General features: G+C 30.3%; 114 protein-coding genes, 19 tRNA genes, 1 rRNA gene, 2 riboswitches and 1 other annotated feature (1 of these 137 running past the window's edge). Of the genes, 93 read left to right on the top strand and 41 right to left on the bottom strand.

Features of this window, described 5'->3' with window-relative positions; all coding sequences use genetic code 11:
* The 12 genes from KQI86_RS18870 to KQI86_RS18815 all read left to right on the top strand — a co-directional run.
* Positions 1-680 carry the 3' portion of a pyruvate, water dikinase regulatory protein gene (locus KQI86_RS18870; RefSeq protein ID WP_216440968.1) on the top strand. 136 nt of this gene lie to the left of the window's left edge, so 680 of the gene's 816 nt are visible here — the last part of the coding sequence; its start codon lies beyond the left edge, outside the window; its stop codon occupies positions 678-680.
* A 165-nt stretch (positions 681-845) separates the two neighbouring features.
* A tRNA-Glu gene (locus tag KQI86_RS18865) sits at positions 846-920 on the top strand.
* Between the two features lie 11 nt (positions 921-931).
* Positions 932-1007: transfer RNA gene (locus KQI86_RS18860), tRNA-Val, on the top strand.
* 9 nt (positions 1008-1016) lie between these two features.
* A tRNA-Asp gene (locus tag KQI86_RS18855) sits at positions 1017-1093 on the top strand.
* Between the two features lie 6 nt (positions 1094-1099).
* Positions 1100-1175: transfer RNA gene (locus KQI86_RS18850), tRNA-Thr, on the top strand.
* Between the two features lie 23 nt (positions 1176-1198).
* Positions 1199-1273: transfer RNA gene (locus KQI86_RS18845), tRNA-Glu, on the top strand.
* Positions 1274-1284: 11 nt separating this feature from the next.
* Positions 1285-1360 (top strand) — tRNA-Val (locus tag KQI86_RS18840).
* Positions 1361-1370: 10 nt separating this feature from the next.
* Positions 1371-1447, top strand: a tRNA-Asp gene (locus tag KQI86_RS18835).
* Between the two features lie 20 nt (positions 1448-1467).
* Positions 1468-1542: transfer RNA gene (locus tag KQI86_RS18830), tRNA-Glu, on the top strand.
* Between the two features lie 12 nt (positions 1543-1554).
* Positions 1555-1630: transfer RNA gene (locus tag KQI86_RS18825), tRNA-Val, on the top strand.
* An 11-nt stretch (positions 1631-1641) separates the two neighbouring features.
* A tRNA-Asp gene (locus tag KQI86_RS18820) sits at positions 1642-1718 on the top strand.
* 5 nt (positions 1719-1723) lie between these two features.
* Positions 1724-1799 (top strand) — tRNA-Thr (locus KQI86_RS18815).
* A gap of 35 nt (positions 1800-1834) precedes the next feature.
* On the opposite strand, the gene KQI86_RS18810 is transcribed toward KQI86_RS18815, so the two are convergent.
* Together KQI86_RS18810 and KQI86_RS18805 are read right to left on the bottom strand one after the other, a co-directional pair.
* Positions 1835-2815: an ATP-binding protein gene (locus KQI86_RS18810; RefSeq protein WP_216440967.1), complete on the bottom strand. Its 981-nt coding sequence runs from the start codon at positions 2813-2815 to the stop codon at positions 1835-1837.
* Positions 2808-3785 (bottom strand): DnaD domain-containing protein, encoded by a 978-nt coding sequence (locus tag KQI86_RS18805; protein ID WP_216440966.1) that lies wholly within the window; start codon positions 3783-3785, stop codon positions 2808-2810. The genes KQI86_RS18810 and KQI86_RS18805 overlap by 8 nt, the downstream gene beginning before the upstream one ends.
* A 171-nt stretch (positions 3786-3956) precedes the next feature.
* On the opposite strand from KQI86_RS18805, the gene KQI86_RS18800 reads away from it, so the two are divergent.
* The 15 genes from KQI86_RS18800 (at position 3957) to KQI86_RS18730 (ending at position 17241) form a co-directional block, all read left to right on the top strand.
* Positions 3957-4742 (top strand): M23 family metallopeptidase, encoded by a 786-nt coding sequence (locus KQI86_RS18800; protein WP_216440965.1) that lies wholly within the window; start codon positions 3957-3959, stop codon positions 4740-4742.
* Between the two features lie 138 nt (positions 4743-4880).
* On the top strand, positions 4881-5687 hold the full coding sequence (locus KQI86_RS18795; protein ID WP_216440964.1) for an amino acid ABC transporter substrate-binding protein: 807 nt from the start codon (positions 4881-4883) through the stop codon (positions 5685-5687).
* 12 nt (positions 5688-5699) lie between these two features.
* Positions 5700-6341, top strand: a complete 642-nt coding sequence (locus tag KQI86_RS18790) for an amino acid ABC transporter permease (RefSeq protein ID WP_216440963.1) — start codon at positions 5700-5702, stop codon at positions 6339-6341.
* A 129-nt stretch (positions 6342-6470) separates the two neighbouring features.
* Positions 6471-7544: an NAD(P)H-dependent flavin oxidoreductase gene (locus KQI86_RS18785; protein WP_216440962.1), complete on the top strand. Its 1074-nt coding sequence runs from the start codon at positions 6471-6473 to the stop codon at positions 7542-7544.
* Positions 7537-8004: a MarR family winged helix-turn-helix transcriptional regulator gene (locus KQI86_RS18780; RefSeq protein ID WP_216440961.1), complete on the top strand. Its 468-nt coding sequence runs from the start codon at positions 7537-7539 to the stop codon at positions 8002-8004. The genes KQI86_RS18785 and KQI86_RS18780 overlap by 8 nt, the downstream gene beginning before the upstream one ends.
* A gap of 3 nt (positions 8005-8007) precedes the next feature.
* Positions 8008-9009: a beta-ketoacyl-ACP synthase III gene (locus KQI86_RS18775; RefSeq protein ID WP_216440960.1), complete on the top strand. Its 1002-nt coding sequence runs from the start codon at positions 8008-8010 to the stop codon at positions 9007-9009.
* A 26-nt stretch (positions 9010-9035) separates the two neighbouring features.
* Positions 9036-9260, top strand: a complete 225-nt coding sequence (gene acpP, locus KQI86_RS18770) for an acyl carrier protein (RefSeq protein ID WP_216440959.1) — start codon at positions 9036-9038, stop codon at positions 9258-9260.
* Positions 9261-9270: 10 nt separating this feature from the next.
* Positions 9271-10227, top strand: a complete 957-nt coding sequence (fabK, locus tag KQI86_RS18765; RefSeq protein ID WP_216440958.1) for an enoyl-[acyl-carrier-protein] reductase FabK — start codon at positions 9271-9273, stop codon at positions 10225-10227.
* Positions 10217-11158 carry an ACP S-malonyltransferase gene (gene fabD / locus KQI86_RS18760; RefSeq protein WP_216440957.1) on the top strand — a complete coding sequence of 314 codons (942 nt, stop codon included), beginning with the start codon at positions 10217-10219 and terminating at the stop codon, positions 11156-11158. Before fabK ends, fabD begins: the two co-directional genes overlap by 11 nt.
* Positions 11159-11184: 26 nt before the next feature.
* Positions 11185-11937: a 3-oxoacyl-[acyl-carrier-protein] reductase gene (fabG, locus tag KQI86_RS18755; protein WP_216440956.1), complete on the top strand. Its 753-nt coding sequence runs from the start codon at positions 11185-11187 to the stop codon at positions 11935-11937.
* 37 nt (positions 11938-11974) lie between these two features.
* On the top strand, positions 11975-13213 hold the full coding sequence (gene fabF, locus KQI86_RS18750) for a beta-ketoacyl-ACP synthase II (RefSeq protein ID WP_216440955.1): 1239 nt from the start codon (positions 11975-11977) through the stop codon (positions 13211-13213).
* Between the two features lie 2 nt (positions 13214-13215).
* On the top strand, positions 13216-13686 hold the full coding sequence (gene accB / locus KQI86_RS18745; protein WP_216440954.1) for an acetyl-CoA carboxylase biotin carboxyl carrier protein: 471 nt from the start codon (positions 13216-13218) through the stop codon (positions 13684-13686).
* Positions 13687-13707: 21 nt separating this feature from the next.
* Entirely contained in the window at positions 13708-14139 is a 432-nt protein-coding gene (fabZ, locus tag KQI86_RS18740; RefSeq protein ID WP_216440953.1) for a 3-hydroxyacyl-ACP dehydratase FabZ, read from the top strand.
* A 4-nt stretch (positions 14140-14143) separates the two neighbouring features.
* Positions 14144-15490, top strand: a complete 1347-nt coding sequence (locus tag KQI86_RS18735; protein WP_216440952.1) for an acetyl-CoA carboxylase biotin carboxylase subunit — start codon at positions 14144-14146, stop codon at positions 15488-15490.
* Positions 15491-15495: 5 nt separating this feature from the next.
* On the top strand, positions 15496-17241 hold the full coding sequence (locus KQI86_RS18730; protein ID WP_216440951.1) for an acetyl-CoA carboxylase carboxyltransferase subunit alpha: 1746 nt from the start codon (positions 15496-15498) through the stop codon (positions 17239-17241).
* 37 nt (positions 17242-17278) lie between these two features.
* On the opposite strand, the gene KQI86_RS18725 is transcribed toward KQI86_RS18730, so the two are convergent.
* The 5 genes from KQI86_RS18725 to asnS form a co-directional block, all read right to left on the bottom strand.
* A complete protein-coding gene (locus KQI86_RS18725; protein WP_216440950.1) occupies positions 17279-17794 on the bottom strand; it encodes a ferritin in 516 nt (171 codons plus the stop codon).
* Positions 17795-17868: 74 nt separating this feature from the next.
* Entirely contained in the window at positions 17869-19065 is a 1197-nt protein-coding gene (locus KQI86_RS18720; RefSeq protein ID WP_216440949.1) for a S8 family serine peptidase, read from the bottom strand.
* A gap of 65 nt (positions 19066-19130) precedes the next feature.
* Positions 19131-19562 carry a DMT family transporter gene (locus tag KQI86_RS18715; RefSeq protein ID WP_216440948.1) on the bottom strand — a complete coding sequence of 144 codons (432 nt, stop codon included), beginning with the start codon at positions 19560-19562 and terminating at the stop codon, positions 19131-19133.
* Between the two features lie 56 nt (positions 19563-19618).
* Positions 19619-20110, bottom strand: a complete 492-nt coding sequence (locus KQI86_RS18710; RefSeq protein ID WP_216440947.1) for a dUTP diphosphatase — start codon at positions 20108-20110, stop codon at positions 19619-19621.
* Positions 20111-20277: 167 nt separating this feature from the next.
* Entirely contained in the window at positions 20278-21669 is a 1392-nt protein-coding gene (gene asnS, locus KQI86_RS18705) for an asparagine--tRNA ligase (RefSeq protein WP_216440946.1), read from the bottom strand.
* Between the two features lie 69 nt (positions 21670-21738).
* Positions 21739-21987 (bottom strand) — a binding site (T-box leader).
* Positions 21988-22200: 213 nt separating this feature from the next.
* Between asnS and KQI86_RS18700 the strand changes: the two genes are divergently transcribed.
* Positions 22201-22638 (top strand): GNAT family N-acetyltransferase, encoded by a 438-nt coding sequence (locus KQI86_RS18700; RefSeq protein WP_216440945.1) that lies wholly within the window; start codon positions 22201-22203, stop codon positions 22636-22638.
* A gap of 54 nt (positions 22639-22692) precedes the next feature.
* On the opposite strand, the gene KQI86_RS18695 is transcribed toward KQI86_RS18700, so the two are convergent.
* The 4 genes from KQI86_RS18695 to KQI86_RS18680 form a co-directional block, all read right to left on the bottom strand.
* Positions 22693-23148, bottom strand: coding sequence for a methylated-DNA--[protein]-cysteine S-methyltransferase (locus tag KQI86_RS18695; protein ID WP_216440944.1), 456 nt, complete (start codon positions 23146-23148; stop codon positions 22693-22695).
* Between the two features lie 131 nt (positions 23149-23279).
* A complete protein-coding gene (locus KQI86_RS18690; protein ID WP_216440943.1) occupies positions 23280-23864 on the bottom strand; it encodes a manganese catalase family protein in 585 nt (194 codons plus the stop codon).
* 12 nt (positions 23865-23876) lie between these two features.
* Positions 23877-24152, bottom strand: a complete 276-nt coding sequence (locus tag KQI86_RS18685; protein WP_216440942.1) for a spore coat protein CotJB — start codon at positions 24150-24152, stop codon at positions 23877-23879.
* An 11-nt stretch (positions 24153-24163) separates the two neighbouring features.
* Positions 24164-24373 carry a spore coat associated protein CotJA gene (locus KQI86_RS18680; protein ID WP_246582899.1) on the bottom strand — a complete coding sequence of 70 codons (210 nt, stop codon included), beginning with the start codon at positions 24371-24373 and terminating at the stop codon, positions 24164-24166.
* A 154-nt stretch (positions 24374-24527) separates the two neighbouring features.
* On the opposite strand from KQI86_RS18680, the gene KQI86_RS18675 reads away from it, so the two are divergent.
* Entirely contained in the window at positions 24528-25211 is a 684-nt protein-coding gene (locus KQI86_RS18675) for a cytochrome c biogenesis CcdA family protein (protein ID WP_216440941.1), read from the top strand.
* Between the two features lie 10 nt (positions 25212-25221).
* Positions 25222-25800: a redoxin domain-containing protein gene (locus tag KQI86_RS18670; RefSeq protein ID WP_216440940.1), complete on the top strand. Its 579-nt coding sequence runs from the start codon at positions 25222-25224 to the stop codon at positions 25798-25800.
* A 224-nt stretch (positions 25801-26024) separates the two neighbouring features.
* On the opposite strand, the gene KQI86_RS18665 is transcribed toward KQI86_RS18670, so the two are convergent.
* Genes KQI86_RS18665 through KQI86_RS18655 form a run of 3 tightly spaced genes read right to left on the bottom strand, consistent with a single transcriptional unit; the run spans position 26025 to position 28551 of the window.
* On the bottom strand, positions 26025-26852 hold the full coding sequence (locus KQI86_RS18665; RefSeq protein ID WP_216440939.1) for a MetQ/NlpA family ABC transporter substrate-binding protein: 828 nt from the start codon (positions 26850-26852) through the stop codon (positions 26025-26027).
* A 12-nt stretch (positions 26853-26864) separates the two neighbouring features.
* Positions 26865-27545: a methionine ABC transporter permease gene (locus tag KQI86_RS18660; protein WP_216440938.1), complete on the bottom strand. Its 681-nt coding sequence runs from the start codon at positions 27543-27545 to the stop codon at positions 26865-26867.
* Entirely contained in the window at positions 27493-28551 is a 1059-nt protein-coding gene (locus KQI86_RS18655; protein WP_216440937.1) for a methionine ABC transporter ATP-binding protein, read from the bottom strand. The genes KQI86_RS18660 and KQI86_RS18655 overlap by 53 nt, the downstream gene beginning before the upstream one ends.
* 117 nt (positions 28552-28668) lie before the next feature.
* Positions 28669-28774: riboswitch (SAM riboswitch) on the bottom strand.
* A 128-nt stretch (positions 28775-28902) separates the two neighbouring features.
* Positions 28903-29009: riboswitch (SAM riboswitch) on the top strand.
* A gap of 80 nt (positions 29010-29089) precedes the next feature.
* Between KQI86_RS18655 and KQI86_RS18650 the strand changes: the two genes are divergently transcribed.
* Positions 29090-30289 carry a M20 family metallopeptidase gene (locus KQI86_RS18650; protein WP_216440936.1) on the top strand — a complete coding sequence of 400 codons (1200 nt, stop codon included), beginning with the start codon at positions 29090-29092 and terminating at the stop codon, positions 30287-30289.
* A 40-nt stretch (positions 30290-30329) separates the two neighbouring features.
* On the opposite strand, the gene surE is transcribed toward KQI86_RS18650, so the two are convergent.
* A complete protein-coding gene (surE, locus tag KQI86_RS18645) occupies positions 30330-31100 on the bottom strand; it encodes a 5'/3'-nucleotidase SurE (RefSeq protein WP_216440935.1) in 771 nt (256 codons plus the stop codon).
* A gap of 151 nt (positions 31101-31251) precedes the next feature.
* Here surE and KQI86_RS18640 point away from each other — a divergent pair, with 151 nt between their 5' ends.
* Complete coding sequence (locus KQI86_RS18640) at positions 31252-31674, top strand: acyl-CoA thioesterase (protein WP_216440934.1); 423 nt, start codon at positions 31252-31254, stop codon at positions 31672-31674.
* A gap of 106 nt (positions 31675-31780) precedes the next feature.
* Here the strand turns inward: KQI86_RS18640 and KQI86_RS18635 are convergent, their stop codons facing one another.
* Positions 31781-33559 carry an aminopeptidase P family protein gene (locus tag KQI86_RS18635; protein WP_216440933.1) on the bottom strand — a complete coding sequence of 593 codons (1779 nt, stop codon included), beginning with the start codon at positions 33557-33559 and terminating at the stop codon, positions 31781-31783.
* Entirely contained in the window at positions 33549-34466 is a 918-nt protein-coding gene (locus KQI86_RS18630) for a DMT family transporter (protein ID WP_216440932.1), read from the bottom strand. The genes KQI86_RS18635 and KQI86_RS18630 overlap by 11 nt, the downstream gene beginning before the upstream one ends.
* 307 nt (positions 34467-34773) lie before the next feature.
* Here KQI86_RS18630 and KQI86_RS18625 point away from each other — a divergent pair, with 307 nt between their 5' ends.
* Together KQI86_RS18625 and KQI86_RS18620 are read left to right on the top strand one after the other, a co-directional pair.
* On the top strand, positions 34774-35418 hold the full coding sequence (locus KQI86_RS18625) for a hypothetical protein (protein ID WP_216440931.1): 645 nt from the start codon (positions 34774-34776) through the stop codon (positions 35416-35418).
* Between the two features lie 10 nt (positions 35419-35428).
* The gene (locus KQI86_RS18620; protein WP_216440930.1) at positions 35429-35989 is read left to right on the top strand and encodes a hemerythrin domain-containing protein; all 561 of its coding nucleotides are present in this window, start codon (positions 35429-35431) and stop codon (positions 35987-35989) included.
* A gap of 37 nt (positions 35990-36026) precedes the next feature.
* Here the strand turns inward: KQI86_RS18620 and KQI86_RS18615 are convergent, their stop codons facing one another.
* Positions 36027-36644 carry an acetate uptake transporter gene (locus tag KQI86_RS18615; RefSeq protein WP_216440929.1) on the bottom strand — a complete coding sequence of 206 codons (618 nt, stop codon included), beginning with the start codon at positions 36642-36644 and terminating at the stop codon, positions 36027-36029.
* Between the two features lie 183 nt (positions 36645-36827).
* Between KQI86_RS18615 and KQI86_RS18610 the strand changes: the two genes are divergently transcribed.
* Positions 36828-37286 carry a YbaK/EbsC family protein gene (locus tag KQI86_RS18610; protein ID WP_216440928.1) on the top strand — a complete coding sequence of 153 codons (459 nt, stop codon included), beginning with the start codon at positions 36828-36830 and terminating at the stop codon, positions 37284-37286.
* A gap of 74 nt (positions 37287-37360) precedes the next feature.
* Here the strand turns inward: KQI86_RS18610 and KQI86_RS18605 are convergent, their stop codons facing one another.
* The gene (locus KQI86_RS18605) at positions 37361-38212 is read right to left on the bottom strand and encodes a TraX family protein (protein WP_216440927.1); all 852 of its coding nucleotides are present in this window, start codon (positions 38210-38212) and stop codon (positions 37361-37363) included.
* 234 nt (positions 38213-38446) lie between these two features.
* Here KQI86_RS18605 and KQI86_RS18600 point away from each other — a divergent pair, with 234 nt between their 5' ends.
* Together KQI86_RS18600 and KQI86_RS18595 are read left to right on the top strand one after the other, a co-directional pair.
* The gene (locus tag KQI86_RS18600; protein WP_216440926.1) at positions 38447-39139 is read left to right on the top strand and encodes a response regulator transcription factor; all 693 of its coding nucleotides are present in this window, start codon (positions 38447-38449) and stop codon (positions 39137-39139) included.
* Positions 39117-40376 (top strand): sensor histidine kinase, encoded by a 1260-nt coding sequence (locus tag KQI86_RS18595; protein WP_246582898.1) that lies wholly within the window; start codon positions 39117-39119, stop codon positions 40374-40376. The genes KQI86_RS18600 and KQI86_RS18595 overlap by 23 nt, the downstream gene beginning before the upstream one ends.
* Positions 40377-40487: 111 nt before the next feature.
* Here KQI86_RS18595 and recQ read toward each other — a convergent pair whose 3' ends face one another.
* Positions 40488-42923 (bottom strand): DNA helicase RecQ, encoded by a 2436-nt coding sequence (gene recQ, locus KQI86_RS18590; protein ID WP_216440925.1) that lies wholly within the window; start codon positions 42921-42923, stop codon positions 40488-40490.
* Positions 42924-43321: 398 nt separating this feature from the next.
* On the opposite strand from recQ, the gene KQI86_RS18585 reads away from it, so the two are divergent.
* A complete protein-coding gene (locus KQI86_RS18585) occupies positions 43322-43879 on the top strand; it encodes a hypothetical protein (protein ID WP_216440924.1) in 558 nt (185 codons plus the stop codon).
* Between the two features lie 153 nt (positions 43880-44032).
* Here the strand turns inward: KQI86_RS18585 and KQI86_RS18580 are convergent, their stop codons facing one another.
* Positions 44033-45301, bottom strand: a complete 1269-nt coding sequence (locus KQI86_RS18580) for a glycoside hydrolase family 10-like protein (protein WP_216440923.1) — start codon at positions 45299-45301, stop codon at positions 44033-44035.
* A gap of 94 nt (positions 45302-45395) precedes the next feature.
* A complete protein-coding gene (locus tag KQI86_RS18575) occupies positions 45396-46049 on the bottom strand; it encodes a pentapeptide repeat-containing protein (RefSeq protein WP_216440922.1) in 654 nt (217 codons plus the stop codon).
* Positions 46050-46338: 289 nt separating this feature from the next.
* Between KQI86_RS18575 and KQI86_RS18570 the strand changes: the two genes are divergently transcribed.
* Positions 46339-46560: a sulfurtransferase TusA family protein gene (locus KQI86_RS18570; RefSeq protein WP_216440921.1), complete on the top strand. Its 222-nt coding sequence runs from the start codon at positions 46339-46341 to the stop codon at positions 46558-46560.
* 51 nt (positions 46561-46611) lie between these two features.
* Here KQI86_RS18570 and KQI86_RS18565 read toward each other — a convergent pair whose 3' ends face one another.
* Positions 46612-47508, bottom strand: a complete 897-nt coding sequence (locus tag KQI86_RS18565; RefSeq protein WP_216440920.1) for a LysR family transcriptional regulator — start codon at positions 47506-47508, stop codon at positions 46612-46614.
* Between the two features lie 221 nt (positions 47509-47729).
* On the opposite strand from KQI86_RS18565, the gene KQI86_RS18560 reads away from it, so the two are divergent.
* The 4 genes from KQI86_RS18560 to KQI86_RS18545 all read left to right on the top strand — a co-directional run bounded on the left by KQI86_RS18560 (position 47730) and on the right by KQI86_RS18545 (position 50587).
* Positions 47730-48392 (top strand): YeeE/YedE thiosulfate transporter family protein, encoded by a 663-nt coding sequence (locus KQI86_RS18560; protein ID WP_216440919.1) that lies wholly within the window; start codon positions 47730-47732, stop codon positions 48390-48392.
* A gap of 35 nt (positions 48393-48427) precedes the next feature.
* The gene (locus KQI86_RS18555) at positions 48428-48655 is read left to right on the top strand and encodes a sulfurtransferase TusA family protein (protein WP_216440918.1); all 228 of its coding nucleotides are present in this window, start codon (positions 48428-48430) and stop codon (positions 48653-48655) included.
* 30 nt (positions 48656-48685) lie between these two features.
* Positions 48686-49219 carry a YeeE/YedE thiosulfate transporter family protein gene (locus KQI86_RS18550; RefSeq protein ID WP_216440917.1) on the top strand — a complete coding sequence of 178 codons (534 nt, stop codon included), beginning with the start codon at positions 48686-48688 and terminating at the stop codon, positions 49217-49219.
* 132 nt (positions 49220-49351) lie between these two features.
* A complete protein-coding gene (locus KQI86_RS18545; protein ID WP_216440916.1) occupies positions 49352-50587 on the top strand; it encodes an FAD-dependent oxidoreductase in 1236 nt (411 codons plus the stop codon).
* Between the two features lie 101 nt (positions 50588-50688).
* Here the strand turns inward: KQI86_RS18545 and KQI86_RS18540 are convergent, their stop codons facing one another.
* From KQI86_RS18540 to KQI86_RS18530, 3 genes are all read right to left on the bottom strand, one after another.
* Positions 50689-51594: a CPBP family intramembrane glutamic endopeptidase gene (locus tag KQI86_RS18540; RefSeq protein ID WP_216440915.1), complete on the bottom strand. Its 906-nt coding sequence runs from the start codon at positions 51592-51594 to the stop codon at positions 50689-50691.
* A gap of 72 nt (positions 51595-51666) precedes the next feature.
* Complete coding sequence (locus KQI86_RS18535; protein ID WP_216440914.1) at positions 51667-52035, bottom strand: helix-turn-helix domain-containing protein; 369 nt, start codon at positions 52033-52035, stop codon at positions 51667-51669.
* 136 nt (positions 52036-52171) lie between these two features.
* Positions 52172-53578: an aminotransferase-like domain-containing protein gene (locus KQI86_RS18530; RefSeq protein WP_216440913.1), complete on the bottom strand. Its 1407-nt coding sequence runs from the start codon at positions 53576-53578 to the stop codon at positions 52172-52174.
* 99 nt (positions 53579-53677) lie between these two features.
* On the opposite strand from KQI86_RS18530, the gene KQI86_RS18525 reads away from it, so the two are divergent.
* A complete protein-coding gene (locus KQI86_RS18525; RefSeq protein WP_246582897.1) occupies positions 53678-55078 on the top strand; it encodes a pyridoxal phosphate-dependent decarboxylase family protein in 1401 nt (466 codons plus the stop codon).
* A 143-nt stretch (positions 55079-55221) separates the two neighbouring features.
* Here the strand turns inward: KQI86_RS18525 and KQI86_RS18520 are convergent, their stop codons facing one another.
* Positions 55222-55746, bottom strand: a complete 525-nt coding sequence (locus tag KQI86_RS18520; protein ID WP_216440911.1) for a dihydrofolate reductase family protein — start codon at positions 55744-55746, stop codon at positions 55222-55224.
* 130 nt (positions 55747-55876) lie between these two features.
* Here KQI86_RS18520 and KQI86_RS18515 point away from each other — a divergent pair, with 130 nt between their 5' ends.
* Complete coding sequence (locus KQI86_RS18515) at positions 55877-56824, top strand: helix-turn-helix transcriptional regulator (protein ID WP_216440910.1); 948 nt, start codon at positions 55877-55879, stop codon at positions 56822-56824.
* A 141-nt stretch (positions 56825-56965) separates the two neighbouring features.
* On the opposite strand, the gene rlmH is transcribed toward KQI86_RS18515, so the two are convergent.
* From rlmH to KQI86_RS18485, 6 genes are all read right to left on the bottom strand, one after another.
* Positions 56966-57445, bottom strand: a complete 480-nt coding sequence (rlmH, locus tag KQI86_RS18510) for a 23S rRNA (pseudouridine(1915)-N(3))-methyltransferase RlmH (protein ID WP_216440909.1) — start codon at positions 57443-57445, stop codon at positions 56966-56968.
* An 88-nt stretch (positions 57446-57533) separates the two neighbouring features.
* Positions 57534-58034: an SEC-C metal-binding domain-containing protein gene (locus tag KQI86_RS18505; RefSeq protein ID WP_216440908.1), complete on the bottom strand. Its 501-nt coding sequence runs from the start codon at positions 58032-58034 to the stop codon at positions 57534-57536.
* A gap of 90 nt (positions 58035-58124) precedes the next feature.
* A complete protein-coding gene (locus tag KQI86_RS18500; protein ID WP_216441015.1) occupies positions 58125-58691 on the bottom strand; it encodes a GerMN domain-containing protein in 567 nt (188 codons plus the stop codon).
* Between the two features lie 15 nt (positions 58692-58706).
* Positions 58707-59492, bottom strand: a complete 786-nt coding sequence (locus tag KQI86_RS18495) for an MBL fold metallo-hydrolase (protein ID WP_216440907.1) — start codon at positions 59490-59492, stop codon at positions 58707-58709.
* 13 nt (positions 59493-59505) lie between these two features.
* A complete protein-coding gene (locus KQI86_RS18490; RefSeq protein ID WP_216440906.1) occupies positions 59506-60765 on the bottom strand; it encodes a UDP-N-acetylglucosamine 1-carboxyvinyltransferase in 1260 nt (419 codons plus the stop codon).
* Positions 60766-60978: 213 nt separating this feature from the next.
* Positions 60979-61137 carry a DUF1540 domain-containing protein gene (locus KQI86_RS18485; protein ID WP_216440905.1) on the bottom strand — a complete coding sequence of 53 codons (159 nt, stop codon included), beginning with the start codon at positions 61135-61137 and terminating at the stop codon, positions 60979-60981.
* A gap of 132 nt (positions 61138-61269) precedes the next feature.
* Here KQI86_RS18485 and KQI86_RS18480 point away from each other — a divergent pair, with 132 nt between their 5' ends.
* Positions 61270-61818, top strand: a complete 549-nt coding sequence (locus KQI86_RS18480) for a 2'-5' RNA ligase family protein (protein ID WP_216440904.1) — start codon at positions 61270-61272, stop codon at positions 61816-61818.
* 87 nt (positions 61819-61905) lie between these two features.
* Here the strand turns inward: KQI86_RS18480 and KQI86_RS18475 are convergent, their stop codons facing one another.
* Positions 61906-63804, bottom strand: a complete 1899-nt coding sequence (locus tag KQI86_RS18475) for a type I glutamate--ammonia ligase (RefSeq protein WP_216440903.1) — start codon at positions 63802-63804, stop codon at positions 61906-61908.
* A gap of 221 nt (positions 63805-64025) precedes the next feature.
* On the opposite strand from KQI86_RS18475, the gene KQI86_RS18470 reads away from it, so the two are divergent.
* Together KQI86_RS18470 and KQI86_RS18465 are read left to right on the top strand one after the other, a co-directional pair.
* Positions 64026-64403, top strand: a complete 378-nt coding sequence (locus KQI86_RS18470; RefSeq protein ID WP_216440902.1) for a DUF3783 domain-containing protein — start codon at positions 64026-64028, stop codon at positions 64401-64403.
* A 2-nt stretch (positions 64404-64405) separates the two neighbouring features.
* Positions 64406-65071: a S24 family peptidase gene (locus KQI86_RS18465; protein ID WP_216440901.1), complete on the top strand. Its 666-nt coding sequence runs from the start codon at positions 64406-64408 to the stop codon at positions 65069-65071.
* 176 nt (positions 65072-65247) lie between these two features.
* On the opposite strand, the gene KQI86_RS18460 is transcribed toward KQI86_RS18465, so the two are convergent.
* Positions 65248-67026, bottom strand: coding sequence for a SpoIID/LytB domain-containing protein (locus KQI86_RS18460; protein ID WP_216440900.1), 1779 nt, complete (start codon positions 67024-67026; stop codon positions 65248-65250).
* A 168-nt stretch (positions 67027-67194) separates the two neighbouring features.
* On the opposite strand from KQI86_RS18460, the gene KQI86_RS18455 reads away from it, so the two are divergent.
* The gene (locus KQI86_RS18455; RefSeq protein WP_216440899.1) at positions 67195-68994 is read left to right on the top strand and encodes a heme NO-binding domain-containing protein; all 1800 of its coding nucleotides are present in this window, start codon (positions 67195-67197) and stop codon (positions 68992-68994) included.
* A 23-nt stretch (positions 68995-69017) separates the two neighbouring features.
* On the opposite strand, the gene KQI86_RS18450 is transcribed toward KQI86_RS18455, so the two are convergent.
* Positions 69018-70058 carry a YkvI family membrane protein gene (locus KQI86_RS18450; protein ID WP_216440898.1) on the bottom strand — a complete coding sequence of 347 codons (1041 nt, stop codon included), beginning with the start codon at positions 70056-70058 and terminating at the stop codon, positions 69018-69020.
* Positions 70059-70185: 127 nt separating this feature from the next.
* Between KQI86_RS18450 and KQI86_RS18445 the strand changes: the two genes are divergently transcribed.
* From KQI86_RS18445 to KQI86_RS18435, 3 genes are all read left to right on the top strand, one after another.
* Complete coding sequence (locus KQI86_RS18445) at positions 70186-71307, top strand: hypothetical protein (RefSeq protein WP_216440897.1); 1122 nt, start codon at positions 70186-70188, stop codon at positions 71305-71307.
* 88 nt (positions 71308-71395) lie between these two features.
* On the top strand, positions 71396-72328 hold the full coding sequence (gene mnmL / locus KQI86_RS18440; protein WP_216440896.1) for a tRNA modification radical SAM protein MnmL/YtqA: 933 nt from the start codon (positions 71396-71398) through the stop codon (positions 72326-72328).
* A 163-nt stretch (positions 72329-72491) separates the two neighbouring features.
* Positions 72492-73190 (top strand): 2-phosphosulfolactate phosphatase family protein, encoded by a 699-nt coding sequence (locus tag KQI86_RS18435; protein WP_216440895.1) that lies wholly within the window; start codon positions 72492-72494, stop codon positions 73188-73190.
* Positions 73191-73576: 386 nt separating this feature from the next.
* On the opposite strand, the gene KQI86_RS18425 is transcribed toward KQI86_RS18435, so the two are convergent.
* From KQI86_RS18425 to murC, 5 genes are all read right to left on the bottom strand, one after another.
* Positions 73577-74230, bottom strand: coding sequence for an HAD family hydrolase (locus KQI86_RS18425; RefSeq protein WP_216440893.1), 654 nt, complete (start codon positions 74228-74230; stop codon positions 73577-73579).
* A gap of 86 nt (positions 74231-74316) precedes the next feature.
* Positions 74317-75663 (bottom strand): [Fe-Fe] hydrogenase large subunit C-terminal domain-containing protein, encoded by a 1347-nt coding sequence (locus KQI86_RS18420; RefSeq protein WP_216440892.1) that lies wholly within the window; start codon positions 75661-75663, stop codon positions 74317-74319.
* A gap of 110 nt (positions 75664-75773) precedes the next feature.
* Positions 75774-75849 (bottom strand) — tRNA-Pro (locus KQI86_RS18415).
* 73 nt (positions 75850-75922) lie between these two features.
* Positions 75923-76240 carry a hypothetical protein gene (locus KQI86_RS18410; RefSeq protein ID WP_216440891.1) on the bottom strand — a complete coding sequence of 106 codons (318 nt, stop codon included), beginning with the start codon at positions 76238-76240 and terminating at the stop codon, positions 75923-75925.
* A gap of 88 nt (positions 76241-76328) precedes the next feature.
* Positions 76329-77705, bottom strand: a complete 1377-nt coding sequence (murC, locus tag KQI86_RS18405) for a UDP-N-acetylmuramate--L-alanine ligase (protein WP_216440890.1) — start codon at positions 77703-77705, stop codon at positions 76329-76331.
* Positions 77706-77900: 195 nt separating this feature from the next.
* On the opposite strand from murC, the gene purR reads away from it, so the two are divergent.
* The 41 genes from purR to KQI86_RS18200 all read left to right on the top strand — a co-directional run.
* On the top strand, positions 77901-78710 hold the full coding sequence (purR, locus tag KQI86_RS18400; protein WP_216440889.1) for a pur operon repressor: 810 nt from the start codon (positions 77901-77903) through the stop codon (positions 78708-78710).
* Positions 78711-78818: 108 nt separating this feature from the next.
* Positions 78819-79100: a septation regulator SpoVG gene (gene spoVG / locus KQI86_RS18395; RefSeq protein WP_216440888.1), complete on the top strand. Its 282-nt coding sequence runs from the start codon at positions 78819-78821 to the stop codon at positions 79098-79100.
* Between the two features lie 135 nt (positions 79101-79235).
* Positions 79236-80606 (top strand): bifunctional UDP-N-acetylglucosamine diphosphorylase/glucosamine-1-phosphate N-acetyltransferase GlmU, encoded by a 1371-nt coding sequence (gene glmU, locus KQI86_RS18390; protein ID WP_216440887.1) that lies wholly within the window; start codon positions 79236-79238, stop codon positions 80604-80606.
* Positions 80607-80625: 19 nt separating this feature from the next.
* Positions 80626-81585, top strand: a complete 960-nt coding sequence (locus KQI86_RS18385) for a ribose-phosphate pyrophosphokinase (protein ID WP_216441014.1) — start codon at positions 80626-80628, stop codon at positions 81583-81585.
* Between the two features lie 170 nt (positions 81586-81755).
* The gene (locus KQI86_RS18380) at positions 81756-82442 is read left to right on the top strand and encodes a response regulator transcription factor (RefSeq protein WP_216440886.1); all 687 of its coding nucleotides are present in this window, start codon (positions 81756-81758) and stop codon (positions 82440-82442) included.
* A gap of 1 nt (position 82443) precedes the next feature.
* Positions 82444-83850 carry a HAMP domain-containing sensor histidine kinase gene (locus KQI86_RS18375; protein ID WP_216440885.1) on the top strand — a complete coding sequence of 469 codons (1407 nt, stop codon included), beginning with the start codon at positions 82444-82446 and terminating at the stop codon, positions 83848-83850.
* Positions 83851-83926: 76 nt separating this feature from the next.
* Positions 83927-85108 (top strand): S1C family serine protease, encoded by a 1182-nt coding sequence (locus KQI86_RS18370; protein ID WP_216440884.1) that lies wholly within the window; start codon positions 83927-83929, stop codon positions 85106-85108.
* A gap of 89 nt (positions 85109-85197) precedes the next feature.
* Entirely contained in the window at positions 85198-85764 is a 567-nt protein-coding gene (gene pth, locus KQI86_RS18365) for an aminoacyl-tRNA hydrolase (RefSeq protein WP_216440883.1), read from the top strand.
* A 23-nt stretch (positions 85765-85787) separates the two neighbouring features.
* Entirely contained in the window at positions 85788-89294 is a 3507-nt protein-coding gene (gene mfd / locus KQI86_RS18360) for a transcription-repair coupling factor (protein WP_216440882.1), read from the top strand.
* Between the two features lie 72 nt (positions 89295-89366).
* Positions 89367-90371, top strand: a complete 1005-nt coding sequence (locus KQI86_RS18355) for a peptidylprolyl isomerase (protein ID WP_216440881.1) — start codon at positions 89367-89369, stop codon at positions 90369-90371.
* A gap of 119 nt (positions 90372-90490) precedes the next feature.
* On the top strand, positions 90491-91042 hold the full coding sequence (gene spoVT / locus KQI86_RS18350; RefSeq protein WP_216440880.1) for a stage V sporulation protein T: 552 nt from the start codon (positions 90491-90493) through the stop codon (positions 91040-91042).
* A 165-nt stretch (positions 91043-91207) separates the two neighbouring features.
* Complete coding sequence (locus KQI86_RS18345; protein ID WP_216440879.1) at positions 91208-92791, top strand: putative polysaccharide biosynthesis protein; 1584 nt, start codon at positions 91208-91210, stop codon at positions 92789-92791.
* Positions 92757-94205 (top strand): bifunctional methyltransferase/pyrophosphohydrolase YabN, encoded by a 1449-nt coding sequence (gene yabN / locus KQI86_RS18340; protein ID WP_216440878.1) that lies wholly within the window; start codon positions 92757-92759, stop codon positions 94203-94205. Before KQI86_RS18345 ends, yabN begins: the two co-directional genes overlap by 35 nt.
* Positions 94206-94299: 94 nt before the next feature.
* Positions 94300-94593: an HU family DNA-binding protein gene (locus KQI86_RS18335; protein ID WP_343216195.1), complete on the top strand. Its 294-nt coding sequence runs from the start codon at positions 94300-94302 to the stop codon at positions 94591-94593.
* Positions 94594-94660: 67 nt separating this feature from the next.
* Positions 94661-94921, top strand: coding sequence for an RNA-binding S4 domain-containing protein (locus KQI86_RS18330; RefSeq protein ID WP_216440876.1), 261 nt, complete (start codon positions 94661-94663; stop codon positions 94919-94921).
* 355 nt (positions 94922-95276) lie between these two features.
* Positions 95277-95564, top strand: a complete 288-nt coding sequence (gene yabP / locus KQI86_RS18325; RefSeq protein ID WP_216440875.1) for a sporulation protein YabP — start codon at positions 95277-95279, stop codon at positions 95562-95564.
* A 9-nt stretch (positions 95565-95573) separates the two neighbouring features.
* On the top strand, positions 95574-95972 hold the full coding sequence (gene yabQ, locus KQI86_RS18320; protein WP_216440874.1) for a spore cortex biosynthesis protein YabQ: 399 nt from the start codon (positions 95574-95576) through the stop codon (positions 95970-95972).
* Positions 95973-96059: 87 nt separating this feature from the next.
* Positions 96060-96338, top strand: a complete 279-nt coding sequence (locus KQI86_RS18315) for an FtsB family cell division protein (RefSeq protein ID WP_216440873.1) — start codon at positions 96060-96062, stop codon at positions 96336-96338.
* A gap of 49 nt (positions 96339-96387) precedes the next feature.
* Positions 96388-96798: a S1 domain-containing RNA-binding protein gene (locus tag KQI86_RS18310; RefSeq protein ID WP_216440872.1), complete on the top strand. Its 411-nt coding sequence runs from the start codon at positions 96388-96390 to the stop codon at positions 96796-96798.
* Positions 96799-96908: 110 nt separating this feature from the next.
* Positions 96909-96997: transfer RNA gene (locus tag KQI86_RS18305), tRNA-Leu, on the top strand.
* Between the two features lie 11 nt (positions 96998-97008).
* Positions 97009-97084: transfer RNA gene (locus tag KQI86_RS18300), tRNA-Met, on the top strand.
* An 11-nt stretch (positions 97085-97095) separates the two neighbouring features.
* Positions 97096-97172: transfer RNA gene (locus KQI86_RS18295), tRNA-Met, on the top strand.
* Positions 97173-97179: 7 nt separating this feature from the next.
* A tRNA-Leu gene (locus KQI86_RS18290) sits at positions 97180-97268 on the top strand.
* A gap of 12 nt (positions 97269-97280) precedes the next feature.
* Positions 97281-97356 (top strand) — tRNA-Met (locus KQI86_RS18285).
* An 11-nt stretch (positions 97357-97367) separates the two neighbouring features.
* Positions 97368-97444: transfer RNA gene (locus tag KQI86_RS18280), tRNA-Met, on the top strand.
* A gap of 259 nt (positions 97445-97703) precedes the next feature.
* Positions 97704-100091, top strand: a complete 2388-nt coding sequence (spoIIE, locus tag KQI86_RS18275) for a stage II sporulation protein E (RefSeq protein WP_216440871.1) — start codon at positions 97704-97706, stop codon at positions 100089-100091.
* 99 nt (positions 100092-100190) lie between these two features.
* Positions 100191-101579 (top strand): tRNA lysidine(34) synthetase TilS, encoded by a 1389-nt coding sequence (tilS, locus tag KQI86_RS18270; protein ID WP_216440870.1) that lies wholly within the window; start codon positions 100191-100193, stop codon positions 101577-101579.
* Complete coding sequence (gene hpt, locus KQI86_RS18265) at positions 101576-102121, top strand: hypoxanthine phosphoribosyltransferase (protein ID WP_216440869.1); 546 nt, start codon at positions 101576-101578, stop codon at positions 102119-102121. The genes tilS and hpt overlap by 4 nt, the downstream gene beginning before the upstream one ends.
* An 80-nt stretch (positions 102122-102201) precedes the next feature.
* Positions 102202-104007 carry an ATP-dependent zinc metalloprotease FtsH gene (ftsH, locus tag KQI86_RS18260; RefSeq protein WP_216440868.1) on the top strand — a complete coding sequence of 602 codons (1806 nt, stop codon included), beginning with the start codon at positions 102202-102204 and terminating at the stop codon, positions 104005-104007.
* Positions 104008-104035: 28 nt separating this feature from the next.
* Positions 104036-104419, top strand: coding sequence for a thioesterase family protein (locus KQI86_RS18255; RefSeq protein ID WP_216441013.1), 384 nt, complete (start codon positions 104036-104038; stop codon positions 104417-104419).
* Between the two features lie 118 nt (positions 104420-104537).
* On the top strand, positions 104538-105149 hold the full coding sequence (locus KQI86_RS18250) for a sigma-70 family RNA polymerase sigma factor (protein WP_216440867.1): 612 nt from the start codon (positions 104538-104540) through the stop codon (positions 105147-105149).
* The gene (locus KQI86_RS18245; RefSeq protein ID WP_216440866.1) at positions 105124-106137 is read left to right on the top strand and encodes a DUF4179 domain-containing protein; all 1014 of its coding nucleotides are present in this window, start codon (positions 105124-105126) and stop codon (positions 106135-106137) included. Before KQI86_RS18250 ends, KQI86_RS18245 begins: the two co-directional genes overlap by 26 nt.
* 176 nt (positions 106138-106313) lie before the next feature.
* Entirely contained in the window at positions 106314-107093 is a 780-nt protein-coding gene (locus KQI86_RS18240) for a type III pantothenate kinase (protein ID WP_216440865.1), read from the top strand.
* A gap of 8 nt (positions 107094-107101) precedes the next feature.
* Positions 107102-108073, top strand: a complete 972-nt coding sequence (gene dusB / locus KQI86_RS18235) for a tRNA dihydrouridine synthase DusB (RefSeq protein ID WP_216440864.1) — start codon at positions 107102-107104, stop codon at positions 108071-108073.
* Positions 108074-108131: 58 nt separating this feature from the next.
* Positions 108132-108959 carry a hypothetical protein gene (locus KQI86_RS18230; RefSeq protein WP_216440863.1) on the top strand — a complete coding sequence of 276 codons (828 nt, stop codon included), beginning with the start codon at positions 108132-108134 and terminating at the stop codon, positions 108957-108959.
* Between the two features lie 146 nt (positions 108960-109105).
* Complete coding sequence (gene greA / locus KQI86_RS18225; RefSeq protein WP_216440862.1) at positions 109106-109588, top strand: transcription elongation factor GreA; 483 nt, start codon at positions 109106-109108, stop codon at positions 109586-109588.
* 18 nt (positions 109589-109606) lie between these two features.
* Complete coding sequence (gene lysS, locus KQI86_RS18220) at positions 109607-111118, top strand: lysine--tRNA ligase (RefSeq protein ID WP_216440861.1); 1512 nt, start codon at positions 109607-109609, stop codon at positions 111116-111118.
* A 177-nt stretch (positions 111119-111295) separates the two neighbouring features.
* Positions 111296-111370, top strand: a tRNA-Asn gene (locus tag KQI86_RS18215).
* Positions 111371-111648: 278 nt separating this feature from the next.
* Positions 111649-113040 (top strand): glycine--tRNA ligase, encoded by a 1392-nt coding sequence (locus KQI86_RS18210; protein WP_216440860.1) that lies wholly within the window; start codon positions 111649-111651, stop codon positions 113038-113040.
* Positions 113041-113423: 383 nt separating this feature from the next.
* Entirely contained in the window at positions 113424-114803 is a 1380-nt protein-coding gene (gene murD / locus KQI86_RS18205; RefSeq protein ID WP_216440859.1) for a UDP-N-acetylmuramoyl-L-alanine--D-glutamate ligase, read from the top strand.
* Positions 114804-115246: 443 nt separating this feature from the next.
* Positions 115247-115343, top strand: a 16S ribosomal RNA gene (locus KQI86_RS18200); the annotation flags it as partial.

The raw sequence follows: 115343 nt of genomic DNA, 5'->3' as shown, positions 1-115343 counted from the left end.
AGTTTTTAAATAGCATAGAATCTCCCAAAGATACAATGATAATAAATACAATAGTGTTAGTAGATGTAAGAGAATTTTTAATTGAAAGATGTATAGAAAGAGGTATTAATATAATAAATATATTAGGTCCATGTATAAATACAGCATCAAAGATTTTAAATAGGCTTCCAGACTACAAACCAGGGGCTGTGCGCAATATGGATGCTAGATATGATAAAAGAATAGAAGCAATGGAGTTTGCCATGAGATATGATGATAGTAAGGATCATAAAGGTATAAAAATTGCAGATGTTATATTAATTGGTTTGTCGAGGACATCTAAAACTCCATTATGTATGTACCTGGCCAATAAAGGTATAAAGGCTTTAAATATACCTCTCATGCCAGAAGTACCTCTACCAGAAGAACTTTCTGAAATAGATAATAAAAAAATAGTAGGACTTACAATTGATCCAATAAGGCTAATGGAAATAAGAAAACATAGAATGGATAAATTCTCAATAATATCTTCTGACATACAATATGCTAATGGAGAAAGAGTATTAGATGAATTAGAATATGCTGATAGGGTTATGAAAAGACTTAGATGTAAAGTTATAGACGTAACAAATAGAGCAATAGAAGATACAGCATTACTTATTATGGATTCAATAGGATATGGGGGAAATAAAGATTACTAATCTACAATTTTTATTAATAAAAAGGCTAAAGTGTAGTAATATTAATGCTTTAGCCCTTTTTTAATAAAAATATAAAAAAACTTTTTAAAAAACTGTTGACACTTTAGCAAATATCTTGTATTATTATCTATGTTAGGTGGCACCGAGCAAGAGTGCCTGTTTAAAGGCCCCTTGGTCAAGCGGTTAAGACACCACCCTTTCACGGTGGTAACACGGGTTCGAGTCCCGTAGGGGTCACCATGATATAATGTGGGCGCATAGCTCAGCTGGGAGAGCATCTGCCTTACAAGCAGAGGGTCACAGGTTCGATCCCTGTTGTGCCCACCACATTTTTATGGCCCAGTGGCTCAGTTGGTTAGAGTGCCGGCCTGTCACGCCGGAGGTCGAGGGTTCGAGTCCCTTCTGGGTCGCCAATAAGTGCTGGCATGGCTCAATTGGCAGAGCAGCTGACTTGTAATCAGCAGGTTGTAGGTTCAAGTCCTATTGCCAGCTCCAATTTAAAATTAATATTTAAATGAGGCCCCTTGGTCAAGCGGTTAAGACACCACCCTTTCACGGTGGTAACACGGGTTCGAGTCCCGTAGGGGTCACCATGATATAATGTGGGCGCATAGCTCAGCTGGGAGAGCATCTGCCTTACAAGCAGAGGGTCACAGGTTCGATCCCTGTTGTGCCCACCACATTTTTTTTGGCCCAGTGGCTCAGTTGGTTAGAGTGCCGGCCTGTCACGCCGGAGGTCGAGGGTTCGAGTCCCTTCTGGGTCGCCAATAATTTAATATATGATCAAGGCCCCTTGGTCAAGCGGTTAAGACACCACCCTTTCACGGTGGTAACACGGGTTCGAGTCCCGTAGGGGTCACCATTAATATAATGTGGGCGCATAGCTCAGCTGGGAGAGCATCTGCCTTACAAGCAGAGGGTCACAGGTTCGATCCCTGTTGTGCCCACCACATTTTTTTTTGGCCCAGTGGCTCAGTTGGTTAGAGTGCCGGCCTGTCACGCCGGAGGTCGAGGGTTCGAGTCCCTTCTGGGTCGCCAATATTGCTGGCATGGCTCAATTGGCAGAGCAGCTGACTTGTAATCAGCAGGTTGTAGGTTCAAGTCCTATTGCCAGCTCCAAAGTGAAAAACATACACCAAAAGGTGTATGTTTTTTTATTTCTTTTTATTCATATTTAATCTAACTCTAATATCTTCTCCAAAGAATTTACATAAAGTAAAATTACCTAATAATCTAGATGTTGTTCTTTCTGAATAGTTTTTTAGCATAAGTTCTATGGAGAAATTAGTGGATATTATCATTTTTTTTCTCTTTAAAAGTTTAGTATTAAGTAGATTAAATAATTCTATTTTAGAAAATTCATTAATAGGTTCTGTTCCTAAATCATCTATGATTAACAAGTCACAATTGATTAATAAATCTTCTAATTCTTCTTCACCAGCAAATCTTGATTGTTTTAAATCTTTTATTAAGTCTACCGCGGTTTTATATATTACCATGTAACTGTTATCTAATAATTCTTTAGCTATACAACTGGCAAGGAAGCTTTTTCCGGTACCTGAATCTCCAAAAAATAAAAGGTTCTCTTCTGAGTTTGAAAAATTCTCTATGAAATTCCATGAAATACTAGCTATTTTCTCCAGGTTTTTACGTGGGCTTTCTGGCTCATTGGAATTTCTATTTGGAGAAAAATATTGATAGGAAAAATTAGAAAAATTATTTCTTTCTAACATATTATTTAATTCAGAGTTTCTATATAATATTTTAACTAAATTTTGTTTGTAACAATCGCACTTTTTCACACCTATAAATCCTGTATCCTTACACTTGGAGCAATTATACTGCATTTCTAGGTAGTCAAGAGGATAGCCTCTTGACACTAAAAACTCTGATTTTTTCATCCTTAACTCTGTTATTTTTTCCTTTGTTTCCTCTATAAGTTCATCGATATTTTTTGTTTTTCTTAATATATTAATTGAAAGCTCTATAGAGAGTTGAGCAATTTTATTTTCCATTGCAATCACTTGAGGAATTATTTTTTCAATTTCATCACGTCGGTTTTTAAGAGATTCCTCATTATTAACTCTTAAGGATTCATATATTTTTGCAATTTCTTCTCCGTACCCTTTAAGCATTGTTATCCCATCCTAATAATTTTTTTTCTAATTCATCAAAATCATAGTTTCTCTGATCATAATTATTAAAACTATCTAGTTTAGGTTTAAAATTACTAGTTTTTTTATAAGCTTTTTTATTATCTTTTTTATCAACATCTTCTATGGATTTTATTCCATCTTTAAACCAGCTAGTCAAAATTCCATCAATATATTTAAAGTCTGCTTTATTTATTCTATGAAAGCATATATCGCAAGCCTTATATATTATTTCTAAAGAGAAATTATATGAAGATAACCATTTCGTCAACAGTTCCTCCTGAGGTTTCATTACTTCTCCATCTTTTATTCCTACGTAATTTAAGATTTTTCTGATGTTTATCCATTTATCTTCATGTTTTTTTATAAATGTTTGAGCATCTTCTATTGTTTTAATTTTAGCATTGTGCCATGCAATGGCTACCATTTCTATATACCTAGAATCAGTCTTACCTTTTGAAGCACAGTATTGTATTAACAATAATATAATTTCAGGAAGAAAATTATAATCTTTAATCCAACCTATGTACATAGTCATTTCCTTACTAGATAGCGGCCTACCTAATAATTTTTCTATGTCTTGTAACATATCTTTAGTAGAATTATTATTTAACTCTTCTAATAAGTTTATGTCTTCAGTGGAATTAATATTGCTTTCACTTAAATCAATAAACTCAATAGAAAAATTACCCATATTATCTACAGGTGTCATTTTTATAACACCTTCATCATTCCAATAAGACCATGCATTTAGAACATCGGTCTCTAATAGATGAAGAGTACTAGCCATAATGGAAGAATTTACTCCTAATTCTCCAGATACACAATATTTTAAGCCTAATAAATATACTTTAACGAACTCACCACGAGCTCTAGGCATGTGTTTATCTATAAATACATTACTTACGGGAGTATATACATAATTCTTATCTTTAAATATGAAAGTACTCACAAAAACACCCCCTATATTAATTATTGCATCATTTAATTATAACAAAGTATATATTTTATCTCAACAAAGCATTTTATCAAAATGTATTATAAAATTTTAAAATATGCATAGAATAGATAAAGATGTTTTTTTTACAACAAATATCCATTTAGTAAAAAGGAGAATAATATAATGAGAGTAAAAAATAGAAAGTCATTTATAGTACTTTTAATTTCCATGACAACTTTATTTTCCATTATTATTATGAACAATAAACTCTACATAAACAAAAGTGTTCAATCTAACAAAAAAGTAGAAGAAGAGATAGTAATGAAAGAAGCCATAGTAGTTAAATCAGATGGAGTAAAGGTTGCATTATTAAATAGTGAAGATGATATAAAGAAGATGCTAAATATAATCAGAGAAGAGAGCATTAAAAATTCTGAGTTTAAAAATATAAAAGAAGTTATATTAAACAACAGCATAACTTACTACAAAGACATAGTCAATGCCGATGAGGTTAGAGAACCTGAATATTTTGCATATAATATCATGAATGGACACGATGAAATTTGGGATGTAAGTTTTACCATTAAAGGTGAAAATATTAAGGATAGTAATCCAGTGCTATCAAGAGGTACCGTTTCTTCTAATTTTGGAATGAGATGGGGTAGGATGCATAATGGAGTAGACATAGCAGCACCTTCAGGTACTCCTATACATGCTATATTGCCTGGAAAAGTTATTTATTCTGGATGGGAGAATGGCTATGGAAATGTAGTGAGAATAGATAATGGAGATGATACTGTTACAATATATGGACATTGCAGCAAATTGTTTGCCCAAAAAGGTGAATATGTTAAAGTGGGCGACAAAATTGCAGAAGTGGGTAGCACAGGGAGAAGTACAGGACCTCACCTCCACTTTGAAGTAAGAATTAAAGGAGTACCTCAAGACCCTACTGAATATATAAATTAAAACAAACTGCCGCTAATATTAATTATTGGTGGCAGTTTATTTTATTATTAATTTAATTTCATGAATTAGCACTTTACAAATTTAGTGTACTAAAGTATAATGGGTTTCATATTAATTAATAAAAGGAGGAGTTATCAAATGAAAAAGAGACTATTAACGATTTTAGCAATATTTTTTGCTTTAAGTATATTACTAATGGGATGTGATAAAAACCATAGCAAAGAAGATAAATCCTTAGAAGAGATTAAAAAAAGAGGAGAGTTTATAGTTGGTTTAGATGATACTTTTGCCCCAATGGGATTTAGAGATGAAAAGGGGGAAATTGTTGGCTTGGATATAGATTTAGCTAAAGAAGTTGCTAGCAGGATGGGGGTTAAAGTTGTATTTAAGCCAGTAGATTGGAATGGAATAATAGGAAGTTTAAATAATGGTGATGTAGATGTTATATGGAATGGACTGAGTATAACTGAAAAGAGAAAAGAGCAAATAGGTTTTACGAAAGAATATCTTTTTGATGGACAAATTATTATGGTTAATAAAGATTCCTCAATAAAAAATAAAAAAGATTTAGAAGGTAAAGTTATAGGGATTCAAATGGGGAGTACTAGTGAAGATGCTATAAAAACAGAGCCAGAAGTCATGAAAACTTTTAAAGAAATAAAAAGATATGCAAACTATGCAGAAGCTTTAATGGATTTATCTATAGGCAGAGTAGAAGCTGTAGTTATAGATGAAATAGTAGGAAGATATTATATGACAAAGAAGCAGGATGCTTTTAAAGTTTTAGATGAAAATTTTGGTACACAACCTTTTGGGGTAGGAGTGAGAAAAACTGATGAAGCTTTTAGGGAAGAGATAGATAGAATAATAGATGAAATGAAAAAGGACGGCACTACAGAAAAGATATCAAAAAAATGGCTTGGAAAAGATCTAATTGCAAAATAGAGGTGATTATAAATGACCAAGCTATATGACACAATTTTATTTATTATAAAGGGTAGTGACGTTACTTTATGGCTTTTTTCAATAGTATTAATGAGTTCTATTGCTATAGCCATAGTATTTTCTTTGATAAAGGTGTCTAAAAATAAAGTATGTAGTTTTATAATAGGTGTGTATACTTGGATTTTTAGAGGCACTCCTTTACTGATACAGTTATTCTTTATATATTATGGTATGCCATATTTAGGATTTAAAATTAGCAGATTCAATGCAGCAGTAATAACTTTTACTTTAAATTACTCTGCATATTTTACAGAGATATTTAGATCTGGCATTCAATCTATAGATAAAGGACAATACGAAGCATCAAAAGCATTGGGTATGAATAATTATCAAATGATGAAAAGAGTAATTATTCCTCAAACGATTAAAAGGGTTATACCATCTACTTGCAATGAAGCTATTAGTTTAATAAAAGATACTGCTTTAGTTGCAATAATAGGTATGGAAGAGATATTAAGAGCCTCTAAAGAAGTAATGACAAGAGATTTTACTTTAGTACCCTTTGTAATAGGTGGAATAATATATTTAATATTAGGTGCTATCCTTGTGATATTATTTAAAAGATTAGAAATAAAATATTCTTATTACGATTAACTAAAAATAATGGGTATAATAGAATAATTATATCCATTTTATTTTTTAAAATAATTGACAAATATTTTTTTTGAGTATATACTTTGACTATCAAAATATTTGAATATCAAAAAATAAGGAGGAGATTTTATGAAGATATCTCCTTTGCAAATTGGAAATCTAGAAGCAAAAATCCCTATTATCCAAGGCGGTATGGGCATAGGAGTTTCACTTTCAAAATTGGCTGCAGCAGTAGCAAATGAAGGTGGGATAGGAATTATATCAGGAGTTCAAATTGGATTTAATGAAGAGGATTTTGAGACCAATAGCAAAGAAGCAAACATTAGAGCTTTAAAAAATGAAATAAGAAAATCTAAAAAATTAAGTCCGCTAGGAATAATTGGTGTAAATTTAATGGTAGCTATGAACAATTATGATGAAATGGCTAAGGCTGCAGTAGAAGAAGGCATAGATGTAATAATATCAGGAGCAGGTATTCCTAAAAATTTACCTGATTTAGTTAAGGGGAGCAAAACTAAGATAGCACCCATTGTATCTTCTGGTAAAGCAGCCAAGATAATCTGTAAGCTTTGGTATGACAAGTATTCTTATCTTCCAGACTTTATAGTAGTAGAGGGTTCGGAAGCGGGTGGACATTTAGGATTTAATTATGAAGAGCTTATAGAGAATAATGATTTGACTTTAGAAAAAATACTTAAAGAAGTAATTGAAGAAGTGAAGTACTTTGAAAATAAATATGAGAAAAATATACCTATAATTGCTGCAGGTGGAATATACACGGGAAAAGATATAGAAAAATATTTAAAATTAGGGGCCCATGGGGTTCAAATGGCCACAAGATTTATTTGTACAGAAGAATGTGATGCTCATATTAACTATAAAAGGTGCTATTTGGAGTGCAAGGAAGAGAACATAGACATAATAAAAAGTCCTGTAGGTCTTCCAGGCAGAGCAATAATCAACAACTTTATTAAAGAGATTGAAAAAAACAGAGATGAAATTGACAGATGTTATGGTTGTTTAAAAAAATGTAATCCTAAAACCACTATATATTGTATATCAAAAGCCCTAATTAATGCTGTTAGGGGAAATGTAGAAGAGGGATTACTTTTCATAGGTAGTAAGGGTTACAAGATGAATAAAATAGTAACTGTAAAAGAACTTATAGAAGAATTAATCGAGGAAGTGAAAGACTGTGAGTAGGTCAATAAATGTATTGAATGAACTTTTAGTGGATATATTTAATGATATCCTGACAATTGAACAAAATGCTTTACAAAGTGGAGAGTTTAAGGATTTATCAGTAACAGAAATGCACACTATAGAAGCTGTAAGTCTTTATAATAAGAGAACTATGTCAGAAATTGCAATGGATTTAAAAATAACTGTGGGAACACTAACTACAGCAATAAATAATTTGGTGAAAAAAGGATATGTAGAGAGAAGTAGATCTGAGGAAGATAGAAGAATTGTTTATGTAAGTCTAACTAAAAGAGGAAAGTTAGCTTATAGGATTCATGAAAAATTTCACTCAAATATGGTGAAGGAAACAATTTCAGGATTATCTGAAGAGGAAGAAAAGGTATTAGTATCCTCCCTTGAAAAGCTAAATAAGTTTTTTAAAAGTAAATATAACCTAGAGGTTGAAAAGAAGGAGACTTAAACCATGGGAGAAGTACAAATAATAGGTACTGGAAGTTACGTACCTGAAAGAATATTAACTAATGATGAGATATCAAAAATTATAGATACAAATGATCAATGGATAAGAAGCAGAACAGGAATAGGTGAAAGAAGAATTACTACAGGAGAAAACACCTCTAAGATAGCAGCTAAAGCAGCTATTAATGCATTAAAAAATGCTTCTATAAATGCAGAAGATATAGATTTAATTATAGTAGCTACAACCACTCCAGATTGTTATACTCCGTCCACTGCATGTATCGTTCAAAGTTTAATAGGTGCGAGTAGAGCAGTATGTTTTGATATTTCAGCAGCTTGTTCTGGTTTTATATATGCTCTAAATATTGCATATCAATTTTTAAGAAATGGAGCTATGAAAAACGCTTTGATAATTGGAGGAGAGACACTATCAAAGATATTAGATTGGAATGATAGAGGTACTTGTGTGCTCTTTGGTGATGGGGCGGGAGCAGCCGTTCTGAGTATAGGTAATGAAGAAGGTGTGTTAGGAAACTATATGGCTTCAGATGGAAGAGGAAGTGATCTTTTAAAATGTGATGCTGCACCTGTAGATATAAATAATAATATTTTAAGAAAAGAAGTATTAGGAGATGAAGTATATAAAAATAGTAAATACTTATCCATGGAAGGAAAAGAAATATTTAAATTTGCGGTTAAAGTTATGGAAGAAACTATAGAGAAACTTCTAGAAGAAGCTAAGTTAGACTTAAGCAATATAGACTATATAATACCTCATCAAGCTAATTTAAGGATAATAGATCATACTATAAAGAAATTAGATATAGATAAAGAAAAGTTCTATATTAATTTACAAAGCTACGGTAATACTTCGGCAGCAAGTATACCTATAGCCTTAGATGAAATGAATAGAAAAGGACTTTTAAAAAAGGGCCAAAACATACTTATGGTTGGTTTTGGCGGAGGTCTTACCTGGGGTGGATCAATTATAAAGTGGTGTAAATAATATTTAATTTTAGGAGGAATAAATAAATGATATTTGAAAAAATAAGAAATATAATTTGTGATCAATTAAATGTTGAGGAAGAAAAGGTAACTTTAGAAACTTCCTTTGAGGACTTAGGAGTAGATTCTTTAGATTTATTTCAAATTGTAATAGAAATAGAAGAGGAGTTTAATATAGAAATAGAAGATGCAGAATCAATTAGAACTGTAAGCGATGCTGTAAACTTTGTACAAAAAAGAGCTGTTGAATAGGGGTGACAGTATGAATAAAAATATATTCTGCCAAATGGTAGGAATAAAATATCCCATAATTCAAGGTGCTATGGCATGGATTGCAGATAGTAGTTTAGTTTCAGCAGTTTCAAATGCAGGAGGATTAGGAATTATAGCAGCAGGTAATGCACCAGTAGAAATAGTTAGAGAGGAAATTAGAAAAACAAAAATATTAACAACTAAGCCTTTTGGTGTAAACATAATGTTATTAAGTCCATATGCGGAAGATATAGCTAAAATGGTGTGTGAAGAAGGTGTAAAGGTAGTTACCACTGGAGCAGGCAATCCAGGTAAGTATATAAGTATGTGGAAAGAGTATGGAATAAAAGTTATACCAGTAGTTCCTTCTGTTGCATTAGCGAAAAGAATGGAAAGGGCTGGTGCAGATGCAGTTGTTACAGAAGGATGTGAAGCAGGAGGACATATTGGAGAGCTAACTACAATGGCACTGCTTCCTCAAGTAGTAGATGAAGTGAAAATTCCTGTTATAGCTGCAGGAGGAATTGGTGATAAAAGAGGAGTAGCTGCAGCGTTTATGTTAGGAGCATCAGCAGTTCAAGTTGGAACTAGATTTTTAGTAGCTAAGGAATGTACAGTCCATCAAAATTACAAGAATAAAATTATTAGCGCTAAAGACATAGATACAGTAGTTACAGGAAGAAGTACAGGTCATCCAGTAAGGGTGCTTAGAAATAAATTGACAAGACAATTTCAACTATTAGAAAAAGAAAATATATCAATGGAAGAGTTAAATGAATTAGGAAAAGGTGCTTTAGTAAAGGCTGTTAAAGATGGAGATATAGAAAATGGCTCTTTAATGGCAGGTCAAATTGCTGGGCTTATAACTAAGGAAGAGAGTTGTGAAGAGATAATTAAAGAAATGTTTGATATAAAAGTTGTTCTAGAAGGCTTATCTAAGGATGGGAGATTAAATTATGGAGAATAAAAAAATAGCTTTTTTGTTCCCAGGACAAGGATCACAATATTTAGCAATGGGAAAAGAGCTATATGATAATTTTTCAGAGTGTAAGAATATATTTCATGAAGCAGATGAAGTATTAGGCCTTAGTATAAGTGAGATGTGCTTTACTGGACAGGAAGAAGAACTAGCAAGAACTGAAAATACACAACCGGCTATATTAACACATAGTATAGGGACTTTAAAAATATTTGAGAGGTATGGAATAACACCTACTGTAGTAGCTGGACTAAGTTTAGGAGAATATTCAGCTCTTGTATGTAGCAAAAGGCTAGATTTTTATCAGGCCGTTAATTTAGTTAGAAGAAGAGGAAAGTATATGGAAGAAGCAGTACCAAAGGGAAAAGGTGGTATGGCAGCTATTTTAGGATTAGATAAAGAAAATATAGATGAGATTTGTAAAAGAGCATCTTCATTAGGAATAGTAGAACCAGCTAACTTTAATTGTCCAGGTCAAATAGTAATAGCAGGAGAATTAAATGCATTAAATTATGCATGTGAAATTGCTAAAGAAAAAGGCGCGTTAAAGGCAGTAATTCTCAATGTAAGTGGTCCGTTTCATAGTTCTATGTTAGCTAAGGCATCAGATAAATTAGAAAAGGAATTAAAAGAAATAGAATTTAAAAAATCTTCAATTCCACTAATAACTAACGTTACAGGAGATTATCTTGAAGATAGCAATATAAAAAGTATATTAAAAAAACAAATTGTTAGCCCCGTAAAGTGGGAACATAGCATAGATAAAATGTTTCAGGATGGAATAGAAATTTTTATAGAAATAGGACCTGGAAAAGCATTAAGTAGCTTTGTAAAAAAGATAAATAGAAAAGCAGAAGCTTATAACATTGAAGATTTAAAATCCCTAGATAGAACATTGAAGGCATTAAATATTGAATAATTTTAAAATTGGAGTTGAGAATAATTATGCAAAATAGAGTTTTAGAAGGAAAAACTGCTGTTGTTACAGGTGGGACTAGGGGAATAGGAAAAGCAATTGCCCTTAAACTTGCTGATCTTGGCGCAAATATAGTTATAAACTATAGAAGTAGTGGAAAAGTAGTGGAAGAAGTTATAAAGGAGATAGAAGATAAAGGAGTAAGAGTAATTGCTGTTCAAGGGGATGTTAGTAATTTTAAAGAAGCTGAAAATATAGTAAAGTCCGCCATAGATGCCTTTAAGTCCTTAGATATTTTAGTTAATAATGCTGGTATTACTGCTGATGGTCTTATTATGAGAATGAAAGAAGAGGATTTTGATAAAGTAATCCAAGTAAATTTAAAAGGAGCATTTAACTGTATTAAACATACAACCCCATATATGATAAAGCAAAGGTATGGAAAAATAATAAACATATCTTCGGTGGTAGGTATCACAGGCAATGCAGGCCAGTCAAATTATGCAGCTGCTAAAGCTGGAATAATAGGATTAACAAAATCTGTTGCTAGAGAATTAGCAGCAAGGGGAGTAAATGTTAATGCAGTAGCTCCAGGGTTTATTCAAACTGATATGACAGAGGTATTATCAGATAAGGTTAAAGAAGCCTCATTAAATAACATTCCTCTTAAGAAATTTGGAAAGCCTGAGGATATAGGAGAAGTAGTAGCTTTTCTAGCATCAGATAAATCTTCTTATATTACAGGTCAGGTTATAAATGTAGACGGAGGAATGGTTATATAGGAAAAATCCAATTCTAATAGAAAGGTTGGTATTATAAGTGAAAAGAAAAGTGGTTATAACAGGCATGGGAGCAATAACCCCTATAGGTAATAATGTAGATATATTTTGGAACAATTTAAAAGATGGAGTTTGTGGCATAGATTTTATTAAAGCTTTTGATACAGAAAATTTTAAAGCTAAATTAGCAGCAGAGGTTAAAAATTTTAATCCTGAAGAGGCTATAGATAGAAGAGAAGCAAAGAGAATGGATAGATATTGCCAATTTGCTGTAGCAGCAGCGGTAGAGGCTGTTAAAGATGCAAATTTAGACTTAGACAATATAGATAAAGAAAAATTTGGAGTAGTTGTTGGATCAGGTATAGGTGGAATTGCAACCGTTGAAAAGCAGCAGGAAATATTATTAGAAAAAGGACCCAATAAAGTTCACCCGTTATTTATTCCAATGATAATAAGCAATATGGCAGCAGGGAATATTGCCATAAGATTTGGTGCAAAGGGAGTATGCACTACAGTTGTAACAGCCTGCGCCACAGGAACTAACTGTATAGGGGAAGCTTATAGAATGATACAAAGTGGTGTAGCTGATATTATCATCGCTGGTGGTACTGAAGCATCAATAACTCCCCTTTCTATGGCTGGATTTATTTCTCTTACAGCATTAAGTAAAAGCACAGATCCTAAAAGAGCATCTATTCCATTTGATAAAGAGAGAAATGGCTTTGTAATGGGTGAAGGAGCAGGCATTGTAATACTTGAATCCTTAGAACATGCTAAGAAGAGAGAAGCTAATATTTATGCGGAACTAGTAGGATATGGTTCAACCTGTGATGCTTATCATATAACTTCACCAGCTCCAGGAGGGGATGGTGCAGCTAGAGCGATGAAAATTGCCATAGAAGAAGCTGGAATACGTAATGAAGAGGTTTCATATATGAATGCTCATGGTACAGGAACCGAGTATAATGATAAATTTGAAACAGAAGCAATAAAATCTGTATTCGGAGACTATGCTAAAAAGTTACCAATAAGTTCAACTAAGTCAATGACAGGGCACCTTTTGGGAGCAGCTGGAGCAGTGGAAGCTATTGCATCCATAAAAGCAATGATTGATAATTTCATACCTCCCACAATAGGTTATAAAGTTGAGGACGAGGAATGTGATTTAGACTACGTTCCTAATAAAGGAAGAGAATGCAAATTAAACTATGTTATGTCTAGCTCATTAGGATTTGGTGGACATAATGGAGTTATTCTATTTAAAAAATGGAGTGAATAGATATGGATTTTAAAGGAATAGCTGAATTAATAAAAGTGGTAAGTAATTCTAAAGTTACTAATTTAGAAATTCAGGAAAATGGATTATCTATAAAAATTACAAAAGAATGTGAAAGAGTGTATGTTAAGGAATTTAAAGAGGAAAGCTTATCTACCATGGTAGAGGATATAAAGGTAAGAGATGTGGTAGAGGAAGTACAGAATAAAATAGAAGAAAAGGAAGATGATGAAGAAAATATTAAGATTATTTGTTCGCCAATAGTTGGTACCTTCTACTCATCACCATCTCCAGATAAAGAGCCTTTTGTTAAAGTAGGAAGCAAGGTAAAAAAGGGAGAGGTTTTATGCATTATTGAAGCCATGAAACTAATGAATGAAATCTATAGTGAAGTAGATGGAGAAGTAGTAGAAATAATGGTTGAAGAAGGAAGCATGGTAGAGTATGGAGGAGAACTATTTAAGATTAAATATTAGATTTAAAATGAAGGTGAGATAATGAATAAAGGTTTAAATATTAATGAAATAATGGAGATATTACCTCATAGATATCCTTTTTTATTAATTGATAAGATTGCTGATATTGAGCCAGGAAAAAAGGCTATAGGATACAAAAATGTTACCATGAATGAATATTTTTTTCAGGGGCATTTTCCACAGGAGCCTGTAATGCCAGGAGTCTTAATTATAGAAGCGTTAGCTCAAGTGGGGGCAGTAGCTGTTTTAAGTTTAGAAGAGTTTAAAGGAAAAACAGCTTACTTTGCAGGGATAAATAAAGCTAGATTTAGAAGGAAAGTAGTGCCAGGAGATACTTTAAAACTGGAAGTGGAATTAATTAAGTTAAAAGGAGTAGCAGGAATAGCTAGTGCGATAGCTACTGTGAATGGTGAAAAAGCAGCAGAAGCGGAAATAATGGTTATGATAGGGTGATGATATGTTCAATAAAATACTGATTGCCAATAGAGGAGAAATAGCTGTTAGAATAATTAGAGCTTGTAGGGAAATGGGAATAGAAACAGTTGCTGTATATTCAACAGCTGATAGAGAAGCATTACATGTTCAAATGGCTGATGAGGCAGTTTGTATAGGACCGCCTTCTCCTAAAGATAGCTATTTAAATATGAATAACATAATAAGTGCAACTGTGCTCAGTGGAGCACAAGCTATACATCCAGGTTTTGGATTTTTATCTGAAAACAGCAAGTTTGCAGATATGTGTAGAGAATGTAATATAACATTTATAGGTCCTGATTCAGAAGTTATAGAAAAAATGGGTAATAAATCAAAAGCTAGAGAAATGATGATAGAAGCAGGGGTTCCAGTTATTCCAGGGAGTAAAACTCCAATCTTAAGCGACGGAGATGCAATAAAAGATGCTAATAAAATAGGATATCCAGTTATGATTAAAGCTTCTGCTGGTGGTGGAGGCAGAGGAATTAGAATTGTTAGAGAAGAGAAAGAGTTGATAAAGTCACTTCAGACAGCTAGAGCAGAAGCTAAAGTAGCTTTTGGCGATGATACTATGTATATAGAAAAATATTTAGAAAACCCAAGGCATGTAGAGATACAGATTCTAGGAGATAATTATGGAAATATTATTTATCTAGGAGAAAGAGATTGTTCCATTCAAAGGAGAAATCAAAAGATATTGGAAGAGGCTCCTTGTCCTATAATGACGTTAGAATTAAGAAAGAGAATGGGAGAAGCAGCTATAAAAGGAGCAGAATATGTAGGCTATAAAAATGCAGGTACCATTGAATTTTTACTAGATAATAATAATCAATTCTATTTTATGGAAATGAATACAAGAATTCAAGTTGAACATCCAATAACAGAACTTATTACGGGAATAGATCTTATAAAAGAACAAATTAAGATTGCATCAGGAGAAAGATTAAACATAAGTCAAGAAGAAATAAAACTGCAAGGACATTCAATCGAATGTAGAATAAATGCAGAGGACCCAGAAAGAGATTTTATGCCTTCACCAGGTCAAGTTAGGATTCTATTCATGCCAGGAGGACCAGGAGTGAGGGTAGATACTCATTTATATGATGGGTATGTAATACCTCCAAATTATGATTCAATGATGGCTAAGCTAATAGTTTATGGAAAAGATAGAGAAGAAGCAATAAATAAAATGAGGAGAGCATTGACTGAATTTTTAATTGAAGGAGTAAAAACTAATATAGATTATCAATTTAATATAATAAATGATTTTAACTTTATTAAAGGTGACTACCATACAGGGTTTATTAACAGAAACCATAATAGGAGATGATATAGATGTTTCAAGGGCTTTTTAAGAAAACTAAATATATTACAGTAAGCTCTCACGATCTAGGAGATATAAAAAAGGAAGAGCTGGTAAAAGAAGAGCAAAAGCCTAATATTCCAAATGGTATGTGGGTAAAATGTAAAAAGTGTGGTCAAATTATCTATACTAGAGATTTAAAAGAAAATCATAGAGTTTGTGGTTTCTGTAGATGCCATTTTAGATTGCCAGCGTATCAGAGAATTAAAGATATAATAGACGATGGAACATGGCAAGAAATAAATAACAATGTATATACTTTAAATCCATTAAACTTTGAAGGGTATGAAGAGAAAATTTCTGAACTAAGAAAAAATACAGGATTAAGAGAAGCAGTAGTTACAGGTATTGGTAAGATAAATGGAGAAAAAACTTTGTTGTGTGTTATGGACAGTAGATTTTTAATGGGGAGTATGGGATCAGTAGTTGGTGAAAAAATTACAAGAACAATAGAAAAGGCAGTGGAAGAAAGTTTACCATTAATAATATTTACCGCCTCAGGTGGAGCAAGAATGCAAGAGGGTATGTATTCATTAATGCAGATGGCAAAGGTATCCTCAGCACTATCAAGGCTTAAAGAAAAAGGATTATTGTATATATCTGTACTAACAGACCCAACTACAGGTGGTGTTACTGCCAGCTTTGCTATGCTTGGAGATATTATATTATCAGAACCAGGAGCATTAATAGGATTTGCAGGTAAAAGGGTTATAGAACAAACTATAAAGGAAAAATTACCTGAAGAGTTTCAAACAGCTGAGTTTCTGTTGGAGCATGGATTTATAGACAAGATAGTAGAGAGAAAAAATTTAAAGGATACACTTTATTCTATCTTGAGAATACACAGTAAGAAAGAAAAAAGTAATGATTTATATATAAAAGAGAAAAAAACAAATGAAGGAGTAGAAATAGTTGATAAATTATCCCCTTGGCAAAAAGTTAATATGGTTAGAAATTCTTCTAGACCTACTTCTTTAGATTATATAGATAAAATATTTGACTACTTTGTTGAGCTACATGGAGATAGGTACTTTGGAGATGACCAGTGTATTATAGGAGGAATAGGTTTTTTACAAGAGGTTCCAGTCACTGTAATAGCACAGCAGAAGGGTAAAGATTTGAAAGACAATATAAAAAGAAATTTTGGTATGCCTAATCCTGAAGGATATAGAAAAGCTTTAAGGCTTATGAAGCAAGCAGAAAGATTTAACAGACCTATAGTTTGTTTTATAGATACACCTGGAGCTTATTGTGGAGTTGGAGCTGAAGAACGAGGTCAAGGTGAGGCTATAGCAAGAAATTTGATAGAAATGTCAAATATCAAAGTTCCAGTTATATCTATTGTAATTGGAGAAGGGGGTAGTGGTGGTGCACTTGCTCTTACTGTAGCAGATAAGATTTGGATGCTTCAAAATTCAATATACTCTATATTATCCCCAGAAGGCTTTGCAAGTATATTGTGGAAGGACGCTAAAAGAGCGGAAGAGGCTTCAGATATAATGAAGATAACATCAAAAGATTTATTAGATTTTAGGATAATAGATAAAATGATAGGTGAGCCAAAGGGAGATGCTAGTGAAAGCATAGAGATTATCATTAATACAATAAAAGAAGAATTAATAAAGTCATTTATTGAACTTAGGAAATTATCTTTAGAAGAATTATTAGATAATAGATACAAAAAATATAGAAATATAGGAGTCTATGGATTGGATTAAAAAAACGCCCCTTTTGTTGTAAGGGGCGTTTTAAATACTATTGAGCAGTGTCAGCTGGAGGTGTAAAAGTTCTTTGAGCCAGTTCTGCATCTAGCATGTAAATAGCTGCAGAATTCTCACCAATTCTTTTTAATTTTGCTATCATAGAACTAAATGTACTTTCTTCTTCAACTTGTTCGTCGATAAACCATTTTAAAAAGCTCATTGTTCCATGGTCTCTTTCTTCAGTAGCTAAATCAGCTAAATTATATATTCTCTGAGTTACCTTCTGTTCATGTTCGTAAGCTATTTTAAATACATCTAAGATAGAATCATAATCATTTTCTGGAGCTTCAATAGCACCAATATTAACTTTTCCACCTCTATCATTTATAAAATTAAAGAATTTCATTGAATGAAATCTTTCTTCTTGCACTTGAACTTTAAAGAAGTTAGCAAAACCTTCTAAGTCCATTGATGAGCAATATGCTTGCATAGCAAGGTATATGTTTTCGGAATACATTTCGTAGTTAATCTGTTCGTTTATAGCTTTATTTAATCTTTCGCTTAACATAAAGAATACCTCCTTAGTACTATTTAATATATTTTACCATAAATTACTTAATAATAAAAGTAATCCAATAGAGTTTATGGTAGTAGCTTAATTAAGTCTACTGTACCTCTTCCTTGGATTGCTTTAGGAATATCTAACAAATTGCAAGATACCTTAAACAAAGATGATATATCATTAAAAGTTAAATTTTGATTATTTTCAAACAGCAGTGAACAAATACCAGCAACATATGCAGCAGCACAGGAAGTACCTGTGTAAAATGTGTAAGGACTCTCCAAAGGTTGTGGATAAATTTTCATTCCATTTCTTTCTGAAAGAAAATTTACATTTGAATTTAAGCTACATATATTTACACAAGCAGCAGAAAGGTCAGGTTTTTCTATTTTGTTTGATGGACCAGCAGAGGAATTAGTGTAAGGCTTTATAGCTGATGAAGTAGTATCTAATCCTCCAACGGTAATACAATTCTCTAGAATTGCTATACCCCTCATGGAACATTCGTCATTACCATTATGTCCTGATGGAACTACAATAACTATATTTTTTTCAACAGCTAATTTAAATAATTTTGAAAAAAGAGAGAGTATAAAATTATCATTTTCGGTGATTTCAAAAGGCAAACATATAACCTTTATATTAAATTCATCACTTTCTTCTATAAGTTTATGAACAGAATATAGTATATCAGAAACATAACCTTTTCCTAAATTATTAAAGGTTTTTATGGAATATAGATAACTATTTTCAGCAACGCCTCTATATACTCCCTTTGAAAGATGACCGCTACCACATATGATTCCACTTATAGCAGTGCCATGACCATTGTCATCATAAGGATATTTATAGTTATTGATTAAATCTACAAATTTTATAATTTTATTATTTGGACTTAATAAGTCAGAATGAGGATATGTTCCGCTATCAATTATACCAACACATATACCTTTTCCTGTAAGACGATATTTTTCCCCCCATACTACACCATTTGCAGATAAAATACTTTCTCCACATAAAAAAGCATGAGAATCGAAGGTTATATATTTAATATATGGATACTCAAGCAATTTATCTATAACTTTTGGGGAAATGTTGGCAGATATGCAATTTAAAGAAGGTATTGTTCTTATTACTTTACCTCCTAAATTCTTAATTCTATGTTCTATTTTTTCATGTAGAGTTTTGCAATGTATAAGTACTCTTATGTTTTTATAAGAGTTGCTTTTTACAATCTTTTTTAGATCATCATTTAATCTATTTTTGAACCAAAACATAGCCCACCCCTAAAAATTATTCCATTATATATTATAATACTAATAAGCTATAAATGTTCCCACAATTATCCTTTCCATTTAAATATTATTATACCTATTACCATAACTATTACACCTATTATCTTAGTTATACCAAATTTTATTTGTTCTGATCCAAACAAACCAAATGCATCTATAAGTGCGGCAGCTGTTAACTGTGCTACTAAAATTGTAGAAATTGAATAGGTAGCACCGAGGTCTTTAATACCTCTCATTACTGTATAAATAATTATAACCCCGAGAACTCCGCCTAGTAGATATATTTTATTTGCGTGCATTACATTTTTGATATTTCCATTTCCAATAATAAATACAATTAGCAAAGTAATAATAAAACCAATGCCTTGAACTATTAAATTTGTTTCCCATAGGCCAATTTTTTCTCCTAACCTCGTATTAAAGATACCTTGGAAACTCATGCATACTCCTGCAACTATTGAAAAAATTATTCCTAACATAAAATAACCACCTCTCTAGATTATTTTATCCAGAGAGGTGGCTATTTATTATATTATTAATATCCACTTAATTGTCTTACATGATTTATATTATTTTTTTCCACATAGCCTTTTTCTATATCTTCTTCTGTAAAACCTAAGCTTAAACCAAGACATAGAAAATCCTCAAATAGAGTTTGATAATGATCTTTAGAAGGGCAAACCACAAAATCATTTATATCTATGTATAGATTTAAAAATTGATCTGTTAAATTATCTTTTAAATTTTCCTTATGAATATAAAAATTTCCCTCATTGTAGTTTTTATCTAATCCTAAAGTTAAAATAAAGTGCAAGCAATCAACATATTCTTCTAATATCTGCGCTTTTTCAGATGGCCCTTTATTGCACCAATATTTAAAACAGCGAGTTTCATTTGCTAACTCCGCAATCTCTACCTGTAGGGCTAAAATTTTATTAGAAAAGAGAGTTTTACCATTTAGAGTATGTTTAGTTTCTATATGATGGTCTAATTTCTCCTGCAAAACAAAAAGATTTTTAAAATTCATAGGATAAAATCCGCCTTTCCATATACTTTTTAATACAGTTATATTGTATCAAAGTTTTAGGAAATTGAAAGACCACGCAATCGGTTACATTCAAAAAAGTTAAAATAAATTTTAAAAAGTTCAAAAAAATTTAAAAAACACCTATAATTAGGTGTTTTTAGTTTATTTTAAAATTCTGCAGATCCAGTTGTTCTAGGGAAAGGAATAACGTCCCTTATATTTGATATTCCGGTCATGTACATAATTATTCTTTCAAAACCTAAGCCATAACCTGCATGTTTTGTAGTTCCATATTTTCTTAATTCCAAGTACCACCAGTAGTCTTCCTTCTTTAAGCCCATTTCTGCTATTCTTTTTTCAAGAATATCTAATCTTTCTTCTCTTTGGCTTCCACCTATTATTTCTCCAACTCCTGGTACTAATAAGTCAGCAGCAGCAACAGTTTTATTATCATCATTTAATCTCATATAGAAAGCTTTAATATCCTTAGGGTAGTCAGTTACAAATACTGGTTTTTTGAATATTTTTTCTGTAATATATCTTTCATGTTCAGTTTGTAAATCTATACCCCATTCTACAGGATATTGGAAAGTTTCTCCTGATTTCTTTAAAAGATCTACAGCTTCAGTGTAGGTTATTCTAGCAAATTCAGAATTTACTACATTGTTTAGTCTGTCAAATAAACCTTTATCTATAAAGCTATTGAAAAACTCCATTTCTTCAGGAGCATTTTCCATAACATAACTTATTATATATTTTACCATATCTTCTGCTACATCCATATAATCTATTAAATCAGCAAAAGCCATTTCAGGTTCTATCATCCAAAATTCAGCAGCATGTCTTGCAGTATTTGAATTTTCTGCTCTAAAAGTAGGGCCAAAAGTATAAACATTTTTGAAAGAAAGAGCATAAGCTTCAGCAGATAACTGACCACTTACTGTTAAATTTGTCTCTTTTCCAAAGAAGTCATGAGAAAAATCTATTTTACCTTCTTCATTTCTTGGAATGTCAGTTAAGTCTAGAGTTGTAAGCTTAAACATTTCTCCTGCACCTTCACAATCGCTACCAGTGATGATTGGGCTATGAACATAAACAAATCCTCTTTCTTGGAAGAATTTATGTATAGCATAGGCAGCTAAGGAACGGATTCTAAAGACAGCTGAGAAAGTATTACTTCTTGGCCTTAAGTGAGCTATACTTCTTAAAAATTCTAAACTATGTCTCTTCTTTTGAAGTGGATAATCAGAATCTGATAATCCTTCTATAATTATATTTGTTGCATGTATTTCAAAAGGTTGTTTAGCATTAGGAGCTTCAACTACTTTTCCTTCAACAATTATAGATGAACTTATAGATAATTTAGAAATTTCCTCGAAATTACTTAACTCATCATTAAATACCACCTGTATGTTTTTAAAAAAACTACCATCATTTAATTCTATAAATCCAAAAGCTTTTGACATTCTTTCAGTTCTTACCCAGCCACAAATTGACACTTCTTTACTTATAAACTCTTCAGTGTTTCTAAAAAGTTGCTTAACAGATACCTTTTCCATTATAAATCCTCCTATATTTATATTATATTAAAGTTAAATTATTATATAAAAATAAAAGCCCTTCATCCACAAAGGGACGAAAGACTTAATTTCGCGGTACCACCCATTTTGCCTAAAAGGCCTACTCTAAATCAGTACGTAAAAATACATACTTACCAAAAATAAGGCTTTGGATACCTCTAGGCCTACTTTCAAATTACATTGATTTCGGTTAGAAACTCAGAGATGTTCTTCAATAAAGGCTTCACATTGGTCTTTCACTATCACCAACTCGCTATGGTTACGTCCTATATTTACTCTTCTCTTCATAGTATTTAACTATATTTCTGTATCTAAATATTATAATATTTTATACTGTTTATGTCAAGGTGATATTTAGTCTAATTTTGTAAATAAATTCATTATTAATAAAGGGTAAAATTTATAAAAAACATATATGAAAATATCTTTATTTAATATATAATCATTATGCAAAATTGAAAAATTAATAAAGAGAATTTTAAAAAGAAAATTTTAATAGGAGGAAAAACCATGAATAAAACTTATGAATTAGGAGAATTCTTAATAACCACAGATTCAGAAAAGGTAAATGTAGACGTAGTAAATGAATTATTAGCTAAATCTTATTGGGCAGAAAAAAGGAATAAAGAAATAATTGAAAAATTTATAAAAAGTTCTCTTTGTTTTAGCTTGTATCACTTAGATAAGCAGATAGGATTTGCTAGGGTAGTTACAGATTATATAACTTTTGGTTATATAAGAGATGTATTTATTCATGAAGATTATAGAAGCAAAGGTCTTGGAAAATGGTTAATAGACTGTGTTGTTTCTCATCCTGACATTAAAGATATTGAAAGACTTATGTTAGCTACTAAAGATGCTCAAGGATTTTATAAATATCATGGTTTTTCTGAGCTAGGAAAGCCGGAAGCTTTTATGGAAAGGCTAAATATTATAAGTGCAATGTAATAATGGGTTAAGAGTTAAGAAGAGGTATTAACTCTTAACTCTTATTTTTTAAGCTTACAAATAGTTTTTTTCATGTTCTAAAAGCCATTCTTTTCTCCATAATTCTCCCCCGTAACCAATTAAATTACCATTAGAGCCAATCACTCTATGACAAGGTAGTATTATTGAAATTTTATTCTTATTATTTGCTCCACCAACAGCTCTAACAGCTTTGGGATTTCCAATATTTATAGCTATATCTTTATATGTACAAGTATCACCATAAGGTATTTTTGTAAGAGCTATCCATACGGATTTTTGAAACTCTGTTCCATTAAAGGCACAAGGGACAGAAAATGTCTTTCTTTTTCCTAGGAAATATTCATCTAATTCTTCTAAACATAATACTAATAAATCATTCTTTTTTTCTAATTCCAGTTTACTATCTACAAAGTTTAATTTTAAAATATTTTTTTCATCACAACCAATTTCAATTAAGCCTATAGGGGATTTATAGTATCCAATATACATTATATAAACACCTCCAAGTATTATAATATAAATATAACTTATTAGCTAAGAAATGTTAATACACTTGAGAAATCTATACCAAAATCCCAAGTGTATTATATAGTTAAATTATATTCTAATTATATTCTAAACTATTTTTTCATTACAAATATCTTTTTGCTGTCAATATGGTCGTATACATCCCTTAATGCTTCACCAAATCTTTGATAATGAACTATTTCTCTTGCCCACAAAAATTTTAGAACATCAATTATATCACGGTCATCTGTTAGATCAATTAGATGTTCATAAGTAGAACGAGCTTTCTGTTCCGCAGCCATATCTTCATGAAGATCTGTTACAGGGTCACCAAGTGCTTGGATATAGCTTGCAGTCCATGGTACTCCATTGGCATCAGTTGGGAATAATGCATGATCATGCTGAGCGTAATGCCCTCCAAGCCCTGCTTCTTTTAATTCTTCAGGAGTGGCATCTTTAGTTAATTGATAAATCATTGAACAAATTATTTCCACATGAGCTAATTCTTCAGTACCGATATCAGTCAATAATGCCTTAGATTTTCCAGTTGGCATTGTATACCTTTGATTTAAATACCTAATAGCTGCACTCAATTCACCATCTGGGCCCCCATATTGAGTAACAAGAAATTTAGCCATTTTTAAGTCTTTGGACTTTATTTTTACTTCATGTTGTAACTTTTTTTCATAAATCCACATATAATAATCCTCCTATCCATCTATTTCCCATGGCCAAGGATCTTCTACCCATCTCCAAGGACATTTACTTTGTGCGTACCCAAAATTAGTTAGCGGACCATATTCCATTTCAAATTTTCTCTTTAATTTCATCAGATTTGCTGTAACGCAATTATAATCCGCTAAAGCATGTTGGTTATTAGGATTATTATCTAAAAATAAATTTAACTCTACAGCTGCAAATTCTAGCTCACGGATTTTATTTAGCATTTGGCTACGATCAGAAGATTTTTTTTCACATTTATCCATTGCATATCCTCCTATTCAAGTGATTTAATAGGATAAGGAATATAAAGATTTGGGAATAAAGTTCCTTTCCTTAAAGCCTCGTCTAATGGGAATGTACCTGTGTATGGCTGAATGGGTACATATGCTCTTGCAAACTGAATATTTCCGGGAAGTGTATATTTATCGTCCATATGCTTGCAATCTTTCATTGGATTCATCCATTGATTATTGGAATATTGCATGTTTTTCACCTCATATTTTTGTTATAATAATATGGTATTCATTACTGGAAAAAAGGTGAATATAATTATCAAATTTGTAATATAAATACATATTGGACCTTTTATAATGCTTATAGAACTCTAATAAAAATGTTTAATTCGGAGGAACTTGAAATTGGATAATATATCTATATTACTGGCATTTTCATCAGGAGTATTGTCATTCTTATCTCCTTGTGTACTTCCATTGATTCCTATGTATTTGTCCTATTTAGCGGGAACCACACTTGAGGAAGTAAATAGTAAACAAAAAATAACTGTTATATATAAATCCATAGGATTTATTTTAGGATTTTCTATAGTGTTTATAATAATGGGACTTTCCATTACTACTCTTGGAAAATTATTTGAAGAAAATAGATTTATACTAAAAAAAATTGGAGGAATAATAATAATAGTTTTTGGTGTACATACTACAGGAATAATAAAAATAAAGTCATTATATAGGGAGAAAAGATTATTAAATTTTAATAAATCGGGGATTAGCTCTATTTTTTTAGGAATGGCTTTTGCAATAGGATGGACTCCATGTATAGGACCAGTTTTAGCATCTATATTAATATATGCAGGTAATCTAGAAACTTTAAGCAAAGGAGTATTTCTTTTAATTGCATATTCAGCAGGTTTAGGTATACCGTTTTTACTTTCAGCATTTTTAATTGAAGCTATTTCAAAGTATATAAAAAGAATATATAAATATTTTAATTTAATTTCAATAATAAGCGGTATATTATTAATTATACTTGGAATTTTAACCTTTATGGATAAGACATATTTATTAAATAACTTATTTAGTTAGGGGTGAGTATATGAAAAGAAAACAATTGATAATATCCATTTTAATACTTTTGATTGTAGTGTCTGTTGTTGTAGTTAATTATAATAGCAAAAAAAATCTCCAGACTAATGATATTAAAGTAGAAGATAAAGTAGCGGAAAAGGATAAACAGGAAGATAAACAAGAAGGTAAAGAACCAAAAAAAATTGAAGCTATAGACTTTAAACTTCAAGATTTAGAGGGGAAAGAAATAAGCTTAAGTGAATTTAAAGGAAAAAAGGTATTTTTAAATTTTTGGGCAAGCTGGTGTGGACCTTGTAAAGCAGAGATGCCACATATGCAAACTCTTTATGAAGAAACAAAGGATAAAGATATAGTAATTTTAGCGGTAAATGTTGGTGAAAGTAAAGATAAAGTTAAGAGTTTTATAGAAAAAAATAAATATACTTTTCCAATATTGTTAGACATGAATCAAGAAGTAGCCACTCAATATGGAATTGCTGCTTTCCCAACTTCATTTTTTATAGATGAAGAAGGATATGTTTATAATGGTATTCAAGGTCAAATGGACTTAGATATGATGAGAGAGCAATTAATGATAAAAAAATAAAAGAGTTTTAATGAGTTATAAATTAGAAAAAGCGAAGCAAATTTAAAGAGTGTGTAAATAAATTTGCTTCGCAATTTTTATCCGATGACTACCATTCGTAATACTCCCATCTTCTACAAGTGGGAGATAACGGATGCTACGTCCCTGGATAAGTTCTTCTAAGCTTCAGTTGGAGTAAGTATTCCTTTTAAGCAAACTCCATCTGAAGCTAAGAATCACTTGATTTAGAATGCAGGAATAGATGATCCTTTATAAACTTCATTTATTAACTTCTTAGTTTCCTCTGTTTGATATGTTTGGATTAGCTTTTTTAGCGCAGCATTGTTCTTATCTTTAGCGTTAACAGCTATTATATTAAAATAGTTTTTAGTAGAAGGATCTTTTGTATCTTCGATAAGAATAGAGTCTTTTACAGGAGAATAACCAGCATCTACTGCTACACCATTATTTATAAGAGCTATATCTACATCTTTTATAGAACGAGGAATTTGTGTAGCTACTAATTCAATAATATCCAAATTTTTAGGGTTTTCAATAATATCTTTAACTGTTGGAGCTATACCTACCCCGTCTTTTAATTTGATAAGACCAGCATTTTGAAGTAATATTAATGCTCTTCCACCATTTGATGCATCATTTGGTATAGCCACTTTACTATTGTTCTTTAGCTCATCAAGACTCTTTAATTTTTCTGAATATATTCCCATAGGTGCTAAAACAGTATAACCAATTGATACTAGATCTAAATTATGGTCAGACTTAAATTTATCGAAGAAAGCTATAGTTTGAAATGCATTAGCATCTATTTCACCATCAGAAAGAGCTAAATTTGGTCTATTATAGTCTGAGAAAGAGATAATTTGTAGATCAATATTTTCTTTTGCCAATCGTTCTTTAATATTTTTCCAAATTCCACGATCCTCTCCAGTAATACCTAATTTAATAACTGTCTTATCTTCACCTTTTGAAGAGGTGTTTTTTGAACAGCCTATTAGTGATGTGAAAATTAATAGTAGGGATAAAATGCACAATATAACTTTTTTAATTTTCATAATATATTCCTCCTAATGACTCAATTTTTTTGATATAAATTCTCCTAAACTCTGAATTGAGTTTACTATTAATAAAAGTAATAATATTGTTACTACCATTATGTCGGTTTTAAAATATTGATAGCCATATCTTATTGCGAAATCACCTAAACCTCCGCCCCCAACAGTTCCCGCAACTGCAGAAAAGCCGATTAAACTTATTATTGTTATAGTTAATGCATATACAATGCCAGGTAGACTTTCAGGCAAAAGTACCCTTAAAATTATCTCAAAAGGGCTTGACCCCATAGCTTTTGATGCTTCTATAACACCAGGATCTATCTTTAACAAAGCGGATTCTACTTGTCTACTAACAAAAGGGGTAGTACCGAAAACTAAAGGAACAATTGCACCTTTAGTTCCTATGGTAGTTCCTACAATGAATCTAGTAATAGGTATAATAGCCGTTAGTAAAATTACAAAGGGTATAGAGCGAAATGTATTTACTATTTTAGAAGATAAGCTGTGAATAAGCTTATTTTCTAGAATGTTTCCTTTATTAGTTACAACTAATATTACTCCCAAAGGAATACCTATGAAAGATGATATTATACCAGCTACACTTACCATATATACTGTTTCTCCTAGAGCTTTTACCATATCAGGAAACAGTTCTATTACATTGGGAATCAGATCTATTAGAGCTTTTATCATAATTTATCACCTCTACATTTACATTATTTTTGTTTAAATAATCTATAGATTCTAATATTTTTCTCTCATCACCGTTGAAGGCCACAATTAAATTTCCAACAGGAACACCTTGAATGTTCTCAATATTTCCATATAAAATATTTACATAAATGTTGAAATCAATGGATATTTTAGATATTAAGGCTTCACCAGAAGTTTCCCCTATATAAGAGATTTTTGCTATGATTTCATTATTTAAAGTATTATAAGATTCCAACACATTTTCATATTTGAATATACTAGCCACAAACTCTTTAGTTGTAGAGTTTTTAGGAGATGTAAATACATTCAGGGTGTTTCCAACCTCCACAACCTCACCTCCTTCCATTATTGCTACCTTATTACATATCTCTTTAACTACTTCCATTTGATGGGTTATAAGCATTATTGTAATATTTAGTTTCTTATTTATATCCCTTAGAAGACTTAATATGGATTTTGTATTTTGTGGATCTAAAGCAGAAGTAGCTTCATCACAAAGAAGAACTTCAGGATCATTAGCCAAGGCTCTTGCAATAGCAACTCTTTGTTTTTCACCTCCACTTAATTGAGAGGGGTAAGCTTTTAATTTGTCCTCAAGTCCAACTATTTTTAGTAGATTAATTACCTTCTCTTCTAATTGATTTTTATTTAGTCCGCTCCCTTTAAGAGGATATGAGATGTTTTTAAATACATTTCTATTGCTCATTAGATTAAAATGTTGAAATATCATTCCGATTTTCTTTCTACATCTTCGCAAGCTTTTTTCATCCATTGAAGTTAATTCCTGATTGTTTATTATAACTTTTCCGCCACTTGGCTTCTCCAGTAAATTTATACACCTTAACAGTGTGCTTTTTCCTGCTCCGCTATACCCTATAACTCCAAAAATATCACCTTTATCTATTTTTAAAGTTACATTTTTAAGGGCATCAACAGTATTATTATTACTGAAATAAGATTTTTTTACATTTTGTATTAATATCAAAGTACATACCTCCTTATTTTTATAAATAAAAAAATCCTCTTCTTTTTCTAAAAGAAGAGGATACCTATTGGCAATAAAAAAGGCCCCTAGAAAGGACACACAAATTGCACTAATCCTTCCTCATCTTTCAGAACTTAGTTCTGCTGGATTTAGCACCGTACATATTAATATGTTGGTTGCTGAAACGTCATAGGGCCAGTCCCTCAGTTTCTCTTGATAAGGTCAATTTCGTATTAAATTATTGATTTCAATTATATCAGTATTTTATTATATGTCAATAACTAAAATAAAAAAATTAATGTTGACATTTTCAAGAAAAGAGTTTAGTATTTTTATAAATGAATATTGAAATTCTTATCCAGAGAGGTGGAGGGATTGGCCCTGTGAAACCTCGGCAGCGGGTTCTTTAGCTAGAATACTGTGCCAAATCCAACAAGAGTTTTCTTGAAAGATAAGAACAAGTAAGGTATATTTGCCTCTTCTTATTTTTTAAGAAGAGGCTTTATTTTTTATAAGTTTTAAAAAGGGGGATATTTTAATGAGTTTAAAAGAATTAAGAAGTGTAATAGTAGAGGAGGTAGAAAAAAATAAAGAAAAGTATATTAATATCAGTCATAGTATTCACCAAAAACCTGAAGTAGGAAATGAAGAATTCTTCGCTTTAGAAGTCTTAACATCTAAACTAGAAGAAGAAGGATTCCATGTGGAAAAAAATATAGCAGGACACGCCACTGCTTTTATTGCTAGAAAGAAAAGTAGTTATAAAAATGGACCTGTTATAGGCTATCTAGCAGAATACGATGCGTTGCCAGGTTTAGGACACGCTTGTGGACATAATATTATTGGGGCAGCAAGCGTAGCAGCAGCTATATCTCTAGGTAAAGTTTTAGATAAAACAGGAGGTGAAGTTATAGTTTTTGGAACTCCAGCAGAAGAAGGAGGAGAAAATGGTAGTGCGAAAGGAAGCTTTGTACGAGAGAATATTTTTCATGGTACAGATGTTTGTATGATGATACATCCATCTAATGAAACTTCCTCAACCAGTACTTCATTAGCTGTAGATCCTTTAGATTTTGAGTTCATAGGCAAACCAGCTCATGCAGCGGCTTGTCCAGAAAAAGGCATAAATGCGTTAGATGCTATCATTCAGTTGTTTAATGGAATTAATGCATTAAGACAGCATGTTACTAGTGATGTGCGAATACATGGAATAATTACTCATGGAGGGGATATGCCTAATATAGTACCAGAATACGCTAAAGCCAGATTTTATATACGTGCAGCAACAAGAAAAAAATGTGACCAAGTAACAAATAGAGTAAAGGATATAGCCAGGGGAGCTTCTTTTGCTACCGGAGCAAAGTTAAATATAATTTCATTTCAAAATCCAGTAGATAACTTGGTAAGAAATAAAGCCTTAGATGATATATTTATTGATAATATAAGATATTTAGGAGAGGAAATAAGGACTGATATAGTAAAGGGGATAGGTTCTACAGATGCTGGGAACGTAAGTCATGTAATACCTACTATACATCCTTATATAAAAATTGGCGAAAGTACCTTAGTATCTCATACTAAAGAGTTTTGTGAAGCTGCTATATCTAGGGAAGGAGATAAAGGATTAATATTAGGAGCAAAGGCGTTGGCTCTAACAGGTTTAACTCTATTAATAGAGACAGATAAGTTAAATAAAATTAAAGAAGAATTTGATAATCAAAAATCATGTAAAATTTGATGAATTTAATCTTATTACTATAAAAATTCACTCCATAAAATTATGGAGTGAACCACCCATTTACTTCATTTAGTATTTTAAAGTTTGTAAAGTCATAATGAAGAGGAGTAATTGTTACATATCTATTTTTTAAATAATATACATCTGTACTCCCTTGTATATTATCGTTATGTCTACCAGAGAGAGCTAGTTTCATGGTACCATCTTCATTAGATTTTTCTTCATAAAAAAACTCGTATAGATTACCGCCCATAGGGCAAACCTTAATACCTTTTATTTCTTCTTCTTTTATGGCAGGAACATTTACATTCAATACTATGTCATTAGCTATAAGATTATTTTTTGATATTTCAATTACCTTGGAAGCGTATTTAGCAGCAGTGATAAAATGTTCTTCTTTTATTTTACTTAAGAAATTTACTTCGCAGGACATAGCAATAGAAGGTATCTTGCTGATAGCAGCTTCTACAGCTGCAGAAACAGTTCCTGAGTAGAGAATGTCCCTTCCTAAATTAGCCCCTATATTAGTACCTGATATAACCATGTCTACTGGTTTAGTTATTATTTTTTCTAATCCAACTCTAACGCAGTCAGCAGGAGTGCCATCAACGCTGTAAGCCTTAGAATTTATCCCAGATAGGGTAACTTCTTTTACTGAAAGCGGGTTATGGATAGTTATAGAATGACTTGCAGCACTTCTCTGGGTACTCGGAGCTACAATTATTATCTCATGTTCTTTTTGAAGCTCTTTTGCTAGAATATGCAGGGCTATTGAATCTATTCCATCATCGTTTGTTAATAGTAACCTCATGTTTATAATCCTCCTTAATATATCTCGAGTAACTTATGCTACAACGATTAATTTTATTTAATTAAACTATATATAATGTTATACTCTATGTATGATTTAATCAATAGTTGATAAAACTTATATACTAATTTTAAAGAAAGTGGGGATATATATGTATAAAAGCAAAGCAAGAGTAAAGGTTAGGTATGCGGAAACAGATAAAATGGGAATAGTTTACCATGCTAATTACTACACTTGGTTTGAAATTGGGAGAGGAGAGTATATACTTAAGGCTGGCATGACTTATAAAGATGTAGAAGATATGGGAATTATGATGCCTTTAGTAGAAACTTATTGTAAATACATAGAAGGAGCTAAATACGATGATGATATAATCATTGAGACATTTATCAAGGAATTAAGTCCAGTAAAGGTTATATTTAATTATAATGTAATAAGAGAAGAGGATAATAAGCTTTTAGCCAATGGCTATACTTCTCAAGTGTTTATAAATAATGATTTTAAAATTATAAATTTAAAAAGAAGCTATCCAGATGTTTGGGAGAAACTTTATTCGCTTTATATAGATAAATAATGAAAATTGAAAAATGAAGAGTAAAGGATGAAATTCCTCTGTAATTTTTATAAATATATTATTGAAAAATTCCAGAAGAATTTTCATCATAACTTTTTGCTCTTCACTAAATTTCAGAAGTTGCTTCTTTTAACCATAGTTTTTCATCTGTATTTAGATGAGGATATAATAGAGTATAAACCTTTTTATGATAATCATTTAGCCACTGCTTTTCTTCAGGGGTAAGTATGGTTACATCTACCCCTTGTAAATCTATAGGGCAATAAGTAATTGTTTCAAATCTCATAAATGTACCAAAATCAGTGACTTCATCCTGAATAATTAATAGTTCGTTTTCAGTTCTAATACCATGTTTACCTTCAATATATATACCTGGCTCATTAGTAATTATCATACCTTCTTCTAGTACCGCTTCATTATAGTTAATAGAAAATCTTTGTGGTGCTTCATGAACACTTAAGCAATATCCAACTCCGTGACCTGTTCCGCACTTATAATCAATACCTTCACTCCAAATAGGGAGCCTTGCTAGTACATCTAGATTTGTTCCAGTTACACCATGTAAAAACTTTGCCTTACTTAAGGCAATATGACCTTTTAATACAAGGGTGAAGTGATGTTTTTCTTCAGGAGTAATTTCTCCTAAAACTATAGTTCTTGTTATGTCAGTGGTTCCATCAAGGTATTGGCCTCCTGAATCAACTAGGAACAAACTCTTATTTTCAAGAGTATATTGGTTATCTTCTGTAGCTTTATAGTGCATCATAGCAGCATGATCTTTATAAGCAGCTATAGTGTCAAAACTTGGAGTTATAAAGTGAAGCTGTTCATTTCTAAAAGCTTCTAATTTATTAGAGGCAGAGATTTCTGTAATTGTTTCTTTGCCTATATTGCTTTTTAACCAATATAAGAACTTAACCATTGCAACTCCATCTTTTATATGACAATTTTTAATGTGTTCTATTTCAATGGTATTTTTTATAGCTTTAATATTTTGTACTAAGTTTTGTCCTTTAATAATTTTACAATGACATGGTATAGAGTTATATAAATTAAAACTTGTTTTAGCGGCATCTACTAAAATAGAATTATTAGATGGAATCTTTGTAATAGAATTGTATATTGAATTATAATCCTCTATTTTCACATGAAAATAAGTTAACTCCTCTACCACATCTGTAGTTAATTTTTCTTTGTCAATAAATAAGTAGATTTCATCCTTTGAAATTAATGAATAGCTTATGGCTACAGGATTATTTTTCACATCATTTCCTCTTATATTAAATAGCCAAGCAATATCGTCCAAAGTAGTTAAGAGGTAGTAGTCTGCTTTTAGGTTAGACATTTCTCTTCTTACTAAAGATAGTTTCTCATTTATATCTTTTCCAGCAAATTTTTTAGGATGAACGAATATCTTATCTAAAGGAAGGCTTGGTCTATTAGTCCATATTAAATCTACAATATCATAGCTACCCTCTAAATTTATGGTATGATTATTTAAGGTGTTTTTTAAATCTTTTATATCTGATATAGGCATTACTTTACCGTCAAAACCTATTTTGCAATTAGCAGTTAAGTTATCTTTTAACCATTCTTTATAACTAGGTACACCTGGTTCTCTCATCTTAAATAGTTTAATCTCAGAGCCTTTTAATTCATTTTCAGCTTGTATAAAATATCTACCATCAGTCCATAATCCACTTTCTTTTAAAGTGATTACTAAGGTACCGGCAGAACCTGTAAAACCCGATAGCCAGGTTCTAGATTTCCAATGGTCGTGTACATATTCGCTTTGATGAGCATCATAACTAGGAACTATATAAGCATCTAGTCCCGATATTATCATATGCTCCCTTAGTTTTTTAAGTTTGTCATTAATATTCATAATTATTTTCCACCTCCGTAGCTTTTAAAAATTCCCACTTTGTCTCTGCTGTTATAATAGCTAGAAAAATCACTGCACATCCTATAAACATTTTATATGTGAAAGATTCCCCCAATAAAAAGCAAGATAATAAACTTCCAAATACAGACTCAAGACATAAAATAATTGCTGCATGGGTTGGAGTAGTAAATTTTTGAGATACATTTTGTATCAAAAAAGCTAATAATGTGCTAAATAACCCTAAATACAGAATTGGAAAAAGACCTTCTTTAGAAAAAGATGAGGGTAGTTCATTAAACATAAAAACACTTATAATTGATAGTATAGAAGCAACTAGAAATTGAATAAAAGTAAGTATTATAGGATCATGATTTTCAGCAAAATATCCTACTGCAACTATGTGACAAGCAAAAAATAAAGCGCACATCAAAGTAAGTCCATCCCCAAGGTTTATGCGCAAACTGCCTTCAAATGTTAAAAATCCTATGCCAATAAGACATAAAAAAGTAGCTGTAAGATTGTAAATATCAGGTTTTTGTTTTTTAACTATCCAATATACAAAAGGTACCATAACAACATTAGTGCCTGTTAAAAAGGATTGTTTTGCAGCAGTAGTATATTGAAGACCTACTGTTTGAGTAGCAAAACCAAAAAAAAGAAAAAATCCGATTATAGATCCAGCTAAAAGATCTTTTTTATTGATACTTTTTATTTTCTTTGCAAATATTATTCCTATAAATAAACAGGCAATAGAAAATCTAGAAGCTATTATAAAATAAGGAGAGTAGGCATCTAATGCATTTTTAGTGGCTACAAAACCACTACCCCATATTATAGCTACAAATAATAGAGATAGGTCAGCTAGTAAAGCTTTATTTTTAAATTTATATTTTATTTGAATCACCATCCTTTGATAAACAATGAGCTGTAAATATTGTTACTATATTATTAATACATATTTCATTATATTATAAAGGGAAGATAGTGTAAATATAAGGAATTAACCATCAAAGTATACAAAAAAGATATACAATATTTTAGATTTGTAACCTATGTTACAGAAGTTAGGGAAAATAATAATTATAATAAGATCATATACTAATAAATTAAGTGGAAATCATCATACAAATGAGGTGGAATAAAAATGATTAATAAGGATATTATAAGCATTGATGAATTATTAGAAGGGTTAAATAGATAGGAGGAGTGAGAATATGAGTTTATTTTTAGGTAAAATACATTATTGGCTATTCAATAAAATAAAATGGTTTGAAGGACTGGAAGAAAATATAGTTGATTGGGCAAAAGAGAAAGGTGATTTTCCTGTAGATGAGTGGAAGAAAGAGATATATAACAAATATGGTGCACCAATAGAAAACAAGCCATTAGAAGAAATCGTAGATACTTCTAACATACATGGATGGTTACAAGATAAAATATCTAGAGGTGAAGGAAGGCAGAGTGCGTGGGTTACAAAAATATTAAAGAGTTCTCCAGAAAGCATTAAAGATTTAATAAATATATTTGAAAAACAGGGTGGTAAATTAGGCAGTGAATATGCAGAGAAATCCACAGTATCCGCGCCTATGGAAATCTATAATATGTTAAATGACTATATATTAGAAGGAATGCCTTGCGATAGGGTAAATGAAACGTTAGAAAATAGTGAAGATACATACAGCTGGATAACTACTAGCTGTTTACATGAACCATATTGGCAAAAGGAAATGGGAGATGTGAATAATTTTTATATACTTAGAGAAGCTTGGATAAAGTCTTTTATAAAAGCTTTAAATACCCCATTTAATTATTATACATTTATTAAAAATGGTATGAGGGTTCACGAGATTAAAAGATAGGGGGATAAATATGAACGCTATAGAATTGATGGTTGAAGAACATAAAAACATTAAGAGAATGCTAAAGGTAATAAGAAAATATTGTTATAAGGTACTTAAAAATGAAGATGTAGATTATAACGATTTTTACAGAATAATAGATTTTGTTAGAAACTATGCTGACAAACATCATCATAGTAAAGAGGAGAATATATTGTTTATTCTTATGGATGAGGAATTTGATATGGCGAAAAAAGGGCCAATTACAGGAATGTTAATAGAACATGATTCGGGAAGATTATATATGCATAATTTAGAATTGGCTTTAAAAGAATTAGAAGATGGCAATGAAGAGGCTAAATTAGATGTAATCGCTAATGCTATATCCTATACAGATTTATTGAATCGTCATATAGATAAAGAAGATAGTATTATATATACTTTTGCAGAACGTTCTTTATCAGAAAAAAGTAAAGATATACTCAATACAAGAAGTAGAGAGGTAGAAGAAAAGGCAAAAGAGACAGGTGTTCAAAATAAATATATTTCTTTAATTGAGGAATTAGAGAAGAAAGTTAAAGTGTCCCAATAATAAGGGACACTTTTGTTTTTATATGATTAATATGTAACTATTTTTTAAATATACCGAAAGGTTTTCCCACAGGTAAAAATTCTCTTTCAAAATGCGCATTTAAAACTGATGCTGCAGAACCATAAAATGAAAATAGTGATATTAATAGTTCTGAATAACCAGCCAGTTTACTTGAAAATCCATAAGCTATGTGGAAGGAGCTTAAAGATAGTCCTAAAAATAAAAGGGTTATTAAGAAGAATATTATAAATAATACCTTATGTGTTTCCATCGCTCCTATAGTCATATAAATAGTAAAAATTAAATAACCGATAAATGCAAAACCAAGTTGTTTAGGATCAGCAGTAGATGCTAGTTTTTCACCGAATACTCCCATTTGTATTAACCAAGAAGTAGCAGTACCAAACCAGAAGAAGGCATATCCACCAAAAGCGGTAGCTCCAAAGACATTGTTCTTTTTAGCATCATTGATACAAGCAAATAACTGTGCAAATGCACCTAAGAAAATTGCCCAAGGAATTACAAGGGATACTTCACTAGTAATTCCAAGTTTCTGAGTAGAAGCTACTAACGTAACCATAGCTAGTCCTAAAAGGCCTAAAGCTGATGGATCAGCGGTAACAATTTTTACATTTTGAGTCTCGTTTGATTTCATATAGTCCTCCTAAAAATATAATTATAAATAGACACAACCGACATAATATCATCAATTTTGACTTAATGCAAACAAAAAGTATAAAAAAAGCTAAAATAACAGCAAAGACAGAAAATAATGAATTTAAAGAAGTAAATATGCTATAATTGTTTAAAAGTTTATAGCTAAAGGGGGCTAATAAAAATGGGTATAGAAGCAGTTAAGGAAGAATTTAAAAGTAAGAAAATTAATCTTGAAATTTTAGAGTTTGATGTGAGCAGCGCTACTGTAGAGTTAGCTTCAAAGGCGCTAGAAGTTGAACCAGGAAGGATAGCTAAAACAATGGCTTTTAGGATTAAGGATGAGACAATCTTAATTTTGGCTAAAGGAGATATGAAAGTAGATAATAGAAAATTTAAAGATGTTTTTTCAGCTAAAGCCAAAATGCTCTCATCGGAAGAAGTATTAGACATAACGGGCCATCCTGTAGGTGGTGTTTGTCCTTTTGGTTTGAAAAGTTCATTAAAAGTATTTTTAGATCAGTCGCTAAAGGTTTATGATTTCGTTTATCCAGCTGCAGGTTCGCCTAATTCAGCGGTAAAGATAGGTCTAGAAGAGTTAGAAAAAATTACAGATGGAACCTGGATAGACGTATGTAAGTAGTCATAAACACATTAAAAATAAAAAAAGAAAAACAATATGGTGTAGTAGAATTTTACTACACCATATTTAATAATTTATTTTTCTATAAAGAACGAAATTATATACAATATCCATATATGGATTGGATAGAAAGAGTAAAAAAGATATTTTAAATCATTACCTTTCTTACCGTTATAAATATAAAAGAAAGGTATGGAAAAAATCATCATCCATTGAATATTTTCGTAAAATAACCCTTGGTAACTTAAATTACCCATGCCAAAAAATAATGATAATATACAATAATAAATAATTAAAGCATTGTTATTTTCTCTATACTTATAAAAGATATATGTCATAGCTAAGCCTAGAATGCTTGCTTCTGTAAACAGTGAAAGAAAAAATATGACTATGGTTCTAAATTTACCTAGGGAACTATTTTTTATAGCATTTTCCTCCATAGAAATTAACCACATTATGCAAAAAGCCATAGATAAAAATATATTATTTTTTAAAATTTTCAAATCTGGAAAAATTACAGAGAGAACTACAGGAATTATGGCAAAAATAGAAGCACTCAATATCATCCTATCTTTATTCTGCTCAGAAGATTTCCATAGAAAATAAATATCTATTAAAAGTAATATTATGAAGGCTAAAAAAACTATGTAAGTATTAAAATTTATTGATTGATTTCCTTGGGGAAATAATATAGAGAAAAATGTATTACCTATAACCATTATGCCAGCGGCTATAAAAAGTCTTTTGGCATAATTATTTTTATTTCTAGTATAGAAATAGCCGTCTATAAGTAAATAGAAAAACACAGGAGCAACTACTCTACCAATGTAATTTAACCAAATGGGAGTGTTGGGAATAAAACTGCCTATATGATCTAACAGCATAAAAAATAACATTAACAATTTAAGTTGAAATCTATTTAACATTCCAATGATCCTCCTAGTATGAATAGTTTTAGTATATTTTAATTATATATTATTTTATAAGCTATTTTGCTATAAGCATTAAAATAAATTGCATCAAATTCTTACAAATTTATTCTTAATATATTTGTAAGAATTTTGATTGATTATTTGTAATAGTTATTATCTAAAATATAGTTGAAGTCTAATGAGGAGCTTATGCACATGGTATAATATCTAAGGAAAGGGGAGAATTTTATGGAAAAATACAATGTTTTGGTAGTAGATGATGAAGATGAAATAAGAGATGCTATAGAAATATATTTAAAAAGTGAAGATATATTTGTTTTTAAAGCCAAAGATGGCATAGAGGCTTTAGATATTATTCAGCAACAAGATATACATCTTATAATTTTAGATATTATGATGCCTAGAATGGATGGAATAAAGGCAACTTTTAAAATAAGAGAGAATAAAGATATTCCTATAATAATGCTATCTGCAAAATCTGAAGATACAGATAAAATATTAGGACTTAATGTTGGAGCAGATGATTATATAACTAAGCCTTTTAATCCATTAGAGCTTGTAGCTAGGGTAAAATCACAGCTCAGAAGATATATTAATTTTAAAGGATACGAAATTAAAAAAGAAGAAATAAGGATTGATGGACTCATATTAAATAAATCTACAAAAATGGTCACTGTAGATGAGGAAGAAATACGATTAACTCCTACAGAATATAAAATATTAGAATTGCTTATGGAGAATAAGGGAAGGGTTTTTTCTATTGATGAAATATATGAAAAAGTTTGGAAGGAACCTTTTTTTAATGCAGAAAATATTGTAGCAGTACATATTAGAAGAATTAGAGAAAAGATAGAGATTAATCCAAAGGAACCTAAATATTTAAAGGTGGTGTGGGGAATTGGATATAAAGTGGAAAAATGAATATTCTGCAGTAATATCTATAATAGCTATAATAGTTTTTATAGATAGGTTAGGTATAAAGAACTTTATAAAGATTACATTTGTTGTATTATTAATGTTATGTATTATATTAAATACATTAAATATATTAGACATAATAAAGTTAGTAGACAATAGGAAGGAAAGAAAGGTTAAATGGGAAAAGGGCGTAATTAATACAATTAGAACCACTGTTAAAGACAGCTTTATAATTAAGAGTATTATGTTTAAAACAACTTTTATTATTATGCTTACAATACTCTTCGGTATGGCTATAGTAATTGGATATTTATCGCTAGAGGATTACAATAGTTATCTTTTGTTTATTTCACTATTATATGCTTTATACTATCTATTAGTAATACCATACTATATATTAAAAAAGATAAGTAGTTTAAATAGAATAATTAAAGGTACAGATGAAATAGTTTCGGGTAATTTAAATTATACAATTGAAGAGGAAGAAAAAGGAATGCTATCAAGGCTTGCCTACAATATAAATAATATGAAACAAGGATTTAAGAATTCCCTTGAAAGTGAAATGAAAAGTGAAAGATTAAAATCTGAACTTATAACTAATGTATCTCATGACTTAAAAACTCCTTTAACTTCTATAATAAATTATGTAGATTTGCTTAAGAGAGAGAATTTATCTAAGGATGAGATAGAAGGATATATAGGGGTCTTAGATAGAAAAACTCAAAGATTAAAAATACTTATAGATGATTTATTTGAAGCTTCTAAAATTGCTAGTGGATCTGTAGAACTTAACGTTGAATTAGTGGATATAGTTTCCTTAGCTAATCAAGCTCTTGCTGAATTTGATGAAAAAATTAAAAAATCACCTTTAACATTTAAAATTAACTTGGGCAATGAAAAAATACATACATATCTAGATGGAAAAAAAACATGGAGAGTATTTGAAAACTTAATAAATAATGCTTTAAAATATTCTCAACCTAATACAAGAGTATATATAGATTTAGAAGATAAAGAACATAATATAATTTTTACTATAAAGAATGTTTCAGCCTATGAGATGGATTTTAATGTAGAAGAGATATTTGATAGATTTAAAAGAGGAGATAAATCAAGAAATACAGAAGGATCAGGGCTAGGACTAGCTATTACTAAAAGCATTGTGGAAATGCAGGGAGGCAAGCTAGAGATAGAAATAGATGGAGATCTTTTTAAAGTTATGGTAATATTTTGTAAATGAGTGATTTTCACACCTATAGTCTTTGCAATTTTAAAGATGCAAATTATGTAATATTATTTCATAAAGCAAGGGATAGAATTTTAAAAGTAAGATTCTATCCCTTAATTATAATTATTTTTTATATTGATATATATGAAATTCTAATATTACTGCCATAACAGTTTCATAATTAAAGTTTTCAGGAAGTCTATTTTTAATGAACTTATAATCACTATTCTCTAACTCACTAATTATTTTTAAAATAACGTTTTTTTCTTCATCATTATAGTATTGTTTTAAATCTAAATTAATATCTAAATCATTACCTTCCTGTATGAATTTAAGTATATATCCCATTATAGTTCCAATAGAGCATTCTAATTCATCACTAATCTCTTCTATGCTCCTACCTTCCTTAAGCATATCTATAGCAATTTCATTATTTTTTCTAGTTTCTCCATCTATAATCAATCTAGATTTTCCTTTATGAATCCAATGAGGAATTATATTAAATTCATCCAAATATTCTTTAATAACTTCTAAAAATGAATCACCGTATTTTTCAAATTTTATAGGGCCAACACCTGATATATCCAATAAATGTTCCTGGCAAAGGGGGTATCTTCCACTCATTTCTTTCAATGTATTTATAGAAAAAATTCTAGTAAAATGAATATTTTCTTTTTTAGCAATTTTATTTCTAACATCTTTTAATCTAGTGTACAAATTCATATCAGTAGCCACTTCAAATATATCTTTATTTTCCTCATTAAAGCTTGAACTAAGGTTAATATTGTTATCGCCTACATAAGTTATTATTTTGTTTAAAAACAATTCGCCATATCGTTCAAACTTTACCTTACCAATCCCAGAGATATTCATCATATCCTCTTCAGTTTTAGGATATTTACTACTCATTTCTCTTAAAGTATTATCATGAAAAATAACATAAGGGGGAACTCCTTCGGACTTTGAAATCTCTGCCCTTAATTCTCTTAAGATTTCAAAAAGGTTGTTATTAACACTTATTTTTTCAACCTTATTTATCTCTTTTAACAGCACTTTCTTCTCATTCTTTAATATTTTCATTGATTCCATATTTAATAAGAGAGTTGGATATTTACCATCCTTTAGATCTATATATCCATGGGCTATTAGTGTATTAATAAAATTACTGAGATTTTCTTTAGAGTAGTCCTTCATTATCCCATATGTAGAGAGTTCATTAAAGTTATATTGTAGAATCTTCTGTTGACTGGAACCTCTTAGCACATCTACAACAATACCAACCCCGAAACTCTGCTTCATCCTATAAATACAAGAAAGAACTTTTTGAGCATCTAGAGTTTTATCTACAACTTCTCCTTCTATTAAGCAATTACTACAATTGCTACATTCATCATAGGAAACATCCTCACCAAAATAATTCAAGATATACTTTCTTAAGCAATCATTATAATGAATAAAATCTACTATCTGCTGAAGTTTTTTATATTCATTTACTTTTCTCATAGGTGATTGAATGCTTGTTTCAATAAGATATTTTTGAGTTATTATATCTTGGGGTGAAAATAATAAAATACATTCACTGTTCTCACCATCACGGCCTGCTCTACCTATTTCTTGATAATATGATTCTATGTTTTTAGGCATATTATAATGCATTACATACCTAACATTTGATTTGTCTATTCCCATTCCAAAAGCATTAGTGGCTACTATTACTTTTGCTCTATCATAGACAAAGTTTTCTTGATTATTTTTTCGTTCTTCATTAGATAAGCCTGCATGATACTTTGAAACTTCTATATTATTATCAGCTAGCAAAGAGTAAATTTTATCTACATCTTTTCTTGTAGCAGCATAGATAATCCCTGAATCATCTTTATTTTCCTTTACATACTGGAGCAAAAACTTTGTTCTATCTGGAACTTTTAATGTAGAGATCTTTAGGTTTGGCCTATCAAATCCTGATACTAATACTTTAGGATTATTAAGCCCTAATAGATTTACTATATCAGTCTGTACTTCGTCAGTTGCTGTAGCTGTAAAAGCTGTAACCACAGGTCTTTTATTTAGGGTTTTTATAAAAGTAGATATGTATTTATAACTCCCTCTGAAATCATGACCCCATTGGGAGACACAATGAGCCTCATCTATTGCGATTTGAGATATATTTAGATTCTTCATAAGTTCACAAAAGGCTGGGGATTCAAGACGCTCGGGAGCAATGTATAATAGTTTAATTCTATCTGATGAGAGATTAAATAATATTTCTTCAATCTCTGAATTGCTCCTAGAGCTGTTAATGTAGTCACATTTGATTCCTAATTCTTTTATGCCGTCAACCTGATCTTTCATAAGGGAAATAAGAGGGGAAATTACAACTGTAATACCACTGAATATTAAAGATGGTATTTGATAACAAATAGATTTTCCTCCTCCTGTAGGCATTATTGCTACGGTGTCTCTATTTTCTAATATGCTTTTTATTACCTCTTCTTGGGGTTTTCTAAAATTCTTATATCCATAATACTCATTTAAAGCAACTAAAGCTTCGCTAAGCAATTAATTCACTCCTAACATAACATGTTAATTATATTGTAACACATTCTAATACTATCCTAATGAGATAATTTTAAACTGTTTGCAACTATTCTATTAGCTCCATTAATAGTAGTTGGTAGTATCCATTATTTATGATAAAATAATGAAAACACTTAATGTTTATGTTAATTTTATTAGAGATACATTCATTTCCTTATTTCAATAACATTTCTAATCTTTTATTTTAATCCATAAATTTTTGAAATTCTAATAAACATTATAATTTTTTAAGGAAAATATAATATTTACTTCATGATAGATTAAGGTTTGTATTCTATAATGGATAATAAGATACGTAAATGGATAATAAAATACGTAAACGAATATATTAAAAATATAAAGGAGCTTAGTATGATGACATGGATAGCAAATATATTTATTTAATTTTTACAAGAACAGGAACATGGCTCTCACAGGCAATAGGTGCTTTCTCTGAAACTAAATATGTACATGCATCAGTTAGCTTTGATAGCAGCTTTAGAAAGATGTATTCTTTTGGCAGGACTAACCCTAATAATCCTTTTTCGGGAGGATTAGTTGAAGAAAGCTTATATGGTGGAGTTTATAGAAAATTTAGGAGAAGTGAATGCTTAATATATAGAGTACCTGTTACTGAGGAACAGTACAATTCTCTTAAGAGAGAAGTAGAAATTTTTTTAACAGAAAAACATAAATATAGATATAATTTCTTAGGATTGTTTGGAGTATTACTAAACAAACCTTTTAAAAGACAAAATTATTATTTTTGTTCACAATTTGTCTCTGAAATATTAATTAGAAGTAGCATTTATGATTCTAATAAAATCCCTGAACTAATTAGAGCAGAGGACTTGCTTAAAGTTAAAAATAAGGAAATGATGTACGAAGGATTTATTAATGATTACTATAGATTTGATTGCTTGTATAGCTTAAGCTAATTATTGATTAATAAAAATTTAGGAATTATATAATAATTTTATAAAGATTTTTATTTTAAAAACATATTATTTAAAATAAAAACTACCCCGCTAAGTAAACTTTGTAACAGTTATTTACTGTAATTGCTTAACGGGGTTATCTTGATTTTAAGATTATTTGTCATGCCAATGCATCTGAGGAGTTTTTACTTTTGTAGGATAAAAAGTTTTTAACATATTTTTAATTCCTAATTTGTTTGCCTTTAAGTCTCTTAAGCTAAAAAAACTTTCACCTTTAACATTTTTATTACTTCTTGCATATTTAACTTGATTTATAATCTCATCTCTTTTACCCCATGCCTGACCGTAAGATTTTACATCTCCTAGTTTATAGGCAGCATGTCCAATATATAAGTGAACATTTTTATCTTCAACTTGCTTTGACCACCAATCAACTAGTGTAGCATAAGGAGAGTGCTTATTTTGAAATTCCCAATATATTTGAGGAACAATATAATCAATCCATTCTTCGTCAATCCATTTTTTTGAATCTGTATATATAGCGTCGTAGCTACTTAATCCAGTAGTAGGTGATCCTCCAAAAGAAGTTCCATTTCTCCATATACCAAAAGGGCTAATTCCAAACTTTACATGAGGCTTTATTTCTTTTATTCTATTGTTGAGTTCTTTTATAAATTTATTTACATTATCTCTTCTCCAATCAGCTATCGAAGAGTATTCTTTACCGTACTGCGCATATGTATGACTATCCTGAAAAACAATTCCTTTTTCAGGATAAGGATAAAAATAATCATCTATGTGAACACCGTCAATATCATAGTTTTTAACAACCTCTAGTATAGTATTTATTGCATAATTTCGAGCTTGTGGAACACCTATATCTAACCAGTGATAGTTTCCATATTTAATTATCCAATTAGGATTATTTTTTAATGGACTACCTTTAGGCAGACTATTTATATAGTTCTGCTTATTAAAGTATTTAGCATTACTATCGATTCTAAAAGGATTAAACCAAGCATGAAATTCTAAATTTCTACGATGAGCTTCATCTAAGGCAAATTTTAACGGATCATATCCAGGATTTTTTCCTAAGGTTCCTGTTAAATATTTTGACCATGGGGCATAAGAAGATGGAAATAAGGCATCTCCCATTCCCCTAACTTGAAAGAATACAGTATTCATATTATTTTCTTGAATAAATTTCATATTTTCCACTAAAGTTGATTTTTGTGCCTTTATATTTTTATAATGTTTATTTGAAGGCCAATCTATATTGTGAACAGTTGTCATCCAAACAGCTCGTACCTCAGCATCAGTAGATTCCTCCATTCCGTGAACTATAGATTTCCTTGGAAATATAGTAATAAAAACCACAAATACAATAAATAGTGATATTTTAGTAATTAATCTTTTTTTCAAATCTATTTCTCCAATCTTATTTGTTATAAATAATTATCGATTTTCTTATGAAATTATTTAATGGTTTTGCTCGTTTATATTGTTTTTCTTATTCCTAGTCATATTTGACGATAAGACCTAATAGTTTCGAGAGGGAAACTGCTTGCATTGGAGACACCATAGCACCAGATAAATCTTCTATCCTTACACCAATTCCTTCTATTTCACAACTACTTAAATCAATACCATTTAAGCTTGTTCCTGATAATTCTGCTTGTTGCAAATTAGAATGAGAAAATTCAACTTCAGAAAAACGAGATTGTTGGAAATCTATGCTATGTAATAAAGAATTTTTAAAGCTTACTCTTTTACAGTGAGAAAATCTAAAAAATGCATAGCGACCATTGCAATTATCAAAGGTAACGTTGTGAAGAGTGGATTCACTTAAATTTATACCCATAATTTTGCAGTTTATCATCTCAACTCTATGTAGGATTGCACCGCTCAGATCAGCATTAGACAGGTCGCAGTTTTCAAATTTAACATCTGTCAAATCAAAAAACTTAAATGATACTTCTTTGAATATGACATTCTTAAATACAATTTGTTTTAAGATTACACGTTCTGCAGCTTCATTTTCAATGGAACAGTTGGGAATAATCCCCATAGAGATAAAGTCCTCATCTTGTATATTAACAAAAGGTTCTAGTATATCTAATATCTCTGGTATTTGGGGTGGTAAGATTTTATTACGTTTTTTATTACTCATAAAATTCCTCCTGTTTCATTTAAGTTAGTGAAATGATTTTTCCACAGTTTAGTAATATTGTATCATTTAGCATTTATTTAATCAAAAAATTATCTAATAATGCATAAAGAATATTTAAGAAGGGTTTTATTGCTTTTGAAGAATGTTATTAAGCAAGGTATTAGGAAGGGGAGTGTGATTTACTTGTAGAGAATAATTTCTTATCGTATAATATAGTAAATAATGTAAAAATTTTCTTATGACAAAGTATATAGACTCAATTATCATTGTCATCCAAAGGGGGATAAATTTGAAAAACAGGGTTATTGATTGTGTGCTGGATGTTTGTCCTATTCCTTTAATAAAAGCAAAGCTTAACTACAAAAAATTAACTTCGGGAGAGAGTGTTACTATAGTCACAGATCATAGTTGCTCCTGCCAAAATATAAAAGATGCCTTTAGTAAAATGAAGGCATCTATAAGCATAGAAGAGGAGATGGGCATTTGGTATATTACTATAACAAAGGAATAATACTAGCTATAAAGCTTTTAGATCAAAAGAATTAAAAAACCTTTTGTATAATCAACAAAAGGTCTCTCTTCCATATCTTTTAATATAGTTTATGAAATCTTTTATGTAGACATTTGAAGCAATATGCTTATTATATATCATACTTATCTTGCAGTCAGATATTTGCTCAATTATACTAGCCTTTTTCAAAACTTTTGAATGAATCTCTTTTTTCACAGAGGTATAAGGAACTATGGAAACTCCATAGTCTGCCATAACAGAAACCTTTATCGCTTCAATAGAATCTAGCTCCATTTCAACATTTAAATTTTTAATGTTTTTCATAGATATCAGTGCATTAATTATCTCTCTAGTGCTCGTCCCTTCTGGTGGAAGTATTAAGGGAAGTTCACATATCTCCTCTATACTAATATTAGTTTTATCTATATTTCTTTTATTAGAGTAGATAAATACTAATTCATTACTACATATTTCACAACATTCCATGCCTTTTATATTTGTTTCTCCATTAATAAAACCAATATCGCAACTTAAATCTAATACATTATCGATAACCTTTTTGCTCTCCTCAATTCTAAGATTAAATTTAAGATTATGCCTATCTTTTTTATAAAGATGCAATGTACAGGGTAAAAGATATTGGCCAACTGTACTACAGGAACAAATTTTTATATTTTGCATATTAGACTTCTTTAGTTGTTCTAATTCCTTTATCATGTTTTCATATATATTTATTATAGTTTCTGCATAGCTTTCAACGATTTCACCTTCCTCGGTTAAGAGAAGGCCTTTATTGCTTCTTATCATTAATTGAGAGTCTAGCGTTTTCTCTAAAGATTGTATTTGCTGACTTAAGGCAGATTGTGTCATGTGAAGACTTGATGCAGCTTTTGATATGCTATTTTGTTTTAATGTTTCTAAAAATGATATTAAATAATTTATATTCATAACTTCTCCTCTTTTAGATTGTTAATGTTTTAATTATTCAAAGACTATTATATCATATAATTATACCAATATTTTCAGAAAATTAAAATATTGGTATAATAAACTCTAATCTTATATCAGAAAAACTAATGATTTTCTTTAGAGTTCACATAGTAAAATTATAGTGTAAGGATTTTATCCAGCAAGTTAGTTAATTAACAAACAATTAAGGGGGTGAAAAAATGTCTGAAGTTAAAACTTCCGTTTCAAGAAGACCTAAAAAGAAAAAGATTAATCAAATACCATTTGGTGTAGCTTTATTTATCGCAATTATTGGAGTAGGTTTTTTCATGGGAAATAACAATCCAAGAGCATCTCTTATGTGGATATTTGGTGTAGCAGCAGGATTTACGCTTCAAAGGTCTAGATTTTGCTTTACTGCGTCCTTAAGAGATCCAGTACTCACAGGAGGGACATCCCTTACTAAGGCGGTTATTATTACTATAGCTACTGCTAGTGTAGGATTTATATCTATTCAATATGGGGCTTATGTTAAAGGAAATCCTATACCAGGGAATATATCACCAGTGGGAGTGCACATAGCTATTGGAGCTATAATGTTTGGTATAGGTGCAGTAATAGCTGGAGGATGTGCTTCTGGAACTTTGATGAGAGTCGGGGAAGGCTTTTTAATGCAAATGCTTGCCTTTATATTCTTTATTATAGGTTCCTTATGGGGAGCAAAGGATTTCGGTTGGTGGGCAGAAAAGTTTATGCCTGAAAAGGGGGTATTCCTGCCTGATGTATTAGGGTGGGCACCTGCGGTAGCTTTTCAGTGTATAGCATTATTAGGATTATACATTTTAGCTGAGTGGTTTGGTAATAAAAAATCTCAAGAAAATTAATTTATTTATTAAATATTTTTAAGGAGGAATTTGTTATGTCAGAAAAAAGATTAGATTGTTTAGGAGAGGCTTGTCCAGTACCTCTAATTAAAACTCAAAAGAAGATGGAAACTATGAAGGTAGGAGAAGCGTTAATAGTTGATATAGATCATAGTTGTGCAATGAAAAACATACCAGAATGGGCTAGAAAAGAAGGTCATAATGTAGAAATTGAAGAAGTAGATGATGGTCAATGGGAAATATTTATTGAAAAAACTAAGTAATTCCTAGAAGTTTCAATAGGAGGATATAAAATGGAAATTAAAAATAATCCATACTATAAAAAGCTTCTTAAAGATCCTTGGACTTATGTAACTGGAGGAGTAATACTAGGACTGCTTAACATAGGTATGTTTGCAGCTACAGGAAAAGCTTGGGGAGTTACTACTCCTTTATCTTACTGGGGAGCATGGATTTATAAATTCTTTGGTGGACATCCTGAAAATTGGTATTACTTTCAACAAAAGTCTCATGCCGCAGCATTAAGTGGTGGATTTATAAATGATATGCATTCTCTATCTAATGTAGGCATAATTGTGGGAGCTTTTTTAGCAACCTTATTAGCGTCTCAATTTAAGATTAAAAAAATTAAATCTATGAAGCAAGTAATAGCAGCTATCCTTGGAGGACTACTTATGGGATATGGTGCAAGAATATCCTTTGGCTGTAACATAGGAGCTTTATTTAGTGGAATAGCTTCCATGTCTCTACATGGCTGGATGTATTGGATATTCATATTTATAGGTGCTTGGATTGGAAGTAAGCTTTTAGTTAAATATTTTATGTAATGATATTGTTCATATTTCGTAAATCAAGGTGGCCTTCAATAGAGCCACCTTATGATTTAGGTTGAGAATAAAAAATAAGTATAAATTAGAACCTTTTTTAATTTTTAAAGAAGGTGAAAGGTAGGGAGAACTATGGAAAAAAAGCATGAATATTATGACGTAGTTATAATAGGAGGAGGTGCCGCTGGGTTAACCTCCGCTATATATTGTGGTAGAGCACAGCTTAAAACCTTATTAATTGAAAAATCTCTTGTGGGTGGACTTGCTACCTATACCAGTGAAATAGCTAATTATCCTGGTTTCCCAGAGGATATTTCAGGTACAGAACTTATGGGTTTATTCCATAAACAAGCTAAAAAATTCGGAGTAAATTTTAAGCTTACAGACGTTAGAAGTGTTAATTTAGAAGGAAAAGACAAGTTAGTGGAAACCTTTAGGACAGTATACCATGCTAAAACCGTAGTTATATCTACCGGTGGTAAGCCAAGACTTACAAAAGCATTAAATGAAGAAAATTTCCTATATGATAAGGGTATTTCCTTCTGTGCTACTTGTGATGCTGCATATTATACTGGGAAAACTGTTATGATTATAGGTAGTGGAGATGCAGCAATTGAAGAAGGCATGTTTTTAACAAAATTTGCAGACAAGGTAATAGTATCAGTTATTCATGATGAAGGAATTATGGATGCCAATAAGATAGCTCAAGCACAGGCTCTAAAAAATCCTAAGATGGAATTTATATGGAATACAATGGTGCATTCTTTTGAGGGAGAAGAGAGATTAAATAAGGTAGTACTTAAAAATGTTAAGACTGGAGAACTTATAGACACAAGGGTAGATGGATGCTTTTTATTTATCGGATATTTGCCTAATACAGAAATATTCAAGGGACAAATTGACTTAACCCCTCAAGGTTTTATTAAGACCAATGAAAATATGGAAACTAATGTAGAGGGAGTATTTGCAACGGGAGATGTAAGAGATAAGTTTTTAAAACAAGTATCTACAGCTGTTGGCGACGGAGCTATAGCAGGAGTTGGTGTGGAAAAATATATTGCAGAGTCAGAGATATTTGAAGAAGAAATAATGCAAAAGAATAAATTAGGACTAATTTACCTATGGTCTCCTATTGATGAGGAAAGTAGAGAGTTATTGAAGATTATTGAAGAAGTGGAGTCAGAAATGGCAGCTACCCTTCAAGTGAATAAGATAGACGTATACAAAAATTCAAGCTTAGCTTCTAGGTTGGGAAATGTAGAAGCACCGGGCTTAATCTTCACAAAAGAAGGAGAAGTAGTCTTAAGAGAGAAAAACATAACAAAGGAGAATATCGTTAGGATATTAAGTGAACTATCAAAAAAATAAAGAGGTTTGTCCAGTAACTCCTTATAAAATGGCAATATCCATTTCGGGTATTGCCATATGTTTTATTATATATTAATAGATCTTAAGAAGGTGTAAACTATTTATGATGCGGTCCTCGTAGCGCTTCTAAGTGAGGCCTTTCTTTTAATTGTAAATATTATAACTGCTATAGAAATTATTAATATGGCGGTAGTTATAATCCCTGCCTCTAGTCCATATATTCCACCATTAATTAAGCTTTTAGATTCATTGCCAGTAAAAATCAAAATTGATGTGTTTACTTTTCTACCACTAACACTAATTCCACAGAATACTTCTAATATATAATTCCATGAACTATGTATAGCACCTATGATCCATATATTCATTTCTTTTACCATAAATAAAGAAACAAATATAGAAAATAACATTGTATTAACAAAACCAATTGTCCCAAATTGAACACCACTTGCAAACAATTGTGGTAAATGTGGAAATGTAAAAACTAATGAACTAATGAGAACTGCCCAAAACATTGATGTTTTTTTAGAAAGCGAGGTCATTAGATAACCTCTGCACATTACTTCTTCAGCCATACCTTGAATAATATAACCAAATAAAAATAAAATTACTGATAATAAATTTATATCATTATTTATACCACTAAAAGTTAAAGCTCTAGCAGAAATTGGAATAAGTAGTACTGGTAATATAAGAATAATACCTATTATAGCCCCTTTTAAATAGCTGATAATAAAGCCTTTTTTAATGAAGCCCATTGATTGCATAGATCTCTTTTCAATAAATTTGCAGTATATAATAGTGCCAATAATGAAGAATATAAATCCCAAAAGCCGCATAGTTGGTACTAAAATATTATCTGGCATAACATCACTAAAAATATTAATACCAATACATTTAAAAACTATAATTATGAATATCTCTGCAATAATTCCCGATACCATGTAAATCCCTATAAACCCCAGTATGGATTTTATGATACCTACCATTGAATTTTTGTTTTTCATAAATGACGACTTAATTTGTGATATACTCATCTTTTTTCTCCTTACTATTTATTGTAGTAAGATGAATCTTGATTATGTGGGAAATCCATTTGAAATAAAATATATTATCATAATTATAGCGTCAATCAAAAATATCATACCAAAAATTTTGGTAAGTAAAAGAATAATTTCATATGCACCTTTTTTCGGTGTATGCAATTTAGCTTCAGATATATCTGAAACTTTGGAGATAACCTCTGAAGAGCATGTACCTTTTACTAACCCATCTAGTGATATATTAAAGAATTCGCTTATTAATATTAATTTATCCATTTCAGGAGTTGTTTCACCTAATTCCCACTTTGATATTGTTTGTCTTGATACATTTAACTGACTGCCTAATTCATCTTGAGACAATCCTTTTTCTTTTCTCAAAGACAATAGCTTTTTATTAAAATTCATCTCATTCCCTCCGTTTTATTGTACTATTTAACAACTGCTACCTCTACCAACTACCATTGGAAATCTGTCAACCAAGCTTAACATTATCGCAATTAAATAATATATTGCTTATGATAGGATTCTACGCATAATAACTTTAATATAATATAGGTTCCAATCTATATTCGTATGATGTTAGAACATCTTTTAATATTTGGAGCCCTTTTTTTAGCTCATCTGAACTTCTAGGAGCACTTACAGATATTCGAATAGCATTATGATGAGCATCAGCACCTATTGAAAATCTTTTTGACGAAAAAACTTGAATTCCTGATTCCAGACAAAGACGTTCGATAGCAGTATCACTCCACTCGTTTGGGAGGATCAAATATCTAAATAATGATGTATTAGAAGGTAATACGTTATATTCATTTAATATAGTATCCAGTAGTTCATTTCTTTCTTTAAGTATTTTCAATTTTGCATCTACAATTTCATTATACTTTGATGTGGTCTGTAAAAGTGATACTAATTCAGATGTAAAAGGTGAAGGCATCCAAGTTAAGTTGTGTAGGCAGTGTTGCAATTGCTTTGTATGATTTGGAGATGATACGATATATGAAATTCTGAAGGTGGGGTTTAATGCTTTTGATGTTCCGTGAATATAAATACTATTATTTGGGATTAATGAACTCATTGGTTTTAGCTTTTTTTCTAGAGAAAAACTAAAAGTTCCATCCTCAATTAGTAATAAATTATATTTGGTAATTATTTCACCTATTATTCGTCTTTTTTCTTCACTTAATGTTATAGATGTTGGATTATGACAATCGGGAATCAAATAAACCCCTTTTGCATTTTCTCTTTTACAGGTTTTCTTTAATTCTTCAATGTCAATTCCAAAGTGATCTCCTTTAACAGGAATCAATATAATACCTAAAAGCTTTGCCAGACTTTTTAACCCTGTATATGTAAATTCATCTACTATAATTCGATCCCCTTTATTGAACAAACTTATTAGTATTACCGCCAGAGCATTTTGTGACCCAGAAGTGATGATGATATCATCAGGAGTACTATTAATCTTATATTGTTCTAGCCATTTTGAAGCGATATATCGATGTTTAATATGTCCTTCTGGTGATGAATATTTAAGGGTAATATCATAATCAAAAGAATTAAAAATCTCACTTATATTAGTTTCAATCAATTTATTAACTTCATATAGAGGGAGGGCCATACCCATTTCAATAATATTGTTATCTTTATAATCAGATAATAAATTTACAGGTACACCCGCCGTACTACTCACAAAGGTTCCTTTACCAATTACACCTTTTATTAATCCTCTCTCTTGGCAAAGTTTATAGGCTCTAGTTACTGTACTATGATTAATACCTAAATAGTTAGCAATAATACGTTGAGGAGGAAGCTTAAAACCGCTCTTCAATTTTCCATCTTTAATGTCTTTTTCAATGCTTTGGGCTATTAATATATAGATGGGCTTATCTGGTTCTTCTAACCTAGGAACCCATGTAATTTCATTACCATAATAATTGATCATACATTTACCCCCATATTGTATTCCATACAATTGCGTGATTGTATTAATTATATTGTAATTATATACTAAAATTGTAACAAAATGAAGGGGGATAATATGATGAGTACATGCTATAAAAGTGCGATACTTGAAAAGATTAGAAATCATGATTTTGCAGAAGATTTAAATTTAGCCCATGAAATGGCAGTTGACTATGCTAACAAAGTTGATGATATGAGGGTCTATCCAGATCAAGAAGCAATTGATAATCTAAAAGCCTTCGATGAAGAATTAAATGACCAACCTCAAAGTACTATAAACATTTTAAATCAACTTAATACTTATGGATCTCCAGCAACTGTTGCGCAAACTGGTAGAAGATATTTTGGATTTGTTAACGGAGGAATTCTTCCAGCGGCATTATCAACTAAATGGCTCACCGATACTTGGGATCAAAATCCGGCAATGTATGTACTTTCTCCAGTGACATCTAAGATAGAAGAGGTTACAGAAAAATGGCTAAAAGATCTATTAGGACTTCCAAATGAAACAGTTGCTGGTTTTGTAAGTGGAAGTTCCACTGCAACAATAATAGGATTAACTACTGGCAGAAATTTTTTATTAAAGAATTTAGGTTATGATGCTATAAAAAATGGATTAATTGACGCTCCTAAGATTAAAATTGTTATAGGGGAAGGAGCTCATTCTACAGTTTATAAAGCGCTTTCAATCATTGGGCTTGGAAATGATACACTTATTAAGGTGCCTGCTGATGAACAACAGAGAATAAGAGTTGATAAGATGCCAGAATTAGATAATAAAACCTTACTAATTTTACAGGCTGGCAATGTTAATTCAGGTGCATTTGATAATTTTAGCGCAATTTGTAAGAAGGCAAATGAAGCAGGTGCTTGGGTTCACATAGATGGAGCCTTTGGACTTTGGGCAGCTGCCAATGAAAAGTTTAACCATATTACTAAAGATGTTCAATTAGCGGATTCATGGTCAGTTGATGCTCATAAAACATTAAGTGCACCATATGATAATGGCATTATTCTATGCAAACACAAAGAAATGCTTATCAATTCTATGCATATGACAGGATCCTATATAATATTCAGTGATAATAGAGATGGCATGCTATATACAGCAGAAATGTCTAGAAGAGCAAGAGCAATTGATCTATGGGCAACGTTAAAAGGATTAGGTAAAAATGGAGTTTCTGAACTAGTTTGGGAACTTCATCAGAAGGCAACTTATTTCGCTGAATTGCTTCAAGAGGGTGGACTAGATATAATAAATGAAGTTGTCTTCAATCAAGTATTAGTAAGATTTAAATCAGATGAAGAAACCGAATTGCTAATAAAAGCTGTTCAGGAATCTGGAGTTTGCTGGCTTGGTGGAGCAAAAGCTAATGGTAAGTCAGTAATGAGAATTAGTGTAAGTTCTTATAAGACAACCTATGAGGATATCGAAATTTCAGCAAAAGAAATATTAAGACTTGTAAACAAAATTGGATAAGTCACATTTAGCTAAATATGTTATGTATTTTTTAATTTTAAGGAAATTATAGAGCTTCAACTTTTTTTATTTGGGTTATGATGGGACGTAAGAGCCTTATCATAACCCGAATAAGTTTAATAATATCAAGGTTAAGGATTAGTTTACATTTTTGAATATTTTAAAATTGTAACACCACTATCTACCGCATACTCTTTTAGATGTAGTTTTATTGTAGGATTATTTTCTAAAAATAAAGATCTTCCTTTTCCTAATATCGTAGGAATTATTCCAATTATATATTCATCAATAATATCAGCCTTAATAAAGTTATTTACAAGTCCTCCGCCACCAAATAGAAATATATCCTTGCCATCCTTCTCTTGTTCTTTTTGGATTACCTTACATATATCTCCGCTAATAAATTGGAGATTGTCGTGATTTTGAATTTTTTGTGATGTTGCTACATATACCTTTTTATTTTTAAAATCATTATGCATATTTTGCGCATAACAATTTTTACCCATAACTACTACATCTATTCCTTCTAGAAATTTATCAAAATCGAATTTGTTTTTAGTATTTAATGTGTCGTCTCCATCTCCAACTATCCAATCAAAGCCACCATCTTCTGATGCTATATATCCATCAAGACTTATTGCTAAATTTAAAATTATCTTTCTTTTCATATTAAATTCCTCCTTATTATCTAAAATATTATTTTAGTCTTAGCATAAGTTATAATTATTATTGTTTGATACTTAATTAATTATAGTCTATAATAGTTGACATCTTATGTCATATAATAGGAGGAAAGTTATGAGGGCAGACAGATTAATTTCTATAATAATGTTGTTACAAATACATAAAAAATTAACTGCTTCTGAACTATCAAAAAAACTTGAGGTTTCTGCAAGAACTATTTACAGAGATATTGATACCCTTAGTGGCATTGGAGTACCCGTAGTTGCTGATAAAGGTATAAATGGTGGGGTAAGGCTTCTAGGAGACTATAAAACTTCCATTACAGGAATAAATAAAAATGAACTTTTCTCTTTATTCATTCCTACTGGTGATAAAATTTTAGAGGATTTAGGCGTTGAAAATCTTAAGAATTCTACAATACTTAAAATTTTAGGAAACTCTTCACCTAATCAAGTAAAAGAATTTGAAAACATTCAAAATTATATCTATATAGATATGTATACTTGGAATGAGACTAATACTAGTGTAAATACAGAAATTCTTTCTGTATTGCAAAATGCTATATGGAACTCAAAATTATTAAAGATATTATATAGAAAAATAAATGAAATAAAAGAAGTAGTGTTAAATCCACTTGGTTTAGTTTGCAAACGAGGGATTTGGTATTTAGTTGCAGTAAATAATGAAATTATTAAAGCATATAAAGTAACTTCTATTGAATCTGCTTTATTAATGGATGATACGTTTATTAGACCGTATGATTTCAACTTAAAAAGTTACTGGAGAAATTCTACTAGTAATTTTAAAAGTTTAATTCCTAAACATACTTTTACATTTAAAGTTAGCCCCTATATCTTAAATCATATAAAGGAAAGACAATTCATAACTATAAGTGAAACTACAGTTAAAGAAAATGAAATTTATCTTAATATAGAATTCGATGCTATATGGCAAGGTATAGAATTTGCTTTTGGATACGGTAAGGACATTGAAATTATTGAACCTATTGACGCTATCTCTGAAATTAAGAAAAAAGCATTGGAAGTGATTGATTTATATTAAAAATATTCTATAAATAAGCCATTATAAAAAATACATATTAACTTAGTATAGATTTCTTATAATGGCTTAGTATATACTTGAAATTTTAATATAACTCATAAGGAGTTATTATCTCCCATGAAAATTAAGTGAAAATCCATGTTATTTATGATAAGGTTCACCTTTCATAATTCTATATGCTCTATATATTTGCTCTAATAGCATTACTTTAAATAGTTGATGTGGGAAGGTCATTTTTGAAAAGCAAAGCTTGTAGTTTGCTCTATTTAAAACTTGAGAGGATAGTCCTAAAGAGCCACCTATAACAAAAGTCAGGTTGCTTTCGCCTTTAACTCCAAGTTCATTTATGAAGTTGGAAAAAGATATGGAAGTAAGTTCTTTTCCATTCAAATCTAAAGCTATTACGAACATATTGTCCTTTATATTTTTTAATATTAGATCGCCTTCTTTTTCCTTTATTTGAAGTTCTTCTTTTTCAGAAGCATTATCTGGAGTTTTTTCATCAGGAAGTTCTATCATATCTAATTTACAGTACCTACCTAGTCGTTTTGAGTATTCTCCTATGGCATCTTTTAAATATTTTTCCTTAATTTTGCCCACAGAGATAATAGTTATATTCATAATTTATCACCTAATTTTTATAAAATTAATTTAAAAAGGGCTGCATAAATGTCAGCCCAATATATTATTTACTTATAATATTTAATTATTATTTATTTCCACAACATTTTTTGTATTTTTTACCGCTGCCACAAGAGCAAGGGTCATTTCTTCCTATTTTGTTAGTGTTTACTATAGTTTTTGTGTCTTTCCACTGATTACGTATTTCCTTTCTTTTTTCTATAGAAAAGATGGCTTCCCATTGTGGAAGTTCATATAAATAATCAGCCTTTGCATCTAACATATTAAAATATAATTTCTCAAAGTCAATGTTTAAATTAACTTCTGAGTTTTCATCCATTACATCTAGGTCTAATGAGTTTTTAAGGCTATCATTTATTCCATCAAGAAAACCCATGAAGAAAATTGCAGGAGTATTATACTTGTCAGCTAATTCTTTTAAAACTCCAACAACTTGGCCATTATGTTCAGCTAAAATTTGAGTATAAATGCTTTTTTCAATAGCTCCATATTCTTTCCAAAAAGCTGCTTCTCCTTTTGTTCTGACATAATCTACAACCATATCTGTCCATTGCTTATATAAACTCATATACACTTCTCCTTTAGTAAAAGTTTTTAATTTACAATATTATAATAAAAAATTATTTTAAATTCAATAAATAATTTTCTATTTTAGTTTTTATTTTAGCTTTGCATTATCCATATCAGCTCTTCCAAGAGGATTAGATAAGTTATAATTTCCACCTAAGGTGTCTATATCCTCGTTCTCTACTAAAAATTTTACTTTTTCTATAGAGGGTATTGTAGTTAATGACCAAATAATACTTCTTAAAGACGCCTCTTCTTTGGTCAATGACATATTAGTAATAGCTTCTTTGCTTAAATTAACATAAGCTATTTGATCGTTTATAGAAAAAGATATTAATCTAGTTTCCTTTGGTAAAATTGGTTTTAGTTTACTATTAACGGTTGGACCTTTAATAAGTTCAAACATAATAACTTCACCAAGGAGCTCATCATTTTTTATTAGTCTTTCCTCCACGGCTATTTCTGGTTTTTTATTATTTTTTGACGCATCAAAATATAGATGCAGTTCTACTGTATCGTCTTTATCATTAGTAAGGTTTAGTTTTTCGATTTTCTCCTTATTTTGTGTACTAAGCTTATCCTTTTTTTCACAGGAGATTAATGCAGTTGACGAAACAACTAAAGTAGAACATAGAATAATACTGATAATACCCTTCATACTATTCACCTTTCTTTAAAATTCGATATAGTCACTAGGCATATCTCTTTTAGCCATGAAAATTTTTATATCTTTATCTAATACTACATCATTTTCTAAGAGTATGTTTATTACAGTTTGATATGCTAATTCTGGATAATTGTTGGTTTTACTTAAATGCCCTAACATTACTTTTTTTTCTTTACTTCCTAATATTTTAAGTAGGGCTTTTCCACAATCTTCGTTGGATAAATGGCCTATACTGCTTAAAATTCTCCTTTTTAAGGGATAAGGGTATGGACCAAATTTTAACATTTCTACATCATGATTGCTTTCTAACAATATTGCATCAGCATCTTTTAAAATATTTTCTACTTCTGATGAAAAATGACCTAAATCTGTGGCTAAACAAAATTTCTTACCTTTATGATGTACGGCATACCCCTGTGGATAGGCCGCATCATGAGGTATTTTATAACTCATTATTTCCATATCTTTAATTGTAATACTATTACTATCAATGAATTTAATATTATCTTCTTTAATTTTTCCTATATTGCACATCATTGCTTCCCAAGTATGGGGATGGGTGTATATAGGAATATCATATTTTCTTGAAAGAACTCCAACCCCTTTAGTATGGTCAGAATGTTCATGCGTGACTAAGATAGCATCTATTTCTTGGGGGGACTCCCCTATTGAGCATAGAGCCTTTTCTATGCTTTTTCCTGGAAGTCCAGCATCTATTAGTATTTTGCCTTTTTCAGAAGACACAAAAATACTATTTCCACTGCTTCCACTATATAATGAACAAAAATGCATAATATTCTCCACCTTATTTAACAGTAACTCTTTTTATATCAGCACCTAAGGCATTAAATTTATTTTCGATATGTGGATATCCTCTATCTATATGATCGATATCTAATACCTCAGTAGTTCCTTCTGCAATTAAACCTGCTATTATCATAGCAGCTCCTGCCCTTAAATCTGTAGCTTTAACTGTAGCGCCAGTAAGTCTATCTACACCGTCAATAATTGCAGTTCTACCTTCCACCTTAATATTAGCACCCATTTTTTCTAATTCATCTACATGTTTAAATCTACTTTCCCATATGCTCTCATTAATGAGACTTCTGCCTTCAGATATACATAGAAGAGTACTCATTGGTTGTTGAACATCTGTTGGGAAGCCAGGATAAGGTAAGGTTTTTACGTTTACAGCTTTTAAATTTTTATTGGATTTAACGGTAACGGAATCACCATTTTCCAATATTTCTACGCCCATTTCTTCGAGTTTTGCAGTAATGGATTCTAAATGTTTTGGTATGACATTGTTTATTGTGACTTTACCACCACAGGCAGCAGTGGCAATCATATATGTGCCTGCTTCAATTTGATCTGGAATTACACTGTAGGAACATCCTTTTAATTCCTTCACACCTGTTATTCTTATTATATCGGTACCTGCACCTTTTATGTTAGCACCCATCGAATTTAAGAAATTAGCCACATCTACCACATGAGGTTCTTTTGCAGCATTTTCTAAAACAGTAGTGCCTTCAGCTAAAGTAGCAGCTAGCATAACATTAATTGTAGCACCGACACTTACTACGTCGAAAAAAATATTTGTACCTATGAGCCTTTCTGCTTCAACATAAACTGAGCCGTGTTCAATAGCAACCTTAGCTCCTAAAGCTTCAAATCCTTTAATATGTTGATCTATTGGTCTTACACCTATAGAACAACCACCGGGCATTTCAACTCTAGCTTTTTTAAATCTTCCTAATAATGCACCTATTAAATAGTAAGATGCTCTCATTTTCCTAACATCTTCTGTATTAGCATTATAGCTATGTAAACATGAACTATCAATAGTTGCAGAGTTATTAGAAATCTTAACTTTGCAACCAAGGTTTTCTATTATTCTTTCTATACAATGAACATCATCAATATCTGGAATATTATCTATAATACAAAGTCCTGAAACGGCCATTATCGCTGCTGGAAGTATTGCCACAGCAGCGTTCTTCGCTCCACTAATATCTATTTTACCATTTAGGGGTTTACCACCATTTATAACTAATTTTTCCATTCCCCGCATCCATCCTTATCTATAAATTTATTAATCTATCTATATATTGAACTTACATGCGTAAACTTATACTCATTTTACTACAAAGTATATTATATCATAATTCCATATTATTTTAACACTAAAATTAAAAATGTGAATAGCTAAAAGAGAAATATATCAAAAAGTCCAAAGGTAATTTTATCCTTTGGACTTTTTGATATATTTTTAATTTTAATCTTTTTTAAAGCTAGAACAATCGGTGCATTTAATAGTGGTTGCTACAGGTTCATGTTTTGAAACTTTAATTTGATCTAAAGTACAATAATCATCTTCTTTATAATGAAATTTGCACTCATTAACTGTACATGCTATACTATTATTATGTTTCATATTTAAAGTCCCTCCCATAGAATGTTAGTTTAATCAAACTATTATTATTATTTCTTTGTGTAATTTAATTATGCATATAATAATATGCTTTAATATGAAAATAAAATATGTTATTGAAATTGGGGGATAAAAATGAAGTATTATTTAGTAGCTTTATTTGACGAAGAGTCTTATAAATACATGGAAGGGATTCAAAGAAGTATATGTAGAAAGTATAAATTATATAAAAATATGCCTATGCTACATATAACATTAGAGATTATAGATGATCCCGATATAGAGGAATTAAGTAGAATAGTAAATAACATAATAAGTCCATACAAAAAATTTAAGGTAATGATAGATGGAGCAATATGCTTTGATCCACCATATAAATCTGTAAACCTTAAATTACAAAATAAAGGATACATATCAAGATTAGCCAGGAAAATTAACGATACTTTAAAGTTAAGTAATTTTAAAGTAAGAGATAATATAGATAACTGGGATTTACATATATCTTTAGCAAATACAAATTATGCTCAAAGAGAGTGGAATAGTAGAGAGTATTTAAATGCATGCGAAATGACAAAGGGGAAAAATGTAAAGAGAACAGCTACTATAGAAAGAATAGAATTATGGAAGCCTATTAATAATAGAAAAGAGATGGTAGTAAAGTCATTTCCTTTAAGAGAATTTTAATAGATGAATTTATATTATAAGTTTAAATAAATAGATAATTAAAATTAAGACCCTAGGTATATAGAACTAATATACCTAGGGTTGAGTTTATATATCTAATATATTCTTTTTGTAACAAGCATAGCACTTTCTTAGGTTAGTCATTTCTGAATCAAGTTCCTTTTGTAAATTTGAAAGCTCTTCATAATTATTATTATCTGCAGCTTCTCTAATTTTCGAAAATAAACTTTTATGATTATGAGTATCTTTCATTATATATTGTCTCAATTCGTTAATTTTCATCCAGTTGGACATATCTAAGTCAGAGGCAGTGTCTTTGGAATGTAGCATTTTACAACTTCTAATCTCTTCGGTATAGTTGTTTATAAGTCTATGAGAAATTTCAGTGATCCATCTATTTATAGCGGTCAATTTAAAACTATTTATTATTTTATCACTGAATATATCTCCAGCTTGGAGCGCCTTTAATTTTTCAGGATACTTACTAAAAGCGGTTAAATTTTCATACACAGTTGCAGGAGCCTTTCCAAAATATCTCTCTCTTTCTTCTACTGTAAAATATTCAAATACATCTTCTTCGGATCTATATGCTCTTTCTTTTTCTAAATAGGAAACTTCTTCATCAGGATTTTTAGATAATTCAATTAATAAATCATCTTGGGATCTATTGTTTTCTATAGCGTATTTTATTCCATCTAGCATAGTTAAATAAAGGGTTGCTATAGCCAAATAAGTATTTGTATGAGGATTTGGAGATCTTAATTCAAATCTTGTAGCCAGAGAGTTTTGTAAATCTCTAACTACACCTACAAGTACAGTTCTATTTCTAGAAGGAAGTTCGACTGAATGACCAATAGAAGTAACTATACAAATAGGAGCCTCAAACCCAGGTTTTAATCTTCTTAAGGAGTCATTTGTGGAAGATATAAAAGGATTAATTACTTCATAATTTTTCAATATCCCCATAAGTGCAGAATATCCAATGCTGCTCAAAAAGTGTTTTTCATCCGTTGAAAATAAATTAAGTTTTTTTCCATTCTTCAATTTAAGGGCAATGCCGATATGAACATGTTTACCGCTACCTGCTACCTCATCTACAGGTTTAGCTAGAAAAGTAACATCAAGACCATTTCTTCTAAAGGTTTCTTTTATCATAGTTCTTGCGAGAAGTTCATTATCAGCACATTGAAGTGGATTTGAGTATTTCCAATCTATTTCCAATTGCTCCATAATATGAGTAAGATTTCCTGTGTCATCTAGTTTAGCTTTTACTCCTCCAACTTCTTTATGTCCCATCTCTGGACAAAGGCCGTAAGATTCCAATACCATAATAGATTGCTCTAACGAAGTTCTAACAGTACCTTTCGTTCTAGTCCAATACTGCTCATGAAGAACTTGAGAAGTAGATAATTCCTCTATTTCTGCTTTATCATTAGGGGTTTTAACCCAAAATTCTAACTCAGTAGCAGAGGTAACATCAATATGGTCAATATCATTGTAATTAATTCCAAATGATGATAGTGAGTCAGGGTAAGCTTTAAATAAGTCCATTAGAGAAGATTTAAAGAATTCGATGGAGTTTTTTAGTATATATCTTGAGTCTATAGGCTTATTATCATGATAAAGGTAGCAAGGGATGCGAAGAGTACCGATAGGTTTACCAGTTTCTAAATCTATATGCTCGTAGTTATGGTCAACAAACCAATTAACATCTAAATCAGCAATCATGTCAATTTTTCCATTGTTTAAAGATGCAATTCCTGGGAAGGATACTGAGGAACCGTCAGTTTGAACCGAACCTTTTAAAAAGGTGTCTATGTCTTCCATAAAAATTGATACAGGTATTTTTTCATCTGTGTCATTTCCAGCTAAATCTACACCTACAAAAGAAACAAATTTAATTTCAGGGTTTGAGTTGAATATTGAACGGAGAGCCTCTTTAGAGTGATCATCTTTGTGTATTACATAAATTAAGTCTTTTAACATATTTTACCTCCCTCAAACAAAAGTTTAGCATAGAATTTTATATTTTTGATTTTATAATTATATATGTTTATTTGTCAATAAGAAAGTAGAGTTGATATAGGCAAAAAATGTGAAAAAATTACATAATATTTAAGTTATCTTAATGTATACACTTTATTATTAAATGCTGTATAATTAAAGGGTAAATGGCAATAAATGAAATGGAAAGGAGTGACTATACAATGGAAAATAATAAAACTATATTAATATATGGATTTACAGAGGAAGAAAAAAGAACTTTGGAGAATTTGGTGAACATGAAAAAACTCCCATCATACAAGGTGATAGAAAAAAAGATGTGCAACATGACTATTAATGATATTGTAAATGGATTGAAATTAGAAATATTTAATGTTGAAAATTTACCAGAGGAAAAAGTAATACTTTTTAATAATCTAAGTGATATAGAGCTAGATGGGGCGATAAGTTCTGTAAGGGGAGTGTTCAGTCCGTCACCCATTCTTGCAGTAGTTACCCCTACTTCTATTGAGTGGACATTTAAAGATCTATTAGAACATTTAATTGAAGAAAGAGAATGGTTTAAAAAACGAGGTGTTTAATTATGAGCAGAGTAGGAGAAAAAATAAGACAGTTAAGAAGTGAAGTTGGACTATCTCAAAAACAGCTAGGGAAAAAGCTTGGTGTTTCAGAAAGTTTTGTAAATGAGGTGGAATTAGGTAAAAAAGTAATTAACCAAAACTTAATAGATAGAATAGGGAAAGTTTTGGGTAAAGATTTAAATGACATCACTATGTCTTTTGAAGAGGAAGTATTTCAGAAAGAAGAAAAAAACTTTAATTATGAACCTAAAAAAGAAAAGGTAAATGAAATATGGAACGAAGCTTTTGGTTCAGTATTAAAAAATATACCTATATATGAATATTCATTAAATAAAGCATTAGGATCAAAGCAGTTACCTATAGTAGGAAATAAAATAGAAGGATATGCTCAAGATAAAGTTTTTTATTTAAAAATTGAAGATGATGAGATGATAGGATTTAGAATATGTAAGGAAGATTTAGCTCTTGCAGTTTCTACTCAAGAAATAATAAATAATTCTATTTGTTTAGTTGAAAATGCAGGTGAAAGAAAAATTAGACAAATCAAGAAATTAGATAACAGTAAAATTCTTTTAATTAGCAATCCTAACAGTGTTAGAGCAGATACTGTAGATGTTAAAAGCCTAAAGGTTATTGCTAGACTTATAAGATTGGAAATAAATTTATAAATTCAAAATGTCATGTAATGTTTCTGTAGCCTTCGCTCACATGCATAGGGCTATTACATAATGTATAATAATCAATATTTGTAAAACATAAAAGAGCTAAGTATGTAGTGAAATAGCGACTTTTACTGGAGCGGCTTCACTTCATGCTTAGCTCTCTGTTTTTTAGAGGTGCAATTTTAATATATTTTTTCAATCTTTACATCTTTATAAAAAGTACCTAGTATTTCCTCATAGCTTGAGCCTTTTTTAGACATTTCCATAGCTCCATTTTGAGTCATACCTACACCATGACCATATCCTCCACCGTAGATTGTAAATCCTTCAGAGTCTTTTTCGATGGCAAAGAAGGAGGAAGGTAAAAAATTACTATTGATTAAAGGCTCTTTTTTATGCCTTATTATAGGAATTATTTCCCCGGAAAAGTCTTTGTTGCATCTTATGGCGCTTCTTATATTATAATCACCTTTAACATTTACTGTAATATTAGTAAACAAAAAAGAAATTTCCATAATATTTCCAAATTCACTTCTTTTTAATACTTTAATGTCTTTTATATTGCCTAATTCAGGGATATCATTAATCTTTGCATTGTTTTGCAATATTTCAATAAAATTAGGCCTTCTTTCATGTATTATCTTCAGTGATTTTTTTAAGCTGTTTTCTAAAGCATTTTTTGAAAAGTGAGCATACCATCTAAAGTAAGGTGATTCGCTGTCTATAGCCTTTAAATCTTTATTTTTATAAAAGCTCAACCATTCATTTTCATTATTAGGGAGCGATTTATCATCGACATAGGAACCTTTATAGTAATAGTTTTTATTTTCACTAGACCAATCTGCATTGAACCATACATCTTCGTATGCAGTAGCAACTCCAGCAGAACTAGAGTAATATTTTGCATCTATAGGTTCATTATTAGAAGTCATTATTAGCCCTTTAGTATCTAATACTGCTCTACTAGCTAATTCATTAGTTTCCATGTTATTGTAAACTTGGCTTTGGGTACTATCATCTACATAAAAACCCAAATGTGCAAATCTATTTTGAAGCATATCGGATAATGCATAAGTTCTAGCTGCTATAGCCTGACATTTTAACGATTCTAATCCTCCACTTGAAGGCATTTCAGAGGGAACAACTTTGAATAAATACTCTTCCATATCTACTTCATTTATCATATATAAACTATTTTTATCATTAGTAAATTCTAAGGTGCCAGAATAGCTAGGTGTAAACTTAGGTATACCTCTGGTAATATTATCAATTTTAATATTATTACCTTTCAAGTATGTTCTACTGGAAAAAACCTTTATTTGATTATCTATGTTGAATTCTATTTTATCATTTAAAGCTGATATTTTGATTTTTGTATTTTTAGGAATAGTTTTTTTATAATTCTCTTTCAGATTATATAAGTTAACTTCCTCTAAACACGTTAAATCAATCTCGCTATGTTTCAAAGAATTAAAGCCTGTAGTAGAAATTCCAACTCTCATACTAGATAGGTCATAAGGGGTAATAATAAAAGTTTTTATATTATTTTTCTTATTTAGATATGTTTTTATGTTTTCTTTTCCTATAAGTATTTTTTTCTTTGATAGAGGATAAATATTATTATTTTTATCTAAATAATAAAAAGTAATTGAATCATCAGCTTTTAATTCTCCAGATAGTTCTAAATCATAGATGCCATTATTTGTTTTCATTACTCTTTCCTCTATAGGAGATAGAACTTTTACATTAAAGGCTTTAAAAAAATTATAATTGTAGTTTATTACTGTTCCTACAGGATATTTTTTATCAAACTTAACTTTGTATAATTTTTCGGATACATATATTTCGGAATAATTATCGTTAGAAGTAACAACTACAGCATGCTCTTTAGTTCTAGGGAAACATACTATAGTTAAAAGTATAGCAACAAGAAACACGACTGTGGTTATAAATTTTTTCATATAAACAACCTCCACATATATAATATACTATACTTTAAAATATTTAATGAATTGAGAAAATATAACATTTATATATTTTGTAATAATATAGTTTATGAGGTATAATTTATTTATTATTATATTTAGTAAAATTTAGTACAAGGTTATAATTAAAGGAGGAAATACAATATGAAGGGCACAATAGTATCTACATGGCTTAAAACCTGCAGAAAGCTCTACGATGACGAAACTGTTAATAAAGCTATGGAATCTGTTGGATGGAATAACAATAAGATTTTCACTCCTATTGAAACTGTTGAAGACAAAGAAGTAAAAGACGTTATTCAACATATTGCAAAGGATAAAAACATAGATGTAAAAAAGTTATGGAGAGAGATAGGTAAGGATAATATAAAAACCTTCCATAATGATTTTCCAGCATTTTTTGAACACGAAAATTTATATTCATTTTTTAAATCTTTATTCGATGTGCATGTTGTTATGACTAAAAAATTTCCAGGGGCTAAGCCGCCAATTGTTACAATTGAACCTATATCAGATAGACAAGCTATTTTTTCTTATTCCTCAAAGAGAGGTATGTTTGACTATTTCTTAGGATTAATAGATGGCAGTATGGGATTTTTTAAGGAAAACATTAATGTAGGTGAAATTGAAAGAACAGATTCTTCCTTAAAACTAAAACTTACTTTCGAAAAGGATATCTACTATAAAAAAACATATAAGTTTAACAAAGTTCTTTCATTAGGATTTATTGAAAATATTGGAGGAAAAGTAGCTTTATTTACATTTGTAGTTTCATTTATCAGTAATATCTTGATAATGGGTACGAAGAATATAAGTAAAGCAGGTATATCATCAATTATAGCTGCAATAGCTTCTTTTATAGTGGCACAGCTACTCATGATGCCTAAGGAATTAATAAAAAGTGAACTAGAAAAGATAAAAGAAAATAAATATTTAGAAGACGGGGATATAGTAACTGGAGATTTTTTTGAAGATTTCTTTAAGATTATAAAAGAATATAAGAGTATTATTAAAGCAGATTTTGTTGGATTCAAAGGTGTTACCGATGAAATGAATAATTTTGGAGGTAGTATTAACACTATATCAGATTCTATGAGACACACCTCAGAAGAGATTGCAGGAGTAGTAGAACAAGTAGCTAATTGTGCAGTTACTCAAGCTGAGAGCACACAGCATGCTGTAGCTGTTTTAAGCGATAATATTGAAAATTTAAGAGGGATTGTAGGTAGAGAAAACATAAATAAAGGAGAACTTGAAAAAGCATTAGACAAAATTAGTAATAGTTATAACAATGTTAATAATACAAGCAAAAATATTTTAGATACTTTAGAGAAATTTAAAGAGGTCAATAATAAGAGTTTAGAGCTAGAAAATAAGGCTAAAGATATAACAAATATAGTATCAATAGTATCTCAAATATCGGAACAAACAAATTTATTAGCATTAAACGCTTCAATTGAAGCTGCAAGGGCAGGAGAGCAAGGAAGAGGCTTCGCTGTTGTTGCTGAAGAAGTAAGAAAGCTTGCAGAACAGACGAAAATAGCTGTTGAAGAAATTAATTCAAACTTAGTTACTTTCGCAGAAGAAACTAAGGTATTGTCAGATAAAATAGGAAACCAATATAATATATTACAAAATGAAACTAAGAGTTTAGAAAATGTAAGAGATATAAGTTACGAGGCTACAACTTCTGTTCAATTAGTAGCAGGTGACATGATAAATACTATAAATGATTTAAATAAAGAAGCACATACTATAGAAAGCATATTTCAAGATATAGAATCTTTGGCTGCTATTGCTCAGGAGAATTCTGCTTCATCAGAAGAAGTGAGCGCTAGTGTAGCAAACTATACACGAGAAATTAAAAAGCTGGTAGATACTATTCACCAGTTTAGAAATATTACTGAATCATTTAAAGGAGATTTAAGTAAATATAAAATTTAGACAAGGGTTCCAATATGGAACCCTTATTTTTTTAAGTAAAATACGCAGCATTGAATTAAAAATATAAGACTTATTAAACCAAAGGCTGGGTAAAGAAAAGTAATTAGCTTAACAAATCCAATTTGAGAAAGAGGAATAGCAATACACATTACTAAAAAGCACCCTTTTTTATAAGAAATTTTAAAAGTTTGTTCTAATGTTTTGCTCACACTATATATATCAGATACTTCAGTAGAAAACATTTCAAACCATATTATTGTAAGTAATAAAAATTGAAGAACTTTTCCAAATCTATTGGCAACATATAATAATGGTATTTCATATTCAAATATATAGGGCATATTTAGCATTAAGAGTAAATTAATTATTAATGATAACACTGTCAAACAGATTGCTCCTAAGGTAATGCCAGTAAACATGTATCTTTTTTTGGGAATTTCTTTTGCCAGTGGTACCATTACACCGGAAGCAGATAAAACATTAAAGCTACAATATAATAAGCTTGAAAAAAACCAATTTTTTTTATGAGTGGTTAGAGTTTTTACATATGAAAGGCTTGTATTGTCATTAAAAAATATATAAAGTATAAACAAAGTTATTATTATTATTGTTAGAGAAGGCACTATCATTGAATTTATTTGTATAAGTCCTTTAGTGTCTTTAAGTAATACAAACATTGCCATGATAGACATGAATATTATGCCCACCCATTTATTTAAATTAAAGTATTGATGTATTAAGGCACCACTTCCTGCCAATATTATAGCAGATCCACTTATTAAAAATAATGTAGTTATAAAGTCAGTAACTTTACCTAAAAAACCAGGACTTACAAGTTGGATTAGTTCATTATAAGAATTTAACCTATATTTTATGCTTAAATCTACAATTATGTACCCCGATAGAATATAGATAATGCAGCATACGAATATACCAATAAAGCTTTTATATCCATATGTAGAAAAAAATTGAGTTATTTCTTGACCAGATGCAAGTCCTGCTCCAACAATAGTACCTATAAACACAGCAGCAATTTGAAATACTAGTTTTAAGTTCTTAAACAAAAAATTCTCCTCCTAATATTGATAAAACTATTCTCTATAAATATATAGTAAAATTTCAAAATAATGATTTTATATATAAAAATTTTAATTTTGAGGAAAACTATATATAGAAATGGAGGAATGAAATGTGGTAAGAATTAAGGAATATCTTATATTTATTTGTATTTTCATATTTGCGTTAAGTTTTAATGGATGCAGAAGAATTGATAAAAAGCCAATAACAGAAAAAGAAATTGATAAAGTCTTTGACATTAAGGCAGCAGAAAATATAGTAAATAGTTATATGAATCAATTAATAAAGGAAGATTATGTAAATGCATCAAAATTTTACTCAAAAGAACTTGCAGCAAATACAGAAAAGAGCAATGAAAAATCTTTAAAAATAAGAGGATATAATATTAATGAAATTATAGAACTAGGAAGGGCTGGAATCTTCAAAATTAGAGTAACTAAAATGAACAATAACAGACCCTATACTTCTTTAGAAGAGGTTACAATTAAAATAGCTAAAGAAGATACAGATTATAAGATACAAGATATAAACTCTGCTATGGAAAGAGAGGCTTTTGAAAGGGATGGTAATTTAAGGATTAGAACAAAAAATAATGTAGATAATAATCTTCTCATAGATGATAGCGGTATGCCGAACTATGAATTTTCTAAAGAGGATAAAGGAAAAACTAATAAAATAGTAGTTCCTAAAAATAACTATGGACCTATGATATTCTCATATAATGGAGATAGCATTGTAATAACTACATATGACAAAGATAGTTATATTGGCCTAGTAAAAATTGATGAGAGTATGACAGTACAAGGAGGGTCTGCTCAAGATCAAGGGGAAGCTGAAGGTCAGGGGGCACAAGAGGGTGGTGCGCAACAACAAAATCAACAAAAAAATAGAGCTAAAGAAAAACCTATGGGAAAAAATATTAAATCATTAGATTTATTAAAGGATTCAAAAGTAGAATATGTAGCATTTTCACAAAATGAAAAATATGTTATTGCTCAATATAAAAAGGCTGAGGGAAGGAGCATAAGAGTGTATACTTCTGAAACTGGAGATATGATACCATATAATTTTGAAAAATATTATCCTATGAATAAGGTGGATGTAGTATTTACCTCCTTTGATAAGGATTTATTAAATTATGAGGTTATACCAAGGGTTAGTTCTGATAAATCTATCGGTGAATTACTAGGTAGATGGCAGTTGGATCTAAAGGAGTATAAGGTTAAAAAAGTATAATATGAACAAATATTGAAAGGACTATACCTGTAGACTATAATGTTTATGGGTATTTTTATATCAATTATTATGAAATGGAGTTACATGTATGAAAAATTTATGGGGAGATAAAAGATATTATTCATTAAATTATTTTTTAAGAGAAAAGTTTGGATGCAAGGTATATAAGATATCTTTAGATGCAGGTTTTTCATGTCCTAATAGAGATGGAAAAATAAGCAGTGGAGGTTGCGTATTTTGTAGTGCTAGGGGATCCGGTGACTTTGCAGGAGACAGAGGATACTCAATATCCAGGCAATTTAATGATATTAAAACATTAATGCGAAAGAAATGGAAGGAAGGAAAGTATATAGCATATTTTCAGGCATATACTAATACCTATGCATCAGCCTCTGTATTAAGAGAGAAATATGAAGAGGCATTAAATCATGAAGGAGTTGTAGCTTTAGCAATAGCTACTAGACCTGATTGTTTAGGAGAGGAGGTTTTAGATCTTTTAGAAGAGCTAAGCAATAGAACCTATTTATGGGTAGAGCTAGGGCTACAAACTGTAAGTGATGAAACAGCTAAAATAATAAATAGAGGATATTCTTTAGAGGTATTTGAGCAGGCTTTAGAGAATTTAAGAAAAAGAAAAATAGATGTGGTAGTCCACAGTATTTTTGGTTTACCAAAAGAAAATAGAGAAGACATGCTAAAAACAGTTAAATATTTATCATCTAAAGATATTCAAGGTATCAAATTTCATTTATTACATCTTATGAAGGGAACTCCTTTAGTGGACTTATATGAAAGGGAGGAGTTTAGATTCTTAGAAGAAGAAGAATATATAGATATAATATGCGAGGCAATAGGATTGTTAAGGGAAGACATAGTGGTGCATAGATTGACAGGAGATTCACCGAGAGATTTATTGATTGGGCCAAAATGGAGTTTAAAGAAGTGGGAAATATTAAATGCTATTCACAGTAATCTAGAAGAAAAAGGAATATATCAAGGAGTATACTTCCCTAAAGAATAGATAGGTTATTCTTGGATAATTTGTGAATAGAAATAAAATTATGACAACGGTACAATATTAATGTATAATTTTATTATTGGGAGAATTTCCATGTAGTAATATTACTTTGAAAAAACGAGAGATAGCTCGTTACTTATTAATATTGTAAATGGAGTTGAATAAAATGAAGATTGATGTTATGATTTCAGCGGATCATATAAACAAAGAAGAAGTTATAGGAAAAACCATAGTGGTTATAGATATTTTAAGGGCTACTTCTGTTATTACTACAGCTATAAACAATGGCTGTAAAGAAGTTATTCCAGTGATAGAAATTGAAGAAGCTTTAGCAATAGCAAATGAAGGTGAGTGTATATTAGGTGGAGAAAGAAAAGCTTTGAAGATAGATGGTTTTAATTGTTCAAACTCTCCTCTTGAATATACACAAGATATAGTTAACAATAAAAGATTGATAATGACTACAAGCAATGGAACAAAAGCAATAAAAAGATGTGAAGGAGCTAAAAATATACTTATTGGTGCCATGATAAATGCCAAAGCGGTGAGCGACAAAGTATTAAATTTAGAAGAAGATATAGTAATTGTAAATGCAGGAACCTATGGACAATTTTCAATAGATGACTTTATATGCAGTGGATATATTATTCATTGTATATTGGATCAGAATCCCAAAGTTGAACTAACAGATATCGCAAAAACGGCTCTTTTTATATATAAGCAAAGTACTGATTTAAGCTTTATTAAAGAAGCAACTCACTATAATAGAATTGAAGAATTAGGTTTACTTAAAGATTTAGAATATTGCTGCCAAAAAGATATAATAGATATTGTTCCTGAGTATATAGATGGAAGAATTAAATAATTAACAGTGGAAAGTTAAAGGGATTTTGCATAATAAAATCCCTTTTTTATTTTCTACTGCCAATGGGAAGTTAATTATATATTATATTTCTTCTTTATCTTGTGTTAATATATTATCCGATGATTTACTTTGTTTATTTAATTTATCTTTTAATTCTTTATTTTGTTTTTGTAATATCATTATTTGTCTTTTTTGTATAGATATTTTGTTATCTAAATAATAAATTATGCAGAGAGATGAACATAAAATAATTAGAAACAAAAACCACATAAAAAGAATCTCCTTCAAAAATTACTTATTATATTCTATTCAATAGAATATTAAATCTACACAAATACAAAAGATACTTAGAAAATATCTGTTTCTAAGTATCTTTTATGTAAATTTTATACCGCTTTTGTTAGTTCATCATAGTTAAATATAAATAAGTCTGCTAAATTCATAATTTTTTCTTTCTGATCATCTGAATGTATATCGTGAACACCAACTACTTTCATTCCAGCTGCTTTTGCACCTATTACCGCAGGAAGTATGTCCTCAAAAACTATGCATTCCTTTGGATCAACTCCTAATTTTTCAGCACACAAAAGATAAACATCAGGGAAATTTTTACCTCTGGATACTTCGCTAGTTGTTGTTATGCAATCAAAATAATGAAGTATATCATTGTTTTTTAAAGCTATTTGAAGAAGCATATCGCAATTGCTGGTAGCTAGTCCAATCTTTATTCCAGAAGATTTTAGTAAAGAAAGAAATTCTTTTGCTCCAGGTTTTAATTTTACATTGTTTGAGTACTCTTTTAAGGCTATGTTGTTCCATTCGTCCATTATATCTTCTACACTATCTTCTAAATTAAATCTTTTCTTAAAATAGTTTGCAGTCTCATTGAAACTTAAATGTTCAATATTTTCTTTTAAATCTTTAGGCATATCAATATTTCTTTTTTTTAAATATTCTACATCTACAGTATGCCAAACCCACATTGAGTCTACTAAAGTACCGTCCATGTCAAATATGGCACCTTTAATATTTTTTAACATAAGTTTACAACCCCTTTTGTTTAGATATTTACACAATATAAATAGCCAAGTTATCTTGGCTATTTATTTAGACATTTATATTATAACTAAAATTCCCTCTCAAAGATAAGTATTTTTTCTTTAGATTTAAAATCTTCTACAGAATTAATATCTAGATTCTTCAAAACTTCGATCATACAACTACTATCAACAGATACTTTGATTTCTGAATTTTGGGCGAAGTCATCTACAGCATCTTTACCGAGTTCTTTTGGTATTATAACTTTAGGGCCTCCAACGCACCCGCCAACACATCCCATACCCTCAATGAAGTTAGCGTTTATTTCACCTTCCTGAAGTTGTGAAAGTATTTTTTTGCATTCAATAACTCCATGAACTTGAGCGGTCTTTAAATATTTAAATTTATTTGGAAATAATCTTTCTATAGCTTCACTTACAGCGATGGATACTCCGCCAGTACGGGCATATAGTCTTCCGCCCCTTGAAGCATATTCATTAGAGAGATCTTCTTCTAACTCTTCTGGATAAATTTCATATGTATCGAATATATCTTTTAATTCTGTAAAGGTCAAAACAAAATCTATATCTCCCAATAGATCTTTTTCTTTAGCCTCTGCTTTCTTAGCGACACATGGACCTACGAAAACTACTTTACAATGAGGATTTAATTTTTTTAGCACTCTTCCAGCTGCAATCATAGGAGATACAGAGGGAGACACATTTTTAACCAATTTGTTATATACTTTTCTTAACATTCCTACCCACATAGGGCAGCAACATGAAGTTATCATAAAATCTTTTTCGTTTTTTATAAAATGATCATACTCAACAGCCTCTTTTAAAGTGAGCATATCAGCAAAGAATGCTACTTCAACCATATCTGTAAAGCCTAGTTTTTTAAAAGCAGTTCTTAACTTATTTATATTTACGTTTTTGCCAAATTGGCCTGTAATGGCTGGAGCTACAGCAGCTATTACTATAGATTCATTTTTCAATAAGTTTAATAATGGTAAAAATTCAACTTTATCTAAGATACCACCATTTTTACAATTATTTATACATATGCCGCAATCTACGCAAAGATCCTTGTTGATATATATTCTATTATCTTTAGGATCCCTCATAATAGCATTAAGTGGGCAGGAATCTTCACAAAGAGTTCTACCAGAACTCTGATGGCAATCTCCATTGCAAGATGAAAATCTTGAAACTACATGATAGTTAGGAGTATAGTTTTTTATTGCTTCTTCTATGTTCTTTATATAGTCTTTATTAAAATCAATTTCTACACCAGAGAGAGAGGATACTATAAAAGCAAGCTTCTCCTTATCTATATTTTCTTTAGCAAATAAATCCTGTAGTTTATTTTGAAAATTGTCTTCTTTATAGGCTTTTATAAGTTCTTTAAAAATAGATCTGTAGTCATCATTCACTATAAATCAACTCCTTTTTACATCATCCAACTGCCATATATAAAAAAATAAAGCAGATGAATGTATTCATCTGCTTTATTTTTCTCAAATATCTTTTTTTTATTACAAATTGGTCGGGGTGACAGGGATTGAACCTGCGACCTCATGGTCCCAAACCACGCGCGCTCCCATCTGCGCCACACCCCGTGGACAAATCTATTATAATGTATTTCCATGGAAAAATCAATATGATTTTATGTTAAATTTAAAAAGGGGCAAATTATTTTGCCCCTTTCTCTTTATCTCCTGAGCCACGTGTAGGAACTGTAGAAACTACAAACCCTACTAATAGTGATAATAATGCTGGAGCTACAACGTTAACATAGGCTATATATCTGGTTCTATATAGAACTAAAACAGATATAAGTGTAATTCCTACGCTTATAATAAAAAGATATATTACAAATTTTGCAAGTGAATTAAAGAATTTTTCATATAGCCTATGTCTTGTAGGACCGCTTATTATATTTTTGAAAAAAATATAGGAAATAATAATTAGTATCAAATTTACTACTGCAGATATTAAAAAATTTCTCACAAGAAAACACCTCCAATATGACTTATAATTATTGTTACCACATTAAAGGTGTTTTACACTTTTAAATAAAATTTTTATAAATACTTTATTATTTCAAAAACATTTCTCCTACTTTATAAATATCTCCAGCGCCTACAGTTAAAAGTAAATCTCCTGGAAGTAAGTTTTCTCTTAGATATTTAACTATATCTTCAAAACTATGAAAATTTATACAAGATAATCCCTTTTCTCTTATTTTATCCCCTAAGATTACTGAATTTACTATTCCAGTATCTTTTTCTCTTGCAGCATATATATCTGCTAAAATTATCTGATCTGCTCCATCAAAGCATTCCGAAAATTCTTTAAGTAAAGTGTATGTTCTAGTATAAGTATGGGGCTGAAATACACATACTATTCTATTATGAGGATAATTTTTTGAGGCATTTAAAGTTGCTTTTATTTCTGTTGGATGGTGAGCGTAATCATCTACTACAGTTACACCATTTTTAATGCCTTTTAATTCAAACCTTCTATGAGTTCCATGAAAACTTTTTAAACCTTCTACTATGTGTTCATAACCTATATTTAAAGCCAAGCATATTCCTATACTTGCTAAGGAGTTTAGCACATTATGCTCTCCGGGAACATTAAGGTCTACAGTAAATAAAAAATTACCATCTTTAATTACTTTAAAAGAACCACAACCTTTTTTATCATATGTAATATCTGTAGCTTGGATACATCCTTTATTTAAACCATAAGTTATTATATTGCAATCTACGGATTGTAAAACTTTATCCATATTATCATCCTCAGCGTATGCAATTAAATAACCATCCTTAGGTATCATTTTAGCAAAATCTATAAAAGCTTTTTGTATTTCAGTTATATCTTTATAATAGTCTAAGTGGTCCTCATCTATATTTAGTATTACTCCCACATAAGGGAAGAATTTTAAAAATGAGCCTTTATATTCACAAGCTTCAGTTATGAAATATTGGCTATTTCCAGTTCTAACATTTCCATTTATTATATCTAATTCTCCACCAACTAATATAGTAGGATCTAACTCAGCTTTTATAATTATGTGCGAAAGCATAGAAGTAGTAGTGGTTTTTCCGTGGGTACCAGAAATTGCTACATTATATTTATGATCTTTCATCAGATTGCCCAAAAATTCAGCTCTGTCCATCAATGGTATGTTTAGATTGGAAGCTCTCAATAGCTCAGGATTATCCTTTGAAATAGCAGCTGTGTAGACCACTAGTCCTATATTGGTATCTATATTTTCCCTCTTATGGCCAATATAAATTTCTGCACCTTTATTTTGCAATGTATTAGTTATATTAGAACTATTTATATCAGAACCTGATACATTATAGTTTTTTTCTAAAAGTATTTCAGCTAAACCGCTCATACTTATTCCACCAATTCCAATAAAGTGAATTTTTTTATCCATACTTTTGATAAATTCTAGCGACAAAGTAATCAACTCCTTAAAAATTAACTCCATTAAATAATTATATACAAAAACTACTGAAAAAAACACATTGTTGTGATTAAATATTGTAAAACTTATATAAAACATTGATTATATATAATATTTAGAATAAAATATGAATAATAAGATAATTATTTAATAAAATAATTCGTAAGAATAACGGATAGGTGATATATTATGGAAAAATTTACACGTAATCAAAGAATATCAGCAATTACTAAGATATTAATAGAAAATCCAAATAAAATAATAAATTTAAATACATTCACAGAAAAATTTAATGCGGCAAAATCAACAATAAGCGAAGATTTAATTGCTATAAAAGATATTTTATCAAGACTTTCTATGGGAAGAGTAGAAACTATATCAGGAGCAGCAGGTGGAGTAAGATATGTTTGTGGCATATCAGAAGAAGATAGATTAAAATTTGTTGAAGAATTATGTATGATTTTAAAAGATAGAGAAAGAATAATACCAGGAAACTTTCTCTATGTAACAGATTTAGTTTTAAATCCATATATTATTCAAAGAGCAGGAACAATATTAGCATCAGCTTTTAATAATTTGAACGTAGATTATGTAGTAACTGTAGAGACGAAAGGGATACCACTTGCATACGAGGTTGCTAAAATGTTAGGTGTGCAACTTGTAGTAGTTCGAAGAGAAACAAAAGTTACAGAGGGATCCACCGTTACAATAAATTATGTATCAGGATCTACTAATAGAATACAGAATATGTCTTTATCTAAACGAGCAATTAAAAGTGGTAGCAATTGTGTATTCATAGATGATTTTATGAAAGCTGGAGGAACTGCTTTTGGTATAATCGACTTATTAAAAGAATTTGATAGTAAGCTAGTAGGAATCGGTGTGTTAATAGATAATATAAGTATTGAAAAGAAGTTAATAGAAGAATATGTTTCCATCATAGAATTTGAGGGATTTGACCCAGATAATAATGTAATAGTATATCCTTCTAAAAGATAAAATTACAAAAGTTTTTAAATTTTTATAATTTTTTAAAAATAAAGAAGGAAAAATGAAATTTATATAGAATAATATAATGTACATAAGCATCTCGGAGGTGGAGTATCTATGGAAATTACAGATGTAAGGGTTAGAAAGATTGCTGCTGAAGGAAAAATGAAAGCCATTGTGTCAGTGACCTTTGACAATGAATTTGTTGTTCATGATATAAAGGTAATTGAGGGTCAAAATGGTCTGTTTATAGCTATGCCTAGCAGAAAAACTCCTGATGGAGAATTTAAAGACATAGCTCATCCAATAAATACACAAACAAGAGAAAAAATTCAAAAAGCAATTTTAGATCAGTACGAAAAAGTTAAAGACGAATCAGAAGAAGAAGTAGAACAATAGGAAAAGGAGTAGAAATACTCCTTTTTGTATTTGGGAATTTTCTGAATATGTTTAATATGGTTGAAATTAGTGTCCATATAAAATATAATTAAATAATGAAATAAGTGAAATAATTGACCTTAAAGAGGTGATAAAATGTATAGTTGTGCTGTAGTACTAGCAGCAGGAGAAGGAAAAAGAATGAAATCTACCACACCTAAAGTTTTACATAAGGTATGTGGCAAAGAAATGATAAACCATGTTATAGATACTTTAAGAGAAGCTGATATTAATGATGTTAATATAATTATTGGAAATGGTTCAGAAAAAGTAAAAGAAAATACTATATCAAAAAATGTAAGTTATTCACTTCAAGAAAAGCAGTTGGGAACTGGGCATGCGGTAAAATGTGCAAAGAATTTTTTGGAAGGAAAAAAGGGAATTGTGGCAATTTTTACTGGTGATGCTCCATTAGTTACAACTGAAACTGTTAGCAAACTTGTATCCTTTCATCAAGTAAACGGTTTTAAAGGAACAATACTCACATCAATAGTTGAAACTCCCTATGGTTATGGCAGAGTAATAAGAGAAAAAAATGGAGAAGTAAAAAAGATAGTCGAGCATAAGGACTGTTCTGAAGAAGAATTAGAAGTAAATGAAATTAACGCAGGCATGTATTGTTTTGATATAGATGCCCTTTTAAGTAGCCTTGATAATTTATCTAATAGTAATGCTCAAGGAGAATACTATTTAACAGATGTGATTGAAATATTGAAAATTAAAGGTGAAAAGTTAGGAGCTATGCCCGTTCCATTTGAGGAAACAATGGGAGTTAATTCTAGAGTTCAGCTTGCTGAAGTAGAAGATATTATGAGAAGAAGAATTAATAATAAACACATGGAAAATGGTGTAACACTTATAGATCCTAAAAACACCTATATTGATGCAGAAGTAATTATTGGAAATGACACTATTATATATCCTGGAAATGTAATAGGAGGAAAAACAATAATTAAGAAAAATTGTGTTTTATATCCTAATTCAAGAATCCAAGATAGTACAATAGAGTCTGGAGTTACAATTCAGAGCTCTGTTATATTAGAAAGTTGTGTAGGCAATAATACTACCGTAGGTCCTTTTGCCTATATAAGACCAGATAGTGTAATTGGAAAATCAGTGAGAATAGGAGATTTTGTTGAGATAAAAAAATCCACTATAGGCGATCATACTAAAGTATCACATTTAACTTACATTGGAGATGCAGAGGTAGGAGAAAATTGTAATTTTGGATGTGGCACTGTTGTAGTCAATTATGATGGAAAAAATAAATATAAGACTATTATTGGCGATAATGTATTCATAGGTTGCAACACAAATTTAGTATCACCAATAACGATAAATAATAATTCATATATAGCGGCAGGGTCCACTATTACTGAAGAGGTACCAGAAGACGCTTTAGCAATAGCTAGGGCAAGACAGACAAACAAAGAAGGATGGGTAACAAAAAAAGCATTTAATAAATAGTACTAAGGAGGTTTACTCAATTATGAGTCAAGGTAAAGGTTTGAAAATTTTTACAGGTAATGCACATCCAAAGCTGGCTAAGGATATTGCAGATATATTAGGGGTTCCGCTAGGAGATGCAAAGGTTGGAACTTTCAGTGATGGAGAGATATGTGTAGATATCAATGAAACAGTAAGGGGAGTAGATGTTTTTATAATACAGCCTACAAATGAACCTGTAAATGATAACTTAATGGAGCTACTTATAATGATAGATGCATTTAGAAGAGCTTCAGCAGGAAGAATAACTGCAGTTATGCCATACTATGGATATGCTAGACAGGATAGAAAAGCTAAAGCGAGAGATCCAATTACAGCTAAATTAGTAGCGGATATTCTAACAGCAGCAGGAGCAGACAGAGTATTAACTATGGACTTACATGCATCTCAGATACAAGGATACTTTAATATACCAGTAGATCATTTATTAGGAGTTCCTATTTTAGGAAAGTACTTTGCAGAAAATGGATTCGACCAGAGAGACGATGTAGTTGTAGTATCTCCAGATCTAGGAAGTGTTACTAGAGCTAGAAAATTTGCTGATAGAATTCATGCTCCAATAGCTATAATAGATAAAAGAAGACCAAAGCCAAATGTATCAGAAGTTATGCACATAATCGGTGACATAAAAGATAAGACATGTATACTTATAGATGATATGATAGACACAGCTGGTACTATAACAAATGGTGCAAATGCATTAGTGAAAATGGGTGCAAAAGAAGTATATGCTTGCTGCGCTCATGCGGTATTATCAGGACCTGCAATAGAGAGAATAAATGAATCAGTAATAAAGGAATTAATAATGTTAAATACAATTGATCTTCCAGCAAGTAAAAAAAGTTCTAAATTTAAAGTGTTATCAGTAGCACCTGTATTTGCGGAAGCAATAAGTAGAATATACGAAGAAGTTTCAGTAAGTAAATTATTTGAACAATAGTTGCATAAAAAGGAATGGTTTTACTCTAATAAAACCATTCCTTTTCCTTTTTGGAATTGATAATTTTTGAAAGTAGTAAATATTTTGTAACTTTTTAAGAATATACTATAAAAAAGAGGTTAATATATGATAAATTTAAAATAGTAATATTACATTAGGAGGATTAAAAAATGGAAGGTAAAATAGCTAAAATATTAATTGTGGATGATGATGAAAATATATGCGAAATAATAAAGATGTATTTAGAGAATTCCGGTTATGCTACAAAAACAAGCAATGACGGTAAGGGAGCACAAGAACATTTTTTAGAGTATAAGCCAGATTTAGTTTTGTTAGATATAATGTTACCAAATATGGACGGAATAGATGTGCTTAAATGGATAAGAAAAGACTATGAAACACCAGTAATAATGCTTACTGCTAAGGGAGAGACTTTTGATAAAGTTTTAGGCTTAGAATTAGGCGCAGATGATTATATAGTAAAGCCATTTGAACCGAAAGAATTATTAGCTAGAATTAAAGCTGTTCTAAGAAGATATAATTCAGAGGGAGATAATAAGGAAGCATTAAGGTTTGATGATTTAACTATAGATATAAACTCTTATACCGTAATATACAACGGAGAAGAAATTAAAATGCCACCTAAGGAATTTGAACTTCTTCATTATTTAGCAAGTAATAAAAATAGAGTTTTTACAAGAGAGCAACTACTGTGTGAAGTTTGGGGCTATGACTACCCAGGAGACTCTAGGACTGTAGATGTACATGTGAAGAGACTTAGAGAAAAACTAGAAAGAGGTTCTAACTGGCAGATAGAAACAGTTTGGGGGGTTGGCTATAAGTTTGAGGTGAAGTAATATGAAAAAAAGCTTATTTTCAAAAATGGTAATAACTTTTGCTACTATTATAACTCTTAGTTTTGTTATAACAGCAACTTTTCTATCTTATTGGTTTGAAAGTTATTATTTTAGTCAAAGAAAAACACAACTTTCAAATGAATGTGAATTTATGGCAATCACAGCGATTAAATATCTTGAAGGTGGGGTATCTCATCAAAGAATGGAAGAATTAATACGTAGTATGGGTAACCTCCTTCATGCTAATATACGATTAGCTGATAACTATGGAATTGTTTATGCAGTTTCTGTTGAAGAAGATAAAGATTTAATAGGAAGTCAAATATTAAGTGATGAATTAGAGGAACTTAGGTTTGGCAGAAGTATAGAAAAGAGAGAAGCACATGGTGGGGTTTTTAATAATCCTACGCATACTTATATTGTTCCAATATTTTATAAGGATATGTTTAAAGGTGCTATTATAATGCATACTTCAATTGAGGAAATAAAGGAGCCTTTAGAAACATTTTATGAAATTATATGGATTTCGGCAATACTAGCTATAATTATATCCGTTATAGTTATTTACTATTTTTCACAGAAAATTATTATTAAGCCTTTAGGCAAAATAAACTATGTAGCAGATAAAATATCTAAAGGAGAGGTTGATAAAAGAGTTTATATAGACTCCCAAGATGAAATTGGAGATTTAGCCAACTCTTTTAACTCAATGGCAGAATCTTTAGAGAAGATAGAAGAGAACAGAAGACAATTTATATCAAACGTATCTCATGAAATAAGATCTCCATTAACTTCTATAAAAGGATTTATCGGGGGAATATTAGATGGAGTAATCCCAAGAGAAAATGAAAAATACTATCTTTCTTTAGCTTATGACGAGACACAAAGGCTTACTAGGTTAGTAAATGATTTATTAGATCTATCAGCAATAGAGGCAGGGCAATTAAAGCTAAGAATAGAAGAAGTAAATATTAATGAAATAATAAGAATTACAGTTATAAAATATGAACATAACATAAAAAATAAAAAATTAAATGTGGATGTATGTTTAGAAAACGACGATTTATACGCCATAGGTGACAAAGATAGATTAACTCAAGTTGTAACAAATTTAATTGATAACGCCATTAAGTACACTAAAGAAGGTGGCAGCATAGAAATATCGACTACAGTAAGAAGTGACAAAATATATGTATCAATATTTAATACAGGTGAAAGAATAAGCGAAGAAGATTTGAAAAAGGTATGGACTAGATTTTACAAAGCTGATAAAGCTAGGTCATCTAAAATCAGTACAGGACTTGGACTTTCTATTGTAAGAAGTATACTTACTCAGTTAGGTGAAGATATATGGGCTGAAAATAAAGATAATGGAGTAATGTTCACTTTTTCTTTAAAGAAAATATAAAAATTGATTACACTTTATTCACAGCTAAGTAAAAAATATAAAATATAATTACTTTATAACTAGGAGGTGTATAATAATGGATGATTATAAATTTAATGAAGTAAAAGATGTAAGATGGGAAAGTATAAATCCAGAGGATGGAAATATAAAATTTAGAAAAAATAAAAGAAAATCAGTTTTTAGTGGATTTTTAAGATTTGTAGCATTCATAATAATAGCTTCCATATCTGGAGGTGTTTCTGGTGCTTATATAGTAAATAGAAAGTATAATAGCAACCAGGGGAATTATGGAATGTTACAAAATGATGAAATTTCAACTGACTATAATTCTCAAAAACTTAACTCAACAGGAAATACAATTAGTAAGGTCGCAGATATGGTAGGCCCTGCAGTGGTAGGAGTTAGTAACAAAGCTGAAACGTTTTGGGGAACTATAGATCAAGGAATAGGTTCCGGAATAATTTTTGATTCTAATGGATATATAGTTACAAATTATCATGTTATTGAAGGAGCTAAGGAAGTTACAGTAAAATTATCCAATGGAAAAGTTTTTCCAGCAAAGTTAGTAGGGTATGACAAAAGAACAGACCTTGCAGTTATAAAGATAGATGCTAAAAACTTACCTACAGCAAAGTTTGGAGATTCAAGCAAAGTAAGAGTAGGAGATGTAGCAGTAGCTATAGGTAATCCATTAGGGGAAGAGTTTGCAGGCTCTGTTACTGCAGGAATTATAAGTGCGTTAAATAGAACTATGAAACATGATGGAGCTATTTATAAAGTATTACAGACAGATGCAGCAATAAACCCTGGAAATAGTGGTGGACCTTTAGTTAATGAGAACGGTGAAGTAATAGGAATTAATAGTTTAAAAATAGGAGCAGAGGCGAACGCAGAAGGAATGGGATTTGCCATAGCAATCAATGAAGCGAAGGTTATTATAGATGCTCTAATGAGTGATGGAAAGGTAAAGAGACCGTCACTAGGTGTTTTAGGTCAGACAGTTAGCTCTAGAGATGGCAAAATAAAAGGATTTTATGTAAATGAAGTTGTACCAGCTTCTGGAGCGGCTGCAGCGGGAATAAAACCAACAGACATAATAATAGAATTAGATAATGTTAAGGTGAATGGATTCGATGATTTAGCAGAAATTTTAGATAAGCATAAAATAGGAGATAAAGTATCCTGTAAAGTATGGAGAGATGGATCTACTAAAGAATTAAATATAACCCTTAAAGAAGTAAAAGAAACTAATAGTTAATTTAAAGAGACTTTTAAAGTCTCTTTATTATTTGAATGTTTATAGTATAATAATAATATTGTGCAAATTATTTTACGGAGGAAGGTAAAATGTTTTTAATAGTTGGACTAGGGAATCCAGGAAAAGAATATGCAAATACTAGACATAACGTGGGATTTGAAGCCGTTGATTTAATAGCTAGTAGGTATAATGTTGATATAAATAGGATAAAATTTAGAGGAATGTATGGTGAAGGAAATATATGTGGAGAAAAGGTTATACTACTAAAACCAACTACTTTTATGAATTTAAGTGGTGAAAGTGTAAGAGAAGTAGTAAATTTTTATAAAATAAGTATTGATAATATAATAGTTATTTATGATGATGTGGATTTAGATGTAGGAAGAGTTAGAATTAGACCAAAAGGTAGTTCAGGTGGTCATAATGGAATTAAAAATATAATATATCATCTTGGTACAGAAGATTTTACAAGAGTTAAAATAGGTGTTGGAAAAGCTGAAAAGGATATGGTTTCCCATGTTCTGGGAAGGTTTTCAAAGGAAGATAAAGAAACAATTGATAAATGTATTAATGCCACTGTAGAAATTACAGAGACAATAATAAAAGAAAGCACTGAGAGTGCTATGAATAAATATAATAGCTTTAAAGTAGAGTAGAGTTTTAATGGGGTGAAGAATAAATGAGACTTGCTGGGGTTTTAAAACCTCTTTTAGATAGTCCAGAATTTAAAGTCATAAAGAACAGTATAGAAAAAGAAAAGTATCCAATAGGTGTATATGGTATTTCTGAATCCTCCAAAAGTTATATATTAGGAGGAATATATGATCAAACGGACAAGCCAATATTAATATTAACTTCTAGTGATGTGGAAGCAAGGAATATTCAAGAAGATTTATTTTTTTATATTCCGGAAGTATATTATTTTCCTACGAAAGAAGTAGTTTTTTATAATATTGATGCTATATCAGGTGATTTAAGATGGGAGAGACTGAAAGTCATCAAAAATATATTGAAGCCGGGGAAAAAAATTGTAGTAGCATCAATTGAGTCTCTAGCATCTACATATATACCTTTGAGTTTATATAGATCACATACTTTTAAGTATAAAGTAGGAGATACTGTAAATTTTAAAGACTTATCTCAAAAATTAATACAATGTGGTTATGAGAGAGTGGATTTAGTAGATAGTAAAGGACAGTTTTCTATAAGAGGAGGAATTTTAGATATATATCCTCCCATATCAATAGAACCTTATAGAATTGAATTATTTGGTGACGAAATAGATTCTATAAGAAGCTTTAACTTAGAAACTCAAAGGAGTATAGATAAGACTGAATTTATAGAGATATTTCCAGCAAAAGAAATAGTACTTACTAAGGAAAATATAGAAAATGGATTTATTAATATAGAAAAAGATTTAAAGGAAGTATTAAAAAATATTAAAGATAAGGAAGTTAGTGAAAGATTAAAGAGTACTATATATAAAAATCTTGAAAGTTTAAAAGAGAGTTGGCAATTTGAAACTATTGATAGTTATTTACCTTATTTTTATGATAACACTTCATCATTTTTAGACTTTTTTAAAGATTGGTTTATAGTTATGGACGATGTTCAAAGATGTATTGGTAAATTAAACAGTACATATTTTGAATTTGAAGAAAACTACAAAGGTTTTTTCCAAAGAGGAGATATACTTCCAAAGCAATTTGAATTGTTATTGCCAAAGGAAGATTTAATAAATAGCTTAGAATCTAGAAAAGTTATTACTTTTAGTTCAATACCAAAATCAACAAGCATACTTCAACCTAGGGCAATTTCGAATTTTACTCAAATAACTTTACACAACTATCAAGGGCAACTAGATTTGCTGATTGAGGACATCAAATATAAAAAATCTCAAGGATATAAAACTATAATTCTTTCAGGTACAAGGCCTAGGGGTGAGAGATTAGTTGATACATTAAGAGAGAGAGGTATAGAGAGTTCTTATAAAGATATAGTTAGCGAAGTTTTACCAGGAGAAGTAGTAATAACTTTTGGTAGTCAGATAAAAGGGTATGAATATCCTAACTTAAAACTTGGCATTATATCTGACAAAGAAGTATTTGGAGAAGCTAAAAAGAAAAATAATAAAAAGTTTGTTAAAAAAGGATTAGGTAAAATCAGAAGCTTTTCAGAGCTTAAACCAGGAGATTATATAGTGCATGTAAACCATGGTATAGGATTATATAAAGGTATAAGGCAGCTAGATATAGGTGGGCATAAAAAGGATTATTTAGAACTTGTTTACTATGGAGAAGATAAATTATATGTTCCTGTGGAACAATTAGATATGGTGCAAAAGTATGTAGGGGGAGAAGGTAATACACCTAAGATAAATAAATTAGGTGGTTCGGAATGGGCAAAGGCAAAAAATAAGGTTAAAAAATCTATAGAAGAAATTGCTCAGGATTTAGTGAACTTATATGCTGTAAGATCAACTCTAAAGGGCTATAGCTTTTCTAAGGATACCGTATGGCAAAAGCAATTTGAGGATGAATTTCCATTTGATGAAACTCCAGACCAACTTACTGCAATTGAAGATATAAAGAACAGTATGGAGTCAGATAAACCTATGGACAGACTTCTTTGTGGTGACGTAGGATATGGTAAAACAGAAGTAGCCATAAGAGCTGCATTTAAATCTGTAATGGATGGTAAACAAGTAGCTTTTTTAGTGCCAACAACTATATTAGCTCAGCAACATTACAATAATTTAGTTCAAAGATTTTCGGATTTTCCAGTTAAAATAGATATGATAAGTAGATTTAGAACTACTTCTCAACAAAAGGAAACTATTAAAGCTGTTAAAGCAGGTAACGTAGATATATTAATTGGAACTCATAGAATTATACAAAAAGATATAGAATTTAAAGATTTAGGGTTACTGATAATTGATGAAGAACAGAGATTTGGAGTAAAGCATAAAGAAAAGATTAAATCTTTAAAGAAAAATATTGACGTATTAACTCTTAGCGCCACACCTATACCTAGGACATTGCATATGTCCTTAGTTGGCGTAAGAGATATAAGTGTTATAGAAACTCCTCCAGAAGAGAGATATCCTATACAGACCTATGTGGTAGAATATAATGATCAATTGATAAGAGACGCTATACTAAGAGAGGTAAATAGAGGAGGACAGGTATATTTTGTATACAATAGAGTAGAAAATATAAAGGATATGTCGGCTTATTTATCAAAGCTTATACCTGAAATAAAAATAGGAGTAGCTCATGGACAGATGAAGGAGAGAGAGCTGGAAACAGTTATAATGGATTTCATCAATAAAGAATATGATGTTTTGTTAGCCACAACAATAATAGAGACTGGAATGGATATACACAATGTAAATACTATGATAATCTTTGATGCAGATAAAATGGGACTATCTCAATTGTATCAATTGAGAGGTAGGGTAGGTAGAAGTAATAGGATGGCTTATTGCTATTTAACTTATAAAAAGGATAAAATTCTAACAGAGGTGGCAGAGAAGAGGCTAAAGGCTATAAAAGAATTTACTGAATTAGGATCAGGATTTAAAATAGCATTGAAAGATTTAGAAATTAGAGGTGCCGGAAGCATGATGGGTTCTTCTCAGCATGGTCACATGTCTTCTATTGGATATGATTTATATTGTAGAATGTTAGAAGATACCATAAAACAGCTAAAAGGTGAGATTGATAAGGAGCCTGTAGAAACCTCAATAGAATTAAAAATAGATGCATATATACCTGAAAGTTATATAGAAGATGAAACTCAAAAAATAGAAATATATAAGAAAATTGCATCTATAAATGATTACGAAGATTTTATAGACATACAGGAAGAGCTTGAAGACAGATTTTCTGATATACCTACTTCGGTAGTTAATCTTATGGATATTGCATATTTAAGAAGTATTGCAAAGAGCTTAGGAATTGAGGAAATTAAAGAGAAAGGGGAGGAGATACTTATACAATTTGAAAATATGGAAAGACTAAATGATTGTATAAGAAAAGGTATTAAAACTAACTACAATAGAATAATATCCTTTAGATTTGCTGAAAAACCTGTATTAGTTTATAATTTAAATAACATTAAAAAAGAAGACTTATTAGCTAAATTAAAAGAGCTTATATTATTTATAAAAGATGGATGTAAGTAAATAAAAACTTATTTACATTGTATAAAAAAATTAGTATAGTAAAAAAACATAGAATAGAGTGGGGGAATAATAGTGAAAAACATAAAAAAACTGATTATATCATCCTTAGTAGCAGCAATGACTTTTTCAGCTGTAGGATGTAACATGATTGAAAAAACTCCAGAAGCAATAAAGAAAAGTGTAGTTGCTAAGATAAACGATGAAACTATAACTAGAGAAGAGTTGGATTCAAATCCTATAGTAGCAGAACAGATAAAAAAATTAGAAGAAGAGTATGGTGAAAATTATATAAACAATACAGAAGTAAAAGAACAATTACTAGAATATAAAAAACAAGTTGTTGAACAGATGGTTACAGAAAAATTAATATTACAAAAATCAAAAGACTTGAAAATAGACGAAAATAAAGTAAATGAAGAAGTAGAAAAAACATTTAATGATGTAATAAAGAATGGTTTTAATAATGATAAAGAAAAATTCCTTGAAGATTTGAAAACTATGGGAATTACAGAAGCTCAATTAAAGGACTTCTATAAAACACAATTTACTATACTTCAAGTAAGAGATCTTATAGTTAAAGATGTAAAAGTAACTGATGAAGTTGCAAAAAAATACTATGATGAAAATATATATCAATTTTTAGAAGGAGATAGCAAATTTCATTCAGCCCATATATTAGTTGCTACAGAAGAGGAAGCTAAAAAAGTTAAGGAAAGATTAAATAAGGGTGAAGACTTTGCTAAAGTAGCTAAAGAAGTTTCTTTAGATGGTTCAAAAGAAAATGGTGGAGACTTAGGAGAGACAGGATATGGAGATCTTGTTAAACCTTTTGTAGACGCAGTAGTAAAATTAAATAAAGGTGAAATATCAGAACCAGTAAAGAGTCAGTATGGATACCACATTATTAAATTAATAGATAAAGAACCTATAACAATTAAAAAGTTTGATACAGTAAAAGAAGAAATCAAAAAAGAGTTGCTTTCAAGTGAACAACAGAAAAAATTTAATGCTGAATTAGAAAAATGGAAATCAGAATCTAAAATAGAAACTGAAAAATATGTAAAAAATTTAGTTTAAAAAAAACCCCGAAATTTAATTTCGGGGTTTTTAAATTACAAATGTGTATAAAATTTCATAAATAGAAAGATAATATTAATACAAGTTGTAAATATCAATTTAAAGGAGGAAAAAAATATATGAAAGCCACAGGAATTGTTAGACGTATAGACGACTTGGGTAGAGTCGTTATTCCTAAAGAAATAAGAAGGACCTTAAGGATAAGAGAGGGAGACCCTTTAGAGATATTTACTGATAGAGAAGGAGGAGTTATATTAAAGAAATACTCCCCTATTGGTGAATTAAGCGAATTCTCCAAAGGTTATGCAGAATCTCTACAGCAAGCAGCAGGAAATATAGTAGTTATTTGCGATAGAGATAGCATAATATCTATTAGTGGAGCTCCTAAAAAAGAGTATTTAGACAAAAAAATAAGTACAGATTTAGAAAAGATTATTGAAGAAAGAAAAGTAGTTAATTACAATCAAAGCTCAGACATTATACCACTCTATGATGATGAAGAGGTGGATGAAAAGTATAAAGGGCAAGTTATATCACCAATAATAGCAGAAGGAGATGCAATTGGAGCTGTTGTTATTGTATCTAAAGAAGAAGGTAAGAAGTTTGGAGACGTAGAAATTAAGTTAGCTGAAACTGCATCATCCTTCTTAGGAAAACAAATGGAGCAATAAATAAAATGGTAGACAAATTGCTAATATTAAATGGCAGCATGTCTGCCATTTATTTTTGTTCCATAAAAATTATTGACAATGATTTATAAAAATATTCAATAAAAAGTAATATTGCCTCTGAATTATAAATAAATAATATTTAGAAGACTTTCGGAGGTATTAATTATGAAAAAGCAATCCTTGTTAAAAGGTACACTTATTTTAGGACTATCAGGAATTTTCGCTAAGTTTTTAGGATTATTTTTTAGATGGCCTTTAATAATGCTCATAGGTGACGAAGGAATAGGATATTATCAAATGTCTTATCCTTTATATCTATTTTTTATTGCGGTAGCATCAGGAATTCCAGTTGCTATATCTAAGATGGTTTCAGAGAGAAAGGCTTTAGGAGATAATGAAGGCATACTACAAGTATTTAAAAAGGCAATGTTGCTAATGGTAGTTATCGGTGGAGTATTTACAGTAAGTATTCTGCTACTTTCAAGATATATTATTGACCTTTTTAAATGGGATAGTAAGGCTTATTACTCTTTGATAGGCATTGCCACAGCTCCCTTTTTCATTTCAATAATCAGTGCATTTAGAGGGTTTTTCCAAGGGTTACAAAACATGAATCCATCAGCTGTATCACAAATTATAGAACAGGTAGGAAGGGTAATATTTGGAATAGGCCTGGCATATATGCTTTTACCTAAGGGAATAGAGTATGCAGCAGGGGGAGCTGCTTTTGGAGCAACAGCGGGAGGAATACTAGGTGGGATATATTTATATGCAAGATATATTCGTGTAAGAAAAGAGATAAATGTAAAGAATGTAAGAGACAATTTAGATATATTGAGTAAGCTTATATATATATCTGTACCAATATCATTAGGAGCTACAGTAGGCAGTGTTATGGGTCTAATTGACTCTATTCTAGTTCCACAGAAACTTTTGCAAGGGGGGCTAGACTTTAAGGAGGCTACTATACTCTACGGGCAATTGACTGGTAAAGCATCTGTATTAATAAATGTTCCACTTACCATATCAATGTCATTATGTGCCTCTTTAGTACCCATTATAGCAGAGTGTTATATTTTAAATAGAAGATTCGAGCTTATGGAAAAAACTCAATTGTCTATCAAATTTGCTACGGTAATTTCATTTCCATCTTGCTTAGGGCTATTTTTCTTATCAGAACAAATTATGCAACTTTTATTTCCGGGGCATAGTGGTGGGGGAGAAATATTAAAATATTCTTCCATATCTATTCCTTTTATCATACTGACTCAAACATCTACGGCTATTATGCAAGGTATAGGCAAATATATTACCCCTGTGGTCACTCTTATATTAGGATGTATAGTAAAAGTAATGTTAACAGCAAAGTTAGTCCCTATAAAGGGCATAAGTATTTATGGCGCGGTAATTGGATCTATCGGGGGATACCTCATAGTTACCATATTAAATATGCTACTGCTTAAAATCAGCTTAAAAATTAGGATGGATTGGTATAATATATTTATAAAACCGCTATTGGCGTCAATTATAATGATAATTTCAGTTATTTTAATAAATTCAAGACTATATGTTATTATGAATAGTAGTAATTTAGCTTGTGTAATATCTATATTTTCAGGTATATTAATATATAGTATACTAATTTTTACTATGAGAATATTTAGCTTTGGATACTTTAAAAATAAGATTTTACGTCACAAAAGGAGAGGTATAGATGATAAAGATCATAGGACTTGGTCCAGGTTCTAAAGAGGCACTAACCTTAGGAAGTATAGAGGTATTAAGGAGTTGTGAAAATATTTACCTAAGGACAGAAAAACATCCAGTTGTAGAATATCTAAAAGGTCTAAATATAAGTTTCTCTACCTTCGATAATAAATATGAAACCATGAAAAGTTTTGATGAAGTATATATATCAATTTCTGAAGAATTAGTAGAAAAGTGTAGAATATATAAAGAAATCGTATATGCTGTGCCAGGGCACCCTTTAGTTGCAGAGAAATCAGTAACTAATTTAATAAAACTATGTGAAGAGAACAATTTGGAATATAAAATATATCCAGCTGTAAGCTTCGTAGATGCTATGGTAGAATCATTGAAGATAGACCCAATAGAAGGATTAAAGATAATGGATGCCTTTGAAATAAAAGAAGGAATCTTAGACAGAAGAGTTGGAACTATAATAACACAAGTTTATAATAAATTTATAGCTTCTGAAGTAAAGCTTCAGCTTCAGGATTATTATGGAGATGAGGAAGAAATATTTTTTGTTAGAGCAGCTGGAGTAGAAGGTTTAGAGAGCATAAGGAAAATAAAATTATATGAACTTGATAGACAGGAAGATATAGATTACTTAACTTCGATTTATATACCTGAAAAGAAAGATTATGTTGGAGATTTTCATGATTTAGTGCACATAATGGAAAAATTAAGAGGGGATAATGGATGTCCCTGGGATAAAGAACAAGATCATGATTCTTTAAAGAGATATTTAATAGAAGAAACTTATGAAGTTATTGAAGCCATAGAAAAAACAGACGATAATATGCTATGGGAAGAGTTAGGCGACTTACTTCTGCAAATTGTTTTTCACGCACAAATAGGAAGAGAAGAGAATAGCTTTAATATAAATGATGTAACAAAAGGTATTTGCAGAAAAATGATAGAAAGGCATCCTCATGTATTTGAGAGTACAAAAGTAAGCTCATCTACAGAAGTATTAGATAACTGGGATGAAATAAAGAGAATTAATAAAGGATTTAGTTCTTATACGGAAGAATTAGAGCATATAGCAAAGACATTACCTGCTTTAATGAGAGCAGAAAAGGTTCAGAAGAAAGCCGCTAAGGTAGGTTTTGACTGGGATAAGATTGAAGATGCATTATCTAAAGTGGTAGAAGAATATTATGAAGTAAGAGATGTATATAAAAGTAATAATAGGGCAAAAATATTAGAAGAAGTTGGAGATTTAATATTTTCAGTAGTAAATGTAGCAAGATTTCTTGACATAGACCCCGAATATGCATTAAATTATACTATAGATAAATTTATTTATCGTTTCCGATACATAGAAGAAACCGCGTCGAAAATGGGATTTGATTTAAAACAAATGACATTGGAAGAAATGGATAAACTATGGGAAGAAGCGAAAAAAAATAATTAAATTTATAAAAACATATAACTCAAAGAAGGAATTTTAAAATCAGTGAAGAATATGCTATTTTATAGTATGTAAGCTATTTTATAGCATACTCAATATTAAGGAGGTAAAAAAAGTGAATAAAGCAGAATTAATTACAAGTATGGCTGAAAAATCTAAATTAACTAAGAAAGATGCTGAACTACTTCTTAAGGCGTTTATCGAATCAGTTGAGGAAACACTTGAAAAGGGTGAAAAAGTTCAATTAGTAGGATTTGGAACATTTGAAACAAGAAACAGAGCAGCTAGAATAGGTAGAAATCCAAAAACTAGAGAAGAAATCACTATTCCAGAATCAACTGTTCCAGTGTTTAAACCAGGTAAAGAATTTAAAGATAAAGTAAATAAATAAGATACTTTTGTATTTTTCAAAAAACCTAGGTGTAAATCTGGGTTTTTTGTGATTTGAGGAGGATAATATGAGATTAGATAAGTATTTAAAAGTATCTAGAATTATAAAAAGAAGAACTGTAGCAAAAGAAGCTTGTGAAAGTGGAAGAGTGCTCATAAATGATAAGGTTGCTAAACCAGGTACGGAAGTAAAAGAAAATGATATTATTGAAATTAAGTATTCTGAAAAATCACTAAAGGCTAGAATTATTAATATATCAGAGCATGTAAAGAAAGAAGATGCTAAAGAGATGTATGAAATAATATCAGGAGATGAAGATATGGACTGAAGGAGACCCTTCGGTCTTTTTCTTTTATTAGATGATTACGCCCTGTAATAATCTTATCTTCTTTAAACAGGGGTCACCTAATCTGAACTAAATTTCACTTTATCCGATGACTACCATCCGTAATACTCCCATCTTCTATAAATGGGAGATATAAGAACTCTTGAGCTTCAGCCATTTAGAGTTCTTATGTTGTTCATAACGGATGTTACGTCCCTGGATAAGTTCTTCTAAGCTTCAGCTGGAATAAGTATTCCTTTTAAGTAAACTCCATCTGAAGCTAAGAATTACTTGATAAAGATAAGTGCTATATAAAAAAACATATGCATATAATATTATAAAGTTGGAGGTGAATCTCATGGAAAAAAAAGAGATAAGATTAGAAGAAAAGAGTGTTATGACATTAGAAAATAGAAAGAAACTTTTTTTAAATGGAGTGGTAGAAGTTTTTAGTTTTAATGAGGAACAGATAATATTAAATACTACATTAGGAACGTTACATATAAAGGGAGAGGGACTAAAGATGAACAAGCTAGACGTTCAAAATGGTGAGGTTATAATAAATGGTATGATAAATTCCTGTGTTTACACCAATAAAGAAAATAAAAAAGAAAAAGAAAAATTATTATCAAAATTATTTAAGTAAGGAGTAAAAATGATAATATCTATAGAACATCAGGTGAAATTAGTAGTATTTAGTTTAGCCTCTGGTATCATAACGGGAATACTATTTGATATATATAGAATTATTAGAGGGTTTGAGAACCCTAATAAAGTAATAACATATATCCAAGATATATTATTTTGGATAATGTCTAGCATATTAGTATTCATATTCTTGTTATATTTTAATTATGCGTATGTAGGATTTTATGTCTATTTATTTATTATCGTTGGGATATTTTTTTATTTAAAACTTGCCAGTAATATTTTCATAAAAGTGCTTTATAATTCTATAAATATTATAGGAAAATTACTAAGAGTACTAAAAAATACCATTCTATTTCCGATAGAATTACTAATATATAAAATTAAAAATAAAAAAGTAAAGTAAAATTATAAAAATCACTTGAAGAAAAATTCAATTGCCATTAGAATATAACTAAAGGATAACCTTAATTAAAGAAAGGATAATTTATCTATGAGAAAGCTTGGTAAATTGAATAAAGTATTCTTTTTCATGCTGGCCTTTTATGTATGTTTTATTTTAGGTAAACAGCAAATCACTATGAAAAATATAGAAGCTCAGATGAATGAAAAAAATATTGAAATTGAAAAGCTAGAAGATAAAAACGAAAAATTAAAAGATGAAGTGGAAATGACTAAATCAGACGCATACATCGAAAAGCTGGCAAGAGAGAAGTTAAATTTAATTAAGCCAGGAGAAAGTGCTGTTATAAATAATAGTACAAGTAAATAAAGTTTAATATTAATATTAATATACATTTTTAAGGAGGAATTTTTTCAATATGACCTTAAAAGCTGGAAACATACTAGAAGGCACAGTGGTAAACATTACAGGCTTTGGAGCTTTTGTAGAAATCGAAGGCAAAACAGGCTTGGTCCACATATCTGAGGTTTCAGATAGTTACGTTAAAGACATAAGAAGTTTTCTAAAGGAAAAAGACAAAGTAAAAGTAAAGATAATTTCTGTTGATGACAATGGTAAAATAAGTCTGTCAATAAAACAGGCAGAACCGCAGAAAAAATCTGTAAGACCAATCGAAATAGATTGGAATAAAGAAAAGGAAAAGCAGTCACCTAAAGATTTTGAGGATAGAATGCTTAAATTTTTGAAGGAAAGTGAGGAAAGACTTCAAGACATAAAGAAAAATCAAGATTCAAGGAATCGTGGCTATAGAAAGAACTCAAACTATTAGAGAATAAGAGGCTTAATAGCCTCTTTTTATAAATAAAAAAATATATGTTGACATAAATAAATAGTTGATATATAATAGACTATGTCGCAAGAAGTGATATACAAAACAATGCCGAAGTGGCGGAACTGGCAGACGCACAGGACTTAAAATCCTGCGGTGCTAAAACACCGTACCGGTTCGATTCCGGTCTTCGGCACCAAAATATAATATCGCGGGGTGGAGCAGTTGGCAGCTCGTCGGGCTCATAACCCGAAGGTCGTAGGTTCAAGTCCTGCCCCCGCTACCATAATAAAATATGGCGGAATAGCTCAGCTGGCTAGAGCATTCGGTTCATACCCGGAGTGTCGTAGGTTCAAGTCCTATTTCCGCTACCATATATTTGCCGAAGTGGCGGAACTGGCAGACGCACAGGACTTAAAATCCTGCGGTGCTAAAACACCGTACCGGTTCGATTCCGGTCTTCGGCACCAAAATTATAATATCGCGGGGTGGAGCAGTTGGCAGCTCGTCGGGCTCATAACCCGAAGGTCGTAGGTTCAAGTCCTGCCCCCGCTACCATAATGAAATATGGCGGAATAGCTCAGCTGGCTAGAGCATTCGGTTCATACCCGGAGTGTCGTAGGTTCAAGTCCTATTTCCGCTACCAAGTAATGATTACCTAATAAGGTAATCATTTTTGCTATTTACTAAATAATATTTGATTATTTTGCAAGTTATAACAAGTTATAAATAGTACCTGCCTTTATTCTTATCAAAACTTCAAATTTTCCCTAAAGTATAATTTTTATGTTAAATACTATAAATATATGTCCTAAAAAAAATATAAACTTTTCCTAACAAATGACATTTATTTCCATATGCCTCTGTTATAATTAAATAAAAAATCTAGAGGCGGTGGGTAAATTATGCAGTATGGAGCGGATATACTTCCATATCAAAGAATTAGAAATCTACATAACGAAATACAAAAGAAAAAAATATTTAATATGGCGTTACCCATAAAATATATACTTTATTTTATAGGTAGTATACTTATAAGTAGAGTTGTTATGATTAATTTAATGGCTCCTTTTGGTATAGCATTTCTTATAGCTAGTATATTAAAAATGGACAAGAGAGTTTCCATAGTTACCGGTGTAGGAACAATCATAGGATATTTGTCTGTTTTTTATGCAGTGAAAAATATCTGGATATATATTATACAGGCATTAACATTAAGCCTGTTTGGATATGTATTTAATGAAATGGATAAAAACAAGAAATTGACTATAAGTTTAGGAATTATATTTATCCAATTAGCTATTTTTAATAAATTTGTCATTCATGTTACTCTGGGATTGTCAATTTTTAATGCTTTATTTGAATTAGCGTGTATCTTCCCAATATATTATATTATTAATTATTCTACGATATGCATAGAAGAATATAAGAACAAACATTTATACAGTAGTGAAGAAACTATAAGTATGGCTATTGCGTTATCTTTATTTATCGCAGGGACATGGGGTATAAACTTATTTGGACTCTCTATTAGAAATATAATAGCCCTTACCTTCGTAGTAATGATCGGATATATCAAAGATAGCTCGGCAGGAGGAGCTTGTGGAGTAGCATTGGGAGCAATAATCGGAATATCTACTAACAATATGGTAACGTTTATAGGTACTTATGGAATTTGCGGTTTGATGGCAGGTATATTTAAAGAAACAGGAAAATGGGCTAGTGGAATAGCATACATTGTAATGTTTTCAATTTTAAAGTTATATTCAGATATAGGAGTTCAGTTTCAAATTGGGGAGGCATTAGTGGCATTGACAATATTCTATGTGGTGCCTTTGAAATGGTATAAAAAGATGGAAGTTGAATTAGATTGGCAATTAAAGGGGGAGAATTTAAAAGAGAATTATATACAAAATGTCAAGGAATTATTTAACGATGGATTAATGGATTTTTCGCAGCTGTTATTGGATATGAGGAAGACTTTAGAAAACTTAGCTGATAATGATAAGTTAAGAATGAAAACTAAGAGTAGTGTATTAATACAAAATCTAGCAGATAGGGTTTGTAGTAACTGTGATATGAGAAACATATGCTGGAAAAGAGAAAGTTACTATACATATTCAGCTTTTTCGGAGCTCATAGAAGGATATGAAGATTGCAAAGAATATATACCTAAGGAGTTAACGAGAAAATGTGTAAAAAGATCTTATCTAATCGAAAACACAAAAGACATTATGAAAAATCATATTATAGATGAAATGTGGAAAAAAAGCTTAAGTGAATGTAGGGAATATTTAGCTACACAAATTGGTAATATAGCTTATTCTGTAGATGAAATGGCAAAAAACATTGATGTTGATGTACAGTTTGATAAATACATAGAAAAAGATTTAAGGAGGGTACTAAATAAAAATAATATAAAATACAAAAATGTGTTTTGCTATAATAATAAAAAAGATAGGCTGGTAATTAAATTGTCCCTAGATGTTTGCGGTGGAAAACATAGGTGCATAAAGGAGGTTCTACCACTTATAAATTCTGTAACGGGTAAGGTTATGTGTGTAAGCAATGAAGGATGTAATATTGACATGTGCAGTAAGAGCTGTAATTTGATATTGGAAGAGACACCTAAATATCATATATCTTCATATGTAGGAAGAGTGTGTAAAGATGGGGAAAAGCTAAATGGAGATAGCTATGTTTATGATAAGATGAAGGACGGTACATACTTAACACTAATAAGCGATGGAATGGGTTCAGGACCAGAAGCTCATCAAGAAAGTGGTGCAGCAGTGGAGCTCATTCAAAAATTCTTAAAAGCTGGATTTACTGAAATAAATGCTATTAACACAGTAAATTCTCTTATGACTATAAAATTTTCAGAAAATGAAAAATTTTCAACCGTAGATTTAAATAGTATTGATCTTTATACAGGACAAGCTAATTTCATGAAGGTTGGAGCCGTGCCAAGCTTTGTAAAGTCTAAAGATAAGGTAGAAGTTATAAAATCTAGAACTTTGCCTATTGGAGTTTTAGATAAAGTAGATGTGGACATAATAAAAAAGCAAGTTAAAAACGGAGACATATTAGTAATGTTAAGTGATGGAGTATTAGATTACAATAATGAAGAAGCAGGTAAAGTAGATTGGCTATTAAAATATTTACAAGAAAGTAAATATAATAATCCAGAGGAACTTTGTCAAGATATCATATCTAGAGTAAAAGAATTAAGTAATGGAAAGGTAAAAGATGATATGACAGTGATTGTATCAAAAGTCTATTCTCTATACTAACAAAAAACCAGAAATCAGCAGTACTTATTGAGGATTTCTGGTTTTTTAACGATTATTTATGTTATAATAAAAATTATAAAATCTAGGGAAGTGATTGACTTGCTACAAAAGGTTATAAGGACTATAGAAGATAATCAAATGATAAAAAAAGACGATAAAATAATTGTGGCAGTATCTGGAGGACCAGATTCCATATGTTTATTACATATTCTTAGCACTTTAAAGGAAAAATACTCAATAGAGTTATATGCAGCTCATATTAATCACTGTTTAAGAGGTGATGAAGCGGATGAAGATGAGGAATATGTAAGAGAATTTTGCAAACAGTATGGTATAGATTTTCATAGTATAAAAATAGACGTTGCTAATTTAGCAAAAGAGAAAAAAATGTCTTTTGAAACAGCGGCAAGAGAAGCAAGATATATGTTCTTTGATGAAGTCATGGAAAAAGTCGAAGGTAATAAAATTGCTTTAGCCCATAACGCAAATGATCAATGTGAAACTGTTCTTATGAGAATAATGAGAGGAACAGGAATACAAGGTCTTGCAGGTATAAGACCAGTAAGAGATAATATATACATAAGACCGTTATTAAATACAACTAGAGAAGAAATTGAGGAATACTGTTCTACAAATGATTTAAAACCTAGATTGGATAAGACTAACTTAGAAACTGTATATACTAGAAATAAAATAAGACTAGAATTAATACCTTACATAGAAAAAAATTTTAATAGTAATATTATTGACTCAGTTAATAGATTAGTAGAAAATATTACAGTAGACATGGACTTTATGGATTTTTTAAGTAAGGAATTTTATAATAAATATGCTAGTGTAGAGAAAGATAGAGTTATCTTATCAAAAAAATTGTTTTTTGAACATAAGGCTATAGTATCTAGAGTTATTAGAAGCTCTATAGATTCTTTAAAAGGAAATCTATTTAATTATGAAAAGGTACATATTGATGATATTATAAAGTTACAAGGTTCTAACACAGGTAAAACTATAATGTTACCTGGTAATTTTGTAGCTATTAATAATTATGGAGACATACACATTTTAAGTAGACTAGACTTATGTCTAGAAAATAATAAAAGGGAATATAAATTACAATTAGGAAAAAATCAAATTACTAAAGGTATATGTATAAATTTAGAGAAAATAAATATTGAAGAAATGAATGAAAAATTTAAAAATGATGATGTAAAATATTTTGATTATGATAAAATAAATGATGATGCTATACTAAGATATAGAAAAGATGGAGATCGTATTGTTCCTCTAGGAATGAAAGGGAGTAAAAAACTAAAAGATTTATTTATAGATTTAAAAATTCCCAAAGAAGATAGAGGAAATATACCATTGATATGTTTTGGTGAAGAGATTGCATGGATAGTAGGCTATAGAACTAGTGAAAAATTTAAGATTGAAAAATCTACAAAAAATATATTAAAAATTTTTATTGAAAGAGAGGCTGAAGAATGAGTCAAATGAAAGACGACATTAAAGAAGTATTATTTGATGAAGAACAAATAAGAAATAAAATTAGAGAAATAGGTAAACAAATAAGTAAAGATTATATTGGTAAAGATTTATTGTTAATTGGAGTATTAAAAGGTTCTGTTCCATTTATGGCAGACTTAATAAAAGAAATAGATATTCCTTGTTCCATTGACTTTATGGCTGTATCAAGTTATGGAAATTCCTCAACTACATCAGGTGTAGTAAGAATATTAAAGGATTTAGATTTTGAAATAGAAGGAAAACATATATTAATAGTAGAGGACATAATAGATACAGGAACAACATTAAGATATTTAGTTGACTATTTAAAAGGAAGGCAACCAGCCTCAATAGAAATAGCTTCTCTACTAAATAAGCCTGAAAGAAGAATGGTGGAAATAAATGCAAAATATATGGGATTTGAAGTTCCAGATTATTTTCTAGTAGGATATGGGCTTGACTATTCTGAAAAATATAGAAACTTACCTTATGTTGGTATTCTGAAAGAAGAAGTCTATAAATAATTAATATTAGCAATATTGTAAACAATTCTCGCATATGATACAATTTTACATTATAAATTAGAAAGAGAGGGGGGCCAAAAATGAATAAGAGATTTTCAAGTGCAACGGCCTGGGTTGTTATATTTGTGTTGGTTATATTTTCGGCTTTATTTTTAGTAAGAACTAATGAGCCTTCAAAAACAATACACTTTAATCAATTTCAGAAACATTGGATAAATAATGAAGTTAAAGAGTTTCAGGTTAAGGAAGACAGGGTAACAGTATCTGGTACTCTTAAAGATGGAACTCAATTTGAAATGTTTGTTCCTTTTGAAAGATTAAATAGCTTTATAAGTAAGAATGATAAAAATGGTGATGTGGGAGAATCCTATCTACCACCTACAAGAGCGCCTATATGGCTAAATTATCTCCCTAGTGCGATATTAATACTGATGTTTGTAATATTTTGGTTTATGTTTATGCAACAATCCCAAAGTGGGGGTAATAGAAATGTAATGAACTTCGGTAAAAGTAGAGCCAAAATGGCCAGTCCAGATAAGCGGAAAGTAACCTTTGCTGATGTCGCTGGTGCAGATGAGGAAAAGGAAGAATTGGCTGAAATAGTGGATTTTTTAAAGCAGCCTAAAAGATATGCAGAAGTAGGTGCAAGAATACCAAAGGGCGTATTGTTAGTAGGGCCTCCTGGAACAGGTAAAACATTGCTTGCTAAGGCTATAGCAGGAGAAGCAGGTGTGCCATTCTTTAGTATATCTGGTTCAGATTTTGTGGAAATGTTTGTAGGTGTTGGAGCATCTAGAGTTAGAGACTTATTCGAGCAAGCTAAAAAGAATTCATCTTGTATAATTTTTATAGATGAGATAGATGCAGTAGGTAGACAAAGAGGAGCAGGATTTGGTGGAGGACATGACGAAAGAGAACAGACATTAAACCAACTACTTGTTGAAATGGATGGTTTTGCTGCAAATGAAGGAATAATAATGATTGCAGCTACCAATAGGCCAGATATATTAGACCCTGCATTATTAAGACCAGGAAGATTTGATAGACAGATTATAGTAGGGGCACCAGATGTTAAGGGTAGAGAGGAAATTTTAAAAGTACATTCTAAAAATAAACCTTTATCAGAAAATATTAAATTAGATGTATTAGCTAAAAGAACTCCAGGTTTTACTGGTGCAGATTTAGAAAATTTAATGAATGAAGCAGCTCTTTTAACAGTAAGAAAAAACAAAAAAGAAATTGAAATGGAAGAATTAGAAGAAGCTGTAACAAGGGTAATTGCTGGACCAGAAAAGAAGAGCAGAGTAATAGATGAAGATGACAGAAAACTTACAGCTTACCATGAAGCGGGCCACGCAGTTGTTATGAAGTTATTGCCAAATGCTGACCCTGTTCATCAGATAAGTATAGTTCCTAGAGGTATGGCTGGAGGATATACTATGCATTTACCTGAAAAAGATAGTTCATATATGTCAAAATTAAAACTAGAAGACCAGATAGTAGGATTACTAGGAGGAAGAGTAGCAGAAAAACTAGTAATTGGAGATATAAGCACAGGTGCTAAAAATGACATTGATAGAGCTACTACTATAGCTAGAAAAATGATTATGGACTATGGAATGAGTGAAGAATTAGGTCCAATAGCTTTTGGAAGTGGTCATGAGGAAGTATTTCTAGGAAGAGATTTTAGCAAAAGCAAAAACTATAGTGAAGAAATTGCCTCTAAAATAGACAAAGAAATTAGAAAGTTGATTGATACAGCATACAAAAAAGCTGAAAATCTACTTGATAAAAATATGAGTAAACTTCATGCAGTTGCTCAAGCTTTGCTTGAAAAAGAAAAGTTAGAAGCAGACGAATTCGAGGAAATATTTAATAACAATTAATATAAATAAGTAGAAATGAGTGATGAAAGTGGAATTTAACTTAAAAGAGGGAATCAACTCCATCATAGAAATTACAGTTGGAGAAAAGAATACAGCTATAGAGCATGGTTCTGGAGATTTAGAGGTTCTTGCTACTCCAGCAATGATTGCTCTTATGGAGAATGCAGCGAAAAATTGTGTAGGACTTCACTTAAGTAACGAATTTACTACTGTAGGAATAGATATAAATGTAAAACACTTAAAGGCTACACCGGTTAATATGAAGGTTAAGTGTGAAGCGCTTTTAGAAAAAGTTGATGAAAAAAAACTCTTTTTTAAAGTAAATGCTTGGGATGAAAGAGGTAAAATCGGTGAGGGTACACATATTAGATATATAGTTAATAGAAAAGATTTTATGGATAGATTAAAATAAATAAAAAAAGATATAGGATTTTCCTATATCTTTTTTTATTTCTGTAAGAAATTCCTATAATAAAACGTAGTAATTATATGAAGAGCTCTTAAAGCCATATGAAAGGAGGCAAATTATATTGAAGACAACAAAGCAAAACCTTATAAAAAAAATTAAAAGAAAAAATCCACAGGCCATGGATTTTTTAGTAGATAAATATGGAAGACTCCTTTATAAAGTTATATATAAAGTATTATCTGTATTTAATGATGAAGGAATTATTGATGAATGTATGAATGATGTATTGCTAAATATATGGGCAAATATTGATAAATACTCTGGGGAAGACAATATTGAATTAGAAGGAGAAGAGGTAAGGTTTAAAAATTGGATTTGTGTTATAGCTAGATACAAATCCATAGATTATTATAGAAAGCTGATTAATGAAAAGGAAAAGGTACACATTGAGCAATGCAGTATAATTTCTGATTTTTCAATAGAAGAAGATATAATATTAAAAGAAGAAAAAGAGGAGTTATATGACTATATAAATAATATGAATGATATAGATAAAAAGATATTCATAATGAGATATTATTTAGAACAATCCGTAGAAGATATAGCTAAAGATTTGAATCTCTCAATAAGTTCAGTATATACGAGATTATCAAGGGGCAGAAATCATTTAAGAGATAGATATAAGAACTCAAAGGAGGTATATATGGATGAAGGATATATACGAGCATTTTAATGAAATTAGTTTAGATTTAGACTTAATAGAAAAAGAAGATATAAATGTTGACGATATAACAATCGGTAGAATTAAAAATAAATTTAAGAATTCAATAAATAAAAAAAATAATAGAAAAATAAAAGTTTTAGTAGCTTCATTAGCTTTAACCATGGGCATTTGCGCTGTAACATTAAATAATAGTGTTCTTGCTGATAAACTGCCTAATATTAATATAGGTACTTTTTTCTCTAACTTTAATTACAATGGAAAATTTCAGGATTATGCAGAAGTTATAGGAGAAACTAAAAGTGATAAAGGTTATGAAGTAACCTTAGATGAAATTGTTATGGATGATTATAGTCTAATGATAATTTATACTATAAAAGCTGAAGAAAAAGTAGAAGAATTGATAAATGAGGAGGGAGCTGTATCTATATATGCTCCAGATAAAAGCATTAAAATAAACAACAAAGAAATTAGGGGAGCAGCTGGAGGAAATTATAGAATAATTAACGATAATACAGTGCAAGTTATGATGGATTATGATGTAGAGAAGAATGATATACCAAATAACTTTTCTATGGATATAAGTTTTAATAAAATAAATAACATAAGTGGAGATTGGAGATTCAAGTTTAATGCATCAAAAAATAAAATAGAAGACACTATAAAAACATACGACATAAATGAAAAATATACATTTGAAGATGACACTGGTGAAGAAATAGAACTTATAGTAGATAAAATAACCTTTTCGTCCATATCTACGGTTATAACTTTTAAAACTGATAAGGAGTTTGAATACTATTATATAGACTTTATTGGTGAAGAAAAAATAAACCACAGGGGAAGTTCTTTAAGTCGTAAGGAATTAAGATTAGGTCATAAATATGAGGCTATATTTAAACTTGACTACGTTGAAGAGATACCAGAAAAAATAAGTATAGAATATAATAAAAAGGATGGGTATAAAACTAAAGTGGCAGAAATTAATTTAAAAGAATAAAAATATAATTAAATTTATTGTTAAATAAAAGAGTATCTGTTGATTTTCAATTTACAGATGCTCTTTTTTAACTTATAATTGTGTGTATGTAAATATCTATGTATAATTACTGGTTTTTTCTATATAATACAGAAGAACAGTAGACTATTAAATTAATAAAGAAAGTGGTGTTAGCTTTGATTTTAGTTTTAGATGCTGGCAATACTAATATCGTTTTAGGTCTATATAAGGATAAAGAGCTAATTGCTGATTGGAGATTATCAACAGACCCTATAAGAACAGCAGATGAATACGGTATTCAAGTGATGCAATTATTTGTACAAAATAATATTAACCTTTCCGAAATTGAAGGAGTTATAATATCATCAGTAGTACCTAATATCATGTATTCAATAGAGCATATGATTTTAAAATATTTTGAAGTGAAACCTATAGTAGTTGGGCCAGGAGTAAGAACAGGAATTAATATAAAATATGATAATCCAAAGGAGGTTGGCGCAGATAGAATTGTAAATGCTGTAGCCGCTCATGAATTATATAATAAACCTTTAATAATAATAGATTTTGGCACTGCAACTACATTTTGTGCAGTAACTAAAGAAGGAAACTATTTAGGCGGAGCTATTTGTCCAGGTGTAAAAATATCTTCAGAAGCATTGTTTCAAAAAGCGGCAAAGCTTCCAAGAATAGAATTAGTTAAACCACCATCAGTAATTTGTAAAAATACTGTTGCAAGTATGCAAGCTGGAATGGTTTATGGATATGGTGGATTAGTAGAATTTATTATAAATAAAATGAAAGCAGAAATGATTGACTTAGGTGAAGAAGAGCCAATGGTAGTTGCTACCGGAGGATTAGCAAAACTAATAAATGAGGAAGCTAAAAGTATAGACGTAGTAGACCCTGACTTAACATTGAAAGGATTAAGAATAATTTACGAAAAAAACAAGGAGTAAAATTTTAAATGAAGATAGCGAATTTAGAATTTAAAAACAACGTATTTTTAGCACCATTAGCAGGTGTTACAGATGTAGCCTTTAGAGGTTTGTGCAAAAATATGGGCTGTGGACTTGTATATACTGAAATGATAAGCGCTAAAGCATTATATTATGGTAATGTAAATACTACAAGTATGCTACAGTTTTCAGAAGAAGAAGTTCCAGTAGCAGTTCAAATATTTGGTCATGAACCTGATATTATGGCTAGAGTATGTGATTCTTTTAACGAAAATAATAATATATGTTTGATTGATATAAATATGGGGTGCCCTGCTCCTAAAATAGTTAAAAACGGAGAAGGTTCTGCACTTATGAAAGATTCTAAATTGGCATCGCAAATAGTAAGAGCTATAAAGAAAGCTACTAATAAACCTGTAACAGTAAAGTTTAGGAAAGGCTATGATGAATTTAATATCAATGCAGTGGAATTTGGAAAGATTATAGAGGATTCAGGGGCGGATTGTATTACAGTCCATGGAAGAACGAGACAACAAATGTATGAAGGTAAGGCAGATTGGGAAATAATAAGGAAGGTCAAAGAAAAGGTATCAATACCTGTAATTGGAAATGGAGACGTATTTACCCCTGAAGATGCATTGAAAATTAAGGAGATTACAAACTGTGATGGGATTATGCTTGGAAGAGGGGCATTAGGAAATCCTTGGATATTTAAACAAATACAACAAAAATTAAATGGGAATCCTATATCTTACCCAACTCCAGAAGAGATAATTGATATGTGCATAGAGCATGTAAAAAGATCTATATATTATCATGGGGAAAATAAAGCTGCTAGAGAAATGAGAAAGCATATTGCGTGGTATATAAAAGGATTAAAGGATTGCACAAAAATAAAGAATATAGTAAATTCAGAGGATAAAGCTTATAATTTAATAACAATATTGGAAAATTATAAAGAACATATCATAGAAAATTGAATTATATAATATTAAAATTCATATAAATAAACTATATCAATATAAAAGGTATAGTGTTATGAAATCTGTTTTGTTAATTGAACAACCAAAGAAATATAAAATTTATGAAAGACAGGATATCATAAGTAGGATAAGAGATAGGTTTAACATTAAATTAATAGAAGATAATTATCTGAAGGATTTAAATTTAAGCATTAAAAAAATAAGTTTTCCAATGAACCTAAATGTGGATGCGTATATGAGAAATATGGAAACTGCCAAGGGTTATTTAAATAAAGAGCATGGAATTGTGGCACCAAAAGTTTGGAGAAAAATGGATTATAATATTTATAATAAGTTTCAAAAAGAACTTTTAGCATATAGCATAGTTTCTAGTATGCAATTAATACTTAGGCTAAAAAACAAGAGTATTAGAAATAGTTGCATAGTAATATATGATCCAACGGATTATCACATTTATGAGGGTGTCTTATGTCTCTCTAAATTTGCTAAATACATTGTGTTTTTAACTGATAATATTGATAAAGCTAAAATTTTAGCTGACTATGTTATCGCAAATTACGGTATATCACCAATAATAACTAGGGATAAAAATCATGCACTTAAAAATGCGGATTTTATATTGACCTCTAGAGACTGGGATTTAATCATAGATAAACCAATTTGGACTCTAGATAATTTATTTAGTACTTTTAACAGTGGCAGTCAATATATAAACGACGTTACCTATAGAACACCTTGGTTTGGCAAAGATGATATTTCTATAGAACTATTAGGAGCGATCTTATGTCAGATGGAAGAAAAAGATATAGAGAGGTCTTTAAAGTACAATGGAGCATTTTTAAACAACATAATGTTTAATGAAGAAGTTTTGATATTTGAATGAGCTCATAAGTTGACATTGAATATTATGCTGATTTATAATAACTTAAATGATTGTTAAGCAGTTATCTTATGTTCATGCATAAATAAAATAAAAAGATAATAATATATAAAGGTGTTACACTAAAACATTTAAAAGGGGAGAAGGAAATGAGTGATACAAAAAAATATGTTATGACATATGAGGGTGTTAAAAAATTAGAAGATGAATTAGAATATCTTAAAACAGTTAAAAGAAAAGAAATAACAGAGAAAATTAAGGTTGCACTTTCTTTTGGAGATTTAAGTGAGAATTCTGAGTATGATGAAGCTAAAAATGAACAAGCTTTTGTTGAAGGAAGAATAATGCAACTTGAAAATATGCTTAAAAATGCTTCTATAGTAGATGAAAGCGAGATACCTGCAGACACTGTTAGTGTAGGAACCATTGTAAAGGTAAGAGATTATGAATTTGATGAAGAGGTAGAATTCTTTATGGTGGGATCAGCTGAAGCAGATCCTATGGAAAATAAAATATCAAATGAATCACCTGTTGGTAAAGCTTTAATAGGTAAAAGAGTAGGAGAAACAGTAGAAGTTGCAATACCTGATGGAGTAAGCAAGTATGAAATACTATCAGTAAGAAAAGATTGATATTGGAGGAAAAATACTATGTCAAATGAAGAAAAGAATTTAATTTCAGAAGAACAAGAGTTTAATCAGTTGATAAAGGAAAGAAGACAGAAGTTTTTCGACCTTCAAGCAGCTGGAAAGGATCCTTTTGATGTATATAAAGTTAATAGAACTCATACATCAGAACAAATTAAGGAAAACTTTGATGAGCTAGAAGGAAAAGAAGTTACTGTGGCTGGTAGACTTATGTCAAAGAGAGTTCATGGTAAGGCTGGGTTTTCAGATATACATGACAGATACGGAAAAATTCAACTATACATAAAAATTAATGATGTAGGAGAAGAAAAATTAAAAGAATATAAATCCTTTGATATAGGTGATTTATTATCAATAACAGGTACTGTTTTTAAAACAAAGACTGGAGAAGTTTCCGTACATATTACTGACTTTGAACTTACTGCTAAATCACTTAAGCCACTTCCAGAAAAATGGCATGGATTGAAAGATCCAGATTTAAGATATAGACAAAGATATGTAGATCTTATAGTTAATCAAGATGTTAGAGAAACATTTTTCAAGAGAACAAAAGCAATAAGAGCTATAAGAGAATTTTTGGATGCTAGAGATTATTTAGAAGTAGAAACACCAGTTCTTTCACCGATTGCAGGGGGAGCTGCGGCAAGACCATTTGTAACTCATCACAACGCTTTAGATATAGATATGTATTTAAGAATAGCTACAGAGCTTTATTTAAAAAGACTTATAGTTGGTGGATTTGAAAAGGTATATGAAATAGGAAAGAACTTTAGAAATGAAGGAACAAGTATAAGACATAATCCTGAGTTTACTATGATAGAACTATACGAGGCATATGCTGATTATAATGATATGATGGAAATTACAGAGAACATGGTAGCCTACGTAGCAGAAAAAGTTTGCGGAACTGCTAAGATAACTTATCAAGGAACAGAAATTGATTTAACTCCACCTTGGAGAAGAATAACTATGGTAGATGCCGTAAAGGAATATTCAGGAATAGATTTTAATGAAATTAAAACACATGAAGAAGCTAGAGAAATTGCTAAGCAGAAAAAGGTTGAGCTTAAAAAAGAATTGAAGGATTGTACTAAAGGAGATATATTAAATGCTTTATTTGAAGAATATGCAGAAAAACATATGATTCAACCAACATTTATAATGGATTATCCTGTGGAAATATCTCCATTGACTAAAAAGAAGAGAGGCAATCCAGAATATACTGAAAGATTTGAAGGATTCATATATGGAAGAGAAATTTGTAATGCATATTCAGAGTTAAATGATCCTATAGTTCAAAAGGAAAGATTCCTACAGCAGTTACAAGAGAGAGAATTAGGTGATGATGAAGCATACATGATGGATGATGACTTCATTAATTCACTTGAGATAGGAATGCCACCAACTGGAGGATTGGGAATAGGTGTTGACAGAATTGTAATGTTCTTAACAGATGCTTATTCTATAAGAGACGTTATATTATTCCCAACTATGAAACCAACCAGCAATCAATAATATTAAAATAAGAGGCACTATATGGAGAGTATTAGTGCCTCTTAATATATTTTACACAATCTTTTGATTATGAATAATTATTATTGAAATTGCTTATTTCTATATAAAATAAAAAAATATATAAAAAACACTTGCATTTATAAAAAGATATGATATAATAGTCCTTGTAATAAACGTTCCGCGATAGCTCAACGGTGGAGCACTCGGCTGTTAACCGATAGGTTGAAGGTTCGAATCCTTTTCGCGGAGCCATTTTTATTTTTTGACTATTGACAATGATTTAAGTTCTGATAAAATATACTTTAAATGAATAATGCATGATGAAAAAGAAGAGTAGTAATAATAACTTTTTTAAGAGAAGCTATGGATGGTGAAAATAGCTAAAGTTTTATTATAAAGGGAGCTTTTGAGTGTACATAGTGAAAGCAGGGCTGTTGCCAAAGAGGGTGGAACCGCGGAAGAGTTTCTTTCGTCCCTTATGGTAACTGCTTTTTTTTATACAAAAAAATAAAGATTAGGGAGGAAATATTATGGCATTTGAAAAAACCATGGATAAAGTAGTTGCTTTAGCTAAGAATAGAGGTTTTATTTTCCCAGGGTCAGAGATATATGGTGGATTGGCGAATTCTTGGGATTACGGTCCTCTGGGTGTAGAATTTAAAAATAATGTTAAAAAAGCTTGGTGGAAAAAGTTTGTTCAGGAAAGCCCATATAATGTAGGTGTGGATTGTGCGATACTTATGAATAGAGAAGTATGGGTTGCTTCAGGTCACGTAGGAGGATTTTCAGACCCTTTAATGGATTGTAAAGAGTGTAAGGCTAGATTTAGAGCGGATAAGCTTGTTGAAGATCATATGTCAGCTGCAGGTGCCGAAGTTGCATCAGCAGATGGATGGACTAATGAACAATTAAAGGGATATATAGATGAGAACAATATAGTTTGTCCTAAATGTGGTAAAAAGAACTACACAGATATAAGAAAATTTAATCTTATGTTTAAAACATTCCAAGGAGTAACAGAAGATGCTAAATCAGAAATATATTTAAGACCTGAAACAGCACAAGGTATCTTTGTTAACTTTAAAAATGTACAAAGAACTACAAGAAAGAAACTACCTTTTGGTATAGCTCAAATAGGAAAATCCTTTAGAAATGAAATAACCCCAGGAAACTTTACATTTAGAACAAGAGAATTTGAACAAATGGAGTTAGAATTCTTTTGTCAACCAGATACTGATTTAGAGTGGTTTAAATACTGGAAAGATTATTGTTGGAATTTCCTATTAAATCTTGGAATGAAAGAGGGAAATTTGAGATTTAGAGATCACTCAGCAGAAGAGTTATCTTTCTATAGTAAGGCTACAGCGGATATAGAGTACTTATTCCCATTTGGATGGGGAGAGTTATGGGGAATAGCAGATAGAACTGATTATGACCTAAAACAACATATGAATCACTCAGGTGAAGATTTGACTTATTTAGATCCTACAACTAATGAAAGATATGTGCCTTACTGTGTAGAACCTTCACTAGGAGCTGACAGGGTGACTTTAGCATTCTTAGCAGATGCTTATGATGAAGAAGAATTAGAAGACGGAGATGTTAGAACTGTATTACGTTTCCATCCAGCAATAGCTCCATTTAAAGCAGCAGTATTGCCTTTAACTAAAAAATTATCTGAAAAGTCTCTTGAAGTATATAGTATGTTATCAAAGCATTTCAATGTAGATTACGACGAAGCAGGAAGTATAGGTAAAAGATATAGAAGAGAAGATGAGATAGGTACTCCATATTGTATTACTATAGACTTTGATACATTAGAAGATAATACTGTAACTATAAGAGATAGAGATACAATGCAGCAGATTAGATTAAGTATAGATGAATTAGTAAAATTCATAGAAGGTAAATTAGAGTTTTAAAAAATAAAGGGATAGCGGTATTAAAAATACTGCCATCCCTTTTAAATTTCAATAAAAGTATAAAAAAAGTGCCGGTACTACGTATCTATACCGGCAAATAGGGTTTAATCATGGGGATATGTTATATGTTCAATTAAAACTTGGGGAATTATATTAATGTTTCCTTACGGCACGTTGTTAGTATAACATAAAGATATATAATATTGCAATATGCGATAATAAAGTTTTTATATTAAATAAATTCTCACAATTTCGACACGATAATACAAAAATATTAATTCATTGTTATAATACTCTTAAAAATTAAAATATATAATTTAATTATATGACATGTATAAAGGTGGTATAATTAAATTATAAGAGACTACATAATGGAGGTAAAAATGAAGAAGAGTTTTAATGAATTCAAAGAGTATATAAAGAATAAAAAGATTGCTGTTTTAGGAATGGGTGTAAGTAATAGACCTTTAATAGATTTACTAATAAGACTAGGAGCGAACTTAACTGCTTTTGATAGAAAAACTCATGAACAACTAGGAAATGTAGTGTATGAATTGAGAGATAAGGGTGTAAGTTTAGTTTTAGGAGAAGATTATTTAGAGAAATTAGAGGGTTATGATGTAATATTTAAAACTCCATCTGTAAGAAATGATATACCTGCTTTATTAAGAGCTAAAGAAAAAGGAGCTTATATAACATCAGAGATGGAAGAGTTCATAAGATATTGTCCTGCTAAGATTTATGGAATAACAGGAAGTGACGGAAAAACAACCACAACAACTCTAGTTTATAATATGTTAAAAGAAGAAGGATATAATACATGGGTAGGTGGTAATATAGGAACCCCGTTATTTTCTAAGATAGAAGAGATAAGTAAAGATGACAAGGTTGTATTAGAGCTATCCAGTTTTCAATTGATGACTATAGACTGCCCTGTAGATATATCATTAATTACTAATATAAGTCCTAATCATTTAGATGTACATAAAGATATGGATGAATATATTGATGCCAAAAAAAATATTTTTAGATATGGAAAAGAGGATAATATATTAGTTTTAAATAAAGATAATGAGATAACAAATAAGATGAAAGAAGAAGTACTAGGAAAAATTGTTCAATTTAGTTTAAAAGAAGAGGTTTCCAATGGAGCTTATTATAGTAACGGCAACTTATATATAATGAGCAATAAGGTATGTAATATTGAAGAGATAAAATTAAAAGGAATGCACAATGTTGAAAATCTATTAGCAGCTTTTTGCTGTGTATGTGGAGAAGTTTCAATAGATAGCATGAGAAAAGTTGCAGTTAGCTTTGCAGGTGTACCCCATAGAATGGAGTTTGTTAAAAGAGTAAAAGGAGTAGATTTCTATAATGATTCTATAGCTTCAAGCCCAACGAGAACATTAGCTGCTCTTAAAGCCTTTAATAAATCTGTTATTTTAATTGCAGGAGGATATGATAAAAACATATCTTTTGATACTTTGGCCAAAGAAGGGCATGAATTTGTAAAGGCATTAGTATTATTAGGAAGAACTAGAGATAAAATAAAGGATGCTTTTGAAACAGAGATGAAAAACAACAATATTAATATACCTATATATATGGTGGATTCTCTAGAAGAAGCGGTAGATGTTTCTTTAGGGATATCTGTAGGGGGAGATATTGTAACCTTGTCTCCTGCCTGTGCAAGCTTTGATATGTTTACTAACTTTGAAGAGAGAGGAAATAAATTTAAAGAGATAGTCAATAATATCTTATAGCTAATAGTGAATAGAAATTATATATAATAAAGAAAGGGATTTTATTAAGAATAAAATCCCTTTTATAATTATTTTATAGTTTTTATTTATAAGATTTTATCAATGAAATCTTGGATATATCCTCAACTGAATCTGGTGTATCTATATATGAAACTATATGAAATTTAAAGAAAACAGAAGAAATTAAAATATAATATTAATTATTGGTGGTTTATTTATGATATAACCCTGATTTATATGTTACAATCATTTTTGTCGTTTTCCCGCAGGGCAAGAAGGTTAGAAATAAAATATTTAAATATTAAAAATCTTCTTGACAAGCAAAAGAGTTAATGATAACATGAAATAGTCCTCGATTGGACAACGGTCTTTGAAAATTAAACAGAGGAATGAAACCAGTCGATTCTAAAGAGAATCAACGAATGAGCAAATGATTAAACTTATAAATTGAGAGTTTGATCCTGGCTCAGGACGAACGCTGGCGGCGTGCCTAACACATGCAAGTCGAGCGAGAGGAATCCCTTCGGGGATGAATCTAGC

Origin of the sequence: Clostridium mobile (assembly GCF_018918285.1) — a bacterium.
In the GTDB taxonomy this organism is placed as follows: Bacteria; Bacillota; Clostridia; order Clostridiales; family Clostridiaceae; genus Clostridium_AW; species Clostridium_AW mobile.
Note: the sequence above shows the minus strand (reverse complement) of the source record. Positions and strands in the feature narration are given on the sequence as shown.

Coding starts and splice junctions, on each gene's coding strand:
- KQI86_RS18480 (WP_216440904.1), top strand. CDS start 61,270: ATGAAGTATTATTTAGTAGCTTTATTTGACGAAGAGTCTTATAAATAC.
- KQI86_RS18775 (WP_216440960.1), top strand. CDS start 8,008: ATGGGAGAAGTACAAATAATAGGTACTGGAAGTTACGTACCTGAAAGA.
- accB (WP_216440954.1), top strand. CDS start 13,216: ATGGATTTTAAAGGAATAGCTGAATTAATAAAAGTGGTAAGTAATTCT.
- purR (WP_216440889.1), top strand. CDS start 77,901: ATGGAAAAATTTACACGTAATCAAAGAATATCAGCAATTACTAAGATA.
- KQI86_RS18695 (WP_216440944.1), bottom strand. CDS start 23,148: ATGTATATTGGATACTATAAATCCCCTATAGGCTTAATTGAAATTGGT.
- KQI86_RS18505 (WP_216440908.1), bottom strand. CDS start 58,034: ATGAGTTTATATAAGCAATGGACAGATATGGTTGTAGATTATGTCAGA.
- KQI86_RS18520 (WP_216440911.1), bottom strand. CDS start 55,746: ATGAAAAGAAAGATAATTTTAAATTTAGCAATAAGTCTTGATGGATAT.
- KQI86_RS18345 (WP_216440879.1), top strand. CDS start 91,208: ATGAAAAAGCAATCCTTGTTAAAAGGTACACTTATTTTAGGACTATCA.
- KQI86_RS18500 (WP_216441015.1), bottom strand. CDS start 58,691: ATGAAGGGTATTATCAGTATTATTCTATGTTCTACTTTAGTTGTTTCG.
- KQI86_RS18790 (WP_216440963.1), top strand. CDS start 5,700: ATGACCAAGCTATATGACACAATTTTATTTATTATAAAGGGTAGTGAC.
- KQI86_RS18715 (WP_216440948.1), bottom strand. CDS start 19,562: ATGTTAGGAATAATTTTTTCAATAGTTGCAGGAGTATGCATGAGTTTC.
- KQI86_RS18615 (WP_216440929.1), bottom strand. CDS start 36,644: ATGAAATCAAACGAGACTCAAAATGTAAAAATTGTTACCGCTGATCCA.
- KQI86_RS18710 (WP_216440947.1), bottom strand. CDS start 20,110: ATGAATTTTAAAAATCTTTTTGTTTTGCAGGAGAAATTAGACCATCAT.
- KQI86_RS18330 (WP_216440876.1), top strand. CDS start 94,661: ATGAGATTAGATAAGTATTTAAAAGTATCTAGAATTATAAAAAGAAGA.
- KQI86_RS18490 (WP_216440906.1), bottom strand. CDS start 60,765: ATGGAAAAATTAGTTATAAATGGTGGTAAACCCCTAAATGGTAAAATA.
- spoIIE (WP_216440871.1), top strand. CDS start 97,704: ATGCAGTATGGAGCGGATATACTTCCATATCAAAGAATTAGAAATCTA.
- KQI86_RS18460 (WP_216440900.1), bottom strand. CDS start 67,026: ATGAAAAAATTTATAACCACAGTCGTGTTTCTTGTTGCTATACTTTTA.
- KQI86_RS18230 (WP_216440863.1), top strand. CDS start 108,132: ATGAAATCTGTTTTGTTAATTGAACAACCAAAGAAATATAAAATTTAT.
- KQI86_RS18610 (WP_216440928.1), top strand. CDS start 36,828: ATGGGTATAGAAGCAGTTAAGGAAGAATTTAAAAGTAAGAAAATTAAT.
- spoVG (WP_216440888.1), top strand. CDS start 78,819: ATGGAAATTACAGATGTAAGGGTTAGAAAGATTGCTGCTGAAGGAAAA.
- yabP (WP_216440875.1), top strand. CDS start 95,277: ATGGAAAAAAAAGAGATAAGATTAGAAGAAAAGAGTGTTATGACATTA.
- KQI86_RS18210 (WP_216440860.1), top strand. CDS start 111,649: ATGGCATTTGAAAAAACCATGGATAAAGTAGTTGCTTTAGCTAAGAAT.
- KQI86_RS18545 (WP_216440916.1), top strand. CDS start 49,352: ATGGAAAAAAAGCATGAATATTATGACGTAGTTATAATAGGAGGAGGT.
- glmU (WP_216440887.1), top strand. CDS start 79,236: ATGTATAGTTGTGCTGTAGTACTAGCAGCAGGAGAAGGAAAAAGAATG.
- KQI86_RS18585 (WP_216440924.1), top strand. CDS start 43,322: ATGGATAGCAAATATATTTATTTAATTTTTACAAGAACAGGAACATGG.
- hpt (WP_216440869.1), top strand. CDS start 101,576: ATGAGTCAAATGAAAGACGACATTAAAGAAGTATTATTTGATGAAGAA.
- KQI86_RS18530 (WP_216440913.1), bottom strand. CDS start 53,578: ATGATCAATTATTATGGTAATGAAATTACATGGGTTCCTAGGTTAGAA.
- KQI86_RS18730 (WP_216440951.1), top strand. CDS start 15,496: ATGTTTCAAGGGCTTTTTAAGAAAACTAAATATATTACAGTAAGCTCT.
- KQI86_RS18310 (WP_216440872.1), top strand. CDS start 96,388: ATGACCTTAAAAGCTGGAAACATACTAGAAGGCACAGTGGTAAACATT.
- KQI86_RS18315 (WP_216440873.1), top strand. CDS start 96,060: ATGAGAAAGCTTGGTAAATTGAATAAAGTATTCTTTTTCATGCTGGCC.
- KQI86_RS18795 (WP_216440964.1), top strand. CDS start 4,881: ATGAAAAAGAGACTATTAACGATTTTAGCAATATTTTTTGCTTTAAGT.
- KQI86_RS18720 (WP_216440949.1), bottom strand. CDS start 19,065: ATGTTTTGGTTCAAAAATAGATTAAATGATGATCTAAAAAAGATTGTA.
- fabD (WP_216440957.1), top strand. CDS start 10,217: ATGGAGAATAAAAAAATAGCTTTTTTGTTCCCAGGACAAGGATCACAA.
- KQI86_RS18785 (WP_216440962.1), top strand. CDS start 6,471: ATGAAGATATCTCCTTTGCAAATTGGAAATCTAGAAGCAAAAATCCCT.
- KQI86_RS18575 (WP_216440922.1), bottom strand. CDS start 46,049: ATGAGTAATAAAAAACGTAATAAAATCTTACCACCCCAAATACCAGAG.
- KQI86_RS18625 (WP_216440931.1), top strand. CDS start 34,774: ATGAGTTTATTTTTAGGTAAAATACATTATTGGCTATTCAATAAAATA.
- fabZ (WP_216440953.1), top strand. CDS start 13,708: ATGAATAAAGGTTTAAATATTAATGAAATAATGGAGATATTACCTCAT.
- KQI86_RS18600 (WP_216440926.1), top strand. CDS start 38,447: ATGGAAAAATACAATGTTTTGGTAGTAGATGATGAAGATGAAATAAGA.
- KQI86_RS18375 (WP_216440885.1), top strand. CDS start 82,444: ATGAAAAAAAGCTTATTTTCAAAAATGGTAATAACTTTTGCTACTATT.
- KQI86_RS18470 (WP_216440902.1), top strand. CDS start 64,026: ATGGAAAATAATAAAACTATATTAATATATGGATTTACAGAGGAAGAA.
- KQI86_RS18565 (WP_216440920.1), bottom strand. CDS start 47,508: ATGAATATAAATTATTTAATATCATTTTTAGAAACATTAAAACAAAAT.
- mnmL (WP_216440896.1), top strand. CDS start 71,396: ATGAAAAATTTATGGGGAGATAAAAGATATTATTCATTAAATTATTTT.
- KQI86_RS18535 (WP_216440914.1), bottom strand. CDS start 52,035: ATGAATTTTAATAAAAAGCTATTGTCTTTGAGAAAAGAAAAAGGATTG.
- greA (WP_216440862.1), top strand. CDS start 109,106: ATGAGTGATACAAAAAAATATGTTATGACATATGAGGGTGTTAAAAAA.
- asnS (WP_216440946.1), bottom strand. CDS start 21,669: ATGGAAAAGGTATCTGTTAAGCAACTTTTTAGAAACACTGAAGAGTTT.
- KQI86_RS18560 (WP_216440919.1), top strand. CDS start 47,730: ATGTCTGAAGTTAAAACTTCCGTTTCAAGAAGACCTAAAAAGAAAAAG.
- KQI86_RS18245 (WP_216440866.1), top strand. CDS start 105,124: ATGAAGGATATATACGAGCATTTTAATGAAATTAGTTTAGATTTAGAC.
- fabG (WP_216440956.1), top strand. CDS start 11,185: ATGCAAAATAGAGTTTTAGAAGGAAAAACTGCTGTTGTTACAGGTGGG.
- KQI86_RS18380 (WP_216440886.1), top strand. CDS start 81,756: ATGGAAGGTAAAATAGCTAAAATATTAATTGTGGATGATGATGAAAAT.
- mfd (WP_216440882.1), top strand. CDS start 85,788: ATGAGACTTGCTGGGGTTTTAAAACCTCTTTTAGATAGTCCAGAATTT.
- pth (WP_216440883.1), top strand. CDS start 85,198: ATGTTTTTAATAGTTGGACTAGGGAATCCAGGAAAAGAATATGCAAAT.
- KQI86_RS18700 (WP_216440945.1), top strand. CDS start 22,201: ATGAATAAAACTTATGAATTAGGAGAATTCTTAATAACCACAGATTCA.
- KQI86_RS18640 (WP_216440934.1), top strand. CDS start 31,252: ATGTATAAAAGCAAAGCAAGAGTAAAGGTTAGGTATGCGGAAACAGAT.
- KQI86_RS18370 (WP_216440884.1), top strand. CDS start 83,927: ATGGATGATTATAAATTTAATGAAGTAAAAGATGTAAGATGGGAAAGT.
- KQI86_RS18800 (WP_216440965.1), top strand. CDS start 3,957: ATGAGAGTAAAAAATAGAAAGTCATTTATAGTACTTTTAATTTCCATG.
- KQI86_RS18465 (WP_216440901.1), top strand. CDS start 64,406: ATGAGCAGAGTAGGAGAAAAAATAAGACAGTTAAGAAGTGAAGTTGGA.
- KQI86_RS18650 (WP_216440936.1), top strand. CDS start 29,090: ATGAGTTTAAAAGAATTAAGAAGTGTAATAGTAGAGGAGGTAGAAAAA.
- yabN (WP_216440878.1), top strand. CDS start 92,757: ATGATAAAGATCATAGGACTTGGTCCAGGTTCTAAAGAGGCACTAACC.
- KQI86_RS18540 (WP_216440915.1), bottom strand. CDS start 51,594: ATGAAAAACAAAAATTCAATGGTAGGTATCATAAAATCCATACTGGGG.
- KQI86_RS18725 (WP_216440950.1), bottom strand. CDS start 17,794: ATGTTAAGCGAAAGATTAAATAAAGCTATAAACGAACAGATTAACTAC.
- KQI86_RS18515 (WP_216440910.1), top strand. CDS start 55,877: ATGAGGGCAGACAGATTAATTTCTATAATAATGTTGTTACAAATACAT.
- lysS (WP_216440861.1), top strand. CDS start 109,607: ATGTCAAATGAAGAAAAGAATTTAATTTCAGAAGAACAAGAGTTTAAT.
- KQI86_RS18620 (WP_216440930.1), top strand. CDS start 35,429: ATGAACGCTATAGAATTGATGGTTGAAGAACATAAAAACATTAAGAGA.
- KQI86_RS18680 (WP_246582899.1), bottom strand. CDS start 24,373: ATGCAATATTCCAATAATCAATGGATGAATCCAATGAAAGATTGCAAG.
- surE (WP_216440935.1), bottom strand. CDS start 31,100: ATGAGGTTACTATTAACAAACGATGATGGAATAGATTCAATAGCCCTG.
- KQI86_RS18635 (WP_216440933.1), bottom strand. CDS start 33,559: ATGAATATTAATGACAAACTTAAAAAACTAAGGGAGCATATGATAATA.
- KQI86_RS18525 (WP_246582897.1), top strand. CDS start 53,678: ATGAGTACATGCTATAAAAGTGCGATACTTGAAAAGATTAGAAATCAT.
- KQI86_RS18550 (WP_216440917.1), top strand. CDS start 48,686: ATGGAAATTAAAAATAATCCATACTATAAAAAGCTTCTTAAAGATCCT.
- KQI86_RS18690 (WP_216440943.1), bottom strand. CDS start 23,864: ATGTGGATTTATGAAAAAAAGTTACAACATGAAGTAAAAATAAAGTCC.
- KQI86_RS18495 (WP_216440907.1), bottom strand. CDS start 59,492: ATGCATTTTTGTTCATTATATAGTGGAAGCAGTGGAAATAGTATTTTT.
- KQI86_RS18670 (WP_216440940.1), top strand. CDS start 25,222: ATGAAAAGAAAACAATTGATAATATCCATTTTAATACTTTTGATTGTA.
- KQI86_RS18665 (WP_216440939.1), bottom strand. CDS start 26,852: ATGAAAATTAAAAAAGTTATATTGTGCATTTTATCCCTACTATTAATT.
- KQI86_RS18630 (WP_216440932.1), bottom strand. CDS start 34,466: ATGGTGATTCAAATAAAATATAAATTTAAAAATAAAGCTTTACTAGCT.
- KQI86_RS18810 (WP_216440967.1), bottom strand. CDS start 2,815: ATGCTTAAAGGGTACGGAGAAGAAATTGCAAAAATATATGAATCCTTA.
- yabQ (WP_216440874.1), top strand. CDS start 95,574: ATGATAATATCTATAGAACATCAGGTGAAATTAGTAGTATTTAGTTTA.
- KQI86_RS18435 (WP_216440895.1), top strand. CDS start 72,492: ATGAAGATTGATGTTATGATTTCAGCGGATCATATAAACAAAGAAGAA.
- dusB (WP_216440864.1), top strand. CDS start 107,102: ATGAAGATAGCGAATTTAGAATTTAAAAACAACGTATTTTTAGCACCA.
- KQI86_RS18455 (WP_216440899.1), top strand. CDS start 67,195: ATGAAGGGCACAATAGTATCTACATGGCTTAAAACCTGCAGAAAGCTC.
- spoVT (WP_216440880.1), top strand. CDS start 90,491: ATGAAAGCCACAGGAATTGTTAGACGTATAGACGACTTGGGTAGAGTC.
- KQI86_RS18605 (WP_216440927.1), bottom strand. CDS start 38,212: ATGTTAAATAGATTTCAACTTAAATTGTTAATGTTATTTTTTATGCTG.
- KQI86_RS18555 (WP_216440918.1), top strand. CDS start 48,428: ATGTCAGAAAAAAGATTAGATTGTTTAGGAGAGGCTTGTCCAGTACCT.
- acpP (WP_216440959.1), top strand. CDS start 9,036: ATGATATTTGAAAAAATAAGAAATATAATTTGTGATCAATTAAATGTT.
- rlmH (WP_216440909.1), bottom strand. CDS start 57,445: ATGAATATAACTATTATCTCTGTGGGCAAAATTAAGGAAAAATATTTA.
- KQI86_RS18735 (WP_216440952.1), top strand. CDS start 14,144: ATGTTCAATAAAATACTGATTGCCAATAGAGGAGAAATAGCTGTTAGA.
- ftsH (WP_216440868.1), top strand. CDS start 102,202: ATGAATAAGAGATTTTCAAGTGCAACGGCCTGGGTTGTTATATTTGTG.
- KQI86_RS18685 (WP_216440942.1), bottom strand. CDS start 24,152: ATGGATAAATGTGAAAAAAAATCTTCTGATCGTAGCCAAATGCTAAAT.
- murD (WP_216440859.1), top strand. CDS start 113,424: ATGAAGAAGAGTTTTAATGAATTCAAAGAGTATATAAAGAATAAAAAG.
- KQI86_RS18425 (WP_216440893.1), bottom strand. CDS start 74,230: ATGTTAAAAAATATTAAAGGTGCCATATTTGACATGGACGGTACTTTA.
- fabK (WP_216440958.1), top strand. CDS start 9,271: ATGAATAAAAATATATTCTGCCAAATGGTAGGAATAAAATATCCCATA.
- KQI86_RS18485 (WP_216440905.1), bottom strand. CDS start 61,137: ATGAAACATAATAATAGTATAGCATGTACAGTTAATGAGTGCAAATTT.
- KQI86_RS18660 (WP_216440938.1), bottom strand. CDS start 27,545: ATGATAAAAGCTCTAATAGATCTGATTCCCAATGTAATAGAACTGTTT.
- KQI86_RS18475 (WP_216440903.1), bottom strand. CDS start 63,804: ATGTTAAAAGACTTAATTTATGTAATACACAAAGATGATCACTCTAAA.